General features: G+C 48.2%; 110 protein-coding genes, 4 tRNA genes, 4 rRNA genes and 1 riboswitch (1 of these 119 running past the window's edge). Of the genes, 36 read left to right on the forward strand and 82 right to left on the reverse strand.

From position 1 onward, the window contains the following. The first annotated feature begins 30 nt into the window (after nt 1-30). From AB8599_RS14135 to AB8599_RS14210, 16 genes are all read left to right on the forward strand, one after another. Nucleotides 31-1428, forward strand: a complete 1398-nt coding sequence (locus AB8599_RS14135) for an undecaprenyl-phosphate glucose phosphotransferase (protein WP_407331534.1) — start codon at nt 31-33, stop codon at nt 1426-1428. Nucleotides 1429-1431: 3 nt separating this feature from the next. Continuing rightward, the gene (locus AB8599_RS14140; protein WP_407331535.1) at nt 1432-2649 is read left to right on the forward strand and encodes an outer membrane beta-barrel protein; all 1218 of its coding nucleotides are present in this window, start codon (nt 1432-1434) and stop codon (nt 2647-2649) included. Between the two features lie 32 nt (nt 2650-2681). Beyond that, the gene (locus AB8599_RS14145; protein WP_407333232.1) at nt 2682-3167 is read left to right on the forward strand and encodes a polysaccharide biosynthesis/export family protein; all 486 of its coding nucleotides are present in this window, start codon (nt 2682-2684) and stop codon (nt 3165-3167) included. Between the two features lie 33 nt (nt 3168-3200). Beyond that, the gene (locus tag AB8599_RS14150; RefSeq protein ID WP_407331536.1) at nt 3201-5426 is read left to right on the forward strand and encodes a GumC family protein; all 2226 of its coding nucleotides are present in this window, start codon (nt 3201-3203) and stop codon (nt 5424-5426) included. Between the two features lie 31 nt (nt 5427-5457). After that, nucleotides 5458-6429 carry a DHH family phosphoesterase gene (locus tag AB8599_RS14155; RefSeq protein ID WP_407331537.1) on the forward strand — a complete coding sequence of 324 codons (972 nt, stop codon included), beginning with the start codon at nt 5458-5460 and terminating at the stop codon, nt 6427-6429. A 14-nt stretch (nt 6430-6443) separates the two neighbouring features. Further along, complete coding sequence (gene cysD / locus AB8599_RS14160; protein WP_407331538.1) at nt 6444-7361, forward strand: sulfate adenylyltransferase subunit CysD; 918 nt, start codon at nt 6444-6446, stop codon at nt 7359-7361. A gap of 53 nt (nt 7362-7414) precedes the next feature. Continuing rightward, nucleotides 7415-8824 (forward strand): sulfate adenylyltransferase subunit CysN, encoded by a 1410-nt coding sequence (cysN, locus tag AB8599_RS14165; RefSeq protein ID WP_407331539.1) that lies wholly within the window; start codon nt 7415-7417, stop codon nt 8822-8824. Nucleotides 8825-8889: 65 nt separating this feature from the next. Then, nucleotides 8890-9963, forward strand: coding sequence for a glycosyltransferase (locus AB8599_RS14170; RefSeq protein ID WP_407331540.1), 1074 nt, complete (start codon nt 8890-8892; stop codon nt 9961-9963). Continuing rightward, nucleotides 9947-11194 (forward strand): O-antigen ligase family protein, encoded by a 1248-nt coding sequence (locus AB8599_RS14175; RefSeq protein ID WP_407331541.1) that lies wholly within the window; start codon nt 9947-9949, stop codon nt 11192-11194. The genes AB8599_RS14170 and AB8599_RS14175 overlap by 17 nt, the downstream gene beginning before the upstream one ends. Next, nucleotides 11194-12006 carry a putative capsular polysaccharide synthesis family protein gene (locus AB8599_RS14180; RefSeq protein ID WP_407331542.1) on the forward strand — a complete coding sequence of 271 codons (813 nt, stop codon included), beginning with the start codon at nt 11194-11196 and terminating at the stop codon, nt 12004-12006. Before AB8599_RS14175 ends, AB8599_RS14180 begins: the two co-directional genes overlap by 1 nt. Next, nucleotides 12006-13049, forward strand: a complete 1044-nt coding sequence (locus AB8599_RS14185; protein ID WP_407331543.1) for a glycosyltransferase family 4 protein — start codon at nt 12006-12008, stop codon at nt 13047-13049. The genes AB8599_RS14180 and AB8599_RS14185 overlap by 1 nt, the downstream gene beginning before the upstream one ends. Before the next feature lie 3 nt (nt 13050-13052). Further along, a complete protein-coding gene (locus AB8599_RS14190) occupies nt 13053-14774 on the forward strand; it encodes an SLC13 family permease (RefSeq protein WP_407331544.1) in 1722 nt (573 codons plus the stop codon). 11 nt (nt 14775-14785) lie between these two features. Next, nucleotides 14786-16099 (forward strand): oligosaccharide flippase family protein, encoded by a 1314-nt coding sequence (locus AB8599_RS14195; protein WP_407331545.1) that lies wholly within the window; start codon nt 14786-14788, stop codon nt 16097-16099. A 115-nt stretch (nt 16100-16214) separates the two neighbouring features. Continuing rightward, nucleotides 16215-17081, forward strand: coding sequence for a UTP--glucose-1-phosphate uridylyltransferase GalU (galU, locus tag AB8599_RS14200; RefSeq protein WP_407331546.1), 867 nt, complete (start codon nt 16215-16217; stop codon nt 17079-17081). Between the two features lie 157 nt (nt 17082-17238). Further along, nucleotides 17239-20061: an excinuclease ABC subunit UvrA gene (uvrA, locus tag AB8599_RS14205; RefSeq protein WP_407331547.1), complete on the forward strand. Its 2823-nt coding sequence runs from the start codon at nt 17239-17241 to the stop codon at nt 20059-20061. 41 nt (nt 20062-20102) lie between these two features. Next, on the forward strand, nt 20103-21761 hold the full coding sequence (locus AB8599_RS14210) for a Wzy polymerase domain-containing protein (RefSeq protein WP_407331548.1): 1659 nt from the start codon (nt 20103-20105) through the stop codon (nt 21759-21761). Nucleotides 21762-21834: 73 nt separating this feature from the next. Here AB8599_RS14210 and AB8599_RS14215 read toward each other — a convergent pair whose 3' ends face one another. Beyond that, the gene (locus AB8599_RS14215) at nt 21835-22953 is read right to left on the reverse strand and encodes a pyridoxal-phosphate-dependent aminotransferase family protein (RefSeq protein ID WP_407331549.1); all 1119 of its coding nucleotides are present in this window, start codon (nt 22951-22953) and stop codon (nt 21835-21837) included. Nucleotides 22954-23137: 184 nt separating this feature from the next. Then, a riboswitch (Lysine riboswitch) is annotated at nt 23138-23313 on the forward strand. 66 nt (nt 23314-23379) lie between these two features. Here AB8599_RS14215 and lysC point away from each other — a divergent pair. Beyond that, nucleotides 23380-24774: a lysine-sensitive aspartokinase 3 gene (gene lysC, locus AB8599_RS14220; protein ID WP_407331550.1), complete on the forward strand. Its 1395-nt coding sequence runs from the start codon at nt 23380-23382 to the stop codon at nt 24772-24774. An 87-nt stretch (nt 24775-24861) separates the two neighbouring features. On the opposite strand, the gene metH is transcribed toward lysC, so the two are convergent. Further along, the gene (gene metH / locus AB8599_RS14225) at nt 24862-28536 is read right to left on the reverse strand and encodes a methionine synthase (RefSeq protein WP_407331551.1); all 3675 of its coding nucleotides are present in this window, start codon (nt 28534-28536) and stop codon (nt 24862-24864) included. A gap of 197 nt (nt 28537-28733) precedes the next feature. Here metH and AB8599_RS14230 point away from each other — a divergent pair, with 197 nt between their 5' ends. Next, nucleotides 28734-30086, forward strand: coding sequence for a cation:proton antiporter (locus AB8599_RS14230; RefSeq protein WP_407331552.1), 1353 nt, complete (start codon nt 28734-28736; stop codon nt 30084-30086). Nucleotides 30087-30141: 55 nt separating this feature from the next. Here AB8599_RS14230 and metA read toward each other — a convergent pair whose 3' ends face one another. From metA to AB8599_RS14275, 9 genes are all read right to left on the reverse strand, one after another. Next, a complete protein-coding gene (metA, locus tag AB8599_RS14235) occupies nt 30142-31089 on the reverse strand; it encodes a homoserine O-succinyltransferase (protein WP_407331553.1) in 948 nt (315 codons plus the stop codon). A gap of 153 nt (nt 31090-31242) precedes the next feature. Continuing rightward, a 5S ribosomal RNA gene (rrf, locus tag AB8599_RS14240) occupies nt 31243-31358 on the reverse strand. A 14-nt stretch (nt 31359-31372) separates the two neighbouring features. Beyond that, nucleotides 31373-31448, reverse strand: a tRNA-Thr gene (locus tag AB8599_RS14245). Between the two features lie 102 nt (nt 31449-31550). Then, a 5S ribosomal RNA gene (gene rrf / locus AB8599_RS14250) occupies nt 31551-31666 on the reverse strand. A 248-nt stretch (nt 31667-31914) separates the two neighbouring features. Continuing rightward, a 23S ribosomal RNA gene (locus AB8599_RS14255) occupies nt 31915-34807 on the reverse strand. Nucleotides 34808-35261: 454 nt separating this feature from the next. After that, nucleotides 35262-35337 (reverse strand) — tRNA-Val (locus AB8599_RS14260). A gap of 30 nt (nt 35338-35367) precedes the next feature. Further along, nucleotides 35368-35443: transfer RNA gene (locus AB8599_RS14265), tRNA-Lys, on the reverse strand. Nucleotide 35444: 1 nt separating this feature from the next. Beyond that, a tRNA-Glu gene (locus tag AB8599_RS14270) sits at nt 35445-35520 on the reverse strand. A gap of 90 nt (nt 35521-35610) precedes the next feature. Beyond that, nucleotides 35611-37155 (reverse strand): 16S ribosomal RNA (locus AB8599_RS14275). The 16S, 23S and 5S rRNA genes sit together here with 4 tRNA genes alongside, the layout of an rRNA operon. Before the next feature lie 856 nt (nt 37156-38011). On the opposite strand from AB8599_RS14275, the gene AB8599_RS14280 reads away from it, so the two are divergent. Next, nucleotides 38012-38257, forward strand: coding sequence for a hypothetical protein (locus tag AB8599_RS14280; protein ID WP_407331554.1), 246 nt, complete (start codon nt 38012-38014; stop codon nt 38255-38257). 105 nt (nt 38258-38362) lie between these two features. Here AB8599_RS14280 and rplQ read toward each other — a convergent pair whose 3' ends face one another. The 39 genes from rplQ to fkpA form a co-directional block, all read right to left on the reverse strand. Further along, nucleotides 38363-38749 (reverse strand): 50S ribosomal protein L17, encoded by a 387-nt coding sequence (gene rplQ, locus AB8599_RS14285; protein WP_028024637.1) that lies wholly within the window; start codon nt 38747-38749, stop codon nt 38363-38365. A 35-nt stretch (nt 38750-38784) separates the two neighbouring features. Beyond that, nucleotides 38785-39774 carry a DNA-directed RNA polymerase subunit alpha gene (locus AB8599_RS14290; RefSeq protein WP_002541536.1) on the reverse strand — a complete coding sequence of 330 codons (990 nt, stop codon included), beginning with the start codon at nt 39772-39774 and terminating at the stop codon, nt 38785-38787. Nucleotides 39775-39797: 23 nt separating this feature from the next. Next, a complete protein-coding gene (gene rpsD, locus AB8599_RS14295; protein WP_016962033.1) occupies nt 39798-40418 on the reverse strand; it encodes a 30S ribosomal protein S4 in 621 nt (206 codons plus the stop codon). A 30-nt stretch (nt 40419-40448) separates the two neighbouring features. Next, nucleotides 40449-40838, reverse strand: coding sequence for a 30S ribosomal protein S11 (rpsK, locus tag AB8599_RS14300; protein ID WP_002541534.1), 390 nt, complete (start codon nt 40836-40838; stop codon nt 40449-40451). A 19-nt stretch (nt 40839-40857) separates the two neighbouring features. Continuing rightward, a complete protein-coding gene (gene rpsM, locus AB8599_RS14305; RefSeq protein WP_407331555.1) occupies nt 40858-41214 on the reverse strand; it encodes a 30S ribosomal protein S13 in 357 nt (118 codons plus the stop codon). A 146-nt stretch (nt 41215-41360) separates the two neighbouring features. Continuing rightward, the gene (rpmJ, locus tag AB8599_RS14310; protein WP_000868186.1) at nt 41361-41474 is read right to left on the reverse strand and encodes a 50S ribosomal protein L36; all 114 of its coding nucleotides are present in this window, start codon (nt 41472-41474) and stop codon (nt 41361-41363) included. A gap of 26 nt (nt 41475-41500) precedes the next feature. Further along, on the reverse strand, nt 41501-42826 hold the full coding sequence (secY, locus tag AB8599_RS14315; RefSeq protein ID WP_017002713.1) for a preprotein translocase subunit SecY: 1326 nt from the start codon (nt 42824-42826) through the stop codon (nt 41501-41503). A 22-nt stretch (nt 42827-42848) separates the two neighbouring features. Further along, on the reverse strand, nt 42849-43283 hold the full coding sequence (rplO, locus tag AB8599_RS14320; RefSeq protein WP_016962030.1) for a 50S ribosomal protein L15: 435 nt from the start codon (nt 43281-43283) through the stop codon (nt 42849-42851). Nucleotides 43284-43287: 4 nt separating this feature from the next. Further along, a complete protein-coding gene (gene rpmD / locus AB8599_RS14325) occupies nt 43288-43467 on the reverse strand; it encodes a 50S ribosomal protein L30 (RefSeq protein WP_002541431.1) in 180 nt (59 codons plus the stop codon). 6 nt (nt 43468-43473) lie between these two features. Further along, a complete protein-coding gene (gene rpsE, locus AB8599_RS14330) occupies nt 43474-43971 on the reverse strand; it encodes a 30S ribosomal protein S5 (RefSeq protein WP_016962028.1) in 498 nt (165 codons plus the stop codon). Between the two features lie 13 nt (nt 43972-43984). Next, entirely contained in the window at nt 43985-44338 is a 354-nt protein-coding gene (rplR, locus tag AB8599_RS14335) for a 50S ribosomal protein L18 (RefSeq protein WP_407331556.1), read from the reverse strand. A gap of 9 nt (nt 44339-44347) precedes the next feature. Further along, nucleotides 44348-44881, reverse strand: coding sequence for a 50S ribosomal protein L6 (gene rplF / locus AB8599_RS14340; protein WP_274167044.1), 534 nt, complete (start codon nt 44879-44881; stop codon nt 44348-44350). 10 nt (nt 44882-44891) lie between these two features. Further along, nucleotides 44892-45284 carry a 30S ribosomal protein S8 gene (gene rpsH, locus AB8599_RS14345; RefSeq protein WP_407331557.1) on the reverse strand — a complete coding sequence of 131 codons (393 nt, stop codon included), beginning with the start codon at nt 45282-45284 and terminating at the stop codon, nt 44892-44894. Nucleotides 45285-45307: 23 nt separating this feature from the next. Continuing rightward, on the reverse strand, nt 45308-45613 hold the full coding sequence (rpsN, locus tag AB8599_RS14350; RefSeq protein WP_407331558.1) for a 30S ribosomal protein S14: 306 nt from the start codon (nt 45611-45613) through the stop codon (nt 45308-45310). Between the two features lie 17 nt (nt 45614-45630). Beyond that, nucleotides 45631-46170 carry a 50S ribosomal protein L5 gene (rplE, locus tag AB8599_RS14355; RefSeq protein ID WP_407331559.1) on the reverse strand — a complete coding sequence of 180 codons (540 nt, stop codon included), beginning with the start codon at nt 46168-46170 and terminating at the stop codon, nt 45631-45633. 14 nt (nt 46171-46184) lie between these two features. Then, nucleotides 46185-46499, reverse strand: coding sequence for a 50S ribosomal protein L24 (gene rplX / locus AB8599_RS14360; RefSeq protein ID WP_016962022.1), 315 nt, complete (start codon nt 46497-46499; stop codon nt 46185-46187). 13 nt (nt 46500-46512) lie between these two features. Then, entirely contained in the window at nt 46513-46884 is a 372-nt protein-coding gene (gene rplN / locus AB8599_RS14365) for a 50S ribosomal protein L14 (protein WP_067418550.1), read from the reverse strand. Nucleotides 46885-47044: 160 nt separating this feature from the next. Beyond that, nucleotides 47045-47299, reverse strand: coding sequence for a 30S ribosomal protein S17 (rpsQ, locus tag AB8599_RS14370; RefSeq protein WP_016962020.1), 255 nt, complete (start codon nt 47297-47299; stop codon nt 47045-47047). Further along, nucleotides 47299-47490: a 50S ribosomal protein L29 gene (gene rpmC / locus AB8599_RS14375; protein ID WP_028024650.1), complete on the reverse strand. Its 192-nt coding sequence runs from the start codon at nt 47488-47490 to the stop codon at nt 47299-47301. Before rpmC ends, rpsQ begins: the two co-directional genes overlap by 1 nt. Further along, complete coding sequence (rplP, locus tag AB8599_RS14380; protein ID WP_016962018.1) at nt 47490-47900, reverse strand: 50S ribosomal protein L16; 411 nt, start codon at nt 47898-47900, stop codon at nt 47490-47492. Before rplP ends, rpmC begins: the two co-directional genes overlap by 1 nt. Before the next feature lie 11 nt (nt 47901-47911). Then, the gene (rpsC, locus tag AB8599_RS14385; RefSeq protein ID WP_407331560.1) at nt 47912-48601 is read right to left on the reverse strand and encodes a 30S ribosomal protein S3; all 690 of its coding nucleotides are present in this window, start codon (nt 48599-48601) and stop codon (nt 47912-47914) included. A gap of 19 nt (nt 48602-48620) precedes the next feature. After that, entirely contained in the window at nt 48621-48953 is a 333-nt protein-coding gene (rplV, locus tag AB8599_RS14390; RefSeq protein WP_028024652.1) for a 50S ribosomal protein L22, read from the reverse strand. 11 nt (nt 48954-48964) lie between these two features. Continuing rightward, entirely contained in the window at nt 48965-49243 is a 279-nt protein-coding gene (rpsS, locus tag AB8599_RS14395; protein WP_016962015.1) for a 30S ribosomal protein S19, read from the reverse strand. A gap of 18 nt (nt 49244-49261) precedes the next feature. Then, on the reverse strand, nt 49262-50086 hold the full coding sequence (gene rplB / locus AB8599_RS14400) for a 50S ribosomal protein L2 (RefSeq protein WP_407331561.1): 825 nt from the start codon (nt 50084-50086) through the stop codon (nt 49262-49264). Between the two features lie 19 nt (nt 50087-50105). Further along, nucleotides 50106-50408, reverse strand: coding sequence for a 50S ribosomal protein L23 (gene rplW, locus AB8599_RS14405; RefSeq protein WP_016962013.1), 303 nt, complete (start codon nt 50406-50408; stop codon nt 50106-50108). Then, nucleotides 50405-51007, reverse strand: coding sequence for a 50S ribosomal protein L4 (gene rplD, locus AB8599_RS14410; protein ID WP_028024654.1), 603 nt, complete (start codon nt 51005-51007; stop codon nt 50405-50407). Before rplD ends, rplW begins: the two co-directional genes overlap by 4 nt. A gap of 16 nt (nt 51008-51023) precedes the next feature. Further along, nucleotides 51024-51653 carry a 50S ribosomal protein L3 gene (rplC, locus tag AB8599_RS14415; RefSeq protein ID WP_407331562.1) on the reverse strand — a complete coding sequence of 210 codons (630 nt, stop codon included), beginning with the start codon at nt 51651-51653 and terminating at the stop codon, nt 51024-51026. 15 nt (nt 51654-51668) lie between these two features. Further along, entirely contained in the window at nt 51669-51980 is a 312-nt protein-coding gene (gene rpsJ / locus AB8599_RS14420) for a 30S ribosomal protein S10 (protein ID WP_016962010.1), read from the reverse strand. Nucleotides 51981-52319: 339 nt separating this feature from the next. After that, nucleotides 52320-52796 carry a bacterioferritin gene (gene bfr, locus AB8599_RS14425; RefSeq protein WP_407331563.1) on the reverse strand — a complete coding sequence of 159 codons (477 nt, stop codon included), beginning with the start codon at nt 52794-52796 and terminating at the stop codon, nt 52320-52322. A gap of 83 nt (nt 52797-52879) precedes the next feature. After that, nucleotides 52880-53071 (reverse strand): (2Fe-2S)-binding protein, encoded by a 192-nt coding sequence (locus AB8599_RS14430; protein WP_407331564.1) that lies wholly within the window; start codon nt 53069-53071, stop codon nt 52880-52882. A gap of 201 nt (nt 53072-53272) precedes the next feature. After that, nucleotides 53273-54457: an elongation factor Tu gene (tuf, locus tag AB8599_RS14435; RefSeq protein ID WP_407331565.1), complete on the reverse strand. Its 1185-nt coding sequence runs from the start codon at nt 54455-54457 to the stop codon at nt 53273-53275. Nucleotides 54458-54557: 100 nt separating this feature from the next. After that, nucleotides 54558-56654: an elongation factor G gene (gene fusA / locus AB8599_RS14440; protein WP_407331566.1), complete on the reverse strand. Its 2097-nt coding sequence runs from the start codon at nt 56652-56654 to the stop codon at nt 54558-54560. 69 nt (nt 56655-56723) lie between these two features. Beyond that, nucleotides 56724-57194: a 30S ribosomal protein S7 gene (rpsG, locus tag AB8599_RS14445; protein WP_016962006.1), complete on the reverse strand. Its 471-nt coding sequence runs from the start codon at nt 57192-57194 to the stop codon at nt 56724-56726. Between the two features lie 97 nt (nt 57195-57291). Next, entirely contained in the window at nt 57292-57666 is a 375-nt protein-coding gene (rpsL, locus tag AB8599_RS14450; RefSeq protein WP_002535163.1) for a 30S ribosomal protein S12, read from the reverse strand. Nucleotides 57667-57845: 179 nt separating this feature from the next. Further along, nucleotides 57846-58136, reverse strand: coding sequence for a sulfurtransferase complex subunit TusB (tusB, locus tag AB8599_RS14455; RefSeq protein WP_407331567.1), 291 nt, complete (start codon nt 58134-58136; stop codon nt 57846-57848). 43 nt (nt 58137-58179) lie between these two features. Next, nucleotides 58180-58536, reverse strand: coding sequence for a sulfurtransferase complex subunit TusC (gene tusC / locus AB8599_RS14460; RefSeq protein WP_407331568.1), 357 nt, complete (start codon nt 58534-58536; stop codon nt 58180-58182). 9 nt (nt 58537-58545) lie between these two features. After that, nucleotides 58546-58938, reverse strand: coding sequence for a sulfurtransferase complex subunit TusD (gene tusD, locus AB8599_RS14465; protein WP_407331569.1), 393 nt, complete (start codon nt 58936-58938; stop codon nt 58546-58548). Continuing rightward, a complete protein-coding gene (locus AB8599_RS14470) occupies nt 58935-59657 on the reverse strand; it encodes a transcriptional regulator (protein ID WP_407331570.1) in 723 nt (240 codons plus the stop codon). Before AB8599_RS14470 ends, tusD begins: the two co-directional genes overlap by 4 nt. A 169-nt stretch (nt 59658-59826) precedes the next feature. Beyond that, nucleotides 59827-60597: an FKBP-type peptidyl-prolyl cis-trans isomerase gene (fkpA, locus tag AB8599_RS14475; RefSeq protein ID WP_407331571.1), complete on the reverse strand. Its 771-nt coding sequence runs from the start codon at nt 60595-60597 to the stop codon at nt 59827-59829. 122 nt (nt 60598-60719) lie between these two features. Between fkpA and AB8599_RS14480 the strand changes: the two genes are divergently transcribed. After that, on the forward strand, nt 60720-61703 hold the full coding sequence (locus AB8599_RS14480; protein WP_407333233.1) for a WD40 repeat domain-containing protein: 984 nt from the start codon (nt 60720-60722) through the stop codon (nt 61701-61703). Nucleotides 61704-61710: 7 nt separating this feature from the next. After that, nucleotides 61711-61935 carry a SlyX family protein gene (locus tag AB8599_RS14485; protein ID WP_407331572.1) on the forward strand — a complete coding sequence of 75 codons (225 nt, stop codon included), beginning with the start codon at nt 61711-61713 and terminating at the stop codon, nt 61933-61935. A 10-nt stretch (nt 61936-61945) separates the two neighbouring features. Here the strand turns inward: AB8599_RS14485 and AB8599_RS14490 are convergent, their stop codons facing one another. From AB8599_RS14490 to kefG, 5 genes are all read right to left on the reverse strand, one after another. Then, nucleotides 61946-62911, reverse strand: a complete 966-nt coding sequence (locus tag AB8599_RS14490) for an isoaspartyl peptidase/L-asparaginase family protein (protein ID WP_407331573.1) — start codon at nt 62909-62911, stop codon at nt 61946-61948. 208 nt (nt 62912-63119) lie between these two features. Beyond that, nucleotides 63120-63692, reverse strand: a complete 573-nt coding sequence (gene slyD, locus AB8599_RS14495; RefSeq protein WP_407331574.1) for a peptidylprolyl isomerase — start codon at nt 63690-63692, stop codon at nt 63120-63122. A 110-nt stretch (nt 63693-63802) separates the two neighbouring features. Beyond that, the gene (locus AB8599_RS14500; protein WP_407331575.1) at nt 63803-64012 is read right to left on the reverse strand and encodes a YheV family putative zinc ribbon protein; all 210 of its coding nucleotides are present in this window, start codon (nt 64010-64012) and stop codon (nt 63803-63805) included. A 76-nt stretch (nt 64013-64088) separates the two neighbouring features. After that, complete coding sequence (kefB, locus tag AB8599_RS14505) at nt 64089-65885, reverse strand: glutathione-regulated potassium-efflux system protein KefB (RefSeq protein WP_407331576.1); 1797 nt, start codon at nt 65883-65885, stop codon at nt 64089-64091. Continuing rightward, entirely contained in the window at nt 65885-66448 is a 564-nt protein-coding gene (kefG, locus tag AB8599_RS14510) for a glutathione-regulated potassium-efflux system ancillary protein KefG (RefSeq protein WP_407331577.1), read from the reverse strand. Before kefG ends, kefB begins: the two co-directional genes overlap by 1 nt. Nucleotides 66449-66725: 277 nt before the next feature. Here kefG and AB8599_RS14515 point away from each other — a divergent pair, with 277 nt between their 5' ends. Together AB8599_RS14515 and AB8599_RS14520 are read left to right on the forward strand one after the other, a co-directional pair. Further along, nucleotides 66726-68648 (forward strand): ABC transporter ATP-binding protein, encoded by a 1923-nt coding sequence (locus tag AB8599_RS14515; protein WP_407331578.1) that lies wholly within the window; start codon nt 66726-66728, stop codon nt 68646-68648. Beyond that, nucleotides 68591-69109 (forward strand): TIGR02444 family protein, encoded by a 519-nt coding sequence (locus AB8599_RS14520; protein WP_407331579.1) that lies wholly within the window; start codon nt 68591-68593, stop codon nt 69107-69109. Before AB8599_RS14515 ends, AB8599_RS14520 begins: the two co-directional genes overlap by 58 nt. A gap of 12 nt (nt 69110-69121) precedes the next feature. Here AB8599_RS14520 and AB8599_RS14525 read toward each other — a convergent pair whose 3' ends face one another. Then, a complete protein-coding gene (locus tag AB8599_RS14525) occupies nt 69122-69724 on the reverse strand; it encodes a LysE family translocator (RefSeq protein WP_407331580.1) in 603 nt (200 codons plus the stop codon). Nucleotides 69725-69848: 124 nt separating this feature from the next. Between AB8599_RS14525 and AB8599_RS14530 the strand changes: the two genes are divergently transcribed. From AB8599_RS14530 to AB8599_RS14545, 4 genes are all read left to right on the forward strand, one after another. Continuing rightward, on the forward strand, nt 69849-71231 hold the full coding sequence (locus tag AB8599_RS14530; protein WP_407331581.1) for a PLP-dependent aminotransferase family protein: 1383 nt from the start codon (nt 69849-69851) through the stop codon (nt 71229-71231). Between the two features lie 11 nt (nt 71232-71242). Further along, nucleotides 71243-72211 (forward strand): hydrolase, encoded by a 969-nt coding sequence (locus AB8599_RS14535; protein ID WP_407331582.1) that lies wholly within the window; start codon nt 71243-71245, stop codon nt 72209-72211. A 114-nt stretch (nt 72212-72325) separates the two neighbouring features. Next, nucleotides 72326-72544, forward strand: a complete 219-nt coding sequence (locus AB8599_RS14540) for a YheU family protein (protein WP_407331583.1) — start codon at nt 72326-72328, stop codon at nt 72542-72544. Between the two features lie 70 nt (nt 72545-72614). Beyond that, nucleotides 72615-73484, forward strand: coding sequence for a phosphoribulokinase (locus AB8599_RS14545; protein ID WP_407331584.1), 870 nt, complete (start codon nt 72615-72617; stop codon nt 73482-73484). 131 nt (nt 73485-73615) lie between these two features. Here the strand turns inward: AB8599_RS14545 and AB8599_RS14550 are convergent, their stop codons facing one another. Then, nucleotides 73616-74023 carry an OsmC family protein gene (locus AB8599_RS14550; protein ID WP_407331585.1) on the reverse strand — a complete coding sequence of 136 codons (408 nt, stop codon included), beginning with the start codon at nt 74021-74023 and terminating at the stop codon, nt 73616-73618. A gap of 236 nt (nt 74024-74259) precedes the next feature. On the opposite strand from AB8599_RS14550, the gene crp reads away from it, so the two are divergent. Then, nucleotides 74260-74892: a cAMP-activated global transcriptional regulator CRP gene (gene crp, locus AB8599_RS14555; protein ID WP_016961983.1), complete on the forward strand. Its 633-nt coding sequence runs from the start codon at nt 74260-74262 to the stop codon at nt 74890-74892. A 165-nt stretch (nt 74893-75057) separates the two neighbouring features. After that, entirely contained in the window at nt 75058-75258 is a 201-nt protein-coding gene (locus AB8599_RS14560) for a hypothetical protein (RefSeq protein WP_407331586.1), read from the forward strand. Nucleotides 75259-75315: 57 nt separating this feature from the next. On the opposite strand, the gene AB8599_RS14565 is transcribed toward AB8599_RS14560, so the two are convergent. From AB8599_RS14565 to rpe, 11 genes are all read right to left on the reverse strand, one after another. Beyond that, nucleotides 75316-76110: a DUF1338 domain-containing protein gene (locus tag AB8599_RS14565; protein ID WP_407331587.1), complete on the reverse strand. Its 795-nt coding sequence runs from the start codon at nt 76108-76110 to the stop codon at nt 75316-75318. A gap of 62 nt (nt 76111-76172) precedes the next feature. Further along, nucleotides 76173-77630, reverse strand: a complete 1458-nt coding sequence (gene astD / locus AB8599_RS14570) for a succinylglutamate-semialdehyde dehydrogenase (protein ID WP_407331588.1) — start codon at nt 77628-77630, stop codon at nt 76173-76175. A 9-nt stretch (nt 77631-77639) separates the two neighbouring features. Next, the gene (astA, locus tag AB8599_RS14575) at nt 77640-78656 is read right to left on the reverse strand and encodes an arginine N-succinyltransferase (protein WP_407331589.1); all 1017 of its coding nucleotides are present in this window, start codon (nt 78654-78656) and stop codon (nt 77640-77642) included. Nucleotides 78657-78700: 44 nt separating this feature from the next. After that, the gene (locus AB8599_RS14580; RefSeq protein ID WP_407331590.1) at nt 78701-79918 is read right to left on the reverse strand and encodes an aspartate aminotransferase family protein; all 1218 of its coding nucleotides are present in this window, start codon (nt 79916-79918) and stop codon (nt 78701-78703) included. 361 nt (nt 79919-80279) lie between these two features. Then, nucleotides 80280-80867 carry an aminodeoxychorismate/anthranilate synthase component II gene (locus tag AB8599_RS14585; protein ID WP_407331591.1) on the reverse strand — a complete coding sequence of 196 codons (588 nt, stop codon included), beginning with the start codon at nt 80865-80867 and terminating at the stop codon, nt 80280-80282. 92 nt (nt 80868-80959) lie between these two features. Continuing rightward, nucleotides 80960-81928 carry a response regulator gene (locus AB8599_RS14590; protein WP_407331592.1) on the reverse strand — a complete coding sequence of 323 codons (969 nt, stop codon included), beginning with the start codon at nt 81926-81928 and terminating at the stop codon, nt 80960-80962. Continuing rightward, nucleotides 81918-85259, reverse strand: coding sequence for a PAS domain S-box protein (locus AB8599_RS14595; protein WP_407331593.1), 3342 nt, complete (start codon nt 85257-85259; stop codon nt 81918-81920). The genes AB8599_RS14590 and AB8599_RS14595 overlap by 11 nt, the downstream gene beginning before the upstream one ends. Nucleotides 85260-85432: 173 nt before the next feature. Then, nucleotides 85433-88249, reverse strand: coding sequence for an ExeM/NucH family extracellular endonuclease (locus AB8599_RS14600; RefSeq protein WP_407331594.1), 2817 nt, complete (start codon nt 88247-88249; stop codon nt 85433-85435). A gap of 246 nt (nt 88250-88495) precedes the next feature. Next, nucleotides 88496-89512 carry a tryptophan--tRNA ligase gene (gene trpS / locus AB8599_RS14605; protein WP_407331595.1) on the reverse strand — a complete coding sequence of 339 codons (1017 nt, stop codon included), beginning with the start codon at nt 89510-89512 and terminating at the stop codon, nt 88496-88498. An 80-nt stretch (nt 89513-89592) separates the two neighbouring features. Beyond that, entirely contained in the window at nt 89593-90291 is a 699-nt protein-coding gene (locus AB8599_RS14610; protein ID WP_407331596.1) for a phosphoglycolate phosphatase, read from the reverse strand. Between the two features lie 3 nt (nt 90292-90294). Continuing rightward, nucleotides 90295-90969 carry a ribulose-phosphate 3-epimerase gene (gene rpe / locus AB8599_RS14615; protein WP_407331597.1) on the reverse strand — a complete coding sequence of 225 codons (675 nt, stop codon included), beginning with the start codon at nt 90967-90969 and terminating at the stop codon, nt 90295-90297. A 175-nt stretch (nt 90970-91144) separates the two neighbouring features. Between rpe and AB8599_RS14620 the strand changes: the two genes are divergently transcribed. Continuing rightward, on the forward strand, nt 91145-91357 hold the full coding sequence (locus AB8599_RS14620) for a DUF2970 domain-containing protein (RefSeq protein WP_407331598.1): 213 nt from the start codon (nt 91145-91147) through the stop codon (nt 91355-91357). Nucleotides 91358-91381: 24 nt separating this feature from the next. Here the strand turns inward: AB8599_RS14620 and AB8599_RS14625 are convergent, their stop codons facing one another. The 9 genes from AB8599_RS14625 to pilM all read right to left on the reverse strand — a co-directional run bounded on the left by AB8599_RS14625 (nt 91382) and on the right by pilM (nt 100184). Then, nucleotides 91382-92215 carry a Dam family site-specific DNA-(adenine-N6)-methyltransferase gene (locus AB8599_RS14625; RefSeq protein WP_407331599.1) on the reverse strand — a complete coding sequence of 278 codons (834 nt, stop codon included), beginning with the start codon at nt 92213-92215 and terminating at the stop codon, nt 91382-91384. Between the two features lie 104 nt (nt 92216-92319). After that, nucleotides 92320-93831 carry an AAA family ATPase gene (locus AB8599_RS14630; RefSeq protein ID WP_407333234.1) on the reverse strand — a complete coding sequence of 504 codons (1512 nt, stop codon included), beginning with the start codon at nt 93829-93831 and terminating at the stop codon, nt 92320-92322. A gap of 30 nt (nt 93832-93861) precedes the next feature. Further along, on the reverse strand, nt 93862-94938 hold the full coding sequence (aroB, locus tag AB8599_RS14635; RefSeq protein ID WP_407331600.1) for a 3-dehydroquinate synthase: 1077 nt from the start codon (nt 94936-94938) through the stop codon (nt 93862-93864). 17 nt (nt 94939-94955) lie between these two features. Then, a complete protein-coding gene (aroK, locus tag AB8599_RS14640) occupies nt 94956-95474 on the reverse strand; it encodes a shikimate kinase AroK (RefSeq protein WP_026023777.1) in 519 nt (172 codons plus the stop codon). A gap of 284 nt (nt 95475-95758) precedes the next feature. After that, a complete protein-coding gene (locus AB8599_RS14645; RefSeq protein WP_407333236.1) occupies nt 95759-97486 on the reverse strand; it encodes a type IV pilus secretin PilQ in 1728 nt (575 codons plus the stop codon). A 54-nt stretch (nt 97487-97540) separates the two neighbouring features. Next, nucleotides 97541-98059, reverse strand: coding sequence for a pilus assembly protein PilP (locus AB8599_RS14650; RefSeq protein WP_407331601.1), 519 nt, complete (start codon nt 98057-98059; stop codon nt 97541-97543). After that, nucleotides 98056-98649 (reverse strand): type 4a pilus biogenesis protein PilO, encoded by a 594-nt coding sequence (locus AB8599_RS14655; protein WP_407331602.1) that lies wholly within the window; start codon nt 98647-98649, stop codon nt 98056-98058. The genes AB8599_RS14650 and AB8599_RS14655 overlap by 4 nt, the downstream gene beginning before the upstream one ends. Next, on the reverse strand, nt 98639-99226 hold the full coding sequence (locus AB8599_RS14660) for a PilN domain-containing protein (protein WP_407331603.1): 588 nt from the start codon (nt 99224-99226) through the stop codon (nt 98639-98641). The genes AB8599_RS14655 and AB8599_RS14660 overlap by 11 nt, the downstream gene beginning before the upstream one ends. Continuing rightward, a complete protein-coding gene (pilM, locus tag AB8599_RS14665; protein ID WP_407331604.1) occupies nt 99210-100184 on the reverse strand; it encodes a type IV pilus biogenesis protein PilM in 975 nt (324 codons plus the stop codon). Before pilM ends, AB8599_RS14660 begins: the two co-directional genes overlap by 17 nt. A 117-nt stretch (nt 100185-100301) precedes the next feature. On the opposite strand from pilM, the gene AB8599_RS14670 reads away from it, so the two are divergent. Beyond that, nucleotides 100302-102815, forward strand: a complete 2514-nt coding sequence (locus AB8599_RS14670; protein WP_407331605.1) for a penicillin-binding protein 1A — start codon at nt 100302-100304, stop codon at nt 102813-102815. A gap of 93 nt (nt 102816-102908) precedes the next feature. On the opposite strand, the gene oxyR is transcribed toward AB8599_RS14670, so the two are convergent. Further along, the gene (gene oxyR, locus AB8599_RS14675) at nt 102909-103817 is read right to left on the reverse strand and encodes a DNA-binding transcriptional regulator OxyR (RefSeq protein ID WP_407331606.1); all 909 of its coding nucleotides are present in this window, start codon (nt 103815-103817) and stop codon (nt 102909-102911) included. 148 nt (nt 103818-103965) lie between these two features. Between oxyR and AB8599_RS14680 the strand changes: the two genes are divergently transcribed. The 3 genes from AB8599_RS14680 to AB8599_RS14690 all read left to right on the forward strand — a co-directional run bounded on the left by AB8599_RS14680 (nt 103966) and on the right by AB8599_RS14690 (nt 106626). After that, complete coding sequence (locus tag AB8599_RS14680; RefSeq protein WP_407331607.1) at nt 103966-104697, forward strand: glutathione peroxidase; 732 nt, start codon at nt 103966-103968, stop codon at nt 104695-104697. 104 nt (nt 104698-104801) lie between these two features. Further along, nucleotides 104802-106253, forward strand: coding sequence for a dihydrolipoyl dehydrogenase (locus AB8599_RS14685; RefSeq protein ID WP_407331608.1), 1452 nt, complete (start codon nt 104802-104804; stop codon nt 106251-106253). 121 nt (nt 106254-106374) lie between these two features. Next, complete coding sequence (locus AB8599_RS14690) at nt 106375-106626, forward strand: DUF3624 domain-containing protein (RefSeq protein WP_407331609.1); 252 nt, start codon at nt 106375-106377, stop codon at nt 106624-106626. A gap of 89 nt (nt 106627-106715) precedes the next feature. Here the strand turns inward: AB8599_RS14690 and argH are convergent, their stop codons facing one another. The 4 genes from argH to argC form a co-directional block, all read right to left on the reverse strand. Continuing rightward, entirely contained in the window at nt 106716-108593 is a 1878-nt protein-coding gene (gene argH, locus AB8599_RS14695) for an argininosuccinate lyase (protein WP_407331610.1), read from the reverse strand. A gap of 41 nt (nt 108594-108634) precedes the next feature. Beyond that, nucleotides 108635-109846 (reverse strand): argininosuccinate synthase, encoded by a 1212-nt coding sequence (locus AB8599_RS14700; protein WP_407331611.1) that lies wholly within the window; start codon nt 109844-109846, stop codon nt 108635-108637. Nucleotides 109847-109920: 74 nt separating this feature from the next. Continuing rightward, nucleotides 109921-110700: an acetylglutamate kinase gene (gene argB / locus AB8599_RS14705; protein ID WP_407333237.1), complete on the reverse strand. Its 780-nt coding sequence runs from the start codon at nt 110698-110700 to the stop codon at nt 109921-109923. Between the two features lie 10 nt (nt 110701-110710). After that, entirely contained in the window at nt 110711-111718 is a 1008-nt protein-coding gene (argC, locus tag AB8599_RS14710; RefSeq protein WP_407331612.1) for an N-acetyl-gamma-glutamyl-phosphate reductase, read from the reverse strand. Nucleotides 111719-112187: 469 nt separating this feature from the next. Between argC and ppc the strand changes: the two genes are divergently transcribed. Further along, a complete protein-coding gene (gene ppc, locus AB8599_RS14715; protein ID WP_407331613.1) occupies nt 112188-114818 on the forward strand; it encodes a phosphoenolpyruvate carboxylase in 2631 nt (876 codons plus the stop codon). A 354-nt stretch (nt 114819-115172) separates the two neighbouring features. Beyond that, nucleotides 115173-115343, forward strand: partial view of a PadR family transcriptional regulator gene (locus tag AB8599_RS14720; protein WP_407331614.1) — the 5' portion only. 405 nt of this gene lie beyond the right edge of the window; only the first 171 of its 576 coding nucleotides appear in the window; its start codon is at nt 115173-115175; its stop codon lies off the right edge, out of view.

Raw genomic sequence — 115343 nt, forward strand, 5'->3', positions numbered from 1 at the left:
AATCACAAAAAAAAATGAGCTTTATATCTTATGGACAGCAGAAAAATACGAACAAATGGAACTGAGTCCACCATTCTTTATCGCCTTTGTGATCTCGCGGTAATCGGTGGTTCACTTGTCTTAGCAAGCTATCTTTACTTGGGAAAAGCATGTGACGACTGTCTGCTGCTTGCAACGCTGACTTCGATTTGCTACCTGCTTTTTGCTGAAAGTTCCCACTTATATCGCTCTTGGCGTGTTAGTAATTTTCAGGGTCAAATGACAGCAACCCTCTTACCATGGCTTGGTGCGTGCCTGGTTCTTGTTGCGTACTTTTTCTTCACACAACGTGGTATCGAATTTTCCAGAGTCGTCATGACGATCTGGTTTGTAATGGGAGCCATTGGTTTGGTGCTGTGGCGATTCCTTGCTCGCGTTGCATTGAGTCGTCTTCGAAACCACGGTATTAACACCCGTTGTGCAGCGATTATTGGCACCACAGCAAACGGTATTGAGCTCGCCCAGGAATTCCAGAATAACCATGCACTAGGTATCAAATTGGTAGGCTTTTACGAGGATCGCAGCAGCGACCGTATCGAAGGCAGTTTACCTGCACCAATGTTAGGCAAAGTCGATGATGCACTAGAGCAAGCAAAACAAGGCAAGCTTCAACATATTTACATTGCAATGCCGATGCATGCCAAAGATCGCATAGCGCGATATCTCAACCAGTTTGCAGATACCACCGCCACGACCTATCTAGTACCTGATTTCTTTACCTACAATCTGCTCCACAGCCGCTGGCAAACCATTGGTCATGTCCACACATTGAGCGTACATGATACGCCTTTTAGTGGCATTGCTGCGTGGGCGAAAAGAGTGGAAGACATAATCCTATCGATACTCATCATTATTTTGATTTCCCCCGTCCTGCTTGCAGTTGCTATCGGTGTGAAAATGTCATCTCCGGGTCCTATCATTTTTAAGCAACACCGATATGGACTTGATGGCCAACAAATTAAAGTGTGGAAATTCCGCTCTATGTCCACCACAGACAATGGCGATGTGGTGAAACAGGCAACAAAGAATGATCCACGTGTCACGCCATTCGGCGCGTTTATTCGACGTACCTCGCTCGATGAACTCCCGCAATTTTTTAACGTTTTGCGCGGCTCAATGTCTATTGTTGGCCCTCGTCCTCATGCTGTCGCTCACAATGAGCAATACCGTGCCATTGTTGACCGCTACATGCTTCGCCACAAAGTGAAACCTGGCATTACCGGATGGGCACAGATCAATGGTTATCGTGGTGAGACTGACACGCTAGATAAAATGGAAAAACGAATTCAATTCGATTTGGAATATATACAAAACTGGTCGCTATGGATGGACATCAAGATAGTTTTTGCCACTGTATTTAAAGGCTTTGTTGGTAAAACGGCGTACTAGGAGATGGGCGTGATTCGCAGTAATTTATGGTTTTTTTCCTTTGTCTTGTTACCGCTATCTGCCGCAGCAGCGGTTGAGCCTCTAGCATATCAAACGGAAAATGGCATCGATATTATCCCTACGCTGAAAGTCAGCGCCGGGTATGACGACAATGTTCGCCGAACAACAGACAACCCGGTCAGTTCGCCAATGACACGGATTTCTCCCAAAGTCATCGCTTTACTAGAGACTAATAACAGCGCCTATCAGTTTGATTATCGTATGGATGCGGTGTATTTCGCCGACAGCAGTGATGATAACTTCGTGGATCAACAAGCCCATGCATACGGATTTTGGCTATTCAACATCCGAAATCGCCTGCGTTTGGACTACCTCTACAAAGTCGTCAGTGAGCCACGAGGCACAGGCTTAACCGAGGGTAACAGCCTTGCCGTTGATGAGCCTTTGCGTTTTCACTATCAAGACTTCAATGCGCGCTACACCTATGGAGCCGCGGGCGCTAAAGGCCGCTTAGTTGGCATTGCTGGCTACGAGAGCAAAGACTACAAAGATGTCACCTACGTAAACCGTGGCGGACGAACCGATGAAAGCCGTTTTTACAACTGGGAACAACCCTACCTAAGTGGCGAATTTTATTACGCCTTATCAAACTACTTCAACGTTGTAACCATGGCTCGCATTGAAGATCGAAGCTATGAGTTTATCCCGCTAAATTCAAGCTCCCGTGATAACCAAAACTCCTTATTGTACGGTGGTCTGGAATGGGACATCACAGGGAAAACGCAAGGAAAGCTGCTCGTCGGTATGCAAAACAAGGACTTCGATGATTCAAGTCGTAAGGACTTTCAAGGAGTGAGTTGGCGCGCCAACGTAAGCTGGTCACCTACCGATTACAGTACTTTCAAATTGGAAGGACGCGATTATGCTCGCGACCCCGACATCAATGCCGACTATGTTCAAGACCGCTCGCTCAAGCTTGACTGGGAGCATAGCTGGACACCGCTTTTAGCATCCATTGCCACTGTTCGCTATGGCACCAACGACTACCCAGGAGGAGTACGTAACGATGACGACATATTGTTGGAACTTTCAGTCGTTCATAGCCTTACTCGATGGTGGGATATCTCGGTGGGTGTAAGCAAGTTTGATCGCGATTCTAGCTTATCTGGATATAGCTATGAACAAACTCGGATTTTTATTGGCATGGAGGTGAGCTTGTGATCCACCGATTTCTGTTACTCCTTTTATTGTTAATGCCCTTCACTGGTGGAGCGGCAGAGACAGAGCAATATGTACTAGATGATGGTGATCGTATTTCCATCAAAGTGTATGGGGAGGAAGACCTTTCCATGGACATTTTACTCAGCACACAAGGGCGCTTTGACTACCCCTACTTAGGACGCCTGGAAGCTGCAGGGAAATCTGTTGGCCAACTGCAACGCATCATTGAACGCGGACTTCGCGGTGACTATTTAATTGACCCTAAGGTCACGGTTAATGTCATTCAGTTTCGCAAGTTTTACGTCAATGGCGAAGTGAATCAGCCCGGTGGGTTTGACTATCAACCGGGGCTAACCGTAGGTAAAGCGATTGCAATTGCAGGTGGTTTCACCGACCGAGCATCACGCAATAAAATACAAAAGACAGAAGCCAAAAATGGAACAACACAAAATAATGTTGGCCTGTCACAAACTGTTGGCCCCGGTGACATTATCGTGGTTGAACAGAGTTTTTTTTAGATAGCGCTTCGAGTATAAAAGGAAATTATCAACATGAGACTTATCGAGCCCAACCCGGCAAGCGGGCAAGCACGCCTCGATCTTAAGCGTTACTTCAGCGTGATAAAGCGCTATTGGATACCCATTTCCCTGTTTGTCATCATCGTTACGCTCATTGCAACGATATTGGTTTTGTCGATTACACCTGTCTATCGCGCTACCGCCACACTGCTTATCGAGTCTCAGGCAAATAAGACAATTTCTATCGAAGAAGTGTATTCGCTCGATACCAATAAAAAAGAGTACTACCAAACGCAATTTGAAATCCTTCGTTCTGACTATTTATCAGAGAAGGTGATCGATGAGCTAGGTATTGCGCAAATCAGAGAATTCAACAATCTTGTAGGTAAACCTTCAGGAAGAGAACAACTTCTTACCCTGTTACACAAGGTAGAGTTTTTACAATCCCTCCTGCCCAAGCCAACGCCAGTCACCGAAACGGTTGACGCTGGCTCGGCGAATCAGTCCGTACTGAAGAAATTCAAATCTCATTTGGCCATAGAGCCCATTCGCAACACACAATTGGTGAGAATTCACTTTGCCTCAGCAGATCCTGTGCTGGCTGCCAATGTCGCAAACGCACTAGGCCAAGCATATATCGAGTCAAACCTAGAAGCGCGACTGGTTGCAACACAAACTGCATCAGGATGGATCACAGACCGGTTGGGCGAACTGAAGAACAACCTAGACATCTCAGAATTAGCACTCACTCAATTTCTGCAAGACGAAGGTTTGATCGAACTGAATGACATTGACGAATTGGCTGGTACCGAACTCACCAACCTGACTATTCGCGTTGCTGAAGCAAGAGAAAAACGTGTGGCTGCAGAGAGCATTTATTCACTGATGCAAGGCAGTGGTGCAGGCAGTGCAGCCTTGCTTTCGGTGCCTGAAATATCAAACCACCCTCAGGTTCGTGATGTGAAAAATGCAGAGACTGACGCTGAGCGTAAAGTTTCAGAGCTTTCAAAACGTTATGGTGAAAAGCACGACAAAATGATTCAGGCTCGCGCTCAACTTGCCGCCGTTCGCAGCCGCGCCAACTCTGTGATCAATGAGTTGGCTCGTGGTATTGAAAAAGAACTCACCAATGCCCGCAAACAAGAAGCATCCCTCATCGCGCAGCTTGAAAGCAAAAAGGGCGACTACCAGAACATAAGCTCTAAGCGATCGCAGTACGAATCACTCAAACGCGATGTTGATTCTAGTCGTCAACTTTATGACCTGTTTTTAAACAGACAAAAAGAAACCACGGCAACCAGTAACTTTGAAGACGTGATTGCCCGCTTTACCGACAAAGCCAAAACGGCACAAGACCCTTATCGCCCGCAAACGACCAAGTTGATTGCTATCAGCGCTGCATTTGCTCTATTGATTGGTATCGTAGGTGCACTGTTGGCGGATGCGTATCGCAATATCATTGAGAAACCTGATGACATCGAGGAGAAACTTGGTTTGCAGCATTTAGGCTTCCTTCCTCAAGTCAAAGCGAAACGATTCAAAAACAGCCCTCTGGATCACACTCTGTATTATGATCCTGATGCCGCGTTATTCAGTGAATCTGTAAGGACTATTCGCACCTCAATACTTCTCACCCTCACTAACAGCAAGCGTAAAGTGTTAGCGGTGACATCCTCTTTGCCTTCTGAAGGCAAAACCACAGTGGCGCTCAATTTGGCCCAATCATTAGCGAAGATGGAACGCACTTTGCTGATTGATTGCGACCTCCGGATGCCTGCTGTTGGCAGTCGCTATGGCTTGCCGCGTAACCAAGCTGGTTTGACGAATGCGTTGGTAATGGGAACACCGATCAGCGAGTGTATTTATCATGATGACCAGTCGTCACTTGATATATTGCCGTCAGGATTACTGCCGCCAAACCCTCAAGAATTGTTGAGCTCACCTAAGTTTACAGCCTTGATCAATCAGCTCAAACAAAGCTATGAACGCATCATACTTGATACTCCGCCGGTGCATGTGGTCAGTGACAGCCTAATCCTTGGACGTTTAGCCGGTGGCATGGTCGTTGTCGTGAAAGCTGAATCGACGACAGAGAAACAAATCAACCATACGGTGGCTCAATTGGTACGTCATGACATTGCCATAGATGGTGTCGTACTTAACCAGTTATCTAGCAAATATGCAGAGGCGAAATACAAGCTGCATTACGGTTACTACAACACCAACAAAAAGGGTGATGACACGCTCGAAGCTAGCTGATACTCGAGTTTTACAAGGATATACAACAATAATGAAAACGAGTTTTGATGTATTTAACGGCGATGCCGATGGGATCTGCGCACTGTTACAACTTCGATTAGCAACGCCAAAAGACAGCGTGCTGATCACTGGTGTAAAACGCGATATTGCCTTGCTAAAGCAAGTCGATCCTGCCATTGCTCAGGACGTGACGGTGCTAGATGTCGCCATGGGTAAAAACCGCGCGGCACTAGATAATCTTTTGTCTCAAGGTGTCAGAGTGTTTTACGCCGATCACCATAATCCTGACGAGATCCCTGAGCACTCTGGGCTGACTACGCACATCAATACGGCTGCCAATACCTGCACTAGCCTGATTGTCGATAAGCTGCTTGATGGGCGATATCGCGAATGGGCATTGGTGGGTGCTTATGGTGACAACTTGTTTGCGGTGGCTGATACCCTGGCCAACAAGGCAGGTCTTTGTGAGCAAGACAAGCTGACGCTCAAGCAATTTGGTACCTATCTGAACTACAACGGGTATGGATCGTCACTGGCTGATTTATTGTTCTCTCCCGTTGAGATTTACAAGCTAATGGCCGCTTATCCTTCACCGTTCAATTTTATTACTGAACGCCCCGACGTGTATTCCACGTTAGAGAATGGCTTTATGAATGACAGCGAAAAAGCCGCTGCCATTGTGCCCCACTCTGAGCGTTCAGGATCTCGTGTATACATGCTGCCCGACGAACCTTGGGCTCGTCGAATCAGCGGTGTGTATTCGAATGATCTCGCCAATCAAGATCCCAATGTTGCCAATGCCGTTATCACCGAAAAAGCGGACGGTAACTACTTGGTCAGCATTCGAGCACCACTGAAGAATCGTATCGGTGCCGATGAACTAGCAGCCGCATTTCCAACTGGCGGCGGTAGAAAAGCCGCAGCTGGTATTAATGCTCTGCCCGCAGAATTACTCCCTGAATTTATAGAAGCGTTCCACCAGCGTTACCCGCTGGCAACGTAAGAAAAGGATGCACAATGGTGGACATGATTTCGCTAAACCAAACCCATCTCAAACAGTTAGAAAACGAGTCGATTCATATCATTCGTGAAGTCGCTGCTGAGTTCGATAACCCTGTGATGATGTATTCCGTCGGTAAAGATTCAGCCGTGATGCTGCATCTTGCCATGAAAGCATTTTATCCAGGTAAACCGCCCTTTCCTCTGCTGCACGTGGATACCACGTGGAAGTTCAAGGAGATGATCCAGTTTCGTGATGATTTCACCAAGAAGCTAGGGGTGGATCTTCTGGTTCATATCAATCAAGACGGCGTCGACATGGGGATCAGCCCTTTTGAACACGGCAGCGCAAAACACACTGACATCATGAAAACCCAGGGCCTAAAACAGGCATTGAATAAATATGGGTTTGATGCGGCATTTGGTGGTGCACGTCGCGATGAAGAAAAGAGCCGCGCGAAAGAGCGTGTGTATTCGTTCCGTGACAAACACCACCGCTGGGATCCAAAAAACCAACGCCCTGAGCTTTGGGATACCTACAACGGCCGCGTTAACAAAGGCGAGAGCATTCGTGTCTTCCCGCTGTCGAACTGGACTGAGTTGGATATCTGGCAATATATCTACATGGAAAACATCGATATCGTGCCTTTGTACTTCGCAAAAGAACGCCCAGTTGTTGAGCGAGATGGCACGCTGATCATGGTAGATGACGAGCGTATGACATTGGAAAAAGACGAGAAGGTTGAAATGAAGTCTGTGCGTTTTCGCACACTCGGTTGCTACCCATTAACGGGTGCGGTCGAATCAACCGCAGCGACCTTGCCTGAAATCATTCAAGAAATGTTGCTAACCAAAACCTCTGAGCGTCAGGGTCGAGTCATCGATCATGACCAGTCTGGTTCTATGGAGCAGAAAAAACGAGAAGGCTACTTCTAAAAAGCCTCACCACTTTACTGAATGAATTTGCTAATTGCATAAGGAATGCACTCATGAGCCATAGCTCAACTCTGATAGCGTCAGATATCGAAGCGTATCTGCATCAGCATGAAAACAAAGATCTGTTGCGTCTTTTGACCTGCGGCAGCGTAGATGACGGTAAATCCACCCTGATTGGCCGCCTGCTCTTCGATACGAAATTGATCTTCGAAGATCACCTTTCCACCCTTCACAAAGACAATGCACGTGTTGGCAATGCAGGCGAATCACTTGACCTTGCCTTATTAGTTGATGGCCTGCAATCAGAGCGAGAGCAAGGCATCACCATTGATGTGGCCTATCGTTATTTTTCAACCGAAAAGCGCAAGTTCATTATCGCCGATTGCCCTGGACATGAGCAGTACACACGTAACATGGCCACGGGCGCCTCTAACTGTGAGTTGGCTATTGTCATGGTCGATGCGCGAAAAGGGTTATTAACACAGACTCGCCGCCACAGTTATATCGTTAATAAGCTCGGGATCCGACACGTTGTTGTGGCGATCAACAAAATGGATTTAGTCAATTTTGACCAAGGTGTGTTTGATGCCATTAAAGCTGATTATCAGGCGATGGCAACACAGCTTGGGATCAAAGACGTTCATTACGTCCCCCTTTCAGCACTCACTGGCGACAACGTCGTATCCAATAGTGACAACATGCCTTGGTATACAGGTCCATCTTTGATGGCGCTTTTAGAAGGTATCGAAATCAGCCGAGATCAAAATCTTGACTTAATGCGCTTCCCTGTTCAGTTCGTTAATCGCCCTAACGATGGATTTCGCGGCTACTGCGGAACGCTCGCTTCCGGCATTTTGCGCAAAGGCGATGAAGTCGTGGCGCTACCGTCGGGCCAAAAGAGCACAGTCAGCGCAATCGTCACTTACGACGGCGAACTGGATATCATTGCGCCAAACAATGCTATTACCGTCACCCTTACCGATGAAATTGATATTTCTCGTGGCGACATGCTGGTTCACGCAGATACTGCACCCGCCTCTACAGACCGCCTAACCGCCAGTCTGGTTTGGATGGCACAAGACACCCTGCGAACCCATCGCGATTATGACTTCAAATTCGCGACGCATAACGTTACTGGCCGCGTAACCGATATCACGCACAAAATCGATATCAACAATTTCGAGACATTGGCCGCTGACGAACTCGCACTGAATGAAATCGGTGTGGTAGAGCTTCAACTCAATGCCCCGGTTGCTGTGGACCACTACGCTGATATTCGCAAGACAGGTGCTTTTATCGTCATCGATCGTCTGAGCAATATCACGGTAGCTGCCGGTATGGTTGAAGCGTTGCACACTCAGCTTGGCCCTCAGCAATACCGCAATTACAGCGCCGCCGAAGTCGCGCTTAACCGCTACATTCGTGAACACTTCCCTGAGTGGGAAACAAAATCGATAGGGTGATCAGCAAAGAAAGAAGCAGCAAAAAATCTGTAACTTTACGCGCTGACAAAGAGAGTGACACACCAATGACCGCCAAGGTTTTACATATCATCAATGACTTATCTCTCAATGGCGGCGCGCAGCGTTTCGTGATTGATTTGGTTTGTCCGCCGCCTGACGGTTATGAAATCCGCGTGATTACATTGGAGGACACCAATGATTTTCACGCAGACATGCAAGCACAAGGCGTCAAATGCTACGTGTGGGACAAGCTTTCATTGAGAGAGAAATGGCAAATTTTACGCTGGCCCGATTTAATTCATGGCCATCTATTTCCCTCAATTTATATTGCCTTGGCGGCCTTTGGTAAGAAGCGTGTTCAGACCGAACACGCAACCCACAACCGTCGTCGCGATCACATATGGATGAAACCCTTCGAGTTTTATCTCTATTGGCGCTACCAGGCCACCGTGTGTATCACTGAACAGGTACAGCAAGCGCTGGAAGACTTCTTACCGCAGTGGAAAAGTCATTACCAAGTCATCTTAAATGGTATTGATTTAAGTAAGTATCCGTTAAAGGTCAAGTCTGTACCTGCTGCCGACGTTCCGATCCGAATCGGCATGGTAGGACGATTTCATGCTTACAAAGATCACCCTACACTGATCCGTGCACTTGCTCTTTTGCCTGAAAGGTATGAATTGCATTTTGCTGGTGATGGTGATCGACGTGACGAATACCAAGCGCTGGTCAAATCGCTAGCACTAGATAGTCGTGTCGTATTTCATGGTGTTCGCTCGGACATCCCATCCTTTCTTAACGACATGGATGTTTATGTTCAAAGTTCAATCGTTGAAGGGTTTGGTTTGGCGGCAGTTGAAGCCATGGCGGCAGGCCTGCCTGTATTGGCATCTCGCGTACAAGGCATGAGGGAAGTTATAGACAACGAGGCATCCCTGTTTGCTGTTGGGGATGAAAAGACGCTGGTGCAGATGATTGCCGCGCTGTGCGACGAAGAAGCAAACTACCAAGTGTCTGCACAGCATTCCATCTCACGCTGTCAGCATTTCACCTTATCCGCCTTTCGAGAGCAGTACTACAACACCTATCAATCATTAATAGGCGACAAGCAGAGGTTGGCCGATGGCAAGACCTCTTGAGCATTTGGCGGCGCTTGCCGTCATCTTATTTTTCGTTCCTCTAAAAGTAGATGTGTCTGGCATGTCCCTCTACCTGGCTGATCTCCAAAGTATTGCCGCGCTAGGTGTATTGGGTATTGCCCTTTTTCGTGGACAACTAAAACAAACCACCATAAAAGGCATTGGCTTTGTTCTCGTGTTTGTCATTTATATTCTGCTGGTTGGAATACTCAATGATGTTCCCTTTAAGTTGGTGCTGACTGAAATGGTGCAGTGGCTTTCTGTAGCTGCGTTTCTTGGCTTTCTTCACCAGGCGGGCTTGCTAGCTTCGCCTCGTTTTTTGTCTACCGTGACGCTTTATGCGTTCGCGGGTGCCATCTACACAGCAGCTTGGCACATAATGCAGCCCGGCTTTTCCGATTTCAAACAGCTAGCCAACACAAAATATTTGTTCGGTTTCTGCTGTGTGATGCTGTATCTGATGCGTGACCACATCCGCTTCAGTCACGTTTTACTTGGTATAGCGCTGATTTTGCTAGTGATGTCTGGCGAGCGAAAAGCACTGCTTGGCGTCATAGTGATGGTTGCATGTGACTACGCATTTTGCCGCAAAGTGGGCGACCGTCGCACGCAAGACACATTTAACATCTTAGGTTTCATGGTGTTGTTTGGCGCCATTATTGCCGCATTCTCCACCGGGTACTTGATAGGGCTTCCCGCCATGTTAGACCATCTTGAGTTCACCCAATTTGACATTCTTTTTGCCGATCAGGAACAAGCTCGCTGGGATTCTGAAGTCTGGCGAAAGCTACTGCTCGCCAATGGCTTTTCCTTGTTTTTAGAGCATCCTATTTTTGGCGTCGGACCCAAAATGCTGCCAGAGTACATGGTGGATTATTTCTACAATCAAGAACTCGCCATCTATACCCATAACTTCGCCCTTGATGTCGCTATTGAATATGGTGCAGTGGGGTTAACTATCCTCATCGGCGGTTTTGTACTTAGCATGCGCCAACTGTTTCGCCAACGTATGCAAAACCCCGTCGCATTTCTACTGGCCGCCTATATATTTGCGATGGTGCTATTTGTCGCTTTCAACACCACCATCATGTTTATGTTTTTATTTCCATTTTTTGTTAACACTCGTATTGAGCTTGAACCCAATATTAAATCTTCAACCAACACACGATTGAACCACACCGCCACCACGGATAGATCTTTATCAAACGTCGTTATTCATAAGGATAAGTAATGAAATTCAGCCTGGCCCGACAACGCGCCTTCGACCAAACCTTACGCGAAACGGATTTCGTACTGGTTTACCAAATGGGCAAAGTTGGCTCGTCATCAATCGAAGCATCACTCGAACACGCAGAAATTCCAAGCTGGCACATTCATACCTTTGATGACAATGAAGAATTCCAGATGTACCACAATACTGCTGATGTGGCCTGTTTCTTTGATTGGCCAGTGCGCACCGCTTACAGACTGACACTGGCACATCGCCGTCGAATACTGCAAAAGCGCGACCACCTAAAGATCATTACGCTGGTACGCGATCCAGTGGCTACTGTGGTTTCCCGTTTTTTCCAAGATTTGCATATCCAGTTTATTTCAGGAAAAAAGAATAACGCGATTCATGGCGATATCGATACCACGCTCAAGCACCTTACTGATGCGTTTGAAAACCAAATGCGTTTAGATTATTTCACTGATTGGTTTGATCGTGAGTTAAAACGCCAATTTGGTGTTGATGTCCTTAAACATATTTCCGACCCTAGCCAAACCCATTGGCACATTGAACAAAATGGTTGCGATGTTTTACTGATGAAATGTGAAGCGATCAACCAATCTGCAGACGTATTGGCAGCCTTTCTAGAGCATCCAGGTTTCACGCTTGAGTCCAGTAATGAAGGTTCGAATAAGTGGTATTCGGCGTTGTATCAACGCTTTAAAGAAACCTATTCGTTTGAACGTTTGTTCCACCTTTATGATGCCCCACTGTATCGCGCCGTCTACAGTGAAGAAGAAATCGCGCGTTTCAAATCGAAATGGGGACAGTGATGAAGACTATTCTCCATATCACCGAAGCATTTGGCGGTGGCATCCAGACAGCCCTGTGCAGCTACGCTCGATCAACAAAAGACGACCCCATTCGTCATATTTTGCTCGCCCGATTGCGACCTAAAGATGATACAGGCATGGCAATCCAATCTTTGTTCAGTAACGTGATTACCGTCGAAGGTGGACTGCTCACCTTCTTTCGTGCTGCGCGTGATGCTGTCAAAGAAATACAGCCAGATATTATCCACCTGCATTCCAGTTTTGCTGGCTTCCTTGGTCGCTATTTACCCAAAGGCAACGCCAGAATCGTCTATACACCGCACTGCTATGCGTTTGAACGACGTGATATCTCTGATTTAATGCAAAACGTATATATGCATCTTGAGTCGTTAGGTCTTTCCCGCATCGATGTGGTGGCAGGGTGCAGTGAACGTGAATGTGAACTGGCTTTAGAGCTTGGTGCAAAACGGGCCGTCCATCTCAATAACTACGCAGATTTGAGCAGCGACCTACAAAATAATGCCGTCGAAAAAATGAAACGTCCGCCTTTTAATATCGTGGTGGTAGGACGAGTTTCTGCACAAAAAGACCCTGGTTTTTTATTGGAAACCGTGAGGCATCTAAATAGCTACCCTGAGCATGAGCAATTACATCTCCGATGGTTGGGAGGTGGCGATAACGAACACGAAGAAGCACTCAAAAGTGTTGGCGTCGATGTCACTGGGATGATCCCCCACCAACAAGTCATGCAAACATTGCAAAGTGCCGATCTCTGCCTTCACTGTGCCGCTTGGGAAGGTATGCCGCTAACGCTCCTTGAAGCTGCAAGCATGCAAGTACCCATGATTGTGCGCATTATTGGCGCAACGCAAAACCTCCCCTACCGATACATGGTGGATACGCCCGAGGCGATGGCAAAGCAAATTGTGGAATTTTGCCGTCACCCTGAAAACCCGGACTACCAAGCAGCCCTCGCACTGTTCAACAATGATTTTAGCGCTGAAAATCAGCGTAGCGCTTTGCTTTCCATCTACGAGGTGTAATGAATGAACTGGGTAGTGGCGTTGATGATTGCTGGGTTATTGGGGGCACTGGTTTTCACCAGCCTCCGCCCCGCGCTGGTATTTGGCGCAGTTTTCACGGCTTTACTCATGGTTGATGTGGTGCCTGCCGATCAGCTTTTCAATAACTTCACCAATCCAGCACTCATCACCTTGGTTTTGCTGATTCTGGTGTCGGTGATACTCGAGCGAACCGTTCTAATAAGCGCGCTCGGTCACTGGTGCACACGAGGTAGCCTGCGCAGGGTAGCGCTGCAAACTACCGTTTCTGCGGGCTTACTGTCTGCGGTGATCAACAATACGGCGGTGGTATCAACGCTGATGCGCAGCATGACACAAAGTAAGCACCCCGGTAGCAAACTACTGATCCCTCTTTCATATGCCGCCATTTTGGGTGGCACTATGACCCTAATTGGTACTTCTACCAATTTGTTGGTTAATGGCTTTACGCTTAATGCAGGATTAGAAGGAATACACTTTTTCGATTTCACCTTGGTCGGCGGTCCTTTGTTTATTATTGGCATCATGGTGATTGTTTTTCTCTCATTGCCTCTTTTGCCTCATCGAGATACCGCTCCAGTAGATGACACACACCAGTATTTGCTCGAATCTCGCCTGAGTGCCGATTCGCCGATGATTGGCCTTAGTGTCGAAGCCAGTGGTCTTCGGCATCTAGAAAGGTTGTTTTTGGTCGAAATCATTCGGGGTGATCGCGTGATATCCCCTGTCACGCCCAGCGAACCGCTGCAAGGGAACGACATTTTAGTCTTTTCCGGCGATCTGGAAGCGACACCTCTCCTAGCCAGCTTTAAAGGGCTAACCCTTAGTACACAAGGGGAGAAACTGCCTTCTGATAACTTAATGGACGTCGTGGTCGCTCCCCATGCGATGGTATCGGGAAAGACCATAAAATCCCTCAATTTTCGCACCCAATTTGACGCGGCAGTGGTTGCGGTAAAGCGCGGTGACCACCAGCTTCGAGGCGGATTGGGTCAAGTCAGGTTGCAAGGTGGCGATTTGCTGGTATTGGCGGTGGGGGATGATTTTTATCGTCGCGATACGCTGGCGCAAAATTTCGTATTAGTGGGCGAACGCCAACAGGGTGTTTTTCTCAGCGCGCGACAATCCACACTGTTTTGTTTAGGTGCGGTCGCCGTATTGGTCGCGAGCTTTATGGATGTGTTGCCGCTGTATAAGGGGTTAATTCTGCTTATCGCCGCCGCTATCGGAACTCGCTTGGTCTCAATTCACGACCTCCGTCGTCGCTTCCCCTTTGAATTGGTATTGGTGGTAGGATCGGCCCTAGGGCTTGCTCAAGCCATCAGTCAAACAGGTTTGGCGGACAACATTGCTTCAACCATGATGTCACTAAGCCAAAATAGTGGCCCATTTGGTGCCTTGGTTATCTTATACATCGCAACGTGGTTGATGACTGAACTTATCACCAATAACGCCGCCGCTGCGATTGCCTTTCCGATTGGTCTCGCGATTGCCGCGCAATATCAGGTTGACCCGATGCCATACATCATGACCGTTGCGTTTGCCGCCAGTGCCAGCTTTCTGTCTCCATTTGGTTATCAGACCAACTTGATGGTGTATACCGCTGGACGCTACCAATCTAAAGACTATTTAAAAGCAGGTTTACCTCTTTCTTTGATTTATGGACTGGGCGTGATCACGCTTGTCCCACTTGCATTCCCTTGGTGAGGTTTCGAACCATGCTTTCCGCCCTCATAAACCGCGTTCAGTCTATGACGCCAGATCGTCGTCAGTTTTTCGTTCACGCTGCGCTAGCTGCACTCTTTCGCGTGTTCGCGGCAGGAGCGGCATTCTTACTCAGTGTCGCAGCAGCTCGCGTACTCGGCGCAGAACAATCAGGCCTATTTTTCCTCGGTTTAAGCCTTGCTACGCTGCTCGGTACATTGTGCTTACTTGGCATGGATAACGCCATACTGCGTTTCATTGGTCAATCTCATGTCAGTGGTGACAACGAACACACCAATCAGGTATTTACGAATGCCTACGCAGCCGTCGTGCCTGTCGCCGTTTTATCTGGCGCGATAGTCTATTTTTGCGCACCTTGGCTGGCCAACGCCGTGTTCCACAAGCCCGAGGCAACAGAGACCCTACGTTACTTTGCCGCTGCAATCCCATTTGTCAGCTTATTCTTCTTAAACGGATACGCACTTCAAGCTACGCGAAAAGTGATTGCGTCGGTATGCTCCATGCAACTGGGGGTCACAATACTCGCACTTCCCGCGTTGCTCTATCTCCCCTATATTCAGACCACACCTCTCGCCAGCACTGCAGCGATGATATATGTATTAGCATCCGTGCTAGTGGTTATTGCAGGCTTGTGGCTTTGGTTCAACGTGCCGGCACATGGCATCAACACCTCAAATCTTCGCATGCCGGAACTTTGGGAAGCGGCGCCTAACCTTTGGCTTATTTCAGCAACTGGGCAAGCAATTCCTTGGGCATCGGTAGTGGTTGTTGGCTTCTTTGCATCGAGCGAAGAAATTGCATTTTTTTCTGCAGCCCAACGCACATCTTTGCTCATTAGCTTTATGTTGATGGTGGTAAACTTTGTCGCCGCACCGCGTTTTTCTGCTTTGTATAAAGCGGGCGAATTGGGACAGCTAAAAAGATTGGCGCAACTGTCGACACGGATGATGATTGGATTCTCACTCCCGATATTGCTGGCAGTTCTCATTTGGCCCGCGGCCATTATGTCACTGTTTGGGGATGCATTTTCGCAATCTGGACAGTTGCTTGTGATTCTCGCAATTGGGCAAACCATCAACGTTATGACAGGTTCGGTGGGATTTCTACTCACCATGTGTGGCTATGAGAAAGACATGCGAAACATTACGGTTTTCGCAGGGGTATTGACCGTGACTATGATGGTCGTTTTTACGTCTATATGGGGAATACTCGGTGCAGCCATCGCGGTGAGTTTGGGTGTCAGCACTCAAAATCTGTTAGCTCTGCACAAAGTAAAAAAAAGACTCGGCTTTTGGCCAATTGGCTGAGCAAAGCCATAATTTAGTATCGTGACAGTATTGTCATTGGCAAATGGTATACTCCATAGCCTAAATAAAATCACAAGACTTACAGTTAGTTGGACGTAAAATCTAAGGATATCTGATGATTAAGAAGTGCCTATTTCCGGCGGCGGGTTACGGAACCCGCTTTTTGCCTGCCACCAAATCCATGCCAAAAGAGATGATGCCAATCGTCAACAAACCACTGATTGAATACGGTGTAGACGAAGCGATTGAGGCTGGTATCACCGGAATGTGTATCGTGACAGGGCGTGGTAAGCACAGCCTGATGGATCATTTCGACAAAAACTATGAACTTGAACATCAGATCAAGGGAACCAATAAAGAAGCCTTACTGGAAGATATTCGCGCGACCATCGATGCCGCATCTTTTACTTATATCCGCCAAAAAGAAATGCGCGGTCTGGGTCACGCCATTCTGACTGGCCGCGATCTCGTCGGAGACGAAGCCTTTGCCGTTGTCCTTGCCGATGACCTTTGTGTCAACCAAGATAAAGGTGTGTTGACGCAGATGGTTGCCTTGTACAAACAGTTCCGCTGTTCGATCGTCGCGGTTGAAGAAGTACCAGACGATGAAACCCATAAATACGGCGTTATTTCAGGCCAAGAAATCAAAGATAACCTGTTCCGTGTTGATAATATGGTTGAAAAACCTGAGCCAGGCACTGCGCCAAGTAACCTTGCCATCATCGGCCGCTATATCCTGACACCTGACATTTTCGATATTCTGGAGAAAACAGCACCGGGTAAAAATGGCGAAATCCAAATCACGGATGCACTGTTGCAACAAGCGCAGAGCGGATGTGTTTTGGCCTATAAATTTAAAGGTGAGCGTTTTGACTGCGGCAGCGTAGAAGGCTTTATTGAAGCGACTAACTATTGCTATCAAAACATTTATCTTCAATCTGATGCCCCTAAACAGCCTCAGAAAACCGTCAAATGCGAGTGATCGTTACGCAAGAGTGTCACGTTTAATATTGTCGCTATTTGAACCAAGAAAGCTGTATATTCATACAGCTTTCTTCTTTTTCATTGCACGATATTGTGGGATACTTCCCGCATCCGTTTTTCTTCAGACTCCGTTCTGACAAGCAGGCAAGGTAGACATGGATACAATTGACGTCAGAGGGGCTCGTACCCATAACCTGAAAAACATTAACCTGACGATCCCTCGCGATAAGCTCATAGTGATCACAGGCCTTTCCGGCTCAGGAAAATCTTCTCTCGCCTTCGATACCTTGTATGCAGAAGGCCAGCGTCGTTATGTTGAATCACTTTCTGCCTATGCCCGTCAATTCTTATCCTTGATGGAAAAACCCGACGTTGACCACATTGAAGGCCTGTCACCTGCGATTTCGATCGAGCAAAAGTCTACTTCGCACAATCCTCGCTCGACGGTTGGCACCATCACGGAAATTTACGATTACCTACGTCTGCTATTCGCGCGCGTCGGCGACCCACGCTGCCCAACACACAACGTGACACTAGAAGCGCAAACCGTCAGTCAGATGGTCGATAAAGCGCTAGAAATGGATGAAGGCACCAAGCTGATGCTGCTGGCACCGATTGTCAAAGAGCGCAAAGGCGAGCACATCAAAACACTTGAAAATCTGGTTGCACATGGTTTTATTCGTGCTCGTATCGACGGTGAAGTGTGCGATCTTTCCGATCCTCCAACGCTTGAACTTCATAAGAAACACACGATCGAAGTGGTTGTGGATCGCTTTAAAGTGCGTAACGATCTCCACCAGCGTTTAGCTGAGTCCTTTGAAACCGCGCTGGAACTAACGGGCGGTACCGCGGTGATAAGCCACATGGATGGCGATGGCGACGATCTCATTTTCTCCGCCAACTTTGCTTGTCCACACTGTGGTTACAGCATGCAGGAGCTAGAGCCACGCCTGTTTTCGTTCAACAATCCAGCGGGTGCCTGTCCAACCTGTGATGGCCTGGGCGTGCAGCAATATTTCGACGAAAATCGCGTGGTACAGAATGAAGCCGTTAGCCTAGCGGGTGGCGCTATTCGAGGCTGGGATCGTCGTAATTTCTACTACTTCCAAATGCTGACCTCTCTTGCTGAGCACTACAAATTCGATATCGAAACACCCTGGCAAGACTTGCCTGATGCTATTCGCGATGTGGTACTGGATGGCTCAGGTAAAACGGATATCGCTTTTAAATATGTCAATGACCGTGGCGATCTGACCGTACGTAAGCACCCGTTTGAGGGCATATTAAATAACCTCAATCGACGCTATCGTGACACCGAATCCATGGCGGTACGTGAAGAGCTAGCAAAATACATTGCCAACAAGCCTTGTTCTAGCTGCGGTGGATCTCGCCTGCGTGAAGAAGCGCGCCATGTCTTTATTGGTGAAACCAATTTGCCAACCGTATGTGAAATGAGCATTCATCAAGCATTGACGTTTTTTGCTGAACTCTCACTGACAGGGCAACGCGCACAGATCGCCGACAAGGTAATGAAAGAGATCCATGACCGTCTGCATTTTTTGGTTAACGTTGGATTGAACTACCTTAATCTGTCGCGCAGTGCCGATACCCTCTCTGGTGGTGAAGCGCAGCGTATCCGATTAGCAAGCCAAATTGGTGCAGGCTTAGTGGGTGTTATGTATGTTCTTGATGAACCCTCAATCGGCCTTCATCAGCGCGACAACGAACGTCTACTCAGCACCTTGAATCACCTGCGTGACCTTGGCAATACCGTGCTTGTGGTAGAGCATGATGAAGATGCGATTCGTGCCGCTGACCATATTATCGATATTGGCCCCGGCGCCGGTGTTCACGGTGGCTTTGTGGTTGCCGAAGGCACTTATGAAGACATCATTTCCAACGAGGCATCATTGACCGGTCAGTACCTGAGCGGCAAGAAGAGAATCGAGATCCCTGTCACGCGTGTCCCCTATGACAAAACCAAAGTAGTGAAGCTCAAAGGTGCGTCTGGCAACAATCTAAAGAACGTTAACCTAACGCTACCTGTTGGCTTGTTTACCTGTGTGACGGGTGTGTCTGGCTCAGGTAAATCTACACTGATTAATGACACTTTTTATAAAATTGCCCACCAGCGCCTCAATGGCGCGACGACGGGTGAACCTGCGCCATTTAAAGACATTGAAGGCATCAATCACTTCGACAAAGTGATCGACATTGACCAAAGCCCCATTGGCCGTACTCCGCGCTCAAACCCAGCTACCTACACAGGTATTTTCACGCCGATCCGTGAGCTGTTTGCGGGCACTCAAGAGTCTCGTGCTCGCGGGTACAAAGTCGGTCGCTTTAGCTTTAACGTCAAAGGTGGTCGCTGTGAGGCCTGTCAGGGCGATGGCGTTATCAAAGTTGAAATGCATTTCCTGCCGGATGTTTACGTGCCTTGTGATGCGTGTAAAGGCAAACGCTATAACCGTGAAACACTCGAAATTCGTTACAAGGGAAAAACCATCGACGAAGTGCTCCAAATGACCGTCGAGGATGCCCGTGAGTACTTTGATGCCGTTCCTGCCATTGCCCGCAAGCTGCAAACCTTGATGGATGTGGGTTTGTCTTATGTTCGTCTGGGACAAGCGGCAACGACTTTATCTGGCGGAGAGGCACAACGTGTTAAACTTGCAAGAGAGCTTTCTAAGCGAGATACCGGTAAGACGCTGTATATTTTGGATGAACCGACAACGGGCCTACATTTTCACGACATTCAACAATTGCTGAATGTTTTGCATCGTCTTCGAGACCATGGCAATACGATCGTGGTTATTGAACACAATCTAGACGTGATTAAGACCGCTGATTGGATTGTTGATCTCGGTCCTGAAGGTGGCAGTGGCGGCGGGATGATCATTGCCGAAGGCACACCGGAGAAAGTTGCAAAATCAAAAGCGTCGCATACTGCACGTTTCTTGAAGCCGCTGCTCTCTTAAAAGCGTCAATCATCGAACAATAGGTGCTGAATAAGTTAAGCATGCCAACAACACGATTTCATCTTCACTGGCCATCCATAGTGGCCAGCAAACCATTGGTTAAGCCAGTATTGATCGCAATGGCGGCGCTATTTTTGTTCTGTCTTCCATTGAACCAGATCAAACTGGCTGTGTCCGGCATTCAGCACCCATCTATTGCCCTCACTTTTTTGTTGGCGGTCGCCATCATCTGTTTTGGGCTTTGGGAAATCGCGCGCCAAAAACGCTTTTGCATGACTTCACTTACCGGATGGATGTTGCTCAGTGCGCTGTTTGCGGCGGTGCCTGCGCTCTATCTGCATGCAGAGCTCGGAGCATCACTGTGGCACCTATCCGGCATCGTCATCGCACTGCTTGTCTTTAGCACCTTACAACAATTCAGCTTCAACCACTTTCAACGCCAATATCTGCTGTGGCTGCCCTTATTGTCAGGCTGGCTCATCGCTCTGTTATTTTTGTTACCAGGTCTACTTCAAGCCTCTGGATTTCAAGAATCGTCTTGGCAAGTGGACAGCTTTTATAAAGGCACTGCCAGCATTGTCTTGCTAACCGCTCTTGCCCTATCGGCATATCTGTTAGCACGAACCCGTGTCTATAAGCGTAACATCGTACCGGTTCACATCTTACTATTAGCCACGCCACTCATAACTTTGTGTGCTCTTATGGCGCTCCACCAAACTTGGATAATCACTGTCGCTATACTGATCACTATTCTGATCCAACCATTTTTGTTTCGCTTTTGTCGTAAGCTCCATCATGGTCTTTGGAACTGTGCGGTGTTAGTGGGCTTTTTGGTTACAGGTTATGCTGGCTGGCTGCCGTCTGCGGCCTTGTTCTCTCCTCCTTTTTCGGCGCAAGAGATGTCAGTGATTGAGCAAACCTTGGCACTACTAAACAGTGCACAATTTGAGGGGGTTGGCCTAGGTCAGCAGTTCACCGCACAACTACTTTTTGGTGTCGAGTCTCAACAGGTATTACCTATGCCAACGCCGTATCCGAGTTGGTTGGCAAAATCCCTTGCCGAAGGAGGGCTCGCACTTTGCGCTGGCCTCGGGCTGCTCGCCGTGTTGGTAGTTCGACGCCTCAATGATGCCCCTTGGGGAACCCGTTTAATGCTAACAGCCATTGTGCTGCCATCATTAATCGGTATTGCAGCAACGCCCTTTGTTAGTGTTAATCCGGCGTTAGCTCTGCTGTTTGTCATTCTGCTTTACTGGATTGATAACTTATCCGCTCGCTACAAACGTATTTCTGTACGTCCAATAAAAGCCATCAAATTGGCCGCCTCTACCTGCTTGATACTGGTATCCATGTTGGTGTTCAGTTCGGTGTATCTTGGCGAGCAGGCGCTGCGCACCTATGAAATTAGTGACAACAAGTTAACCCAATATCAAGCGCACCCGTGGTGGCAAAGTTTCTATCGTGAAGAAGCGGGGAGGCGTGCTTTTCTGACTAGCGTAGAAAGCAGAGATATACGTGCGCAGGAGGCTTATTTGCATCAACAGGTACGGCAATTGACGTCAAACCCTAATGCCGATGGTTATCAGTCACTGATTGAGCTTGCTATGCTAACGGGCAATAAAGCAATGGCAAAACAGATCAAACAAGAAGCGAACTCGCTGTTTCCAGATCGTGTTTTCCAACCTTCGTTTTCTGAATAGCCCCTAAAGCGCCAAGTCAATCAACAAAAAACGCCCCTAGAGGCGTTTTTTGCTAATTGATAGCGAGTGATGTTTAGCCCAGCACATCTTTCAATGCTTTTGCACACAAAGCGATATTTTCTTTTCTTGCGGTATATCCCATCAAACCGATACGCCAAGCTTTTCCCGCCAACGCGCCAAGCCCAGCCCCAATCTCAAGATTGTAATCATTGAGCAAGCGACCACGCACATTCGCGTCATCAATGCCCTCTGGCACAGACACTGCATTGAGCTGAGGCAAGCGATAAGCTTCATCAACAAGAAAGCGAATACCCAACGATTCGAGCTCAACTTTGAGCAGCTCATGCATATCGCGATGTCGCTGCCACGCGTTCTCCAGACCTTCTTGTTTGAGCATCAGAAGCGATTCATGCAATGCATATAAGCTATTTACTGGCGCCGTGTGATGGTAGCTACGCTTGCCTGCTCCACTCCAATACGCCAGCACAAGGCTTTGATCGAGAAACCAACTTTGCACTTTTTCAGTGCGTTTCTGCATTTTCTCAACAGCACGAGGTGAAAAGGTAACAGGGGACAAGCCAGGTACACAGGATAAACATTTTTGACTGCCCGAATACACAGCATCTAGTTTCCATTCATCCACCAGCAGAGGCACACCACCTAAGGAGGTCACTGCGTCGACAATGCTTAAACAGTCATACTGACGCGCTAATGCAGCCAATGTTTTTGCATCACTCAATGCACCCGTTGATGTTTCCGCATGCACGAAAGCCAATACTGAGGCTTCAGGATGGGCAATCAATGCTTGTTCAACTTTGGCAGGATCAACAGGCGCACCCCATTCATCATCTACCATCACCGCCGTTGCACCGCAACGCTCAACATTTTCTCGCATGCGATCGCCAAACACCCCATTACGGCAAACGATGACGGTATCGCCCGGCTCAACCAAGTTAACAAAGCACGTTTCCATACCTGCACTGCCGGGGGCAGAAACAGCAATGGTAAAGGCATTTTCAGTTTGGAATGCATATTGAAGTAGCGCTTTCACCTCATCCATCATACCCACAAAAAGTGGGTCCAGATGACCAATTGTTGGCTGGGACAAGGCTTGCAATACCCGTGGTGATACATCTGAAGGACCAGGGCCCATCAAGGTACGTTGCGGTGGAATAAATCGGGATATTGTCATTATTGGCTCTCCATTAGCATCCATTCGTTGACTTACCCTATCACCGGATTTGCAATTGCCAAAATATCATCACACTTCATTTGGTCAAAAAGCGATGTCAATGGGTGCAATTGTTAATTGACAAAGCGTTCACAAAACATTATCAATAGAGGGCAATTTTTGTGCGGTGTCATTTTCACCAATCAAAAGCAGAAGAGGCGCGTCTATCAGGCAGTCTGTTTGCGGAGCCCCAACTCCGACGCAAACCGATCAGGGGATAAGACGCCGAGGCAACACCAGACCTTGGGGGCTGGATTGTCGGTCTAGAAGGTTGAATCCTTCGGATTGTCATCTTTAACGAGATGGAGCGCTTCTGGAGAAATATCCTTTCTTCCGTAACCGCCCTCTTCCTGTCGCATTGCTTTCGAACTGTTTCAAATTTCAATAATGTTAGGATTACTCCATTCGCGATTAGGGAGATACAGGGAAGTGAACGCATTAAATGTCGCAAAATTTGGCGGCACGAGTGTCGCCGACTACGCAGCCATGTCAAACAGCGCATCGGTGATAAAAGGGAATTCAGACACTCGACTGGTAGTGATTAGCGCCTGTTCTGGCGTAACAAACTTATTGGTTGAATTGGCAAATGGTGTTGCCGATGCCAAGCGACAACAAGAAGTATTGGCAAAAATTGCCGACATTCATTTCAGCATTTTGGATCAGCTGCCTGCAAATGCGGCTGTGAATCAAGCCGTTAATGAGATTCTTGATGAGGTGGCGACTTTCGCTGCTGCTGCCGCAACTTCTACATCAGACCAATTAACAGATAGCCTCGTTGCGTGTGGCGAATTAATGTCCACGCACATTTTTACGCATCTGCTTAACGCTCAAGGTATTGACGCGGAGCGCGTCGATGTAAGACAAGTATTAAAAACAGACAATGTCTTTGGCAAGGCAACGCCTGATCTGATCGAAACTGCGTTTCATGCTCAGGGGATCTTGCGTCCATTGTGTGAGAAAAAAATCGCAGTGACTCAAGGCTTTATTGGTGCAGACAATAGTGGCAATACGACCACGTTAGGTCGTGGTGGTTCTGATTACAGCGCCGCGCTGCTTGCTGAAGCCGTACAAGCGACTTCGCTTGAGATTTGGACCGACGTACCGGGTATTTACAGTACGGACCCTCGCGTTGCGCCAGCGGCAAAACCGATTGACGAAATCAGCTTCAGTGAAGCCTCCGAAATGGCAAACTTCGGTGCGAAGATTTTGCATCCTTCCACACTTGTGCCTGCTATGCGTCATGATATCCCGGTATTTGTGGGTTCCTCTAAAACACCAGAGCAAGGTGGTACGTGGATTCGCCATACTGCGAAGCAATCTCCACTTTTCCGCGCATTGGCCCTTCGCTGCAACCAAACCATGGTCACGCTGACTAGTTTGAATATGTTTCACGCTTATGGCTTTCTGGCCGAGGTCTTCAACATTTTGGCCAAGCACAAGGTTTCGGTAGATCTGATCACCACGTCTGAAGTGAGCGTATCACTCACGCTTGACCAAACTAACACTCGTGGCGGTGCTCCGACCTTGCCGGAAGACGCTGAAAAAGAGCTAGCCCAACTGTGTAAAGTAACGATCGAGCAAGACATGTGTTTGGTCGCCCTGATCGGCAACCATATGGGTGAGTCTCGTGGCGCGGCGGCAAAAATATTCGGGTCTTTAGAAGAATATAATCTTCGCATGATTTGCTACGGTGCCAGCAGTCATAACCTGTGTTTTTTAACCAGCACAAGCGAATCAAAGGACGTGGTGAGAGCACTTCACAAAGAGCTGTTTGAAGCCTAACTTTCCTCAATAAATCATGAACAAAAAGGCGCTCAATCTGAGCGCCTTTTCTATTTTGGGCTGAGAAGCATTGCCCTGTCTGTGTCTTTATCCGTTGAGGTTAGGCCCGAGCCATTTTTCGGCCTCGATCAAATCCCAGCCCTTGCGATCGGCATAGCTATCACGTTGATCCGCTTGGATCTGTGCCACCGCGAAGTAGCGTGATTCTGGATGGGAGAAATACCAACCTGAAACTGACGCCCCTGGCCACATGGCATAACTCTCGGTCAGCGTCATTCCTGTATTAGTTTCTGCATTCAACAGATCCCAAATCTGGCCTTTCTCTGTATGCTCAGGACATGCCGCATAACCTGGCGCAGGTCGAATACCTTGATACTTTTCTCGGATCAGTGATTCGTTGTCCAATGCTTCGTCCGGCGCAAAGCCCCAGATCTCTTTACGCACAGTTTCATGCAGGCATTCAGCAAATGCTTCCGCCAGTCGATCGGACACCGCTTGAACCAAAATGGCATTGTAATCATCACCTTGCTGTTTGAAGTACTCCGCCAGGTCATACTCACCAATACCACCCGTGACGGCAAAGGCACCTATCCAATCAGGCTTCCCACTCTCTTTCGGTGCAATAAAGTCGGTCAAACAGTAGTTTGCACCGCGCGGTTTCTTGGTCTGCTGACGTAAATTATGCAGCACGGAAATGACCTCAGTTCGAGATTCATCGGCATACACTTCAATATCGTCGTCATTAATGCTATTCGCGGGGAAAATACCACACACACCATTGGCCTTGATGATTCCTTCCGCCTCGATCCTGTCGATGAGTGCGTTGGCATCATCAAACAATCGACGCGCCTCTTCACCCACTAACTCGTGATCCAAAATGGCTGGGTATTTCCCACTCAAAGACCACGTCATAAAGAAAGGTGTCCAATCAATATACTGACGAAGTTTAGAAACAGGGAAATCTTTGAATACGTGCACGCCGGATTTAACGGGAGCCGGCGGTGTGTAGGATTGCCAATCTATTGCCGCTTTGTTCTCACGCGCTTGCGCAAGGGTAACAGGGGCAGTTCTTGGCGTTTTCCTCGAATGCTGATCACGAACAATATCGTACTCCTTAGCGAGACGCTCTTCGAAAGCAGGACGAAGTACATCAGACAAGAGTTCAGTACATACTCCCACAGCGCGTGACGCATTCGGAACGTAAACCACGGACCCATGATAGTTTTGCTCTATCTTCACGGCTGTGTGCGCTTTTGATGTCGTTGCACCGCCAATCAGCAATGGCAGATCAAAACCCTGACGCTCCATTTCTTTGGCAACATGCACCATTTCATCCAACGATGGCGTAATGAGACCAGACAAACCAATGATGTCGACATTTTCTTCCCGCGCCACTCTCAAAATCTTCTCAGTCGGCACCATGACGCCAAGATCAATAATTTCATAGTTATTACACTGAAGCACGACACCAACAATGTTCTTTCCAATGTCATGCACGTCACCTTTGACGGTCGCCAACAAGATCTTGCCATTGGTATAGTTCGCCTGCTTTTCAGCATTAATGTAGGGTTCTAAATACCCGACAGCTTGCTTCATAACACGGGCAGATTTCACGACTTGTGGTAAGAACATTTTTCCCTCACCAAACAAATCACCCACCACGTTCATGCCCGCCATCAATGGACCTTCGATGACCTCAAGCGGTTTATCAGCATTTGCACGTGCTTCCTCTGTATCCGAGACAATGAACTCAGTAATACCTTTCACCAGTGCATGCTCAAGGCGTTTCTCTACAGCCCAACTGCGCCACTCAGCGACACTGGCGTCCTCTTGCTCCACACCGCTTTCACGGTATTTATCGGCAATTTCTAACAAGCGTTCGGTAGAATCATCTCGTCGGTTAAGCACGACATCTTCAACGGCTTCACGCAATTCATCAGACAGATCATCATAGATCGCAAGCTGACCTGCGTTGACAATCCCCATGTCCATACCGTTTTTGAAACAGTAATAAAGGAACACTGCATGGATGGCTTCACGTACAGGATTGTTGCCGCGAAACGAGAATGAGACGTTAGACACACCACCAGAAACCATGGCATGAGGCAGGTTTCGCTTAATATCACTGACAGCTTCAATGAAATCGACTGCGTAGTTGTTGTGTTCTTCAATACCCGTTGCAACGGCAAAGATATTGGGGTCAAAGATAATGTCTTCTGGAGGGAAGCCAACTTCATCAACCAAGATGTTATAGGCGTTGGTACAAATTTCTATCTTACGCTCACGCGTGTCCGCTTGTCCTACTTCGTCAAACGCCATCACGATAACGGCAGCACCGTAGCGACGAACAAGTTTCGCCTGCTCAACAAACTTTTCTTTCCCTTCCTTCAAGGAAATAGAGTTCACAATGCCTTTACCTTGAATACACTTCAGACCCGCTTCAATCACTTCCCATTTAGAGGAGTCAATCATGATCGGAACGCGAGAAATATCAGGCTCTGACGCACACAGATTCAAAAAGCGCACCATAGCCGCTTCCGCATCCAGCATGCCTTCATCCATGTTGATATCAATGATCTGCGCGCCGCTTTCAACTTGCTGAGCTGCCACTTCTAACGCTTCATCGTAGTTTCCTTCGACAATAAGACGTTTAAATTTGGCCGAGCCAGTCACATTGGTTCGTTCGCCCACATTGAGAAACAATGTGTCTTTCGCGATACTAAGTGGCTCAAGACCAGACAGTCGGCAAGCAACAGGTAAGTCAGGAAGCTGACGAGGTTGGGCATCTTTAGTGGCGAGATACATCTGGCGAATGTGCTCAGGCGTGGTACCACAACAACCGCCTACCAAGTTCAAAAATCCAGCTTGTGCCCATTCACCAATATGTTCAGCCATTTCTTCTGGGCTTAAGTCATACTCTCCAAAAGCATTGGGTAGACCCGCATTCGGGTGAGCTGAAACCGCGCATTCAGAAATACGCGAGAGCTCATCAACATACTGACGAAGCTCGTCTGGTCCAAGCGCACAGTTCAGACCAAACGATAGTGGCTTCACATGTCGCAGCGAGTTATAGAACGCTTCGGTGGTTTGCCCTGATAATGTTCGACCAGAAGCATCCGTGATCGTGCCGGAAATCATTACGGGCAATATCTCGCCACGCGCTTCAAACACCGTCTCTACTGCAAAAGCACATGCCTTCGCATTGAGCGTATCAAAAATAGTTTCAATCAGAATAATGTCAGCGCCACCACCCATCAGCGCGTGAGTCGACTCAGCGTAAGCTTCAACTAGCGCATCAAAAGTGACGTTTCGATAGCCCGGGTCGTTAACATCTGGAGAAATGCTACAAGTTCGGTTTGTTGGCCCAAGAACCCCTGCCACAAAGCGCGGTTTATCAGGATTCTTTGCTGTCCATTCATCAGCCACTTCGCGAGCAATTTTAGCCGCTTCAAGGTTGATTTCAGCACTGAGCGATTGCATGTCGTAATCGGCCATAGCAATCGTTGTCGCATTGAAGGTGTTGGTTTCAAGAATATCCGCACCTGCTTCGAGGTACTCAGCGTGTATTTGTTTGATAAGTGAAGGCTGTGTGAGAACCAAAAGATCATTGTTGCCTTTTAGATCTGAATGCCAATCGGCAAAGCGCTCTCCACGATAGTCGGGCTCCTCCAGTTTATATCCCTGGATCATCGTGCCCATGCCACCATCGATGATTAAAATGCGCTCTGCTAACAGTTTGTCTAGTACGTCCTTACTACTCACAGCTACCGATTCCTTCTAGTATTGCTTGCTTCCCGAATAGTATCACAGACCAATTGGAAATCTAGACGTCTAATTAGATGCGGTTTGGTTGCCATATCGGAAAAGACGCAGATTTGTTGTAGTTTTCTTGCTCACATCGATTTATATTTCGTTACAACTTATTTTAATTTCTCATATTATTCGACACGGGGTCATCCATGACCGTCTACACCACTCTCTGTTTCTTAGCAGCAGCCGCCATGCTCATCGCCTTTATCAATAGTAAAATAGGGCAAATGCAGACTACCATCGCGATCACCGCAGGCGCTCTGATCCTTTCTTTGGGCATCGTCATTTCTGGCCACAACAACTGGTTCCATTTAAAAGATTTTGCGGCCAACACATTGAATGAAGTCCACTTTGATGACTTCTTGTTGAAAGGCGTACTCGGTTTTCTGCTCTTTGCAGGCGGTCTTGGAGTGAAATTACCGAATCTTGAAGATCAGAAGTGGGAAATCACCGTCCTCGCATTAATGGCCACCCTCGTTTCCACCTTCTTCATTGGTGCGACTACTTGGCTATTCTTCCAATTAATCGGCATTCCATTCTCGTTTATCTATTGCTTGTTGTTTGGCGCACTCATTTCACCAACAGATCCTATCGCCGTTTTGGCCATTGTTAAGAAGCTGGACGCCCCAAGGCGTATTTCCACTCAAATTGAGGGGGAGTCGTTATTCAACGACGGGTTTGGTCTGGTGATTTTCATGACCCTCTTCACCGTGGCTTTCGGCACGGAAACACCGACAGCAATCGGCGTTGTAGAGCTGTTCTTGCATGAGGCCATAGGCGGCATTGTCTATGGCTTCCTGCTAGGTTTGCTTTTCCACTACCTTATTTGCCATACCGACGACCACTCTATGGAGTTATTGCTGACACTGGGCATTCCAACTGCAGGATACGTGTTCGCTAATCTAATAGGCGTTTCGGGGCCTTTAGCCATGGTGGTGGCAGGGATCATGATTGGTAACTGGACTCGTTACATTGGTTTTTCCAAAGAAAGCGAAGATCATCTCGACCACTTCTGGGAGCTGGTTGATGAATTTCTGAATGGTGTTCTGTTCTTGTTAATTGGTCTTAGTATGCTGACATTCACCTTCCACAAAGAAGATTGGATCATTATGGCATTTGCTATCCCTGCCGTGCTGATCGCCCGCTATATTAGTGTTCGCCTATGTTATTTAGGCTTTAATCGCTATCGAGATTACAACCCTTATTCGGTGCGTATTCTTACTTGGGGCGGGCTTAGAGGGGGCCTTGCGATCGCTATGGCAATGGCTGTACCTGCGGGTTATATGATCGTTCCTAACAAGAACATTGATGTACGAGAGATCATTCTTGTTATGACCTATGCCGTCGTCGTATTTTCTATCCTTGTACAAGGTTCAACCATCACCAAATTGATAGAGAAAGCTAAAGTGGCAGAACGAGACATGGCGATTCAACCGCGCAGTTATAAGCAAGTTAAACCAGAGCCGGAAACACAAAGAGAGAGAGAAACGGCTGAAGAATAGTAGAGCCCAACGAAAAGCGGCCTTCATTGAAGGCCGCTATTTTAATCGTATTGGTTTAATCGTCTTTGGTGAATGCTGATTCCGAGAAGTGGTCAAGATCATACGGCGTTTGTTGGTAAACGCAGTAGTTAAGCCAATTACAGAACAACAAGTGTCCATGACTCCGCCAGCTTACATACGGTTCTTTAGAAGGATCATCATTGGGGTAGTAGTTAATGGGCACGACAGGCTCCATTCCCTCGCTAACATCTCGAGCATACTCTTGGTGCAAGGTGTGTGAATCGTACTCCGGATGTCCCGTCACAAACACATTTCGCTTATCTTTCGTCGCAGCAAGGTAAACACCAGCAGTCTCAGATGTAGCCAAAATATCGAGGTCTGTGTTATCGGCGAGATACTCAGGAGAGAAATCGGCATAGCGGGAATGAGGCGCTAGAAAAGAATCGTCAAAACCACGCAATATAGGGTTTTGGATTAACCCCTTATTGATACTGTGCCAATAAACACCAGACAATTTATTCTTGCGCGTCTTCTTCGGGAGATTATAAAGAAGCTTCAAACCCGCTTGGGCGGCCCAGCACACATACAATGTTGAAGTCACGTGTTGCTTGGCCCAAGTCATAATATCCTGCAGGTGATCCCAGTAAATTACATCCTCAAACTGGACTAAACCTAGTGGTGCACCTGTCACAATCAAACCATCAAAGTTACGGTCTCGAATGGATTGAAACTGTCGATAGAAGGTATCCAAATGCTCTGTCGGTGTGTTTTTACTTGGCCTGTCGTCTATACGAAGTAATTCGACATCCACTTGCAGGGGGCTGTTAGATAGCATCCGCATGAACTGCGTTTCCGTCTCAATCTTTTTAGGCATCAAATTGAGCAATAGAACTTTCAGTGGACGTATATTTTGGCTCTCCGCACGCGTTGCTGACATCACAAAGATGTTTTCCTGACGCAAGATACTTGCCGCAGGCAACTGATCAGGAATTTTAATTGGCATCTTAAAGCACTCCCTTTTTAAGATGTATAGACGTCTAGAATTCCAATAACCCTATAACATCCCCAATCAGTGTTCAAGCACATTTGTGATATAGATCTTTTAATACTAGAAATGAAAAAACCCGCAGCGTTTCCGCTACGGGTTTGAAGAGGTATCTGGCAGTGACCTACTCTCGCATGGGGAGACCCCACACTACCATTGGCGCAGCAACGTTTCACTTCTGAGTTCGGCATGGGATCAGGTGGTACCATTGCGCTATGGCTGCCAGAAAAATTTTGAAAGCTGGTGCTGATACCCAGATTCGAACTGGGGACCTCACCCTTACCAAGGGTGCACTCTACCAACTGAGCTATATCAGCGAATTTTTCTTAAACAAAGTCTTACATATTATTGCTTTGTTTATCTTTTCTTGTGTAGAAAGCATCAAAAGATTCAAAAAATACACAAGAAAAACAATTGAAGCCTGGCGATGTCCTACTCTCACATGGGGAGACCCCACACTACCATCGGCGCTATTACGTTTCACTACTGAGTTCGGCATGGGATCAGGTGGGTCCATAATGCTATGGTCGCCAAGCAAATTCTGTTGTTGTATCCCGCTTGTCAGGCTTCACTCTGGCTGCATTGCCTGCCTCCTTCACTCGGTCATGTACAGTCGTACACTTCCTCGCTCAGCTCGTGGGCGGCTTTGCCAGAATAAACCCTGCCTACGCTATCTCTATGGATAACGGCAAGATACTAAATCTGAAGAAAATCTGACTAGCCTATCTCTCAATACACATTCAATGTTCTTATCTGAGTCCGCTAAAACCCCTTGGGTGTTGTATGGTTAAGCCTCACGGGCAATTAGTATCAGTTAGCTCAACGCCTCGCAGCGCTTACACACCTGACCTATCTACGTCGTAGTCTCCAACAACCCTTTAGGACACTTATAGTGTCAGGGATGACTCATCTCGAGGCTTGCTTCGCGCTTAGATGCTTTCAGCGCTTATCAATTCCGAACTTAGCTACCGGGCAATGCCACTGGCGTGACAACCCGAACACCAGAGGTTCGTCCACTCCGGTCCTCTCGTACTAGGAGCAGCCCCTCTCAATCATCCAACGCCCACGGCAGATAGGGACCGAACTGTCTCACGACGTTCTAAACCCAGCTCGCGTACCACTTTAAATGGCGAACAGCCATACCCTTGGGACCGACTTCAGCCCCAGGATGTGATGAGCCGACATCGAGGTGCCAAACACCGCCGTCGATATGAACTCTTGGGCGGTATCAGCCTGTTATCCCCGGAGTACCTTTTATCCGTTGAGCGATGGCCCTTCCATTCAGAACCACCGGATCACTATGACCTACTTTCGTACCTGCTCGAATTGTCATTCTCGCAGTCAAGCGGGCTTATGCCATTGCACTAACCTCACGATGTCCGACCGTGATTAGCCCACCTTCGTGCTCCTCCGTTACTCTTTGGGAGGAGACCGCCCCAGTCAAACTACCCACCAGGCACTGTCCGCAACCCCGATTAGGGGCCAACGTTAGAACATCAAGCATACAAGGGTGGTATTTCAAGATTGCCTCCACACATACTGGCGTACGTGCTTCTAAGGCTCCCACCTATCCTACACATGTAGGGTCAATGTTCAGTGCCAAGCTGTAGTAAAGGTTCACGGGGTCTTTCCGTCTAGCCGCGGGTACACAGCATCTTCACTGCGATTTCAATTTCACTGAGTCTCGGGTGGAGACAGCGTGGCCATCATTACGCCATTCGTGCAGGTCGGAACTTACCCGACAAGGAATTTCGCTACCTTAGGACCGTTATAGTTACGGCCGCCGTTTACCGGGGCTTCGATCAAGAGCTTCTCCGAAGATAACCCCATCAATTAACCTTCCGGCACCGGGCAGGCGTCACACCGTATACGTCATCTTTCGATTTTGCACAGTGCTATGTTTTTAATAAACAGTTGCAGCCACCTGGTATCTGCGACTGCCTCTAGCTCCATCCGCAAGGGACTTCACCGGAGGCAGCGTACCTTCTCCCGAAGTTACGGTACCATTTTGCCTAGTTCCTTCACCCGAGTTCTCTCAAGCGCCTTGGTATTCTCTACCCGACCACCTGTGTCGGTTTGGGGTACGATTGCTTATAACCTGAAGCTTAGAGGCTTTTCCCGGAAGCATGGCATCAATGACTTCATCACCGTAGTGACTCGACATCGTGTCTCAGTGTTAACAGCGTCCCGGATTTACCTAAGACACCCACCTACGCACTTGAACTTGGACAACCGTCGCCAAGCTCACCTAGCCTTCTCCGTCCCCCCATCGCAGTTATAAGCAGTACGGGAATATTAACCCGTTTCCCATCGACTACGCCTTTCGGCCTCGCCTTAGGGGTCGACTTACCCTGCCCCGATTAACGTTGGACAGGAACCCTTGGTCTTCCGGCGAGGAGGTTTTTCACCCCCTTTATCGTTACTCATGTCAGCATTCGCACTTCTGATACCTCCAGCAAACCTTACAGTTCACCTTCAACGGCTTACAGAACGCTCCCCTACCCAACAACTCCGAAGAGTTGATGCCGCAGCTTCGGTGTATCGCTTAGCCCCGTTACATCTTCCGCGCAGGCCGACTCGACCAGTGAGCTATTACGCTTTCTTTAAATGATGGCTGCTTCTAAGCCAACATCCTGGCTGTCTGAGCCTTCCCACATCGTTTCCCACTTAGCGATAACTTTGGGACCTTAGCTGGCGGTCTGGGTTGTTTCCCTCTCCACGACGGACGTTAGCACCCGCCGTGTGTCTCCCGGATAGTACTTACTGGTATTCGGAGTTTGCAAAGGGTTGGTAAGTCGGGATGACCCCCTAGCCTTAACAGTGCTCTACCCCCAGTAGTATTCGTCCGAGGCGCTACCTAAATAGCTTTCGGGGAGAACCAGCTATCTCCGAGTTTGATTGGCCTTTCACCCCTAGCCACAAGTCATCCGCTAATTTTTCAACATTAGTCGGTTCGGTCCTCCAATTGATGTTACTCAATCTTCAACCTGCCCATGGCTAGATCACTCGGTTTCGGGTCTACTCCTAGCAACTCATTCGCCCAGTTAAGACTCGGTTTCCCTACGGCTCCCCTATTCGGTTAACCTTGCTACTAAAAGTAAGTCGCTGACCCATTATACAAAAGGTACGCAGTCACCCCACGAAGAGGCTCCCACTGCTTGTACGTACACGGTTTCAGGTTCTATTTCACTCCCCTCACAGGGGTTCTTTTCGCCTTTCCCTCACGGTACTGGTTCACTATCGGTCAGTCAGGAGTATTTAGCCTTGGAGGATGGTCCCCCCATGTTCAGACAGGATACCACGTGTCCCGTCCTACTCGTTTTCACGATAAAAGCATTGTCGTGTACGGGGCTATCACCCTGTATCGCTACCCTTTCCAGGGTATTCCACTAACACTTAAACCGCTTAAGGGCTAATCCGGGGTCGCTCGCCGCTACTGCCGGAATCTCAATTGATTTCTTTTCCTTCGGGTACTTAGATGTTTCAGTTCCCCGAGTTCGCCTCATACAGCTATGTATTCACTGCATGATACGTGCTTATGCACGTGGGTTTCCCCATTCGGAAATCGTAGACTCAAGTGGCTGTTACTGCCTTATCTACGCTTATCGCAAGTTACTACGTCCTTCATCGCCTCTGACTGCCAAGGCATCCACCGTGTACGCTTAGTCACTTAACCATACAACCCCAAGAGGTTTCTTTTTGACTTCACTTTTATAAAGTGAAAACAAAAGGCGTATGGCAAACAACCAAGGTTGTTCCTAAGAACATGCTCAACTTACGTTGAACGGTTTTTCGCCGGACTCAAATATGTTCATTCTTCTCTAGGAGAAGAATGAAACCAAGAACACTTGAATGTGTTTGGTGTTAATTCCGAAGAATTAACGTTTTGAGAACTTTTGTTTCGTTACCTCTCGGGTAGAGAGATAAGAAACAGATTTCAATTTAATCCCTCTTTTTTCAAAGAAGAAGTAAATCTACTAGTCAGCTTTCCAGATTTTTAAAGAGCATGTGTTTCTCCTCTCAAACAGAGAGTGGAACCACTTTCTAATGATTTTCGACGCAAAGATACGCACCCGATAACAAAACTTGTTTATTGGGCCTGCGATTCCGTGCAGAAAATTCTTAGAGAGTGGTGGGCGATACCGGGCTCGAACCAGTGACCCCCTCCTTGTAAGGGAGGTGCTCTCCCAACTGAGCTAATCGCCCACGATAGTTTTAATTCCCTCATGGAGAGAATGGTGGGTCGTGTAGGATTCGAACCTACGACCAATTGATTAAAAGTCAACTGCTCTACCAACTGAGCTAACGACCCGTGGCGTCCCATAGGGGAGTCGAACCCCTGTTACCGCCGTGAAAGGGCGGTGTCCTAGGCCTCTAGACGAATGGGACACTTTGCTTGTTTGGCATTTGGGATGCCAAACCACTCTTTACTTTTTCAACCTATACAATTTGTGTGAGCACTTGCATCAATAGTATCGTTAAGGAGGTGATCCAGCCCCAGGTTCCCCTAGGGCTACCTTGTTACGACTTCACCCCAGTCATGAACCACACCGTGGTAAACGCCCTCCCGAAGGTTAAGCTATCTACTTCTGGTGCAGCCCACTCCCATGGTGTGACGGGCGGTGTGTACAAGGCCCGGGAACGTATTCACCGTGGCATTCTGATCCACGATTACTAGCGATTCCGACTTCACGGAGTCGAGTTGCAGACTCCGATCCGGACTACGACGTACTTTCTGGGATTCGCTCCACCTCGCGGCCTCGCTGCCCTCTGTATACGCCATTGTAGCACGTGTGTAGCCCTACTCGTAAGGGCCATGATGACTTGACGTCGTCCCCACCTTCCTCCGGTTTATCACCGGCAGTCTCCCTGGAGTTCCCACCATGACGTGCTGGCAAACAAGGATAAGGGTTGCGCTCGTTGCGGGACTTAACCCAACATTTCACAACACGAGCTGACGACAGCCATGCAGCACCTGTCTCACAGTTCCCGAAGGCACAAGTCCATCTCTGGTCTCTTCTGTGGATGTCAAGAGTAGGTAAGGTTCTTCGCGTTGCATCGAATTAAACCACATGCTCCACCGCTTGTGCGGGCCCCCGTCAATTCATTTGAGTTTTAATCTTGCGACCGTACTCCCCAGGCGGTCTACTTAACGCGTTAGCTCCGAAAGCCACGACTCTAGGTCACAACCTCCAAGTAGACATCGTTTACAGCGTGGACTACCAGGGTATCTAATCCTGTTTGCTCCCCACGCTTTCGCATCTGAGCGTCAGTCTTTGTCCAGGGGGCCGCCTTCGCCACCGGTATTCCTTCAGATCTCTACGCATTTCACCGCTACACCTGAAATTCTACCCCCCTCTACAAGACTCTAGCCTGCCAGTTCAAAATGCGGTTCCCAGGTTGAGCCCGGGGCTTTCACATCTTGCTTAACAAACCGCCTGCATGCGCTTTACGCCCAGTAATTCCGATTAACGCTCGCACCCTCCGTATTACCGCGGCTGCTGGCACGGAGTTAGCCGGTGCTTCTTCTGCAGCTAACGTCAAATTAATACGCTATTAACGTACTAACCTTCCTCACTGCTGAAAGTGCTTTACAACCCGAAGGCCTTCTTCACACACGCGGCATGGCTGCATCAGGCTTGCGCCCATTGTGCAATATTCCCCACTGCTGCCTCCCGTAGGAGTCTGGACCGTGTCTCAGTTCCAGTGTGGCTGATCATCCTCTCAAACCAGCTAGGGATCGTCGCCTTGGTGAGCCATTACCTCACCAACTAGCTAATCCCAACTGGGCCCATCCCGACGCGAGAGGTCCGAAGATCCCCCTCTTTGGTCCGTAGACATCATGCGGTATTAGCAGTCGTTTCCAACTGTTATCCCCCACGTCAGGGCAGGTTCCCAGCCATTACTCACCCGTCCGCCGCTCGTCATCTTCAAAAGCAAGCTTTTGAAATGTTACCGCTCGACTTGCATGTGTTAGGCCTGCCGCCAGCGTTCAATCTGAGCCATGATCAAACTCTTCAATTAGAATTTTGTTGTCACTCGAAAGTGACGCTCAATGAATACTGAATTACTTTTTTGCCCTAAGGCAAATCTGCATTGACTGTGTTTCTTATTGGTTTCCACTTTTGAAAAAGTGAAATCAAAACAGCTCAAGGCTGATTTCCAATTCGATTGGGTCACTCAGTTCATTGATAAATCTTATGCCTATCAAGTACGAGTGCCCACACAGATTGTATAGGTCAAATTGTTAAAGAACGTTGACTGTAGAAGCGACTCCGTGGAGGCGTCTTCTCACCGTCAGGGCTGCGAATTCTACGCTGCCAGGCGATGAAGTCAAGAAGAAATTTTGAGATTTTTCAACGTTGCTTTCGCAACCTTCAAAACGTCTTGTTGACTCCCTTCAACCGCGATAAGCACTGGGCTTTTCCGTTGAAGCAGGCGGGCATTCTACTGATTGAGTCGTTAACGTCAAGCGTTTATTTTCAATCAATTTTGAAGCCGTTTCGCCGTACCGAGTGGGCTGTTTGTTCCGTGTGGAGCAGGTCGCCGTGTCAGTGAGGTCGCATTATAGGGAGCGATTGAATCTTGGCAAGATTTTTTTGTGGTTTTTGATGAAAATATGCTTTTTAGCGTCCAATCTAAACGAAACGCCTATTTTCACACATTTTACACACAAGTCACTCACAGCACCCTGTGCATAACTATCAATGAAGAGTACAACACCTTTTATATAGATGTGTGCGTATATGCGAGTATTTACGCCGTAAAGCTCAGACCTTCATTGTTAATACTGCACGTATACACATGACTTGTTATACGAGAAATTGGCGCAATGAAGTAAGAAAGGCTATCTGTACACAGTGGTGGACATAACTGCTCAGTGATTATCGACAAATTGTACGCAGAGGTTGAGATAGAAGTAGAAGTAGAAGTAGAAGTAGAAGTAGAAGTAGAAGTAGAAGTAGAAGTAGAAGTAGAAGTAGAAGTAGAAGTAGAAGTAGAAGTAGAAGTAGAAGTAGAAGTAGAAGTAGAAGTAGAAGTAGAAGTAGAAGTAGAAGTAGAAAAGTATCGAATGGGCTTTATATTAGGTCAAGTGTGCGACGATAGGTCGAGCAAATATATATGATATATGTTTGTAAGCGAGAACTCGGATGACAAATGCTGGCAAAATGGCTTTGAAAAAATAAAAAGCCAGGCTATGCCTGGCTTTTTACCGATAGGTTCAGCATGCTTATTCAGCAGCTTCCTCAGCAGATTGCTCAGGACGATCTACCAACTCGATGTAAGCCATAGGGGCTTTATCACCAGCACGTACACCGCATTTAAGAATGCGAGTGTAACCGCCTGCACGAGAGGCAAAACGTGGACCTAATTCGTTGAACAGCTTCGCTACAACTTCGTCGTTACGAGTGCGAGCGAACGCAAGACGACGGTTAGCAACACTGTCGATCTTTGCTAGGGTAATCAATGGCTCAATTACGCGACGCAGCTCTTTTGCCTTAGGCAGAGTTGTTTTGATAACTTCATGAGTTACCAGAGAGCTAGCCATGTTGCTGAACATCGCTTTACGATGACTGCTGTTGCGATTGAGTTGACGACCACTCTTACGATGGCGCATGACCTAATCCTTCTAACTAAGTAATCAGTATCTGATTAATCTTCAGCGATTGAAGCTGGTGGCCAATTTTCGAGGCGCATACCCAGTGACAAACCGCGTGAAGCCAACACGTCTTTGATTTCTGTCAAAGACTTTTTACCAAGGTTAGGTGTCTTAAGAAGCTCTACCTCGGTACGCTGTACCAGATCACCAATGTAGTGGATCGCTTCTGCTTTCAAACAGTTAGCAGAGCGAACAGTTAGTTCCAGATCGTCTACAGGACGCAGTAGGATCGGATCGAACTCTGGCTTTTCTTCTTTCTCTTCAGGAACTCGTACATCACGAAGATCTACGAATGCATCCAGTTGCTCAGCAAGAATAGTTGCTGCACGACGGATAGCTTCCTCAGGATCAAGCGTACCATTGGTTTCCATATCGATAACCAACTTGTCTAGATCAGTACGCTGTTCAACACGTGCTGCTTCAACATTGTAAGCAATACGGTCTACTGGGCTGAACGTCGCATCGACAAGCAGACGGCCGATAGGGCGCTCGTCTTCTTCAGTATGAATACGGGCTGACGCTGGTACATAGCCACGACCACGTTCTACCTTGATTCGCATGCTGATCTCAGCATTTGAATCTGTCAAGTGGCAGATTACGTGTTCTGGGTTCGCAATCTCAACACCACCGTCGTGGGTGATGTCGCCTGCAACAACAGGGCCCGCACCAGACTTATTAAGAGTAAGGATAACTTCATCTTTACCCTCTACCTTAACGGCCAAGCCTTTAAGGTTAAGTAGGATTTCCAGGATATCTTCCTGTACACCCTCTTTGGTGCTGTACTCGTGCAACACGCCATCAATCTCTACTTCTGTCACTGCGCAACCAGGCATAGATGACAGTAGGATACGACGTAGAGCATTGCCTAGGGTGTGACCAAAGCCACGCTCTAGCGGCTCAAGAGTTACTTTTGCGTGCGTCGAGCTTACTTGTTCGATGTCTACTAGACGCGGCTTAAGAAATTCTGTTACAGAACCCTGCATTGTGTCCTCTCTTTAGTTTAGCTTTACTTAGAGTAAAGCTCGACGATCAGGTGTTCGTTGATGTCAGCAGACAAATCTGAACGCTCTGGTAGGCGCTTGAAAGTGCCTTCCATTTTGTTGCTGTCTACTTCGATCCAAGTTGGCAGCTCGCGCTGAGCAGCAATTTCAAGCGCTGCTTTGATGCGTGCTTGGTTCTTAGCTTTCTCACGAATGCTAACAACGTCATTAGCCGTTACCTTGAAAGAAGGAACGTTAACCACTTTGCCGTTTACTAGGATCGCCTTGTGGCTTACCAACTGACGTGATTCAGCGCGAGTTGCACCAAAGCCCATGCGGTAAACTACGTTATCCAGACGACCTTCTAGAAGTTGCAGCAGGTTTTCACCTGTATTGCCCTTAAGGCGAGCAGCTTCTTGATAGTAGTTACGGAATTGCTTTTCAAGAACGCCATAAGTACGACGAACTTTTTGCTTCTCACGAAGCTGAACGCCGTATTCAGACAGACGACCGCGACGAGCGCCGTGCACGCCTGGGGCGTTGTCAATTTTACACTTGGTATCAATCGCGCGTACGCCTGACTTTAGGAACAAGTCAGTACCTTCGCGACGGCTAAGCTTCAGCTTAGGACCCAAATATCTTGCCATGATCTTTCTCCAGAATACTAAGAAACAGCGTTATACGCGACGTTTCTTAGGTGGACGACAACCGTTATGTGGGATTGGAGTCGCATCAACAATGTTTGTGATACGGAAACCAGCCGCGTTCAGTGCACGAATCGTAGATTCACGACCTGGACCAGGACCCTTTACCATAACTTCCAGGTTCTTAAGGCCATATTCTTTAGCCATCTCACCACAACGCTCAGCAGCAACCTGTGCAGCGAACGGAGTTGATTTACGAGAACCGCGGAAACCAGAACCACCTGCAGTTGCCCATGCAAGAGCATTACCTTGACGGTCAGTAATGGTAACGATTGTGTTGTTGAAAGACGCATGGATATGCGCTACGCCATCAGCAACTTGCTTGCGTACGCGTTTACGTGCGCGATTTGGTTGTTTAGCCATTAGTAATCACCTACCCCGATTATTTCTTGATCGGTTTGCGCGGACCCTTACGGGTACGAGCATTGGTCTTCGTACGCTGGCCACGTAGTGGCAAGCTGCGACGATGACGCAAACCGCGGTAACAACCAAGGTCCATAAGACGCTTGATGTTCATTGAAACTTCACGACGTAGATCACCTTCTACAGTGTACTTGGCAACGCCATCACGCAGTAGATCGATCTGCTCTTCAGTTAGTTCACTGATCTTAATGCTTTCAGCAATACCAGTCTCAGCCAAAATAGCTTTTGAACGGGTTTTGCCAATACCGAAAATCGCAGTCAATGCGATAACGGCATGCTTCTGATCAGGAATGTTAATGCCTGCAATACGGGCCACTATTCACTCCTAGTACTTTTTCAAGAAGAACCGCTGCAGAGCCCGTTGAGGATACGCAGCGGCTATACCACTTCTTTTGCACACACAAAAGGTGGGTGGCTAATGTAGCCACCCTGCCTAAATTTTGCAAGAAAAATATTCTGCTATTAGCCTTGGCGCTGCTTGTGCTTTGGCTCACTGCAAATCACGCGAACGACACCGTTACGCTTGATTACTTTACAGTTACGGCAGATTTTCTTAACGGAAGCACGAACTTTCATTGCTAAACTCCGTAGATGTCAATCTGTTATCGGCCATAGCCTTTCAGATTGGCTTTCTTCAACACGGACTCATATTGTTGAGACATCAGATGTGTCTGAACTTGAGCCATAAAGTCCATGATTACCACGACTACGATAAGTAGGGAAGTTCCGCCAAAATAGAAGCGTACGTTCCAAGCAATCATCATGAACTCGGGGATCAGACAGATAAAGGTGATATACAACGCACCCGCAAGGGTCAGTCGAGTCATTACTTTATCAATGTACTTTGCAGTCTGCTCGCCCGGGCGAATACCAGGTACGAATGCACCAGACTTCTTCAGATTGTCTGCCGTCTCACGCGGGTTGAAAACCAACGCAGTGTAGAAGAAACAGAAGAAGATAATCGCTGCAGCATAAAGAATTACATACAGAGGTTGACCAGGACTTAGTGCCAAAGACACATCGGCCAGCCAGCCCAACTGTTCGCTTTGACCAAACCATTGGGCCAAAGTGCCTGGAAACAGGATAATACTTGATGCAAATATCGCTGGAATTACGCCTGCCATATTTATTTTCAATGGCAAGTGGGTGCTCTGTGCAGCAAAGACGCGACGGCCTTGCTGACGTTTGGCGTAGTTAACGACGATACGACGTTGACCACGTTCCATAAACACCACGAACGCAATTACTGCGAATGCAATTACCGCAATCAACAGAAGAAGAAGCACGTGCAATTCACCTTGACGCGCTTGCTCCGCTGTCTGTCCGATGGCGGATGGTAATCCTGCAACGATACCCGTGAAAATAATCAAGGAAATACCGTTACCGATACCACGCTCAGTGATCTGCTCACCTAACCACATCAAAAACATGGTGCCGGTAACCAAACTCACAACAGCAGTGAAGTAGAATCCAAACCCTGGGTTAACCACAAGGCCTGGAATCATACTAGGCAACCCCGTCGCAATACCAATCGCTTGGAAGGTTGCCAGTACTAACGTGCCGTAGCGGGTATACTGGCTAATCTTACGACGACCAGACTCCCCTTCTTTCTTCAACTCAGCCAATGCTGGGTGAACTACCGTTAACAGTTGGACAATAATCGATGCCGAAATATACGGCATAATACCCAACGCTAAGATAGAAGCACGCTCAAGAGCACCACCAGAGAACATGTTAAACAATTCAATGATGGTACCTTGTTGCTGTTCGAACAGATCGGCAAGTACAGCAGCGTCAATACCAGGAATTGGTACAAAAGAGCCGGCACGGAAAACCAATAACGCACCTACCACAAACAGTAGACGGCTTTTGAGTTCCGCAAGTCCACCTTTTGCACTACTAAAATTTTGTCCTGGTTGTTTTGCCATCTGTACCTCGTCCTCGAGCTAGTTATTCCTCGATTTTACCGCCAGCAGCTTCAATTGCAGCTTGAGCACCTTTGGTAACGCGAAGACCTTTGATAGTCACTGAGCGCGCGATCTCACCTGACAGTACGATTTTCGCCGTACGGATGTCTTTAGTGATTACGTTTGCTGCTTTCAGTGTCTCAAGGCTTACTACGTCACCTTCAACTTTAGCCAGTTCGCTTAGACGAACTTCAGCTGCAGTTAGGCTCTTACGAGAAGTAAAACCAAATTTTGGCAGACGTTGTTTCAAAGGCATTTGACCGCCTTCGAAACCTGGGCGCACAGAACCACCTGAACGTGATTTCTGACCTTTGTGACCGCGGCCACCAGTTTTGCCCAGGCCTGAACCGATACCACGGCCTACGCGCTTCTTAGAAGGCTTAGAACCCGCAGCCGGAGATAGAGTATTCAAACGCATGTGATTACTCCTCCACTTTAACCATGTAGTAAACTTGATTGATCATGCCGCGTACGCAAGCAGTATCTTCAAGTTCAACGGTGTGGTTGATGCGACGAAGGCCCAAGCCACGCAGCGTAGCTTTATGCTTCGGCAGTCGGCCGATAGAGCTACGAGTCTGAGTTACTTTAATAGTTTTAGCCATGTCGAATTACCCCAGAATTTCGTTTACTGGCAGACCGCGCTTGGCAGCTACCATTTCTGGAGACTTCATACCACCCAAACCAAGAATCGTTGCACGAACGATGTTGATTGGGTTAGTAGAACCGTATGCTTTCGCCAGAACGTTGCGAACACCCGCAACTTCTAGAACTGCACGCATCGCACCACCTGCGATGATACCTGTACCTTCTGAAGCAGGTTGCATGTACACTTTTGAACCAGTGTGGCGACCTTTAACAGCGTGGTGCAGAGTACCGTCATTTAACGCGATAGTAACCATGTTACGACGCGCTTTTTCCATTGATTTTTGGATAGCGGCAGGTACTTCACGGGCTTTACCGTAACCGAAACCTACGCGACCATTGCCATCACCAACTACAGTAAGAGCGGTGAAGCTAAAGATGCGACCACCTTTAACCGTTTTAGAAACACGGTTAACAGCAATCAGCTTCTCTTGCAAATCACTTTGTTGTTTTTCGTTAGCCATCTTTCCGCCTACCTTAGAATTTCAGACCAGCTTCACGGGCAGCATCTGCCAGTGCAGCCACGCGGCCGTGGTATTGGAAACCGGAGCGGTCAAAAGCAACTGATTCGATGCCTTTTTCCAGCGCACGTTCAGCGACTGCTTTACCCACAGCTGCTGCAGCGTCTTTGTTACCGGTACTCTTCAATTGATCACGGATCGCTTTTTCTACGGTAGAAGCAGCGGCGATAACTTCAGAGCCATTAGCTGCGATAACCTGTGCGTACACGTGACGTGGAGTACGGTGCACCACTAGGCGAGTCGCACCCAGTTCAGCAATCTTGCGACGCGCTCGGGTCGCACGACGGATACGAGCAATTTTCTTATCCATAGTGTTACCTTACTTCTTCTTAGCTTCTTTAGTACGCACGACTTCGTCAGAGTAACGAACACCTTTGCCCTTGTAAGGCTCAGGTTGACGGTATGCGCGGATGTCAGCAGCTACTTGACCAACTAATTGCTTGTCTGTACCAGTCAAAACAATTTCAGTTTGGCTTGGGCATTCTGCCTTGATGCCTGCAGGCAGGTCATGTTCAACAGGGTGAGAGAAGCCCAAAGTTAGAGCTACTGCATTTCCCTTGATTGACGCACGATAACCAACACCTTTCAGGATCAGTTTCTTGGTAAAGCCTTCAGTAACACCAACAACCATGTTGTTTACTAGTGCACGTGCAGTACCAGCTTGGGCGTTAGCCTTCACGATACCTTCGCGCGGTGCAAACTTCACAGCGTTGTCTTCTTGGCTTACTACCACTGCATTATTGATAACGCGGGACAGTTCGCCCTTGCTACCTTTAACAGTGATTTCCTGACCGTTAAGGTTCACCTCTACGCCGGCAGGAATTACTACGGGTGCTTTTGCAACACGAGACATTTCCTACTCCTTAAGCTACGTAGCAGATGATCTCACCGCCAAGACCCGCTTTGCGAGCGGCACGGTCGGTCATCAAACCTTTAGAAGTTGATACTACAGCAATACCCAGACCACCCATTACAGAAGGCAGTGCATCTTTTTTCTTATAGATGCGCAGACCTGGACGGCTTACACGTTGGATTTGCTCGATAACTGGGTTCGCTTCGAAGTATTTCAAAGTCACTTCCAGTTCTGGCTTAACATCGCTAGAAACAGCGTAGTCAGCCACATAACCTTCAACTTTAAGTAGCTCAGCAATTGCCACTTTCAGCTTTGACGAAGGCATTTTAACAGCAACTTTCGCTGCTGTCTGACCGTTGCGAATGCGGGTCAGCATATCCGAAATCGGATCTTGCATGCTCATAAGTCTTTACTCCCGTGATTCAATTACCAGCTCGCCTTACGCAGACCCGGAATCTCGCCTTTCATGCAAGCTTCGCGGACCTTGATTCGGCTAAGGCCGAATTTACGTAGGTAGCCATGTGGACGCCCAGTCTGGTTACAGCGATTACGCTTACGAGACATGGATGAATCACGCGGTAAAGATTGAAGCTTCAGGACTGCATCCCAACGCTCTTCTTCGGTCGCGTTAACGTTTTTGATGGTAGCTCTTAGTGCAGAACGCTTTACAGCGAACTTTGCTACCAGCTTCGCGCGTTTTGCTTCGCGCGCTTTCATTGATTGCTTAGCCATTACAGTAACCCTTCACCTTACTTACGGAATGGGAAGTTGAAGGCAGTCAGCAGAGCTTGACCTTCCTCATCAGTCGCCGCTGTAGTCGTGATAGTAATATCAAGACCACGGATACGATCTACTTTGTCGTAGTCGATCTCTGGGAAGATGATTTGCTCACGAACGCCCATGCTATAGTTACCGCGACCGTCGAAAGATTTCGAACTCACGCCGCGGAAGTCGCGTACACGTGGTAGAGCGATTGAGATCAAACGCTCAAAGAAATCCCACATACGTTCGCCACGCAGGGTTACTTTACAACCAATAGGGTAGCCCTCTCGGATCTTGAAGCCAGCAACTGATTTACGTGCCTTAGTGATAAGCGGCTTCTGACCAGTAATAGTGGTCATATCTGAAGCTGCATTCTCAAGCAGTTTTTTATCGTTGATCGCTTCGCCCACACCCATGTTCAGGGTGATCTTTTCGATCCTTGGGACTTGCATGATACTCTTGTATTCGAACTTTTCAGCAAGCTCTTTTACAACAGTCTCTTTGTAGTAATCATGCAGTTTCGCCATAGTACTACTCCAACTTACTTAATAGTTTCGCCATTCGACTTGAAGAAACGAACTTTTTTGCCGTCTTCAAATCGGAAGCCTACACGGTCTGCTTTACCAGTTGCCGCGTTGTAGATAGCCACGTTAGAAACGTCAAGTGCTGCTTCTTTTTCAATGATGCCGCCTTGCACACCCATTGCCGGAACTGGCTTCTGGTGTTTCTTAACTAGGTTGATACCTTCAACGATAACCTTACCGGTAGTCAGTACCTTAGATACTTTACCTTTCTTGCCTTTATCTTTACCAACAAGAACGATAATTTCGTCTTCACGACGGATTTTAGCTGCCATTTTAAACCGCTCCTTACAGAACTTCAGGCGCCAGAGACACAATCTTCATGAACTTATCGCCACGAAGCTCACGTGTCACAGGGCCAAAGATACGAGTACCGATTGGTTGCTCAGTAGTGTTGTTCAACAGTACGCAAGCATTACGGTCGAAGCGAATGACAGAACCGTCTGGACGACGAACGCCTTTACGGGTGCGAACTACAACCGCCTTCAGAACGTCACCTTTCTTAACTTTACCGCGTGGGATTGCATCCTTCACGGTAACTTTGATGACATCGCCGATATGGGCGTAGCGACGGTGTGAACCACCCAGCACCTTAATACACATTACACTGCGAGCGCCGGAGTTGTCGGCTGCATCCAGCATACTTTGCATTTGGATCATGGTTAGTGCTCCGCTGTTATTACATCTAGACCCATCTCGGGTCGGGCTGCCTCATTACAAGGGCGGCGAATAATAACACTATTTTTTAAAGATGAATAGATAAAAAATAAACGGCCCCTAAGTTGGAGCCGTTTAAATTTTAACCGTTGGAAAGTTACCCTTACAGGCGTGCTTTCTCAACTACGCGTACCAGAGTCCAAGACTTAGTCTTAGACAGTGGACGACACTCACGAACTTCAACTTTGTCGCCTTGGGCGCATTCGTTGTTTTCATCGTGAACATGTAGTTTAGTTGTACGCTTGATGAACTTACCGTAAATCGGGTGTTTCACCTGGCGCTCAATTGCAACAACAATAGACTTATCGCCTTTGTCGCTAACTACAAGGCCTTGTTGAGTACGGATTTGGTCGCTCATTATGCGTTGCCCTTCTGGTTCAGAACGGTTTTAACACGTGCGATATCACGACGAACAGTCTTCAGAGTATGAGTTTGCTGAAGTTGACCTGTTGCTGCTTGCATGCGCAGGTTGAATTGCTCACGCAGCAGACCCAGCAGTTCTTCATTCAGCTGTTCTACGCTCTTTTCGCGAAGTTCTTGTGCTTTCATCACATCACCGCCTTAGTTACGAAAGTGGTTTTGATTGGTAGTTTACGTGAAGCTAGCTCGAATGCTTCGCGAGCTAGGGTTTCAGAAACACCATCCATCTCGTACAGGACTTTACCTGGTTGAATTTGTGCAACCCAGTAACTTACAGAACCCTTACCTTTACCCTGACGAACTTCCAGAGGCTTGGTAGTGATCGGCTTGTCTGGGAACACACGGATCCAGATTTGACCCTGACGCTTAATGTGACGAGTCATAGCACGACGTGCAGCTTCGATCTGACGAGCAGTGATACGACCACGACCAACAGCTTTAAGGCCGAAGGTACCGAAGCTTACGTCAGTACCGGCAGCAAGACCGCGGTTACGACCTTTAAAAGCCTTGCGGAACTTAGTACGTTTTGGTTGAAGCATCGATAGACTCCTTACTTACGGCCTTTACGCTGCTTCTTAGGCTTTTCAGCCTGTGGCTCAGCAACTGGCATGCCGCCTAGAACTTCACCTTTGAAGATCCAAACTTTAATACCAATTACACCGTAAGTGGTGTGAGCCGAAGAAGTTGCGTAGTCAATATCAGCACGAAGGGTGTGCAATGGCACACGACCTTCACGGTACCACTCGGTACGAGCGATTTCAGCGCCGCCAAGACGGCCGCTTACTTCCACTTTGATACCTTTGGCGCCTAGACGCATTGCGTTTTGTACCGCGCGCTTCATAGCACGACGGAACATAACACGACGCTCTAGCTGAGAAGCGATGCTGTCACCAACAAGCTGAGCATCAAGCTCTGGCTTACGTACTTCTGCAATGTTGATTTGTGCAGGTACACCGGCTAGTTGAGCAACGCGAGCGCGCAGTTTTTCTACGTCTTCGCCTTTCTTACCGATAACAACACCTGGGCGAGCTGTGTGAATAGTCACACGGATGCTCTTAGCAGGGCGCTCGATAACGATGCGAGATACAGACGCTTTTTTCAGTTCATTAGTCAGGAACTGACGTACCTTGAAGTCGCCGTCTAGGTTGTCAGCGAAATCTTGGCTGTTAGCAAACCAAGTGGAATTCCAAGGCTTACAAATGCCAAGACGAATACCATTAGGATGTACTTTTTGACCCATTGCTTTCTCTCCTCGTCTCTTAGCGGTCTGCTACAACAACAGTGATGTGGCTAGAACGCTTCAAGATGCGATCGGCACGGCCTTTTGCACGAGGCATAATGCGCTTCATGACTGGACCTTCGTCAACAAAGATTTTTGCGACATTCAAATCATCAATGTCAGCACCTTCGTTATGCTCGGCGTTTGCGATAGCAGACTCCAGAACCTTCTTGATTAGTTCAGCAGCTTTTTTGTCGCTGAACGTCAAAACTTCTAGAGCTTGTGCAACGTTTTTACCGCGCACTTGGTCTGCAACCAAACGTGCTTTTTGAGGCGAAATGCGAGCAAAGCGATGTTTAGCAATAGCTTCCATATCTTAACTCCTTAACGCTTCTTAGCTTTCTTATCTGCAGCATGGCCGCGATAAGTACGTGTTGGTGCAAATTCGCCCAGCTTGTGACCGATCATCTCTTCAGTGACGAAAACAGGTACGTGCTGACGACCATTATGGACAGCGATGGTCAAACCGATCATCTGAGGGATGATCATTGAACGACGGGACCAAGTCTTAACAGGCTTTTTGTCTCCGCTTTCCAACGCTTTCTCTACCTTCTTCAGCAAGTGCAGGTCAATAAATGGACCTTTCTTGAGAGAACGTGGCATGGCGTATCCTCTTTAAAATTACTTGTTACGACGACGTACGATGTACTTGTCGGTACGTTTGTTGCTACGGGTTTTGAAGCCCTTAGTTGGCATACCCCAAGGTGATACTGGGTGACGACCGCCTGATGTGCGACCTTCACCACCACCGTGTGGGTGATCCACTGGGTTCATTGCTACACCACGTACGGTAGGGCGAACGCCTCTCCAACGTGTTGCACCAGCTTTACCCAACTCACGTAGCATGTGTTCTGCGTTGCCAACTTCACCGATGGTCGCACGACCTTCAGAAAGTACTTTACGCATTTCGCCAGAACGCAAACGAATAGTTACGTATGCGCCATCACGTGCAACGATTTGTGCATAAGCACCCGCTGAACGTGCTAGCTGAGCACCTTTACCAGGCTTCAGTTCAACACAGTGAACAGTCGAACCTACTGGGATGTTACGCATTGGCAGGGTGTTACCTGCTTTGATCGCAGCATCAGGACCAGATTGAATCTGATCACCAGCTTTAACACCTTTAGGTGCAATGATATAACGACGCTCACCGTCTGCGTACAGAACCAGTGCAATGTTTGCACTGCGGTTTGGATCGTATTCCAGGCGCTCAACTTTCGCTGGGATGCCGTCTTTAGTACGTTTGAAGTCAATCAAACGGTAGTGTTGCTTATGACCACCACCGATGTGACGTACTGTGATACGACCGTTGTTGTTACGACCGCCTGACTTCTGGTTTTTCTCCAGAAGCGGTGCGTAAGGCTTACCTTTGTACAGGTCAGCGTTAACAATTTTAACAACGTGACGACGACCCGGTGAAGTAGGCTTACATTTAACAATTGCCATTTTTTAATACTCCTCCGTCTTACTCAGCGCCGCCAGCGAAGTCGATGTCTTGACCTTCTTTCAAGATAACATACGCTTTTTTGACGTCTGAACGACGACCTTGGCGAGCACCTTGACGTTTGGTTTTACCCTTAGTGATAAGAGTATTTACAGACTTAACTTCAACTTCGAACAGTTTCTCAACTGCCGCTTTGATCTCTTTCTTAGTTGCAGTCATCGCTACTTTGAAAACGATAGTGTTACCGTTTTCAGCAGCCATGGTTGCTTTTTCAGAGATGTGCGGAGCACGTAGAACTTTAAGAATACGCTCTTCAGTGATCATCCCAGCATCTCCTCAACTTGTTTAACTGCTGCTGCAGTCATCACTACTTTGTCGAAAGCGATCAGGCTAACTGGGTCAATGCCTGCTGCATCACGAACGTCAACTTTGTACAAGTTGCGTGCCGCAAGGAACAGATTTTCATCAACTTCTGCAGTTACGATCAGAGCTTCAGTCAGTTCAAGCTCTTTCAGCTTGACGATCAACTCTTTGGTCTTTGGAGCTTCTACAGAGAAGTTGTCAACAACGATCAAACGATCTTGACGGACTAGCTCAGACAGAATGCTCTTAAGAGCACCACGGTACATCTTTTTGTTAACTTTCTGGCTATGGTCCTGAGGACGAGCTGCGAAAGTTACACCACCCGAGCGCCAAATTGGGCTACGGATTGTACCTGCACGGGCGCGGCCAGTACCCTTCTGACGCCATGGCTTAGCACCACCACCGCGTACATCTGAACGGGTTTTCTGAGCGCGAGTACCCTGACGGGCACCAGCTGCGTATGCAACGACTACCTGGTGTACCAGGGCTTCGTTGTATTCACGCCCGAAGGTAGTTTCGGAGACAGTTAGCGCATCAGCGCCTTTGACTACCAATTCCATTACTAACTCCTCGACGTTACGCTTTAACGGCTGGTTTGACGATTACGTTGCTGCCAGTTGCACCAGGGACTGCACCTTTAATAAGTAGCAGTTTGCGCTCAGCGTCAACACGTACGATCTCTAGGTTCTGAGTAGTTACTTGCTCAGCACCCATGTGACCAGCCATTTTTTTGCCTTTGAATACACGACCTGGGGTTTGACATTGGCCAATTGAACCCGGAGCACGGTGAGACAAAGAGTTACCATGGGTCATATCTTGAGTACGGAAGTTCCAACGCTTAACTGCGCCTTGGAAGCCCTTACCTTTAGATGTACCAGTAACGTCAACTTTCTTGATTTCTGCGAACAGATCTACGTTCAGCTCAGCGCCGACTTCAAACTCTTCACCACCATTCAGACGAAATTCCCACAGACCACGACCAGCTTCTACACCTGCTTTCGCAAAGTGACCAGCTTCTGGCTTAGATACGCGGCTTGCTTTTTTAACGCCTGCAGTTACTTGGATAGCAGAGTAACCATCTACTTCAGGAGTACGTACCTGAGTAACACGGTTAGTTTCTACTTCTACAACGGTTACAGGGATAGAAACGCCATCTTCAGTGAAGATGCGTGTCATGCCTACTTTACGACCGACTAGACCAATCATTACTTATTTCCCCTCTTAACCCAGGCTGATTTGAACATCAACGCCCGCAGCAAGGTCAAGACGCATCAGAGCATCAACAGTTTTATCTGTTGGCTCAACGATGTCGATCAGACGCTTGTGAGTACGAATTTCGTACTGGTCACGTGCATCTTTGTTGACGTGCGGAGAGACAAGAACGGTGAAGCGCTCTTTACGAGTTGGCAGTGGGATAGGACCACGAACCTGCGCACCAGTGCGCTTTGCGGTTTCAACGATTTCCGCAGTAGACTGGTCGATCAAACGATGATCGAAAGCCTTCAGGCGGATACGGATACGTTGGTTCTGCATTAGACAGAGCTCCAAATAAAAAAATTACACAAACAATATCGCCACTCAACCACGTAAAAACGAGGGAATGCCGATTGATTTATGTGAAACCGTAGTATCAATATTTGATACATTGTCAGCCACTTAACGTGACTGCGAACATAAGCGGAGTATACATTACTGACTAATCAAGCTTAACGCTTACAGCGACTAGTCTTCCTCCTGTGCTCATTGGTTCACAACTGTACTTACGAGAGCATTTTGTCTCAGGCAGTGCGGGCATTATACAGATCACAAAAGGCTTTGCAAGCCACGTTTAAAAATTAATCACAGGCCACCTTTTAAGGCCGTTTAAACCTATTACTCGGCCTCAATCATCTGAGCTTGGTTGTAGTTTTGAATCCCAACTTTTTCGATGAGACCGAGTTGGGTTTCTAGCCAATCAACATGCTCTTCTTCATCTTCTAGAATATGATTGAACAGATCGCGGGAAACATAATCTCGAACACTTTCGGCATACTCAATAGCATCTTTCAGATCAGGAATGGCATCCATCTCTAACGCTAAGTCACACTCAAGCATTTCTTGCGTATCTTCTCCGATGCGAAGTTTGCCGAGGTCTTGTAAATTGGGAATGCCTTCAAGGAACAATATTCGCTCAATCAGATCATCAGCGTGTTTCATTTCATCAATCGACTCTTCATACTCTTTATCTGCGAGAACTTTTAGTCCCCAGTCTTTATACATTCGGGCATGAAGGAAATATTGGTTGATGGCAATGAGTTCATTACCAAGGGCTTTGTTGAGGTGTTGGATGATTTTAGGATCAGATTTCATCGCGCTCGCTCCTTTTCAGCATCTACTAAATGTAGAACTGTTCAAGGCGCTGTCAATCGCGCTATTGGGACACAGCCGTTATTTTAACTGGCCTGTTTAAACATCGTTATGGTAGAGATTTCATTGAGCAGTTCTTTTGTTGGGCGAATGCACTTTCCACATTGAGAGCCCAACGGGGTGATTCGACGAATACCTTGGATATCAGTAATCCCCTGCTCGAAAGCAAGTTTCTTGATTTTCTTATCTGATATTCCGTGGCATAAACAAACGTACATGAACAACTCTCTCAACACTTCATTATGAGAATGTAAACGAGAATGGTTCACATTACAAATTGTATTTATCGATTGAATACGGTGTTTAGTGACAGAAAAACCGAAGTTCCCTTTGCTTTGTTTATTACTTGTTGAAAAATAGGCAATAAAAAAGAGCGCCGAAGCGCTCTTTTTTTAGCATTGTGCTATCGAGGCTTAAAATTAAGCAACGATCTTAGCAACAACACCTGCACCAACTGTACGACCACCTTCGCGGATTGCGAAGCGTAGACCTTCGTCCATCGCGATTGGCGAGATCAGAGTAACAGTCATTGCAATGTTATCACCTGGCATTACCATCTCAACGCCTTCTGGCAGTTCGATAGTACCGGTCACGTCAGTTGTACGGAAGTAGAACTGTGGACGGTAGCCTTTGAAGAACGGAGTATGACGGCCGCCTTCATCTTTCGACAGAACGTAGATTTCTGAAGTGAAAGTAGTGTGTGGAGTGATTGAACCAGGCTTAGCCAGTACTTGACCACGTTGAACTTCGTCACGCTTAGTACCACGTAGAAGAACACCAACGTTCTCACCAGCACGGCCTTCGTCAAGAAGTTTACGGAACATCTCAACACCAGTACAAGTAGTGGTGATGGTGTCTACGATACCAACGATAGCAACTTCGTCACCTACACGTACGATACCTTGCTCAACACGACCAGTAACAACAGTACCACGGCCTTGGATTGAGAATACGTCTTCGATTGGCAGGATGAATGGCTTATCGATAGCACGCTCTGGCTCTGGGATGTAAGAATCCAGTGCTTCAGCTAGTTCGATGATTTTTGCTTCCCACTGCTCTTCGCCGTTCAATGCACCTAGTGCAGAACCTTGAATTACTGGGCAATCGTCGCCTGGGAAGTCGTACTCAGAAAGAAGTTCACGAACTTCCATCTCAACCAACTCAAGCAGTTCTTCGTCATCAACCATGTCACACTTGTTCATGAAAACAAGGATGTATGGAATACCAACTTGGCGACCTAGTAGGATGTGCTCACGAGTTTGTGGCATAGGGCCATCAGTCGCAGCAACAACTAGGATACCACCGTCCATTTGCGCAGCACCGGTGATCATGTTTTTAACATAATCGGCGTGTCCTGGGCAGTCTACGTGTGCGTAGTGACGTGAAGGAGTATCGTATTCTACGTGTGAGGTAGAGATAGTGATACCGCGCTCACGCTCTTCTGGAGCGTTATCGATTGATGCGAAGTCACGTGCTGAACCGCCGTATACTTTTGACAGTACAGTACAGATAGCAGCAGTTAGAGTGGTTTTACCGTGGTCAACGTGGCCGATTGTACCAACGTTAACGTGCGGTTTCGTACGTTCAAATTTTTCTTTAGACACGATCGTGTTCCTTCCTAGTTATGAGCCGCACCTACCGTCGTAAGTGCGATCAGAAGTTTTTATTAATGCTGGCGAACAATGCCAGCATTAAAGTTACTAATCAACTACGCTGTGCGATGATTGAATCAGCAACGTTCTTTGGAACGTCAGCGTATTCGCTGAATTCCATAGAGTAAGATGCGCGGCCCTGAGTCGCTGAACGCAAGTCAGTTGCGTAACCAAACATCTCTGCCAGCGGTACCTGTGCGCGAATGATTCTCAAACCAGCAGGACCATCGTCCATACCAGAAATCAAACCACGGCGACGGTTCAAGTCACCCACTACATCACCCATCCAATCTTCTGGAGTGGTAATTTCCACTTTCATCATTGGCTCAAGAATAACAGGTTGCGCTTCAAGCGCACCTTTCTTAAAGGCCATAGATGCAGCGATTTTAAACGCCATTTCGTTGGAGTCAACATCATGATAAGAGCCATCGAACAATGTCGCTTTAATGTCAAGCACTGGGTAGCCAGCGAGTACACCGCTACTCATTTGTTCTTCAATGCCTTTACCAACAGAGCTGATGTATTCTTTTGGTACTGTACCACCAACGATTTCATCAACGAAGACAAAGCCTTCGCCTGGTTCAGATGGTTCCAGTTTGATCCATACATGACCATACTGGCCGCGACCACCGGATTGCTTGACGAATTTACCTTCGGCTTCAGCGCTTCCACGGATAGTTTCGCGGTATGCCACCTGTGGCTTACCTACATTACATTCCACACTGAACTCACGACGCATGCGATCAACAATGATGTCGAGGTGAAGTTCACCCATGCCCGAGATCAGGGTCTGACCTGACTCGACGTCCGTTTCAACGCGGAATGATGGATCTTCTGCTGCTAGTTTACCCAGCGCGATACCCATTTTTTCTTGGTCAGCTTGTGAGCGTGGCTCTACTGCAATCTGAATAACAGGTTCAGGGAACTCCATTCGCTCAAGAATCACTTTAGATTCTAGCGCACAAAGTGTGTCACCTGTCGTCACGTCTTTCAGACCAATTGCAGCGGCGATATCACCCGCGCGAATTTCTTTTACTTCTTCACGCTTATTTGAATGCATCTGGACGATACGGCCAAATCGCTCACGTTTTTGTTTCACTGAGTTATACACAGTGTCACCAGTGTTAACCACACCTGAGTAAACACGCAGGAAGGTCAACGTACCCACAAATGGGTCTGTTGCAATTTTAAATGCGAGTGCTGCAAAGGGTTCGTTATCGTCTGCATGACGGTCGACCTCATTGCCATCTTCGTCTTCACCTTTGATCGCGATTACGTCAACCGGAGAAGGAAGGTATTCAACCACTGCATCTAGTACCGCCTGAACACCTTTGTTCTTAAATGCAGAACCACAAGTTGCCAGTACGATTTCATTATTAATTGTGCGTTCACGCAAAGCTTTCTTGATTTCAGCTTCTGTCAATTCCTCACCTTCGAGGTATTTATCCATCAGCTCTTCATTCGCTTCAGCGGCGGCTTCAATCAAATTCTGATGCCACTCTTCAGCCAGCTCTTGCATGTCAGCCGGGATCTCTTCATAACTGAAAGTCATGCCCTGATCCGCTTCATTCCAGTTTATCGCCTTCATTTTGATAAGGTCGATAACACCGCGGAAATCTTCTTCTGCACCAATATTCAAATGAATTGGAACAGGATTAGCGCCTAGTCGATCTTTAATTTGATTAACTACACGCAAATAATCTGCGCCTGTACGGTCCATTTTATTGACGAAAACCATACGAGGAACTTGATATTTATCGGCTTGACGCCAAACAGTCTCTGACTGAGGTTCAACACCAGACGAACCACAGAAAACAACGACTGCGCCATCTAATACGCGCAATGAACGTTCAACTTCAATTGTAAAGTCAACGTGTCCAGGGGTATCGATGATATTGATGCGATGCTCAGTAAACTGTGCATCCATACCACGCCAGAATGCAGTAGTCGCAGCGGAGGTGATGGTAATACCACGCTCTTGCTCTTGCTCCATCCAGTCCATGGTTGCGGCACCATCGTGCACTTCACCAATTTTGTGAGAAAGACCGGTATAAAACAGGATACGCTCTGTTGTTGTAGTTTTACCTGCGTCTACGTGAGCCACAATACCGATGTTGCGGTAGCGCTCAATAGGGGTCTTACGAGCCACAGTAGTATCCTCTTACTTCGACCTTGGGTATTGGGTTTAGGCGCGGCAGAAGCCGCGCCTAAAAAGGTATTACCAGCGGTAATGAGCAAACGCTTTGTTCGCTTCTGCCATACGGTGAACGTCTTCACGTTTCTTAACAGCAGTACCTTTGTTCTCAGATGCATCCAACATTTCGTTAGCTAGACGCTGAGCCATAGATTTTTCACCACGCTTACGCGCAGCTTCAACCAACCAACGCATAGCAAGTGCGTTACGGCGAACCGGACGAACTTCTACTGGTACTTGGTAAGTTGAACCACCAACACGGCGAGATTTAACCTCTACCGCAGGGCGTACGTTTTCAAGAGCTAGTTCAAACACAGACAGATGTTCTTTACCAGAACGCTCAGCCATGATTTCTAGTGCGCCATAAACGATTTTTTCTGCAGTCGACTTTTTACCGTCAACCATTACGATGTTTACAAATTTTGCCAGCAGCTCTGATCCGAACTTAGGATCCGGAAGGATTTTACGCTGACCAATTACGCGACGACGTGGCATGGAATTCTCCGTTGTCTTCTTCAGGTTTTATCCAAAACTTTTCAGTTTTTTCAAAATTACAAATTAATTAGTGTTTGGCCTTACTTAACGGATTCCATTAAGACTTCGGACGTTTCACACCGTACTTAGAACGACCTTGTTTACGGTCGTTAACGCCTGCACAGTCAAGTGCACCACGAACGGTGTGATAACGCACACCTGGAAGGTCTTTTACACGACCGCCGCGGATAAGAACAACGCTGTGCTCTTGCAGGTTGTGACCTTCACCACCGATGTATGAAGTAACTTCAAAACCGTTAGTCAGGCGAACACGGCAAACTTTACGCAAAGCCGAGTTAGGTTTTTTAGGCGTGGTAGTGTAAACACGAGTACAAACACCACGTTTTTGCGGACACGCTTCCAACGCAGGCACGTTGCTTTTCGCAACTTGCTTGATGCGTGGCTTACGTACCAGCTGGTTAATAGTTGCCATTAAATAGCTCCTGATATTACTTACGTATATGTGTGAAAAATCTATGCCCCACAGAAGTAGGGACGCGAAATTTTAGGCGTCGTCCATTTAGGTGTCAAGATTTATACAACGATCTTTGCATTGAACAATTTGTAAACGCTGCCATCCTGACCTTTTACGCTAGTCGAAATGGGCAATATTCACCATTTCATTTGCTTAACATGGCGTTCAGTAAGTCCAACAAAGCCATTCATATCAACAACTTCGAAAGATTTAGTGATTTTATGATTTATGCCTCGCGCGACAAGATCTTCACGAAGAACATAAATACGACATCCTGATGACGTCAAGGGTTGTTGCCACTGTCCGCAATCAATTGCGGCGATCACAGCGTCTTCGATCAGTAAGATCTCGCTTTGTTGCTCTGCATATCGCAAGCAATGACCCAAAGATGGCGACGAAAAAGGAGAACTACTGACTGTATGAAGCATCATCTGTCCTTTAAAACTCGGGCTGTTTAAAACTGAAGCACTTTCAAAATTGGAGCACTTTCGCGCATTGAGCCAAACGCTGAGAAATCACATCTGGTGATACGATATCCACATTGATGACAAAAGATGCGTGGCTCAAGCCACGCTCGCTCAGTGAGGTTTCGCAAACATAGATGTCTTCAACGTCGCAAAGAGACAGCATTTTGAATGTTGAGATATAGTCGCGGCACAATATTTCAGTGGGTTGCTGCTCACTCAGTAACTGCATGACACCATCCCCCACAAAGAACAACACAAGATCTTCGCTGTAGTTTGAGGTTGCTAAAACGGCATCAAGCCCTTCACGTCCGCTAGCAGACCCGTGTGGTGCCGATGAAAAGACAAATCCAAGTTTTTTCATGTACCAACCTTAGAACTGCACAACGCGATCGGCAGTAAGTAGCGCTTCTGATAACGCTCCCAATCCCGCTTGAGAAAAACCTTCAGCCATATTGGACGACGGTAATTGATGCTGCTTGGCTTCCTCATCACTGACTACTCCGCGACGCAGCGCAGCAGCAACACAGGTTTCCAATTCAGTTTGGTTTTCCGTTGCCAATGTTTGCCAAGCCGCGACCAAGTCAAACTCATCGTTAGCGGGTACGGTTAACGACGAGGCATTGGATACCCCATCTTGATAGAAAAAGACGCGAGACAATGTGTGCCCCTTCGCCAACAGTGCCTTCGCGAATCGATAAGCGGTCAACGAAGATTGATAACCGTAAACGGGCCCGCTAACCACGATAACGTAGTTCAATATCATCTCTCTCCGTCCTCACCTTTGCGCTGACGGATATACAGATAAACAGTGTGTTTAGAAATATTGAGGCGGTCTGCCACGCGATTGATAGCATCTTTGATATCGAAAATACCTTTATCAAACAACTCCATGACAATCTGGCGATTCTTGGTGTTGTTCGCAACAGATTTGTCCGCATTGATTTCTTCGATTGTGCGCTCAACGGTTTGATCAACGAGTTCATCAACATCACTGGCAAAGTTAACCGCTGAAACCGCCTGACGCGCTTCCTCGGTTGGCATGAATGCTTGCAATACCTGAGAAAAAGGGGCGTCCAGATTGATATTGATACAAAGCAGTCCAATCACACGATTCTCACCATTACGAATAGCGACCGTGATGGATTTCATCAGAGTGTTACCCTTGGCGCGTGTGAAATAAGCACGAGAGAAATTGCGTTCAGAGCCTTCAATATCACGCAGCATGCGTAACGCCAAATCCGTGATAGGCGAGCCAACCTGACGACCGGTATTCTCGCCGTTGGCAATTTTGATAGCTGACGTGTTCAAGTCTTCCAGTGAGTGCAGCACGATTTCACAGTGTTGGCCAATCAATGCAGCTAACCCATCAACCACGGCTTCGTAGGATTTTAGGATAATGTTGTCTTGTTCGGTAAAGGGATTACTTTCGATAAAGTCACTGTCGACGATCACATCTGAACCGAAACTGTCTGTTGATACCACTGGCCTATTTTCCTTTTGTTAGTTTTCGCTCATCAACGGACAAAAGATAAACGAAATCTGCAATCTTTAAAATCTAGCGATAAGTCTAACAGACTTGGTTCAAAAGATGTAAAAACCCCGACAGAAGTCGGGGTTTTGAGTATTCCAATGCGAACGCGTTAAGACGGCATTAGTTAGAAGCTGGTTTGCCTTTAATTTCTAGCAACTCAACATCGAACACCAGCGTAGAGTTTGCTGGAATAGCAGGTGTGTCTTGTGAGCCGTATGCCAACTCAGAAGGGATCACGAATTTGAACTTAGAACCGACAGGCATCAATTGAACGCCTTCCGTCCAACCAGGGATCACGCGATTAAGCGGGAACGTTGCTGGTTGGTTGCGATCGTAAGAGCTATCAAATTGCGTACCGTCAGTCAGCGTACCTTTGTAGTGGACGACGACTGTATCTTCAGCCGCTGGCTTTTCGCCATCGCCCATCGTCTCAACCAGATACATCAGGCCTGAATCTGTTGTTTTTACGCCATCTGTCTTTGCGAACTGCGTACGAAATTCTTCACCCGCTTTCACTGCTACTGCTGCTTTCTCTTGCGCTTGTTGTTGGGCCATTTCTGCCACGCGCTGATCCAGAGCCTGCAGAGCAACTTGTGCTTCTTCTTCACTCAGTTTTGATTGATCAGCAAACGCGTCTTGTACACCCTGAAGAACCAGATCTGAGCTCAGAGCCAAACCAATTTCTTGTTGTTGTTCAAGATTTGCTTTCAGGTATTGCGCCAGAGACGCACCAATCGCGTAAGCGGCTTTGTCGTCTTCGGTGGCAAATGTTACGGTTTCAACGGCGACAGGCGCTTCGACTTTCGCGGTTTCTTCTTTCGCGTCTTCTTGACAACCTACTGCCAGTGCAACGGTGGCCGCCAGCAATGACATTTTAAAAACTGATTTCATTAGTTACTCCGTTGGTATAAAAACCACATTTTTCTTATTCGCTTACGCGATAAAAATGCGAAAGCCCAAAACGATCAATATACTCGACGTTATAGGGCTCCAAGATAAGGAACACAAGCGTGATGCGACAATTCGTCGGCACAATTTGCTTATTTCTGACACTGTTAGCACTTTCAGGATGCTTTCACTCGACTCATGAGGCTCAGCGCTGGACGCTTCAACCCGATGGAGTAACCAGTTTCAGCCTTAGTCGCGACGGGCGATTTGCCCTAATGGCATCGACTGAAAAAGGCATCGTTCTTTGGGATCTGATCCAAAACAAGCAACTTGCTGATTTTGGTTATCAGGACCCAGATAAGAACACGGTGATCGCCAGTCAAATCTCGGATAACAACCGCTATGCCATTTCCGCCACGTCGCAAAACTTTGCTGTGTGGGATTTGGCATGGGGTCAAGCCGAAGGCCTGTGGTCAATATCCGATGGCATCATCCGCGGTCTTGATATTAGCAATAATGGCCAAAAAGTGCTGCTTGCATTGTCAAACGGCAAAGCTTTGTTCGTGGACTTAGGCACGGGCCGACGCTTAGAGTTCCTTGCTCACAAAGATAAAGTGAATAGTGTCTCTCTGTCCCCTAATGGCAAATATGCGATGTCCGGGGGCAATGACCACAACGCTTTTTTTTGGGATACAGAAACAGGGCAAATTCTCAATCAGTTTACTCACGAGCATCGCATCACTCGCGTTGAACTTCATCGAAATGGGAAGTTTGCCTTTTCCGCCGATGGGGATGACGCCGCCATTGTGTGGGATCTTTCAACAGGGGATGCCATCAGCGAGCTCCAGATGTTTCAACGCCATGCCAATTTTTCTACGGCACGCTTCTCTGACGATGGCACCAGACTGGTAACGGGCACACCCGGACGACGAGTGGAATATTGGGACACCCAAACGGGCGACAATGTCGGTCGCTGGCTAGCGCGCGAGCAACAAAACACTCGGCCTCCAACCGCAGTGGTGTATGATGTGGCGATTGATCCAACCGGACGCGTCATCTCTGGCACTTCAGCCGGTATCGCACAAGCTTGGATAGCGCAGGAAAATTGAAAACACCATGACAGAATTTGAACAACAGCTACAAAAGCAAATTGAAGATCTTGAAATCAAGCAGGCGTTTCAAGAACACACCATTGAAGAACTCAATGACGCAGTGACGGCTCAGCAGAGGACAATTGACCGAATGAACACGCAAATTGCGTTTTTGGTCACTAAGCTGCGCTCAATGGAACCGGCCAACATTGCTGGCATGGACGAAGAAACACCGCCTCCGCATTATTAAAAAACAGGTCCTAGAATCCTAGGACCTGAAGCTCTTCATCCGCAAAAATCGCTACCCGCGCTTTTCCGTGTTCATCAACCGTCGCGCGGTACATTCCCGCACAGTTCAGTTCAAAGTTAACCTTGCCGTTAGCGTCAATCGCGATCACACCGCCTTCACCGCCCAGCGCCAGAAAATCCCCGTGAATCACATCGCGACACGCCTTTTCTATTGATGCATCGCTGTATTGCATGCGCCCAGCAATATCACCCGCCACCGTGCAGCGCATGAGTAACTCCCCCATGCCGGTCGCAGACACCGCCACATTGCCGTTTCGCGCATAGTTACCGCCGCCAACAATCGGCGTATCACCCACACGCCCCCAACGCTTGTTGGTTAATCCACCCGTGCTGGTCGCGGCAGCAAGGTTTCCGTTTTTATCCAGCGCCACCGCACCCACAGTACCGTGTTTTTTCTCATCAGGATAACGAGCTTCGGAGAGTGCCACACCCCCCGTTTTCTTCATGATCTGCAATTCGTTGTAGCGACGCTCAGTGAAGAAGTAATCCTGCTCTGTATAGTCGTATCCACATTCTTTGAATGCAAATGTCTCCGCGCCTTCGCCAGCGAGCATTGCGTGAGGACTTTTCTGCATCACATCGCGGGCAAGCTGAATCGGGTTTTTGATATGACGGATCAAGGTCACCGCACCCGCATCTAGATTCTTCCCATCCATCACGCATGCATCCATCTCTACTGTTTCTTCATGGGTGAGAACAGAACCTTTACCCGCATTAAATAACGGACTGTCTTCCATCACAGTGACGGCTGCCACCGTCGCATCCACCGCACTCCCTCCGTTCACCAAAACAGCATGACCTGCTAGCACAGACTGAGCCAAAGCCTCACGATAAGCTTGCTCGAGTTCAGGTGTCATCAATCGGCGATCTATGGTGCCAGCACCGCCATGAATGGCGATTGAAAAGGGTTGCAGCATAAAAGTTCCTTGGCATTAAAATTTCAAGACCCGATGGACAATTAAAGAACTGGATGATTTTGAAGTAAAGCAATTTTCTTTGAGTTGTTTGCTTCTTGACAGCTCCCTTTCTCACACTCAATCGTCATAAAAGAGAAATAAAAAACGCCGCTCGGAAGACCGAGCGGCGTTTTCAATCAGAAGTCAGCAGACTTCAGGCATTCAACGATTAGTGCGAGCCGCAACCGCCGCCACAACACTCGTGGTCGTCACCTTTGTCTTCGCCACCACAACAGCCACCTTCGTGGTCATGATCATGGTGACCGCCACAACCACCTTCTTGGTGAATGTGACCATGAGCGATTTCTTCTTCGGTTGCTGCACGTAGCTCAACAACTTCCACGTCAAACGTCAGTGTTTGGCCAGCCAGCATGTGGTTACCGTCAACAACAACTTCGTCGCCATCAACTTCTGTCACTTCTACTGGGATTTGACCTTGATCCGTATCCGCAAGGAAGCGCATGCCAACAGTGATCTCGTCAACGCCTTGGAATACGTCAGCAGGGACACGTTGAACCATTTCGTCCATGTGCTCGCCGTAAGCATCTTCCGGCGAAACAGTCACTTCAAATTTCTCGCCAATTTCACGGCCTTCCAGCGCGTTTTCTAGGCCGATGATCAGATTGTCGTGACCTTGCAGATATTGCAAAGGCATCTCTTTGGTTGAAGCATCAACCACGATACCGTCTTCGTTTTTCACTTGGTAAGCAATGCTTACTACCACGTCTTTAGTGACTTTCATCTTTACTCCGGAAGCGGTTATTTAAGTCTGGGTGCTGCCATGGCGAGTTTGCATCATGGCCACCTGCTTATTTCGGCGCCGATAATACAGAAATCTGCTCGCTACGACTATCACTGCGGTTTAAATATCCCTATCACTTGTGCGTCTTGCTGTTTATGTTCTGACTCAGAAGCTTCCGATGCTATGGGTGAGCGGCGGTCAGTATGGCCACATTTTACACATTCCACCACTTCCACGTGGTGTTCTTGCCACCAGCGCATGGTGTCATTCTCCTTGCAGGAGGGACAAGTGGCGCCAGCGATAAAACGTTTCTTGCTCATGTCATTCCTTGTACTTATTCCATCAACCACGGCTCTGAATTGACCGCATTCTTCTCGCGGCATTCGACGATGGCGTTTATTCTCGGTTCCAGCTTTGATGTCGCTCGGTATCCCCTTTCATTTCGAGGTCGAACAACTCTTCAAGCTCCAAACGGGCTTCTTTTGTTCTCGTAGCTGCCGATACATCATCACTGTGATGGGGCTGCATTTCATGCAATCGCATTTCATCCAACTTGCGGAAAAAAGCTTCAGCGCGTTTGGCTTTATACGGATGCATCCCTAACGCGATCAGTGTTTGCTTACCTAAATCCAATGCGCTTAAAAACGTTTCCCGCGCAAAACCGTCCACATTGTGACCCAGCAATTGGTTTGCTTCAACACGGCTGCGTGCCCGCGCCAACACTTTGAGATTAGGAAAATGATGCTGACAAAGCGCCACAATTTCCATCACCTCTTCCGGCGAATCGGCACAGACAATGATGGCCTCTGCCGATGCTGCTCCCGCCGCACGCAGCAAATCCAATTGTGTTGCATCGCCGTAATACACCTTGTAACCAAACTTACGCAACAACGCGATTTGCGAGGGGTCGCGCTCAAGAATGGTCAGCTTAATTTTATTGGCAAAGAGCAATCGCCCGACCACCTGTCCAAAACGGCCAAATCCGGTGATAATCACTCGCCCACCTTCATCATCAAACTGTTCGTTTTCTGGCAACGACACGTCTGCATTAATGGTGCGTGCAAACCATTTATTTTGCAGCATCAGCAAGATGGGTGTTGTCATCATCGACAAGCTTACGACCACCAACAAGAAAGCATTGAGATCAGGGTCTAGCAAGCCTTCACCACGTGCGGCGGTGAAAAGTACGAATGCAAACTCGCCGCCCTGACTGAGCAGAAGCGCCACCTGACTTCTCGATTTCGCGCTGCCGCCAAACATGCGAACCAATCCATATATGATGGCGGCTTTCACGCTGATCAAGGCCACAACAGCACCTAATATTTCAATCGGGTATTCGAGTAATAAACCCAAATCGACGGCCATTCCGACTGCGATAAAAAACAGACCGAGCAACAAGCCTTTAAATGGCTCAATGGCAATTTCAAGCTCATGGCGATATTCACTTTCGGCTAGCAGCACACCCGCGAGAAACGTACCCAGTGCCATCGATAAGCCCAACGCCTGCATACCAAGCGCAAACCCCATTACCAGCAAGAGGGCAGCAATGGTAAACATTTCCTTTACGCGACTCATCACAACCCAACGTAACAGAGGCCGTAACAGGTAATGTCCGCCCACCAACAAAAGAACAACGGCAACGAGCATAATGACCACATCTAGCCAACTGCCACTGGCGCCACCTGCCAAAGCAGGTAACACCGCCAGCATTGGGATCACCGCAATATCTTGAAACAGCAGCACAGCAAACGCCGATTGCCCGGCTTCAATGCGCATCATGCGTTGCTCTTCAATGATGCGCATGGCAATAGCCGTCGACGAAAGGGCAAGCCCCATACCAACAATTAGGGCGTCCACGTTAGAGGCGCCAAACATTGCAACCACCAAGCCGATAACCACGGCGCTAATCATCACCTGACTACCGCCTAACCCCAAGATCGGCTTACGCATTTGCAGCAACTTCTTCGGGTTCAGCTCAAGACCAATGAGGAACAAGAGCAACACCACGCCCAATTCGGCGAAGTGCAAGATGGCTTCCACATCGCTGATAAGGCCAAGCCCCCAAGGGCCAATCACCACACCCGCGATAAGATAACCAAGCACAGATCCTATCCCAAGGCGCTGAGCTAACGGAACTGCAACTACGGCAGCAGCTAAAAAGATAAGGGCATCAAGAAGGAAGTTATGCTCCATTACACGACCTCCGAAACTGGGTTACACAGCCAATCAGCGTAAAGCTCTGCATGGGCATTTCTGTCGTCATCGGTCACCCTGCGTGCCCAGTGCAGAACCATAGGGTCAACCCAGCGCATCTGGCAAAGTAGCGCGGTGAGTTCAAATGGCTGCAGCAACTCCTCCATGCTGTATTTGTTATAGCCTGTTTGACTGAATGCTTCAGCAGCACCGCCGGTGGTGATCACAAATCGACATGTCTTTCCAGCCAGCGCGTTTCCGCCGCCGTGTGCAAAGCCTTTGCCAAGTACCACATCAATCCACTCTTTGAGCAAAGAAGGGCAAGAATACATTTGCAAAGGATGTTGAAACACAATTACATCATGGGCGAGCAAAAGCTCTCGCTCATGGTGAACGTCAATAATAAAGTCGGGGTACGTGGCATAAAGGTCGTGAATTGTCACATGTTCTAACTGACGGGCGGTATCAATCAGGCGCTTATTCGCGACTGATTCATGAGGGTCAGGGTGGGCAAACAGGATCAATACCTTTGACCGGAAAAACGACGTCGTCTTGGTTTCCATTTTACAGCAAATTCCTATCTCACTGTGATTGGTAACTATCTCACAGGCAAAAAGCATTTCGAGGTTATTCGGGTATAACGCAATATTTTTTATCGTCTTTTTATGATGACACAAAACGCCTTATCATGAGGCACTCTCTGTATCCTCTCCACCATACGGTAAATATGGCATCTTTTCATCGCCTCACGCGATCACGTCTTAAGTAAACTCCTGGCCTATGGTATAACTGCGCCAGAATTCTCCACTTCAAAGCATACGGCTGGGGCCGTCAGTTGTCATGATAACACTCTCAGATATTCAGCTTCTTCGCGGCGGCAAACCGCTACTTAATCAAGCGTCGGCCACGATCCACCCCGGTGATAAAGTCGGCCTGGTGGGTAAAAATGGCTGCGGTAAATCGACCCTTTTTGCACTGCTAAAAGGCGAACTATCTCTCGACGCAGGAAGCTGCAACTTCCCAAGTGGTTGGCAACTGGCGTGGGTCGCGCAAGAAACGCCAGCCTTAGAGCGTGAAGCCGTTGAATACGTCATTGACGGTGATCGTGAATACCGTGCGCTAGAAGCGGCACTGCGTCACGCTGAAGCGATTGATGATGGCCACCAAGCTGCGGTCATCCACGACAAGATTGATGCCGTGGGTGGTTACAGCATTCGAGCCCGCGCTTCAGAGCTCTTAGACGGCTTGGGTTTCAGCCAAGAGCAAATGCAGTGGAATTTGACGCAGTTCTCGGGCGGCTGGCGTATGCGTCTTAACCTTGCTCAGGCACTGCTTTGTCGCTCAGACCTTCTGCTACTCGATGAACCCACCAACCACCTCGATTTAGACGCGGTGATGTGGTTAGAGAAATGGCTGCAGAACTATCGTGGCACGCTAGTTTTGATTTCCCATGACCGTGATTTTCTTGATCCTGTGGTCAATCGCATCATCCATATCGAAAACGATTTGTTGAACGAGTACACCGGCAACTATTCATCGTTCGAAACCATGCGCGCTGAAAAGCTGATGCTGCAACAATCTATGTATCAGAAGCAGAAAAAGCAAATGACACACATGCAGTCATACATTGATCGCTTCCGTTACAAAGCCAGCAAAGCGCGTCAAGCGCAAAGCCGCATCAAAGCGCTGGAACGCATGGAAAAGGTGCTGCCCGCTCAATTTGATAACCCGTTCAGTTTCGAGTTTCGCGAGCCAAGCGCCCTACCGAACCCCATTCTGATGATGAAAGATGTGGCGGCGGGCTATCCCAACAAGCTGATATTGGAAAAAATCCACCTTAACTTAGTGCCAGGTAGCCGTATCGGCCTATTGGGTCGTAACGGTGCAGGTAAATCAACGCTAATCAAACTTCTGTCTGGTGATTTACCAGCACAAGCAGGTGAGCTTCAATATTCACAAGGCGTGAAAATTGGCTACTTTGCACAGCATCAACTTGAAACGCTGCGTACCGACGAAACCCCACTGCAACACATGATGCGCCTTGCCCCTAAATCCACCGAACAGCAATTGCGTGACTACCTTGGTAGCTTTGGCTTTGTCGGCGAAAAAGCGTTAGATATCATTGGCCCGTTCTCTGGTGGCGAAAAAGCGCGTTTGGTACTGGCACTTATCGTATGGCAAAAGCCAAACCTGCTATTGCTCGATGAACCAACGAACCATTTAGACCTTGATATGCGTTCCGCGCTAACATTGGCGCTACAATCATTTGAAGGTGCGATGGTTATTGTCAGTCACGATCGTTACTTGCTGCGCGCCACGACCGATGATTTGTATCTGGTTCACGATCATCAAGTGTCGCAGTTCAACGGTGATTTGAATGACTATCACCAATGGTTGACCGAACAGCAACGTGCAGATCGTCGTCAGGAACAAGCAGAAAACGCCAAGCCTGTTGGCACAAACTCTCAAGCCGCGCGAAAAGAACAAAAACGTCTCGAAGCCGAGTTCCGCCGCCTGACTGCACCGATCCGTAAGAAAATTGACAGTCTAGACACAAAACTTGAAACCTACTCTGCCACAATCGCCGAAGTAGAATCAGCCCTTGCGGAACCTTCTATCTACGAAGCGACCAATAAAGACAAGCTGACAGAATTACTGCGCAAACAAGCAGATGCAAAATCGTCGCTGGAAGAGGTCGAACTGGAATGGATGGATCTTCAGGAACAACTGGAAGAGATGGACGCGGCACACCAAAACCGCTAAAAAACAATGCCACCGCCGATGGGCTGTGGCAGTTTTGCCTGCAACACTACAGTCAGCAGGAAGTGAAACATGCCTGCCTAAAACTTCAAGACCAGTTCAAAGGTAACGTCAATCTGGCGCTACTATTGGCATGGCTTGAAGATGCAGGCTTTTCACTCACCAACACCTCACTGGCTGCGCTTCGTCAGTCCATCACCCAATCTGAAACGCTGCTCAATCGCTATCGCCTTATGCGACGTGATCTTAAGCCTCAGCTATCACGCGGTGCTTACCAAAAAATGCTGAACTACGAATTGACGCTGGAAAAATTTCAACAACAAGTGCTACTCGCCTGCATCAATGAACAACCATGGCGAGTGAGTGGCCCTTCAGCACTTGAGATGTATTGCAGTCAGCTCGACCCTGCAGCCCGCTATCTTTATCCAACCTTGACCAAAGGTCTTCACGGCCTGACGGAATAACGCCGCTTTCTGTTACGCCCAAATAAAGAACAAGCATGATGCGGTTAATAAACCCATCACACGATTGAACACAATCCAGCTTCGTTCAGTAGGCAGCACTTTACCTACCCAGACTCCAAAGCCTGCCCACAATGAAGTCAGTGGAAAACCAACTGCCATAAAAATCAAAACAATCACCATGGCAGACCACCAGTAATCACCACCTGCGAGTGTGAATGTGCCCACAGCGCTTACTGCCATCGCCCACGCTTTGGGGTTCACGTACTGAAACGCGGCACCTTCAAGCAAAGTCATTGGACGCCTATCACTCAAATTTGCCTGATTCGGCGCACCTGCGTTGGCGATACGCCATGACAAAAGCAACAAATACGCGCTCGCCACCAGTTTCATCACCTGCTGAACCCATGGGAACATTTCAAACACTACCCCCAAGCCAGCAGCGACAACTGCGATGAGAGAGGCAACGCCAAGCGTAATGCCCACAAGGTGCGGCACAGTGCGACGATAACCAAAATTTGCCCCTGAGGCGGTCAGCATCATGTTGTTTGGCCCCGGAGTGCCTGTCATGGTGGCAGCGAATACCGCCAGTGTTGCTAGAAATGAAAGTTCCATCATGAATTGTCTCCCTGCTCACATTGTATCGATACAATCCATACGGTTTTGTTGAATAAATCGCCATTATCGGTCAAAATTCACGCTAACAGGGATCAGAGTTGCGATCAAAAGGTTTATTGTCACCATGACAATCATGAATATTGTGTTAGAGAGAGACGGCACGCCGATTTACCGTCAAATCGCGGATGCCATTGCAGGCAAAGTTCTCAGTAATGAGCTTGCCGCAGGTGCGAAACTACCTACCCACAGAGCGTTGGCTGATGCTTTGTCTGTCACTGTTGGCACGGTAACCCGAGCTTATGCCGAAGCAGAACGACGCGGTATTATCGAAGCCAAAGTCGGCGCGGGCACTTATGTCTGTGACAGCGACAAACCACATTGGACCTTTGCTAGCCCTGAACGTCCGGGAATCACCAGCTTTGGCTACAATGTGCCACCAGCCATTAATCGCGCCGATTTGTTTTCCGATGCTTTGCAGCAATTGGCCTCGCACCCCAATGAATTGAATAATCTGATGCTGTACCAACCACCCTCTGGCATTGTCCGCCACCGTGAGATTCTGTCGCAGTGGCTAGCGCAACACTCTGTGATTGCAGACGCCAACCGCTTACTGTTCTGCTCAGGCGCACAAAACGCCATGCAGCTTTGCTTACTTACCCTATGTCGCGCTGGTGATACCATTCTCGCTGACAAATTCACATATCCCGGCTTAATGAGCCTCGCGCGTCAACTTCAACTTACTGTCAAGCCTGTGGACATGGATGATGAAGGTATGTTGCCAGACTCGCTGCAAGCGGCCTGTCAGCAGTATCAACCGCGCATGGTGTACTTAACACCAACGCTTCAAAACCCTACCACCGCCATCATGAGCGAATCTCGCCGCAAGGCACTGATTAACGTGTGTCAAACTCAGCAATTAGTGATTGTCGAAGACGATGTCAACGGATTACTGCCGCGAGAGCGACCGCAGCCTTTTGTCAATCTGGCGCCAGATGATGTGATTTATATTGGCGGAATGGCGAAAACGTTGGCACCAGGGTTACGTTTGGGTTTTCTGCATCTGCCTGAGCGTTTCTACCCGCAATTTGTTAATGCACTGCAAAATCACAGTTGGATGATCAGCCCCTTGCTCACCGCCATGGCGGCGATCTTGTTGGAAAATGGCGGGGCAAACCAGATCCTAGAAACAATACGTACTGAAATGGAACAACGCTGGGCATTACTACAACAATATCTTGGCAATGCGGATCTGCGTTTTCATCCCAATGGTTTTCATGGTTGGTTACGACTCCCCGATGAATGGTCATTGAGCGAATTCCTCACTGCGTGTAAAGCGCAGGGGTTGGAGATCAAATCATCCGAGCTGTTTGTGCCAGCGGGATATTCAGCACCGCCTTGCGTGCGGATTGCAGTGAGTGCCCCCCCCAATCGAGAAACGCTGGAAAACGGCTGCCAGCAGCTGGCACAATTACTGGCCAATCCCCCGCTGTCCGAATTTGCAATGTGAGTGTGACCTTGATGACTGAAAATTTCGAGCCCATGAAATGGGGACGTAACCCCCACGTGCAAACACTGTTGCCTCGCTTTGTCAGACGCAAAGCCTTGTTTGAACCGATCTGGCAGCGCATAGATACCCCTGACGGTGACTTTCTCGATCTGTGCTGGACAGAGCCACCAGAACAAGCCCAAGGCAAACCTGTCGTTATTTTGTTTCATGGTTTGGCGGGATGCTTTTACAGCCCATACGCCAACGGCCTGCTCAACGCCTTCAAACAACAAGGTTGGCTCGGTGTCATGATGCATTTTCGAGGCTGTAGCGGTCTGATTAACCGCCAGCCACGCAGCTACCACTCAGGTGAAACCAGTGATGCGCGTTTTATGCTGGAATATATCCGCGAGCGCTTCCCCGATGTGCCGCGTGTGGCAACGGGTGTATCACTGGGCGGCAATATGTTGGTGCGTTACCTGGCTGAATTTAACCATGACCCACTGATTCATGCCGGTTGTGTGATCAGCCCACCTCTCGATTTAGCCGCCTGTTCATCGCGTATTCAGCTCGGGTTTTCCAAGGTTTATCAGGCTTACTTGCTGCGCTCAATGAATCGTACCCTGTCGAGAAAACTCGAACGCCACCCCGAAATTGGTCATTGGAAAAGTGGTCAGAAAGTGAAGATATCGACACTCTATGAGTTTGATAAAACCGTCACTGCACCGCTTCATGCCTTTGAGAGCGCCGAGCATTATTATCAGCAATGTAGTGGCTTAGACGTACTGCAAAACATCACCACGCCGCTGAAGGTGATTCATGCCAAAGACGACCCGTTCATGACAGAAGCGGTGATCCCAACACAGCCATTGCCAGAGAATATTGACTATCACCTAACGGAATACGGTGGTCATGTCGGATTTGTGTCAGGCTCACTCAATGCACCAGAGTTCTGGCTTGAGAAAGAAGTGCCACGCTGGTTGGCCCAGCACTTAAAATAACCACAATGAGCCAATCGCCGAACAAGCTTTCGCTGAACAAGCATCTTGAGGTAGCTCGAGAATATAGGTGTACAATGCCACCTTCCGCCACCGTTTTATGTTGTAGGTATCGCGATGATCATCCCTTGGCAAGAAATCCCAGAAGAGACCCTGAAAAACTTGGTTGAGCACTTTGTTCTGCGCGAAGGCACAGACTATGGTGAGCAAGAAGCCAGCTTCGATGAAAAAGTCGAGCAGGTCTATGCCCTGCTCAAGAACAAAGAAGCCATGGTGGTCTATTCTGAGTTGCACGAAACGGTCGATATCAAACACGCGCGATCACTTGGCGCTTAACGTCTGCTTGACCAAGACGTCACTCCCTGTTAATTGTTTGACATCATTTTAAAAATTGACAGGGTTTGTCATGTCTGCAAAACACCCTATTATTGCAGTCACCGGTTCATCTGGGGCAGGAACTACTACCACTTCCGACGCATTTCGGAAGATATTCAATATGATGGACATCCGCGCTGCCTGGGTTGAAGGCGACAGCTTTCACCGTTTTACACGTCCGGAAATGGACGTTGAAATTCGCAAGGCCAGAGAGCAAGGACGGCACATCAGCTATTTTGGCCCTCAAGCCAATGATTTCCCAAGGCTCGAATCATTCTTCGATGAATATGGTAAACACGGTACGGGAAAATTCCGCCGCTATTTACATACCTTTGATGAAGCCGTGCCTTATAACCAAATGCCAGGTACGTTTACAGCATGGCAAGATTTGCCTGAGAATAACGACTTGATGTTCTATGAAGGGCTTCACGGTGGTATTGCCGACGGCGAAATTAACGTGGCTCAGCATGTTGATTTGCTCATTGGCATGGTGCCGATCGTGAACCTTGAATGGATTCAGAAATTTGTTCGCGACACGCGCGACCGCGGCCACTCGCGAGAGGCTGTGATGGATTCTATCGTGCGATCAATGGACGATTATCTTAACTACATCACGCCGCAGTTTAGTCGCACACACATTAACTTCCAGCGCGTCCCAACGGTTGATACTTCTAACCCACTCAACGCCAAAGGCATTCCAAGCCTCGATGAGAGTTTTGTCGTCATACGTTTTCGCGGCATCAAGAAAGTGGATTTCCCTTATTTGCTGGCCGTGATCCAAGGCTCTTTCATGTCACGACATGACACCTTAGTTGTGCCTGGGGGCAAAATGAGCTTCGCCATGGAGTTGATCATCCAACCGCTTATTCAGCAGTTAATTGAAACAGGCAAGATAAGCTAAACCCGCGAGAGCCTCCCCTTTTCTTGTATGAAGATCTTGGCAACCCATTGATAAACAGTTAATAGCAAAACAAAGGAGGTCGTGCCCTCCTTTGTTTTATAGTCACTTCCAACAAAACCGCAAACACGCCATTAAGCCGCTTCACGAATCTCATAAGAGTGGGTCATTTCAATACCGGCACCCAGCATCAAACACACCGAGCAGTATTTCTCTAGGCTGTCTTTAACCGCAGAAGCCACCAATGCTTCATCCAACGCAGTCCCTGTCACCACAAAGTGAATATTGATATGGGTGAACAAGCGCGGTGCTTGCTCCCGGCGCTCAGCAGTAAGTTCAGCTTCACAATATAATACTGCTTGATTAGCCGCTTTAAGCGCTGCAACCACGTCGACAGAGCTGCATCCACCAGCTCCCATCAATACCATTTCCATTGGACTTGGCGCTTTTTCTCCACCATTGCCATCCATGACGATGCTATGGCCTGAATTCGATTGTCCTAGGAAGGTCTCTTTTCCGCACCACTTGACGCTTGCTCGCATCTATTTCTCCTGTTTACTTTCAGTGTCGTGATCTTGTCCACGTTTTTAGCCTTTAATAGGGGGGGAAGTCCATATCAAAATCAAGAAATCGTGCTGGAAAAAGGATAAACTCAATGACTCAAACAGAGAGCTTGTAGCCTGACGGTTGACACTTTATGCTATCCCACGGACTTGTGCCGCAGGACGGTGGGCTAAGGAAGACTCATCAGGCAACAACTGCAGAGGAAATGAGAGATATGGTTCCAGGAAAACCTCAAACAGACCCAACACTAGAGTGGTTCCTTTCACACTGCCACATTCATAAGTACCCATCAAAAAGTACGCTGATTCATGCTGGTGAGAAAGCTGAAACGCTTTATTACATCGTGAAAGGCTCTGTGGCTGTACTTATCAAGGATGAAGAAGGCAAAGAGATGATCCTTTCTTACCTCAACCAGGGCGACTTCATTGGCGAACTTGGTCTATTTGAGGAAGATCAGGAGCGTACAGCTTGGGTTCGCGCTAAATCTCCATGCGAAGTTGCTGAAATCTCATTCAAGAAGTTCCGTCAGCTGATTCAAGTGAATCCGGACATTTTGATGCGCCTTTCTTCTCAGATGGCTCGTCGTCTGCAAATCACTAGCCAAAAAGTAGGTGACTTAGCATTCCTAGATGTGACGGGTCGTATCGCGCAAACATTGCTTAACCTGGCGAAACAGCCAGATGCTATGACTCACCCAGACGGTATGCAAATCAAGATCACCCGTCAGGAAATCGGTCAAATCGTGGGTTGCTCACGTGAAACCGTTGGTCGTATTTTGAAGATGCTGGAAGAGCAGAACCTCATTTCTGCACACGGTAAAACTATTGTGGTTTACGGCACTCGCTAAGCATTATTGCTTTGAAATGAAAGCCACCGTTTACGGTGGCTTTTTTGTTTGAGCCTGATCACTATCACGCCAAAATTCCCACAAAACCCATTTCTCAGTGCTACCTTTCAAAGCAAAGCATGTATACATTTACGTGCAACGTTTTTGCGATGATGGAGCATCGATATGGACATGGAACACCTAGTGTTTAGTCATACCAACACGACACCGGCTCTTGTTCCTTGGGGTCAAGTCAGCACCGAATTGACGGGTTTTACTGGCGTATCTCACTATCATCTACAACGCATGCTCGGCGATGACGGACGAAAATCAGTACCGCCGTCTCACGAAGAATGGCCTTCAAGCTTACTGTCAGAACCCAGCTAATCTGCACTCCCCTAAAATCCTCAAAGGGGCAGTAGTGATTGAGCACTGGACGATGACTTACTGATCGGTACTTTCAAATATTTTATCTGCAGAAGCCTCAACAAAACCTTGATACAGGCTGCCATCTGGTAACGGATAACGTTTTGCAAACTCGTAAAAACCACCTGGAATATTCAGATCGCCATCACTGAAGTTTACCGTCACCTTATCGGCCATGGTCGATGATTGCTCCAAACGCACTTGCGGATCCCCTTTCACTTCACCGCCAGATTCATTAATCGCAAAACCTGAATCACGCAGCAATTTGTTCACCTCCATCACCTCATGAAGTGTACTCAACTGATTAACACTCACCGTAAAGTGATTAGCGCCAAATCCATGAGCAGACAGCCAACCTGCATATTCACTTTCCGCTGCGAGCTGTTGATAGGTTGCGGTGTCAATACTCCACAAACGACCACTATACAAGAACGCGGGATCATTAAGTGCCGTGTCATCTACCTGATCAACCAAGGCACGAACAGCCTGTTGCAGTTCTGTGGAGCACTGCCCTACCAAAAGCTCACTGATAAACACCTTAGGTGCATCAGGGTGAGGATGCTCATAATGGCGCGCGAACAATTTCTTCGCTTTAAAATGGTATTCCCCCATAGGGACATAGCCAATCGCAATAAACGGCGCAGCCAAGCGATCTAGCCCTACTTTAGGGAGCGCGAAGGTGCGTAATGCAATGTGGTCATTAAGAAGCGGAGTGCCTTCTTCCAACAACGCATGCACTTTCGCCGCCGACGGGCATAACCTATCGATATAGTCTTTCCAAAGCCCATCAAATAAAGCCTGAACGCGTTCCATCACATCCTCCTACATTGAGTGTTCGCAGTTATTATTGGTGATCGGTTGTTGCTGTTTTATCGCTACAACGACAGCCCAGGGCTGAGCTGATCAGGTAAGGACACATCCTCCCCTTCCATTGACGCCATCGGGTAGGCGCAATAGTCAGCGGCATAGTATGCACTTGGGCGTAAATTGCCTGACGCACCCGGCCCACCAAATGGCGCATCGCCACTCGCACCGGTTAGTTGGCGATTGCGGTTAACGATGCCGGCGCGAATATGGTCAAGGAAATATGCCCACTCTTCATCATCGGTAGAAATTAACCCTGCTGACAAACCGTAGCGCGTGTCATTGGCAAACGTCACGGCCTGCGCGAGCGTGTCATAACGCACAACTTGCAATAGCGGGCCAAAGTACTCTTCATCGGGTAATTGGGCGACTTGGCTCACTTCAATAATACCTGGAGTGACCACAGCATCATGCAGCAACTGAGCTTTGAGAAGCGGTTCCCCACCCAGCGATTCAAGGTTATCCTGCGCAGCAAGAATGCCTTCAGCGGCGCGAACAGAGATTTGTGACCCCATGAACGAGGCGGGTTCATCAAACTGGCCACCCACTTTGATGTTTTTGGTCATCTCAACCAAACGCGCAAGCAATGCGTCGCCGCGTTCGCCTTTCGGCACATAGAGACGACGGGCACAGGTACAGCGCTGCCCAGCACTGATAAATGCGGATTGAATGATGGTATACACCGTGGCATCAAGATCGCCGTATTGATCGGAAATCACCATCGGGTTGTTTCCACCCATTTCTAGCGCCAACATTTTGCCCGGCTCTCCGGCAAATTGACGATGAAGGATATGCCCCGTGTTTGCGCTACCAGTGAATAAAAGGCCATCGATGCCTTTAGATTGTGCCAGCGCCTCGCCCGTTTCACGGCCGCCCTGCACCATGTTAAGCACGCCTTTCGGTAACCCAGCTTCAATCCATAGTTTAATGGTTTCTTCCGCCGTTTTCGGTGTGAGATCCGAAGGTTTAAATACCACGGTATTCCCCGCCAACAACGCAGGAACAATATGACCGTTTGGTAAATGACCGGGGAAGTTATAGGGACCAAAGACGGCCATCACGCCCAATGGACGATGGCGTAATACCGCTTGCGTACCTGCTACGTCTTTACTGCGCTCACCAGTGCGCTCTTGATAAGCACGCAGTGAGATGGCAATTTTACCCACCATGGCCGCTGCTTCTGTGCGCGTTTCCCACAAAGGCTTGCCCGTTTCTTCAGCAATCACTCGCGCCATGTGTTCGCTGTTGTCTTTTAGCTTCTGAGCAAAGCGCTCAACCAGCGCCTGACGCTCTGACAAAGCGGTATGCTTCCATGTCACAAACGCTTCTCGCGCGGCAGTCACTGCGGCTTCCACCTGCAAAGGTGTGGCCGCTTTTCCTTGCCAGATAGACTCACTGTTAAAAGGGTTCAGTGAATCAAACATCTCGCCATCACCAGCGATAGGCTGGTTATCAATCCATTGTGTCATCATCTACTCCTACACAGACACGAGTCGCACGTTATCGCCATTTTTGACGTTAAGTGCATCGGCGACTTCTTGGCTGATCAACGCTTCATTGCGCTCTTCGTCCACGCCAATTTTGGCGGACGTGGCGCGGAAATTCTGGAAATCACTGTTACAAATCAGGTAATCCTGCGCACTGCTGTGCTCTGCAATCTTGACTCTTGCGGTGAACGAGCGGCGAATGGAATCAATATTTTGACGCAGACACTCAACAGTCGGGCCCGCATCAAAAATGTCTACGTAGCCACGGCAAGTGAACCCTTCTTTTTCAAGTAAACGCAGTGCTGGGCGGGTTTTTTCGTGCACTTGACCAATCACAGCCCGTGCTTCTGGGCTCAACAAACTGACGTAAATCGGCAGCTTTGGCATCAAATCGGCGATAAAGCCTTTCTGACCTGTGCCTGTCAGGTAGTCAGCCAGCGTGAAATCAATCGAGAAGAAGTGCTCTTTTAGCCATGCCCAGAAAGGCGAGTTCCCGTCTTCATCTGACACGCCGCGCATCTCTGCGAAGATCACGTCTGAAAATTTCTCCGGGAACTGCGCCAACATCAGAAAGCGACATTTAGACAACAGTTTGCCGTTCAATCCTGCACGATACTCAGGACGAAGGAACAAGGTACAAATCTCAGTCGCACCGGTGTAGTTATTGCCAAAGGTCAGCACCTCGACCACATTGTGCACATTGAGTCTGCGCGAATGGTGGACGATTTTACTGATGTGGTAGCTGTAGAAGGGATTGTCCATCCCAATGGCGGCTTCAATGCCCGTCGTGCCCGCGACTTCTCCGGTTTCGGTATCTTCTGCCACCATGAGGTAGCCTTCGATTCCCGGCGCTTGTGCGTTAAGGTCAAAACTATGCAGTGAATGATCAATCCGGCCTTTTAGCAGACCTTCATCCACAGGCAACGAGGTAAAACCGTGCCCTGATTCTTCCGCGCATAACATTAGCGCATCAAAATCAGTTTCCTTAATGGGACGAATTACCAGCATCTTACTTCCTCCTGATGCAATGGGTGGTCAAAATGGCGCGGCAATTAAGCCGCCGCCAGTTTCGCCAGAGCGCGATCCAGACGCGCCAAACCTTCTTCTACTTCTTCTTTGCTAATCACAAGCGATGGCGTCATACGCACAACATTGGTGCCAGCCACCAGCAGCAGCAAACCTTCGTCACCAGCAGCCAGCAAGACATCACGCGCGCGACCTTGCCATTTTTCATTGAGTGCCGCGCCAATCAACAAGCCTTTGCCGCGTATCTCGCTGAACATGTCATATTTCGCATTCAACGCTTCAAGACCGTCACGGAACCAACCTTCACGTTCTTTCACACCCGCCAGCACTTCTGGCTTGCTCACTTCGTTTACGACCGCTTCTGCCACGGCACACGCCAGCGGGTTACCGCCGTAGGTTGAACCGTGCGTACCCACTTTCATGTGTGCTGCCAGCACTTCAGTGGTCAGCATGGCGCCGATAGGGAAACCGCCGCCGAGCGATTTCGCGGTGCTCAGGATGTCTGGTGTCACGCCCGTTTGCTCGTACGCATAGAAAGTCCCCGTACGACCGTTCCCGGTTTGGACTTCATCAAAAATAAGCAATGCGTTGTGCTTGTCACACAGTTCGCGCACACCTTGTAAGAAGTCAGCGTCTGCTGACACGATGCCGCCCTCACCTTGCAAAGGCTCCATCATAATGGCGCAGGTTTTATCCGACATGGCCGCAGCGAGTGCACCAAGATCGTTATACGGAAGATGCGTTACATTGCCCGGCTTTGGACCAAAACCGTCTGAGTAAGCCGCTTGGCCACCAACTGTTACGGTAAAGAAAGTACGACCATGGAAGCCTTGGGTGAAGGCGATGATTTCACTCTTCTCTTGGCCATGCTCTTCCACTGCCCAACGGCGTGCTAATTTCAACGCCGCTTCATTGGCTTCCGCCCCTGAGTTTGCAAAAAACACACGGTCCGCAAAGCTCACTTCCGTCAGCTTTTTCGCCAGACGCAACGCAGGCGCATTGGTCATGACATTACTCAGATGCCACAGCTTGTCTGCTTGTTCTTTTAGCGCATTCACCATCACTGGGTGGCAGTGGCCAAGACAGCTCACCGCAATCCCGCCAGCAAAGTCGATATATTCACGATCTTCTTGATCCCAGATACGCGAGCCTTGGCCTCTATCTGGAATCATTGTCATCGGTGCGTAACACGGCACCATTACTTCATCGAACAATTTACGTTCTACTTTATGTTCGGCTGTCATCGCTCATATCCTTCTGTCGATTCTGCTTTAAGCATAGTATTTACATTTCATTAACTACATCAATAGCAGAAAATATCAAACCCTTAGGCTGTAAAGAGGGGGAAATTCATCACAGTGCCATAGTTATGCGCAATTCCACGGAAATGATTAATAGAGCAAGAGGTAAGAGTGTCTTTCCTAGCGGGAAACAAAGCAAAAGAGGCGTAGTGAAAATGAATAAGGTTTCACTGTGAACGGTGCGAAAACAGTGCGATTAAAATGTAAATTTAGTGATGCCGATCGGCTTCCTTCTCCAGGTTATCGGCAAGATAGCGGGCGACGAGAAATCAGCAAGCTGGGAGTGAGTGAGAGATGATTGTTGTTAAAGCGTGACAGAAGACGAAAGAAAATTAGCCAAGAGCTGATGACCTTGTTCGGTCAGAATGCTTTCTGGATGAAATTGAACCCCTTCGAGTGCAAGGGTCCGATGACGAATACCCATGATTTCGTCGAACGCTCCGTCACGCTCAGTCCATGCCGTGATCTCAAAGCAATCGGGAAGAGACGCGGTTTCGACCACTAATGAATGATATCGCGTCACCGTTAAGGGGTTATTTAACCCTTCAAATACCCCCAAACCCTGATGCGTCACTGGGCTGGTTTTACCATGCATAACTTGTCTAGCACGAATGACATTCGCACCGAAGACTTGAGCAATGGCTTGGTGCCCAAGGCAAACACCTAGAATAGGTAACTTACCGGCAAAGTGTTCGATGACGTCAAGAGATATACCTGCGTCGTCCGGCGTGCAAGGGCCGGGGGAGATCACAAGGTGAGTCGGTGCCATGGCGTCAATATCAGCAAGGGTGATGGCGTCATTGCGGTGCACTTCAACCTGCACACCTAACTGACAAAAGTATTGATACAGGTTGTAAGTAAAAGAGTCGTAATTATCAATAATTAACAGCACAGTCTATTCCGCCAAATCCTTCCCGCATCACATCAGCGAGATTGGGCGCAAATGCTACCACAGCCATCTGTGCGCTGCATCAGATGGCTGCATCAGAACTCATTGATAGGCAAAATTGGCGTTGGCCATGGCGAATAAAGCCAATCTTGATAGCGCCTAACGACTTCATTGGCATGGGTATCTAAAATATTGACAAGGCGAGGGTCAATCAAGGTTCCCGCTTCCTTTGTTATGGCTTTTAAAGCACCTAAAACACGTTCTTCAACACTGCCCTGTCGTCGCTCCACTTCTTTGTCCAATAACTCCGCCACACATACCACTCGGCATTCTTCAGGGATTTTCTCACCCTCAATTTCAGGAAAGCCCGCCCCGTCCCACCGTGTGTTTTTGTAGGTTAACAAGGTCACAGAAACACAGGCAAAGCCTTTAGTGGCCTCAGACAATAGCAACATGCTGCGACTCTCAGCCGAGGTATTGTTGCCCCCGTCATCCCACAGTTCACCAATCGCGCACAATGGATACGCCAAAGAAATATCTTCCGCTTTCGATTTGGTCAAACCATATTGCATGGCTAACCATTCACTCAACTCCGCGATACGAGGCGCAGCGATCTCTACATGGTTGTTATGAAGTGCAGCGACCGCCGCAATTTGATTCATCACTAACTGGTAATTCTCTCGCATCGTATTGGCGCGTGACTCACCGAGTAAGTTGGCGACGCGGCTCTTAACCAACTCAGGCGAAACAGGCTTGATCAGAAAATCCGCCGCACCACTTTTTAACCCTTCGACTTCGCTTTGGTACTCATCTAACGCCGAGACAATCACAATAGGGATATGGCTGACAGCACGTTCATTTTTTAACTGTCGGCAAACCTCATAGCCGTTCATTCCCGGCATCATGATATCGAGCAAGATCAAGTCAGGTCGTTGCTGCATCGTCAGTTCAATGGCGCGCTCTCCGCTTTTGGCGAAAATTAAGGTGTATTGATCTTGCAGGATGGTGCGCATCACATGCAAATTGCTAGGTTCGTCATCAACGACAAGTATTTTATACGCCATAACTTTGTACTCCACTGTGCTGCGATGTCGGCATGTGCTCCATCATGGTTAAAATCAAGTTGTATGCCTCATCAAGCTCAAAGTTCTCAATCGACTCAACAAACTGGGCCAGCAATGACGGCGCAACAAAGCTGGCCAAAGCGGGCACCAACTCCTTGTACAGGCCGTCATCGAACTGACCTTCTGATAATTTGCTAACAAACAGTTCCGTTTTACGCGTGAATGCATCCGGTGTGAGCTTCAGTAACGCTATATCTCGATCTAACTCGTCAGCGCGAACACCTAGGTATGCCAAGACCCTCTCGAACGTTGCCACAAAGCACGCTTCTAGGCTTTCCAGTTTTGACTCTACTTTTCCCATGTCTCCGCCTTCGATGTACGCAAGTAGGCGAGTGAGCTCTTGCTCAATACGTTGGAAGCCGATGTGGTGAGCTCCGTCTATTGCGTCGGCGAGCAGGCGTTCTAGCACCTCAGGTTGATCGTGAAGAGATTGATTAATTTGCTGCGGAAGGTTGCTGTAGTTGGTGCGATATTCACCCACAATACTCAACAATATTTCCGACGTTGGCCAATGGCGAAACGCCCATGAATCATTGAAGTAGTCTTTCTCTTTTTCCTGCTCTGTCGTATTCAATGTCGCGACGTTATTGTTGTTTTCATCACAACCACAGCAGCGCTTCAATACATCAAATACGGCATCACTGAGGAACGGCTTTTCAATCACGGCATCAAAGCCTTTTTCCTCCCATTCGGCGTCAGTGGTCGGATCAACCGAAAGCTTCATCGCAATAACGTTTAACGGCTCACTCGGGCTTTGCTTTGACCACTCTCGCAATGTTTTCGGTGTCGGATAGTGTTGCTCATCAAGATATGCATCAAACAACACCACATCCACTTGTTGTGTCTTAATCACGTCTTCTGCGGCGTCAATGTCGGTAAAGGTCAATACTTTCACCCCTTGACGAAGCAGCATATCGCGCAACTCCTGCTGATTGCGCTGCACATCATCTATCACCAAGACTTCTAACGGCGGGAGCGCATAGCGCACAGGTTCGCTGCTGATCCTTGCGCTATTTTGAGCAGGGATAATCGGCAAATCAGCATAAATAACCGAACCATGAATGGACTCTCCGTCAAACCACAGGTTGCCATTCATCAGTTCAATAAGCTGAGTAACAAGAGTGGCGGATAAGGTTTGCCCTGACTTTTCATTGTCACTTGAGAGTGTATTTGCACATTCTAAGGAATAGCTCGCTACCGCAAAGCGAACCATGTCCGTTGTCGGCAGCACATGCAGCGCCACACTGCCTTTGTCGGTTTTTGTCAATGCGCTTCGCATCATATTTTGGAGTAATTGCTTAATACGACGCGAATCGCCAACGTAGTTTTCCCACAAGCTATCGCTGTAATGCAGGGTGACATGGAGATCTCGCGCCTGAACGGTTTCCCGCGCAATAAACTCGATTTGACGACAAAGCTGTACCAAAGAGAAATCGCTAATATCGAGGGGCAATGACTGGCTTTCGAGTTTTGATGTATCCAGAATGTCATTGATGAGCTTCAACAAACTGTTGCCAGACTCTCTGATCACTTCCAAATGATGACGATGAACGGGGTTGTTTTCTTCGTCAATCAAGACTTCTGTCAGCCCTAAGATGGAATTCATTGGCGACCGGAACTCGTAACTCATGTTGGCCAAGAATGAAGCCTTCGACTGTGAGGCTTTTTCTGCAATACGTATTTTCTCTTGAAACTCTTCTTCGACTTCGCGCTTGTCGGTGATATCGATAATGACGCCATCAATCCAGGTACTGCCATCTTCCGCGCGATAGCTATGGCCAATTTCCCAAAACCACTTTTCTTCATCATCGCGACTCATGAAACGGTACTCACAGTCATACTTTCCGTTTCGTCTTGACGCTAACTCCCGGGCTTTTCGGTAATTGGCGGTATCTTCTTGGTGGATGCGGTCGATGAAATGAGAAACCCCGTTTTCTCCTGTCAAAATAGACGCGCTGTAACCCGTGATGGATTTAGCCGCATCACTGATATAAACCATATGGCGTGTAGCACCTGTCATTTCACGAAAAGCCATGCATGGCAGATTAGCGACCAATGAGCGATACTGCTTTGCGTTTTCTCGCAACGCCCAAGCAAGATGGCGCTGTTCGGAAATATCAGAAAGTACACCGACAAATTCATGATGCCCCGACGCTGATTGCTGATAGCCAATCGCTAACCTGACCGGGAACACAGAGCCGTCTTTGTGCTTCGCCATCACTTCACGAACGCTGCCTATCACGCCAGATTCTCTGTTCTCCAAAAAATTGTGGATGTACATGTCATGACGGTGTTGATGCTCGTCAGTCACCAAGATACGAATATTCTTCCCCACAGCCTCTGAGGCATACCAACCAAACACGTTTTCCGCCGCCCGATTGAAAAACGTGATCATGCCCTTCCCATCAATGGAGATAATCGCTTCGGTCGCGGTATGAAGAATCGCATCAAGTTGCTTTTGGCTGTCATCTAAGCGATTAGCTTTGGCTTTAACGGCAAACAAGGTGTTGGCGAGCTGGCTGAACATCACAACAAAAGTGAAGCTGAAGACCAAAATCATCAGCACATCTCTTACGGCAAAAGGAAGCGGGTCGATACGGGTAGGTTGTGCGGATAATGAAATGGCTTCACACGATAAAATCGCACTAAACAGCGATGCGATCGCGACACTGATCCCACTCACCAGTGCTCTGGAAACATCCCGCTCCCACTGCATTTTTTTTTGTTTAGAAAATCGATACCACAGAGAAAAAGTGATCAGCAGTGAACCTACCCCTAGTGCCATGGTGAATACAGCCATATCAAAGTGCGCAATAGAAACACCATTAATACCTGCATAAACCAGTATGTTTTGTACGATCAGCGACAACGTTATCAGTCCCGCCGCGATAAAGATTTTGAGTGGCGGGTTGAAAGAAAACGCAATCATTCTCAGCGCTGTTAGGTTCATGAAGAACGTCATGACTAACGGTAAAATAAACAAAGATGGCAGAAATCCTTGCGTCTGAAACGATGACACAGACAACACGGTGGCGATCGGCAATAAAGCCATGCCTACGGTCAAGGACAATGCATTCACCAAAATGGGTGAAAATTGGATGATAGATTCACTTTTCGTCTGCAACGGGCGATGTAAGAACGCCAATGTGCCCGTTACAAAGGTCGCCAATGTCGCGAGCAGCAGCACCCAAGGGCCGGTAAAGCTATGGGGCAACGGCTGATAAGTGACTGAGGGCAGGAAAAATAATGACAGTGATTCAATGATTGACATGCACGCTACCGATTCAGATCTAGAAGACACACCCTTAGGAGCAATTCAAAAAAGAGAGAATCATCGCTCAAGTGAGACACTTATAAAGCGTAGTCAATAATTGGCTGGCAACCCATTAAAAGATGAGTAAAAAACAGGCTCCCGAAGGAGCCTGTTGCTAGTTCTTGGTGTCGTTATTTGATGTTGCAGGTGAAGCGTCGGAAAACGGCAGTCGTTTTCTCATCGAGAGTCACCTGTCCGCATGGGATATCAATGAACCCCCAAAGGCGAATACCAAGTGACACCGAATCTCCGTAGCCAATACCTTCATTGGTAAGAAATTCGCTATTTTGATTGTACTTACGATTGCTCTTCCAACGCAGCCAAGGACGATTTGGGTTAACGTCACCGTTAATGGTGGGTTGTACCCAGAAGAAGCTTTTGTTTTTGAATCTCAACGTGAATTTCTGTGGATCCTCGACGTAATTCAAACTGACAATCACAGGATCGTGATCAGAGGATGAATACGGGTTATCCGATTTCACCAAATCACCGGTAAAGCGGCCTGAATATTCGAACAAGGTGCTTTCGACCGAGTTGATGTGCCAATCTTCCACACCAGTCAGCTTTTCAACCACGCTGGTATTACCCACGGCATGATCTAAGCTACCAAGCTCTCCATCAAAGGTATAAGAGAAAGCATCATCACCTAACGCATACGTCGCCAAATTGACATAACCGAAACCATCACCCACTTCTCGTGCCACGTCATCCAGTGTGACTCCTGCAATTGAGGTGCCCGCAGCTGTGACAATTTTGCGTGAAGCATTCGCAGCATCGTAGTCGGTCATTACACGCATTGGGTCTTCTTGTCCGTAGGCATTGAAGTCACCAAGAGCAATCACATCGCCTTGAACGTCGCTTAACGCTTTGCCGAGTGTTTCCGCTGCTGACACGCGGAATTCGTTGCAGCGCCCTTGCAGATCGGCAGGATCGTCATTGAACTCACCCGCTACCCAGTCTTCATAACAGCCAGAGCCTTTTGACTTAAAGTGACTCACGGCAACAGACAGGTTTTGACCTTTAACCACATTGAAGGTTTGCAACAAACTATCACGTTGGAACTTGTCGAGCTGACGCTCTTCACCATCAGGGTTAGTACCACTGATGTGCTGCTCAGGCATACGGACGACAACAGCATCCGATGTCGGTGTGACTTTGGCAGGACGATAAATCAATGCCACTTGTATGGCATCGCTGCCAAGGAATGCCCCTTCGGTCAGGTCATTGGTTGCGGGTGCGACATAGCTATAATGATCCGCTTCATCGGCAAAGCGACTGTTTAGCTCGTTGACCAAATTGGCCAATGCACCGTTGTCACCAAAGCCGTTGTTCTCAATTTCCATCAAGCCAACGATATCGGCATCAATGGCTTGCAGGGCATTGACGATTTTCGCCTGTTGTAGGGCAAATTCAGCGGCGTCTTTGGTACCACGGTTACACCCGTTTGACGCATCTGCATCCGCTTGGTCATTACAACTCACGTTGAGTGCGCCGCCAATTGAACTGGCACTGGTGAAGTAGTTAAGCACATTGAAGCTGGCGACTTTCAAGTTAGTGTCATCAAACGCTTGTGGTGCAGAAGTACGGTCTTGCTCGCGCACAAAATCACCCGCGGTGATTTCATTGGTTGCGACTAAGCGATAGTCACTAAAGCTATAACCAATGACACCTTCAAGGTTGGTCACGGTATCACCGATACGGATGTATCCTTGCTCGGCATCTAGATCAGGGAAATATGGCACCACACCATCTGGCGCTTTCAGATCCGATTCAATGAAAAGCTGATTGGCATCATTTGCTGCCGCCAAATCTGCAGCTTCCTGAGAACCCGCTATATGAAGCTGAGTCGGCTTGAACAGTGGTTCATCATGAGACAACACCATGTTGTTCCGGAACGCATCATAATCGAAGCCGAAGTTACGTGTGACCACCAAGTCGCTGGTTTGTGTCAGACGCACTTTCATGCCTTCGTAGCGTTCCAGAGCGTTATCTAACGTCTCACCTTCTTCAACGACCAAATCCGTAGCAGCCAGCTCGCCGACGGTATCGATCACTTCCCAGTTGTTACCTGATGCATCGAGCTCAGTGAAGCCAAAGAACTCTTTCACTTTACCGCTGGCACACACTTGCATACCCGGCTCAATGCCTGTTGGCGCTTGGCTTGTGAACACAAAGAGGCCATCAGAGGTCGCAGAATCAGCGTCACCGTTGGCATCTTGTAACCAGAAGCCTTTGAACAAGCTGGTGGTCACAGCTGTCACCACACCGGATACAAAGTAGTTATCAGCACTTTCAAAGCTGCCATCAGGCACTAATGGGCTTCGCGCGCCACTGCCTTGCACAGCATAGGTTGGTGTCAGTGTTTCATCGGCACAGGTAAATGTATTGCCTCCCCCTCCGCCACCATCACAAGCATCAATACCACTACAACCAAGCCCATCAAAGGTATCTTGCGCCAAGGTTTGCCATTCAATGCTGGGGTCAAAAGATGCCGAGACATCGGTTCGACCGACACTGCCACCTTTGCGCCGCAACGTGGTATTGATGGCATAATTCGAGCCCAACGCCAGCTCACCTAAACTGTCGACCACGTTATCGCTATCGTCGACAAGTGCCACCACGTCATTGCCATTAAAGGTTAACGAGCCGGAGGTGATTTGGCTGACATTGGTGATATCGGCAGAGGCATTGCTGTTACCCACCACAAGACTTTCTCCCGCCGCCAATGAGCCTGTAAGCGCAATGGTCGATGAGAACGTGGTGTTACTGTTAAACGCGAGTTTAAGCGTCCAGTCATCAAGTGCCACACTGGAGGAACCGAGGTTTGAGATTTCGATAGCCTTGTTATTGGACGAACCTTCCACATATTCCGTGATCAGTACGTCGGCGCTGGCAGGCAATGCCACGCCTAAAGCAAGAGCCAGAGAGCTCCAGGTTGAGATCTTCATTTGCTGTCCTTTTTTGCGTGTGAAGTCATAAACACAACAAATGATTTAACAGCCTGAGATTTCATTTAAGTGATGAAAACCGCAAATCCTCGAATAGAGGAGGGGCGTTTCTTTTTGAAATTGGAGATTGATGCAAGCTTCAACACAAAGCGAAATCGTTATGTGCATCGCAAATGGATTGAATGTGAGAATAGGTAGGCACAAAAAAAGCAGCGATTACGCTGCTTTTTATCGATATTGGCGGGACTATGGGCGAGTAACAAAACCCACGGCTTGGTACACTTTTTTCAGTGTCACGGCAGCACGTGCCGAGGCTTTTTCAGCGCCCGCCTTCATCACTTGATCAAGGAAAGCACGATCTTGACGGAATTCCTTATAGCGCGCCTGTACAGGTTCCAACATGGCCACCACGGCATCCGCAGTGTCAGTTTTTAAGTGACCGTACATTTTATCGCTATAATCTGCTTCTATCTCGGCAAATGTCTTACCTGTGGCTACAGACAGTAAGCCCATCAAATTGGCCACTCCCGGCTTGTTTTGCACGTCGAACAACACACGAGGTGGCTCTTCGGAATCCGTCATCGCACGTTTGATTTTCTTGGCAATGGCTTTCGGGTCTTCCAGCAAACCAATCACGTTGTTGCGATTATCATCAGATTTTGACATTTTCTTGGTCGGGTCTTGCAAGCTCATCACGCGCGCACCCACCTGCGGGATGTAAGGCTCTGGTACGGTGAATACGTCGCCATATACATTATTAAAGCGGGTCGCGACATCACGTGCTAACTCGAGATGCTGCTTCTGATCATTACCAACAGGCACTTGGTTTGCTTGATACAACAGAATATCCGCAGCCATCAAAACTGGGTAACCGAACAAGCCAGCGTTAATGTTCTCCGCATGGCGAGCTGATTTATCTTTGAACTGGGTCATGCGGTTTAACTCACCCATTTGGGTGTAGCAATTCAGCACCCAGCCTAATTGCGCATGCTCAGGTACATGAGATTGAATAAACAAATTGCTCTTTTCTGGGCTTACACCAACCGCCAAACACAGTGCCAATGAGTCCAAGGTGGCTTCACGAAGCTTTTCAGCTTCTTGACGAACGGTAATAGCATGCAAGTCAACGATGCAGTACTGGCAGTCGTAGTCATCTTGCATCTGTTCCCACTGACGCAAAGCTCCAATGTAGTTGCCGATACTGAGTTCACCTGAAGGTTGAACACCGCTAAGTACAATGGGTTTGGTCGTAGGATTACTCATGTTCTTTCTGTTCCTGTCAGTCAATTCAGCCAGCGTGACTAAACGCTGGCTGTCTGTTCGAGAAAATTCGATGCTTTAATTTACGCTGTTTTTTCGGTGCTGAGAACCGTTAAAAGCTGGTTAAAGTGGTCTGCGACAAATTCCGGTGCGCTGTCGCTGATTGGCTCACCATAGTTATACCCGTATGTTAAGCCAACCGAGATAATGCCCGCATTTTTCGCGGCGAGGATATCGTTTTTCGAGTCTCCCACCATCATCATTTGCGCATCACTCAAACCATGCTTATCACGCAGGCTAAACAGCCCTTCTGGATCCGGCTTATTGGTCGGCAATGAATCGCCGCCAATCACATCGCTAAAGAACGGCGCCAATCCCAGATCTTCCAGAATCTCTGGAACAAACTGATATGGCTTGTTAGTAACGATACCCATTGTGTAACCCGCCTCTTTTAAGGCTGAAAGCGTGTCTTTCACGCCCGGATATACGATGGTTTTGTCATGGCCGTTGTTGGCGTAATGGAAATCAAATCGCGCGCGCAGCTCAACGTACAACGCTTCATCCAAATCGGGGTTGATAATCACACTCTGACTCAGCGCACGCTTAAGCATGATTTCCGCACCGTTGCCAATCCAACCACGCACGTCGTTATCTGTCACCGTGTGCAAATCTAGGTCAGCTAGCGCCATGCGAATGCCTTCGGCCAGGTCCGGCGCACTATCAACGAGCGTACCGTCTAAATCAAAAGCGATGTATTTGATGGTTTCAAAGGTTGCCGTCACGAATTATTTTCCTACTTTACTCAGTTCCGCGCGCATTTCATCAACCACTGCTTTGTAATCAGGCTGGCTGAAAATAGCAGAGCCTGCGACAAACATGTCAGCGCCTGCTTCAGCAATTTCACGGATGTTATCAACTTTTACGCCGCCATCAATTTCGAGGCGAATATCACGACCACTTTCATCGATACGACGACGCACTTCACGCAGTTTATTCAGCGTTTCAGGAATGAATGACTGACCACCAAATCCAGGGTTCACCGACATCAGTAGGATCAAATCGAGTTTGTCCATGATGTGGTCAAGGTGATGCAGTGGCGTCGCAGGGTTAAACACAACCCCAGCTTGACAGCCATGTTCTTTAATCAGTTGCAAGGTGCGGTCAACATGGTCACTCGCTTCCACATGGAAGGTAATCATGCTTGCCCCTGCTTTAGCAAAATCAGGGATGATGCGATCAACAGGTTTCACCATCAGGTGAACATCGATCGGCGCAGTGATGCCATAGTCACGAAGTGCTTTACAGATAGGCGCACCAAACGTCAGGTTCGGTACATAGTGGTTGTCCATCACATCGAAGTGCACCACGTCAGCGCCTGCTGCGAGTACATTTGCAACGTCTTCACCTAAACGTGCGAAGTCCGCCGAGAGTATCGACGGCGCAATCAGAAAATCCTTCATCTTATAGCCTCACTTGCCCAAAAGTCGGCGCAATTCTACCCCATCAAAGACCGTCTGTCTTATCAGATCCACTGATTGATACCATAACGCGGTAGTTTTATAGATGGTGCAAGTGATGTGGATACATATGCGCTAAGCTGGTGTCAGAACGAACAAATACCAGAAGAGAATCGCGATGCACGACACCGATAAAAAGGAAGAGAAAGTCAGTATTTGGGAGGTCGTCAAGAGTGTGTTTGCCGCCATGCTTGGCGTGCAGTCCGACAAAAATAGGCAGCGGGATTTTAAGCAATCGAGCATGCTGCCCTATATTCTTGTCGGGATTATTTTTGTGGTGTTGTTTGTCATCGGATTAATTGGCTTGGTTTCACTGATCGCCCCCAATTAGCCCTACTGATGGGGCGACTCAAAACTAAGGTGATTCGGGACTTTCACTGGCAAACAAAGCGAGCAGCTCATCAACTTTGTTTCTGCCACTCCCATTTCGGCTAATCGTACGCTTCACACGAACCACATTGAGATGCGCGCCATGATATAGGCTTCGCGTCAGAGGCGTATCATGGTTTGAAACCAGCACTGGCACACTTTTATCAATCGACGCTTTACGCGCATACTCTCCCAGCAAGGCTTGATCATCAAGACTAAAACCGCCACTGGAATAGGTGGTGAAGTTGGACGTGGAAGAAAGCGGTGCATAAGGCGGATCGCAGTAAATCACGCTGCCGCGGCGCGCACTCTTAAAGCTCTGTTCATAGCCTTCACAAACAAATGTCGCTTTTTTCGATTTTTCAGAAAAGAATTCAAGCTCTGCTTGTGGGAAATACGGTTTCTTATACGAGCCGAAAGGGACATTAAAACCGCCCTTTTTATTGTAACGGCAAAGGCCATTAAACCCATGTCGGTTCATGTACAAAAAATACAATGAACGCAGATACGGGTCTGTGGTGGCGTTGAATTCTTCGCGGATCGACAAATACGCTTCTTTTTGATTGTACTCTTGGGTAAACAAGGTACGTACGTCATCGATATAACGCTGAGGCTCTTGCTTAAGCAGATTATAGAGGTTAATCAGATCCGGATTGATGTCAGCCAAACGATACTGTTCAAAGTCTGTATTTAGAAACACAGAACCTGCACCAATAAAAGGCTCAATCAGCTTTTTACCTTCAGGCAGATGCTTGCGGATATCCTCAACCAGAGAGTATTTACCCCCGGCCCACTTAAGAAAGGCACGATGCTTTTTCATTAATGTGTATCCACTACCGCAGCTGTTTGAAAGGTGGCGGATTGTATCTCATTTTTAACCATCAATCAGCGTAAATTCGCGCCTAGCGTGATGCTAAGACGCGGTTAGTTAACCAGTCCAATCTCTTTGTGAATCTGGGTGAAGGATTTCGCCCATGGATTCAGGTTTCGAATATTAGCAGGCAATGCCAGTTCTGCGCGTCTAGCATCCGCCACACTCGGGTAATCCCCCAACAAAACCATGTACCAAGGCTCACCATTTCGTCGCGTTTCGTATACCAAAGCGCGACCCAACAATGCGTATTGCTGCAAGAACTCATCAACCGCTTGTTTCGATTGTAAGGCGGCAAGCTGCAAGGCATAGCGCGATGCAGGTACCGTCAGCAGCAGGTTATTGGCCATCGGTACGTCAACGCTTTCGTTAACTGAATCATTCGCTAAAGGTGCGGTATCAGCCACCACAACTTGCTCAACAACCGTTTCTTCAGGAACTTGTGCATTATCAGCAGGTACAGCGCTTGGCTTCTGCGGTATCGCCAATTCAGGGATCAATGGTTCAGTCACCGCATTGGTGCCGTCTCCACCCGTTTCTTGATCGTCCATGATGGCATCAACCACCCTATCAGGAACAACGATACGACGATCTTGATCGCGACGCCCCACTGTCATGCCTTCCACTACAGGCGCGACAGGCAGTGCAATCATGTCATCCGTGACCTCCGAGGTATCCGAAAGGGACTGGTCACCCTGCTGCGCTGCGGCTTGTTGTGCGAGCTCTTTTTCCTTTTCTTCCAGAATTGCAGCCAACTCTTTCACACCATCCGGCGTTTCAACGGTAACCTCTTCTTGTGCCGTTTGAGGCGACATTGACCACCAAACCAAACCACCACCTAAGGCGAGAAGAAGCAGCACTAAAATAATCAACGGCAAGGGGGAGCGACGTTTTTTCTCTTCCATCAGGGAGGTCTCCTGCTGTTCCAGCCCTCTCAAAGCGCCGGGTAACGAAGGCAAAGAGGCAGCTTTTTGCTTTAGCGCTCTGCGCTGCGCTGCATCCAATTGGCGACTGACCATCATGACTTCGATGAACATCTCGCGCTCATTATCAGCCAATGGGCTGATTTCTAGCTCTAACGGCTTAACACCTTGACCGTAGGAAACTTTGTGCAACCACTTATTCAATTTACCACGCAAACTAAACAGCAACACATTGATTTGCCAATCATCTCTTTGTTGCGCGTGCGTCACTAACGCCCATAACTCTGCAATTATCGTTGCACTCAAACGCTGAGCATCATCGATAACAATGAGAGCATGAACGCCATTGCCTTCCAACATATATTCGAGACTTTGCAGCATAGGATCATGTTCATTGAACACGCCATCACGCACAATTTGACGCAAGATAATGGCACGATGCTGTGCATCTTGCTGACTAGGATTACAGATTAGAAGGGATTGGGTGGGCTCGTTCGCCCAATTTTCGAGATAGCGTTCGCTTAACCACGTCTTGCCCGCACCTGGCTCACCTGTGATTTGAACAAGGTTGGAACTGAATCGAGTAAGGAACTGTATTCTCGACAAAAGCTGGATTTGACTGTCCAAATCCAGTGCGATCATGTCATGGGAGCCTGTCATATACAAACCCGCTTAGTGTGTCTTAATGACCTCAGCAAGCGTCTCGGGAGTCACGTTTGCAACTACTTCGGACGTACCAATCGATGTTGGCAGCACAAATCGCAGTTGCCCTGAAAGCACTTTTTTATCGCGTTTCATATGCTTAATAAAGGCATCATAGTCCATGCTTGTGGGTGCTTTCACGGGGAGATTCGCTTTTTTAAGCAAGGAAGTGATACGGCTAACATCTTCTTGCGAAAGCAGTTGTTGAATTTGCGCTGTTTTAGCCGCCATCACAGTACCAGCAGCAACGGCTTCGCCATGCAACCAATTACCATAACCCATTTCTGCCTCTATCGCGTGACCGAAGGTATGACCAAGGTTGAGTAGCGCGCGAACGCCTGACTCTTTCTCATCTTCAGCTACAACGTCCGCTTTGATTTGGCAGCAGCGCTTGATGGCATACACTAAGGCCGCTGAATCAAGCTGATTTAACGCTTCTAGGTTATCGTCTAACCAAGCAAAAAATGCTCTGTCTACAATGATGCCGTATTTAATGACTTCTGCCATACCTGCAGCAAACTCACGCTCAGGCAAGGTTTTCATCACCTCAATATCAATCACGACCGCTTTAGGTTGGTAAAACGCGCCGATCATGTTTTTACCCAGAGGGTGGTTGACCGCCGTTTTCCCCCCCACAGAGGAGTCCACCTGCGATAACAACGTTGTAGGTACTTGAATAAAGTCCACACCACGCTGATAACAAGCTGCAGCAAAGCCCACCAAATCCCCAATAACACCACCACCTAACGCCACAATCAAAACATCACGGGCATAATTACCTTCTAACAAAAAGGTATTGATGGTGTTAAACGTGTCGAGCGTTTTGTACTGCTCGCCATCGGGAAGGGTAAGCAAAGCTGGCGAGCCACCAGCTTTTTTCAAGGTATCCAGGAGACGATCCGCATACAGCGGAGCTATGGTGTCGTTGGTGACAACCACAACTTGACGACCTTTAGCATCAGAAAAGAAGGTGGGATCGGAGAGCAATCCTTCACCAATAGATATGGGGTAGCTTCTGTCGCCTAGGTTTACGTCGATCCTTTCCATGGAATGCCTTTTCGTGCTTAGTGATTTTCCAGCAGTTCGATGATTTGGTTTGCCACGACCTTGGCGCTTTGATCATCAGTACGAACTACATAGTCAGCGATCTCTTCATAGAGAGGGTTGCGCTCTTCTGCCAACGCTTCCAGCACTTCGCGAGGCTGATCGGTTTGCAGTAATGGACGCTTCTTGTCACGTTGAGTTCGTGCCAATTGCTTTTCGATAGTGGTCTCTAGATACACAACGATGCCACGAGCAGACAGACGATTACGGCTCTCCTTACTAAGGATAGAACCACCGCCAGTCGCCAACACGATACCTTGCTTTTCAGTCAGGTCGTTGATGACGTTCTCTTCGCGAACACGGAATCCCTCTTCACCTTCAACATCAAACACCCATGCGATATCAGCACCAGTGCGCTCTTCAATCACGGTGTCCGAGTCAAAAAATTCCATGTGTAGTTGTTGTGCTAGATGTCGACCAATTGTGCTTTTGCCAGCCCCCATTGGACCTACAAGAAAGATATTTCGTTTTTCAGCCATGTTAAGCAATATACGCGCGGTTAATGAAAACAACACCGCCCGCAGGCTCGCTACTTGAAAGCCCGAGGCGCCAATTTCCTCACAGATAATTCGTGATCAGACCAAAAATTATCTCAGGTCAACTAGCCCTTTGGCAACTTAAAATACGCCTTTAAGACGGTTTAAATTTGCGGACACGGCGTAATTAAGAAGGAAACAGGCTGAAATGCGCACTTGGTGCTCACTTCAGCCTATTCATGACATTTGTTACTGTAAGTATTTATAACGCAATGAGTTCAATCACTTTATTGTGTCATGATCCTTGGTGTAACAAAGATAAGAAGCTCTCGTTTACCCATAGTTTCGTAATCTCGACGGAACAGTTGGCCTATCCCGGGAATATCACCAAGTAAGGGAACTTTATCGACGCCCACCGTCATTTCGTGTTGATAAATACCGCCTAACACGACAGTTTCACCGTCATTCACCAGAACTTGAGTGCCAATACGCTGCGTATTGATAGCCATAGCCTCACCCGTTCCTGCCTTCACTGAGCCCGCAGGTTTATCTTGAGTGACCTCTAAATCCAACACCAATTTGTTGTCTGGCGTGATTTGAGGCGTTACTGACAGACTCAACACTGCTTTTTTAAATGACACAGCAGCAGCACCACTAGAAGACGCTTCCAAGTACGGTAATTCCGTCCCTTGCTCGATGTAGGCCGCTCGCTTGTTGGTCGTAAGAAGACGAGGAGACGAAATGATCTCGGCACGGGACTCGGCTTGAAGGGCGGACAACTCAAGATCTAACAGTAAATCTTTACCCAGCTTGGCAACTTGAAACGCAATGCTTGCTGCGTTTGGGCTAACAGCACCGAGATTTACATTAAGGAAGTCATCGACATTTCCAGAGCCAGACTCAAGCCCTCCAACATTACTGATATTCAGAAAATCTCCACTGTCTGAGTCAAAACCAATGTCTTTGTTCCATCCTAAATTACTTTCAATCGACCCCCCAGTTGAAAAGCTGCCGTTACTATTCGACACTCCCCAGCGCACACCAATTTCTTCGAGAGTACCTTCGTCAACAGTGACAATACGCGCTTCGATTTCGACCTGCTGGACAGGAATATCTAATGACGCGATGAGTGACTTCACCACATCGATATTGTCAGCCAAGTCTCTAATAATTAGCGCATTAGTGCGCGAATCCACAGCAATGCTGCCACGTTCAGTCAACAGACTTATACCTTCATCTTCGTCGCCATCGAGCATATTCTTTAGATCAACCGCATTGGCATACTTGATTTTCAGGACTTCCGAACGCAGCGATGCCAACTCTCTCTCGTTGCGTCGCTTCTCTAGCACTAAACGCTCCTGCTCATCAAGTTCTGCCTTTGGGGCTACCAGCAGTATGTTACCCATCTGACGCTTGTCTAAGCCTTTGACGTTCAGAATCGTATCGAGTGCTTTTTGCCACGGAACATCATCAAGTCGAAGTGTTAGCTTGCCGTTAACTGTATCAGACACGACCAAGTTAAATCCGTTGTGCTCCGCAACCATTTGCAACACAGAGCGTACGGAAATGTCCTGGAAGTTGATTGAAATATTTGCGTTCTTCTTTCCAGCTTTGTCTTTGTTAGACTGACTTTTAGGTAAGGATGAAAACGGAAAAATCTCAACCGTCAGTACGTTATTGGTTTGATAATAGTCATAACCAAAATAGCCCTTTGTATTGAGTGTTAACTGCGTATCATCATCGACCGTTTGCACGTCCAGCGACGTTGCTGTGGTACCAATCGATTCAAGACTTCTTACGCCTATCAGGTTATCTTCAACTTGCGTTGCTTTGGCACTTATCGTTAACGTTTTGTCTTTCTTATCAAAATTTGTGACGACAGATTTATCAGCAAATGTCAGGGTCAACAGTGTTTGGCCATTCTCCCCTTTTACAAATTCTAGATTTTGTAACTGGTTGGCCGCTGACACCATTGGTGTCATCAGCAAACATGCGAATACGACGAGCCAATGCATCATCCCGCTAACCATGCCTTGGCGTCCTTTCCTCAGGCTTTTCATTGTTTACCCTTATTTATTGTTATTTAGTGCCAATCTGACGTTACGTACTTGCCAGCAGCCGAGGCCGTCCGGCAAATGCTCTGTAATGGATAGTGTGTTCGGACTGATACTGTCGACACGACCACGATTGTTGCCAATCACACGTCCCAGCCCCACACGGTGCAGTGTATTATCCGGTGCTTCGACCAGAGCCCAATAACTGCCCGGCAAGCCAATCACGCCTTTAAAGCCCAACGAAGTTAGCTCATACCCTTCTAAGGTATCTCTACTTGGTAAGTCATTAGGCTGCCAGCAATCGCCTTTTGCCAATCTGTCTTCTTGCTCTGCGATGGGTAACACAAAGGGGTCGGAATCGACCAAAGGCTCAAACGACAAAGCTTGATAGGTTGGCTCTGGCGGCAATGGGGTCGCCGTGACTTCCGCAGAGGCATAAGTCTGCACAATGAAACGATCCAAATCTTGCGATGTTTCGTTTTGCATACAGCCTGAGAGTGCCAGCATCGACATTAGCGCAACGAGGTATCTCATTCAGCCCCCTCAACATTCTCGTTTTCATATCGATAAGTATGTGCAGTGACGACAAAACGCAGGTCGTTTCGCTTTTCAACGCGTGATACGGTGAAGTCTTGTAACGCGACAATGCGCGGCAAACGAGCAAGTGCAGCAGAAAATTGCCCTATGTCGCGATAGTTACCATTGAGTTCAATCTCAAGCGGTACTTGATGTAGCCAACCGACACGCTTACTGTCGCGCCAATTGAGGCGCTCAAAATTCAAATTATATTGAAGCCCGGTATCATTAATCCCCGCGAGTAACAGCGCTAGTTCATCTTCCGCAGGGAGTTGCTGCGTCAAACGCGCATAGTAGCGTTGAAGCTCCTGAACTTGCTCTTCCACATCCGGCAAGGCGGCGACTTGCTCTGCTTTAATGCGAAACTGTGTACGAAGCAGAACTTCCTCTTGCTTCGCAAGCTCAACGTCTTCATGCGCAGGCAGCAAGATAAAGAACAGGCTGGCAGCGAACAAAGCTACCGCTAAAACGCCAAGCAACACATTTTGTGCCACCGTTTGCCATTCGGGGATTTCATCAATTTCCCAATCACGCCAATCAGCGGCCATCCTTGTTCTCCTGCGGCAAGTTGGGGACAACATACCCCACCAGTTCAAACGTTGCGTTAAATCGCTTCTCTACCAAAGTAGGGCTCGATGAATCGCTAATGATGGAATGGATCTGCACGTTATCAGCGCCCATATCGTTTTCAAGCAATGCTAAAAAACTAGCCAACTGCGCGTTTGAGCGACTTCGTCCTTGAATACTCACTTTGCCGGAAGTCATAGACACTTTATCGAGCACAACCCCATCAGGGGTTATCTGAGGCAATAGATTGAAAAGCTTAGTCGTATTGTTGCGCTGCTTTTGCAACGAATTAACCAAGGTTAAACGACGTTGCAAGGTATCGCGCTCGATCTCACGTTTCGCAAAAGCACGCAAGGTACTGTTTAAACTGTTAATTTCAGTTTGCAGCCGCGCGTTACGCGTTTCTTGGATATTCAATTGCTGGGCAATCACCCAACGAGACATGCCTACACAGGCAATCACGACGACAACCGCTATCGCCATTTTGTGGAAAAAGCGGCGACGAGTAGCTCGGCGTTCAATCTCCCGCCATGGCAGTAGATTAATACTGACGATCATGGGAGACCCCTCTAAGTGCTAGACCAATCGCGGTAGACCAAGCACTGACAGGCTCATTGAGTTGCTCGATGAAATGCGGTGAGTAGGACAATCCTTGAAGCGGATTAAGCGCTTGAGTCGGCCAAGACAAATATGTCTCCAGCAAAAAGATATCAACATTCTTTGCGCATTCACCCGACAACCAAACATGTGAAACCTCAGTGCCAGAAAGCTGAGTCGCAGCAAGTTGATAGTGACGTTTAATGACATCTGCAAGCTGTTCAGTAAAGTGCTCTCGCGCCAGCTTGGCGTCAGAAAGACTGGGTAAAGCCGGAGTTGGCAGCTCTCGGTAGAACTGCCCTGTCTTTTCATCGCCCATACAAATTTGCAAACGCTCTCTGCCTACATCAACAAGCAAACCCAAGCCCTGCGCTAGTTGCTGACCAGATTGCACACGATATAAACGCATGAGCGCTTGGGTATGCAACTCAATCACCGATAACTCAAAACCCGCATTTTCGAGCCCGTTGAGCGTTTCATTAAGCATGGACTTTCGGCAGGCATAAACTTCTGTCGCGCTTTTGTCTTCTAGGGCGTAATAGTCATAGAGGAGTTCATCCAGGGGCAATCCAAGACTTTCAGAAAGCTGCAGCCCCACTTGAACAAATTGCTCATGATCTGGCAGATCAGAGAGCGGCGGAAAGCGTTTTACCGCAACACTGCTTTGCGGTATCCCCATGATTTGGTGTTTCGGTCGGTGCCAAGGCATTAAACATGCTTTGCCAATTTGCTTTTTTAATCCTTTTAAAACAGCTTCCAATGTCTCTGCCTCATAAGGCGCAATGAGAAGCTTTTTTAACGTCACTGATTTGCTACCTTGTTGAAGTAAGGCGGCGCGCACTGTACTCGTGCCAATATCAATGCCCACTGTTGTTGTTACACCAAACATTTGCAGTGCTACCTTCTTAAAAGTCAGCATCAAGTAACTTTTTTGAAAGTTCTCTTTGCAGATCCGTTATTTTTTGTTCAGTTGTCTTTATACTAGCGACACTAATCGATCTGATGGTTCGACAAAAAACGTGACGGGAAATATCAAGTGAAGTTCATTAAGCGACTGCTTATCCTTGCATTGATTTGCATATTATTTGGAGTGGGTACAATCTTTGGGTTTTATATCTATGTAAAACCTGAATTGCCAGATGTAGCCACCCTCAAAGATGTCGAACTGCAAACACCTATGCAGGTATTTAGCTCAGATGGCAAATTAATATCTCAGTTTGGTGAAAAGCGCCGCATTCCAGTCACTTACGATCAAATCCCCAAAAGTTTGATGGATGCACTTATCGCGACGGAAGACAGTCGTTTTTATGAGCATCCCGGCATTGATCCCATTGGTATTACCCGCGCAGCAGTTGTGGTCGCAATGTCCGGATCCGCTAAACAAGGTGCGAGTACAATTACCCAGCAATTGGCACGTAATTTCTTCCTCTCCAACGAGAAGAAGATCATGCGTAAAATCAAAGAGATTTTCATCGCCATTCACATTGAACAATTGCTGACAAAACAAGAAATCATGACGCTTTACGTCAACAAAATTTTCTTGGGCTATCGATCCTATGGATTTGGCGCCGCAGCACGTGTCTACTTTGGTAAAGATTTGGATGATCTCACCCTAAGTGAAATCGCCACCCTAGCGGGTATGCCAAAAGCGCCATCAACCATGAACCCTCTTTACTCCGTGGAACGTGCAACCAATCGCCGTAACGTGGTGCTCAAACGCATGTTGGATGAAGGCTACATTACTCGCTCTGAATACGAACAGGCTCGAAATGAGCCGTTAATTGCTCGTTACCACGGTGCTGAAATCGAGCTTAATGCTCCGTACGTTGCGGAATTAGCTCGTGCATGGGCCGTTGAAAAATACGGGGAAGCCGTTTACGAATCAGGCATGAAGGTTTACACCACGGTAGATTCACGCTTGCAAGAGTCGGCACAGAAAGCCGCTATCAGCAACTTGCTCGCGTATGACCAACGCCATGGTTATCGCGGCGCTGTTGCCACACTGTGGAAAGACAAAACCACGCCTTGGGATGCTGAAAAAATCAAAGCGCACCTCAACAACCAACCAACCTATGGCGAACTTAAACCTGCTGTCGTTATCAAGGTGGACGAGAAAACCGCCGAGGTTGAACTTCAAAATGGCGATATTGCTACGCTCCCTTGGGATGGCATGAAATGGGCACGACGTTATATCACCGATACGCGTCAAGGCTCTGCGCCAAAACAGGCCGCTGATGTGCTGAGTGCGGGTGAGCAAATCTGGGTACAACAAGTGGGTGATGCGTGGCATCTCAGCCAAGTGCCGGACGCCAACACAGCCATGGTGGCTATCTCGCCAGAAAATGGCGCAGTTAAAGCACTGGTGGGCGGTTTTAACTTTGTCCATAGCAAGTTCAATCGCGCGACCCAATCTATCCGTCAGGTGGGCTCCAGCATCAAACCATTCATCTACTCCGCAGCACTTGATCAAGGTATGACACTGGCGACACTGATCAATGACGCCCCGATAAACCGCTGGGATTCAAGCCAAGGCGTTGCGTGGCGTCCGAAGAATTCTCCACCAACGTATGATGGTCCAACCCGTGCTCGTATCGGCTTAGCACAATCAAAGAACGTCATGGCGGTGCGTGTACTTCGTCGAGTTGGACTGGATGAAACCATCGATTTTCTGACCCGCTTTGGCTTTAAGCGTGATGATTTACCGCGTGCCGAAGCCCTCGCATTGGGTGCGGGTAGCTTAACGCCGATGGAAATGGCGCAAGGTTTTGGTGTGTTTGCTAACGGCGGGTATTACCTAAAACCGTACTACATCGAAAAAGTCGAAGATGCATTTGGTAAGTTGGAATACAACGCCAACCCACAAACCATTTGTCATGAGAACTGCGACCGCCTTGCCAACAAGCGTGACTCTTCAAACTTGATGGAAGAGGAAAACTTGCTAGATCAAACTGCGGACATGGAAAACGAACCGGAGTTTGCTCCTAAAGTGATCAGCGATCAGAATGCATTTTTGGTACGAGAAATGCTGGAAGCAAACATTTGGGGTGGTGGTGATTGGCGTCAAGGTACGGGCTGGAACGGTACGGGCTGGCGCGCACAAAAACCGCTGAATCGACGTGATATCGGTGGTAAAACGGGTACGACTAACGACTCAAAAGATGCGTGGTACACAGGCTTCGCACCGGGTCTTGTTGCGACCGTATGGGTAGGTTTTGATGATCACTCACGCAACCTCGGGAAAACGTCACACAATGCGAACCTGGGCAACGAACAGGCGTCAGGCGGAGAAGCTGGGGCAAAAACAGCCCAACCCGCTTGGATTGATTTTATGGTCGACGCATTGGTTGATGTGCCTGAACAACGCAAGGATGTGCCATCAGATATCGTTAAAGTACGTATCGACCGCGATACTGGCCTGCTAACCCGTAAAAATGATGCTAGCTCAATGTTCGAGTACTTTGAAAAAGGCACCGAGCCGACGGAGTATGTGTCAGCCGCTGCATCAAACGGTGGCAATATTTACGAATCCGGCGGCGAGGAGCTGTTTTAATTGCCAATCTGTTTCTGAATACTTGCGACATAAACACCCAAAAACAACAAAGGCGCTGATGGCGCCTTTGTTGTTTCTAGCCACTCATGTTGTCTAGCTGGTTACTGGATCACAAACTTCTTTCATTGAATCCGCAATCACAACAGCCAGTTTTTCATAGCGTGTTCGTAACGGTGAACCTGGACGGTAATCCAAGGTGACAAGCCGTTTGGGCTCTGGGTCAACCGCCTTAATATAAACCACGCCATCACGGTGCATGCTTTTCGGTACGGATAACTTAGGCAGTAAGGTGATACCTGTTTCAGCCGCCACCATATTTCGCAATGTTTCTAGGCTGGTCGCACGGAATCGTGTGTCTTCTTTTGCACCTGCCGCAAAGCAAAAGCCCAGCGCTTGATCGCGCAAGCAGTGCCCATCAGCAAGCATTAATAAATTTTCGCCATGCAATTCAGGCATTGGGATTTCTTTTTCTTTTGCCCAACGGTGACTTTCCGGCACGGCCAACAGCATAGGCTCCAGGTAAAGCGGAATTTCTTTAAAATGCTCAGTCTCTTTTACCGTGGCCACAATAATACAATCGATCTTGCCTTCATCAAGTTGTTGCACCAGTTGATGGGTTTGCGCCTCATGCAAAAAAAGCTCCAGCTCAGGGAAGGTCTGTTTGATTGCCGACACAATATAGGGCAAGAGATACGGACCAATCGTGGGAATAAAGCCTACATGCAAGGGGCCCGACATTTCCTCCCCTTGTTGGCTTGCCATCTCTTCCAGCACTTTTACTTCCATTAAGATTTTTTGCGCTTGCCTAACAAGCTGCATCCCTGCATCAGTAAACAGCACTTTGCGACTCGTGCGCTCCAACAGCATAACGCCAAGCGCATCTTCGAGCTTGCGTATCTGTCCACTCAAGGTGGGCTGGCTAACAAAACACGCCTCTGCGGCTTTGCGAAAGTGCTGATGCTCAGACAAAGCAACCAAGTATTCAAGATCACGGATATTCACGCCACACCCCATTGATAGATTTCACTTATTAAAATGATAAACCTAATCAATTAGATCTATCTACCCCTATCGACATAATATAACCACATCAACCGGAAACACCGGATTAAAGAACTGAAAAAACAATTATTATTTAAGGGGCTACACCATGGAACTGATTAATAAAGAAGGTCAAAAAATCCCAAGCGTTACTTTCCCAACTCGTCAAGGTGATGCATGGGTGAATGTCACCACTGATGAGCTGTTTGCAGGTAAAACCGTTGTTGTATTCAGCCTACCAGGTGCATTTACACCAACGTGTTCATCGACTCACCTGCCACGCTACAACGAACTGCACTCAGTATTTAAAGAGCACGGCGTTGATGACATTCTGTGCGTGTCAGTGAATGACACCTTCGTGATGAACGCTTGGAAAGCAGATCAAGACGCAGAGAACATTACTTTCATCCCTGACGGCAACGCAGAATTTACTCGCGGCATGGGCATGGCTGTCGCAAAAGATGATATCGGTTTTGGTGAACGTTCATGGCGTTACAGCATGCTGGTTAAAGACGGCGTGGTAGAGAAAATGTTCATCGAGCCAAACGAGCCAGGTGACCCGTTCAAAGTGTCTGACGCTGACACTATGCTGGCATACATTGCACCAGAACATAAGCTGCAAGAATCCATTACGGTATTCAGCAAACCAGGTTGTCCGTTCTGTTCGAAAGCGAAACAGCTTCTGATCGATAACAAGTTACAGTACGAAGAAATTGTACTTGGCAAAGATGCAACCACAGTGAGCCTTCGTGCAATCAGTGGTCGTGCAACCGTACCGCAAGTCTTCATCGGTGGTAAGCACATTGGTGGCAGTGAAGAGCTAGAAGCGTACCTCGCTTAATCTCAACATTCACCATTTCGAGGGCAGCACACGCTGCCCTCACTATTTAAGTTAAGTAACTTTTTATCGCGCCTTCTGGAATTTGTTTCATCTGGAGAAGAACAATGAAAACCTTGAATGTTGATGTAGCAGTGATTGGTGGTGGTACCGCAGGACTAGGCGCTTACCGCGCTGCTAAAGCACACACGAATAATGTCGTCATGATCGAAGGTGGCCCTTACGGCACAACGTGTGCTCGCGTTGGTTGCATGCCTTCTAAACTGCTCATCGCCGCCGCTGAAGCGGTTCACAATATCGAGAAAGCACCGGGCTTTGGTGTGCATCTTCAAGGTGAAATTAAAATCAACGGTCGTGAAGTGATGGATCGCGTAAAACGCGAACGTGACCGCTTCGTTGGTTTTGTCTTGGAAGGCGTTGATGAAATCCCTGCTGAAGACAAAATTGCTGGCTACGCGAAATTCATTGATAACAATACGCTGGTGGTTGATGGCCATACTCGTATTGAAGCCAAACGCGTGGTTATTGCAACCGGCTCTCGCCCAACGTGGCCAGCCCCTTGGAATGACCTAGGCGATCGTTTGATCATCAACGATGACGTTTTTGATTGGGACGATTTGCCTGAATCGGTTGCTGTATTTGGCCCAGGCGTGATCGGCTTAGAACTTGGTCAAGCACTCCACCGCCTTGGCGTGGAAGTGAAAGTATTTGGTGTTGGCGGTCAAGTTGGCCCTCTTACTGACCCAACCGTGATGGCATATGCCGACAAAGCCTTCAATGAAGAGTTTTACCTTGATGCCGATGCCAAGGTTGAAGAGATGGTTCGTGAAGGCGACAAAGTTCATATTCGTTACCTCGACAAGCAAGGCGAGCAGCAACACATGGTCGTTGATTACGTGCTAGCCGCAACGGGTCGTCGCCCGAACGTCGACAAGCTAGATATCGAAAACACCCGCATGGAACTGGATGCCCGCGGCGTTCCAACCGCAGACTTCTATACCATGCAAACCAGTGTTGACTCTATCTTCATTGCCGGTGATGCGAGCAACCAACTTCCTCTGCTGCATGAAGCCGCTGACCAGGGCCGAATTGCGGGTGACAACGCAGGGCGTTTCCCGGATATCCGTGCGGGTCTGCGTAGGAGTAAAATCTCAGCCGTATTCTCTGATCCACAAATCGCGATGGTGGGTGAAACCTACAAAGAAATCACGACCCGTCTTGGCACATGTGGATGCTTTGAAATCGGTACTGTGTCATTTGAAGGCCAAGGCCGCTCGCGAGTGATGCTGCGTAACAAAGGCATGCTAAATGTATATGGCGAGCAAGGAACAGGCCGTTTCTTGGGCGCAGAAATGATGGGCCCGAACGCCGAACATTTGGCTCACTTACTTGCTTGGGCACACCAAAACCAAATGACCATTTCACAGATGCTAGATATGCCTTTCTACCACCCTGTGATTGAAGAAGGCGTGCGCACCGCCCTTCGTGACCTGAATGCAAAGCTACACCTAGGTCCTGAAATGATTAAACATTGTCTGGACTGTGGTCCGGGTTGTTAATTTCCCCTTATTGGAATACACACGTATTCGTTTATTTGTAAACTTGCACTTTGCCCTCCTTTACGGAGGGCTTTTTTATTTGTAGGCTGCAAGCAGTTGATAGTTTTAGGGCTACACATAAATGAGCTGCCGATTTTGCCAAGATGCATCCCTTTCCATTCGCGCCAAACTCGGTCGCTGTAAGCGCTGCATGATCCAGCTTGCTATCATGAACCTAGTGCTTTGGCCAATTTGGTTGGTGTGGTTTAGCGACACGCCCAAGTCCATCGAATCGATTACGTTATTATTTGCAGGCGGCGCGAGCGCAATCTTGCTCATACTTCATTTGATCTTGATGCCGTTTCGTCGGGGCGAGCCAGCAACAAAAAAGTGAACTCCGACACCATCAAAGCGCTGAAGTCACTAAGCTGAAAACAAAAAACCGGCCGAAGCCGGTTTTTTCATGTTTGTTATTCTCACCATTTACGCGACGTTTGCTTTCGCAATCAGTCTGTCTTGGTCAAAAGTAAACTCAAGAGCAACTTCATCACACGCATGCAAGCGCGGGCAAAGCTCACAATCTTTCATCACTTTCTCTGGCAACAAAGATTTCGAGGTTGGAATAAAGCCCTGTCCCATGAAGAACTCAGGAACACGCGTCAGCACAAACACTTTCTTGATGGCCATGTTTTTGGCTTTCTTCAAAAGATGCTGAACGATAGCGCTACCTTGGCCTTGGTTCTGCCAGCCTGCCTCTACGCCCAATGAACGCACTTCTGCAAGACCTGAGTCGTACACATACAAAGACGCACAACCCGTCACTTCACCTTGGTGTTCAGCAACCGCAAACGAGCCAATATCGCGCACTAACTCATTACGTTCACGTGGCAAGTTTTCACCCAGTCCTGCCCAGTAAACCACCATGCCTTCGATCGCATCAAGGTCAGTCAATCTCGCACCACGTACTTTCACACGCGGAGAGTAACGCTTATCAAGGCGCTTCTCGGCCTGACTGATGGCATATTCCACTTGAGTTGGCGCTACGCCGCCCAATGCACTGCGTTTTTCAAGGCAGGATTCAATAGTTAGGATCGGATAGACATCTTCATCAATCACGCTCGAGAACTGTTTCATCTCATCCAGCGACAGCTCTTCCAGTGCACAACCTTTTTCGATGGCGGCAACAACAGCAACACCCACAATATGGTGCGCTTCGCGGAAGGGAATGCCTTTAGCAACCAAGTAGTCAGCTAGCTCTGTGGCGTTAGAGTAGCCTTGCATGGCCGCTTCCAAGGTACGTTCTTTGTTGATTTTGATGCCATCAAAGCAAAGCGCTGCCATTTCGATACAGTCAAACCACGTATCTAACGCGTCAAACAGGCCTTCTTTGTCTTCCTGCATGTCTTTGTTGTAAGCCAACGGCAGTGCCTTCACTGTCATCATCATGGCGGACATGGCACCAAACACGCGGCCTGTCTTACCACGAATCAACTCAAGGGCATCTGGGTTTTTCTTCTGTGGCATCAAGGATGAGCCCGATGTCACCGTATCTGCCAACTCAACAAAGTTCGACTCGCCCGAGTTATAGAAGATCAGATCTTCTGCCATACGCGAGAGATGAAGCATAGAGACAGAAGCGACAGACATCAGCTCCATCACATGGTCACGGTCAGACACAGAATCTAAGCTATTACGGGTTGCACGACGAAAACCAAGACTATGCGCCAAGGCTTCACGGTCGATAGGATACGCAGTCCCTGCCAATGCTCCAGAACCCAATGGGCAGGTATCTAGGCGAGTCAGCGCATCGTTTAAGCGCGAGTAGTCACGCTCAAACATTTCGACATACGCGAGACACCAATGAGCAAACGTTACAGGTTGCGCACGCTGCAAATGGGTATAGCCAGGCAATACGGTGGTTTGATTAACTGCCGCAACCTGAACCATCTGATTTTGCAGCTTGTCCAATGCAAGAAGGAGTTGCTGGCCCTGCTGACGACACCAAAGCTTAAGATCTGTCGCCACCTGATCGTTACGCGAACGACCCGTGTGCAACTTTTTACCCAAGTCACCGACTTTGGCAATCAGCTGCTGCTCAACCCAGCTATGAATGTCTTCGGCATCGGAGCGCAGGATCTGCTCAGGGTCTTCCATCACAGCCAACTTGATTTCGTTTAGCGCTAGCTCTAAACGTTGTTGCTCCTGTTCTGTCAGCACACCCACTGAGCGCAACGCTTTAGACCAAGCGATAGACCCCACAATGTCCTGCTCCGCGAGGCGATAGTCAAAACGCAACGAATCATTAAACTGCTTAAAACGTGTGTCGGCTGCCTGACTAAACCTTCCGCCCCATAACGCCATATTTACTTCTCCTTAATCTCTATTGCTTCCAAGCTTGCTGTCTATTTTTGCTTTTTTTCGTTCAGCGCGCGAATGCGGCTCGACAGCGAGTAGAGACGGATAAAGCCACCCGCATGGCTGTGATCGTAAACATCATCTTCACCAAAGGTTGCGAATTCTTCCGAATACAGGCTGTTGATCGAGCGCTTCTGCACTACTGTAGCCTGTCCTTTATACAGTTTCACTACCACTTCACCGGTGACCGCTTCTGCCAACTCATCGGCAGCCGCTAAAATGGACTTACACAGTGGTGTGAACCAACGACCATCATAAATCAGGTGAGACGCTTTCAAGCCCAATTCTTCACGGAACTCGAAGCAATCTTTGTCCAATACCAGTTGTTCAACGCCACGCAGCGCTTCCATCATGATGGTGCCGCCTGGGGTTTCATAACAACCACGAGACTTCATGCCCACCAAACGGTTTTCAACGATATCGATACGACCCACACCATGGCGTGAACCTTTTTCATTTAGCGTTGTGAGAACTTGATACGGGGACATTGCCTGACCGTCAACCGCGACCACTTCGCCTTTTTCTACCAACAAGGTAACTGTTTCAGATTGATCTGGCGCTTGCTCAGGATCAACCGTCCAAACCCAGCAAAGCTCGTTAGGTTGGTTCCACGTATCTTCCAGAACGCCGCCTTCAGTAGAGATGTGCCAAGCGTTAGCATCACGGCTGTAGATTTTCTCAAGGCTTGCCGTACACGGAATATTACGCTCTGCCAAATAGTCCAGTAGGGCTTCACGGCTACGAAGATCCCACTCACGCCATGGCGCAATGACTTTCAAATGCGGTGCCAGTGCAGCAAATGCGCTTTCAAAACGCACTTGGTCGTTACCTTTACCCGTACAGCCATGACATAAGGCATCAGCACCCACTTCAAGCGCACATTCAACCTGCGCTTTCGCGATGATAGGACGCGCCATGGAGGTACCTAGCAAATATTTGCCCTCGTACATGGCACCGGTTTTCAGGCTCGGGTAAATGTATTCCGCCACCATTTCTTCTTTCAGATCAGCGATGTAACACGCTGATGCACCAGAAGCGATGGCTTTTTCTTCAATGCCGACCAGCTCTTCTTCGCCCTGACCCACATCTGCCACGAACGCGATAACTTCACAGTCATAGTTTTCTTTTAGCCATGGAATGATCGCCGACGTGTCGAGACCGCCAGAATACGCAAGTACAACCTTCTTAATAGTGCTCATAGTAACTCTCCTTGTTACCGCTCTGACGGTCAGTACAGGCGGCGAACGACATTAATAAATAGATATAAATTCAGTTAAACAGTGAAACGGGTACCGATATTGCCGCCGCTGAATAAATCAGCCAGTCGCTCAGGGTAACGCCAGCTCGCCACTTCAATCGGACGACCTAACGCGTTTGCCGCTTCAAACGCCGCTTTCACTTTGACGATCATGCCGTCGGTGATCACGCCGCTTTCAATTAATTCATCTGCCAATTTTGCATCAAGTGCAGGCATCAACTTGCCTTTACCGTTCAGTACGCCACTCACGTCAGAGAGCAACACCAACTCAGCGTCCAGTGTCGCTGCAACCGCAACCGCCGCCTGATCCGCATTCACGTTCATCAGTTCACCATTCGCATCAAGCCCAATCGAGCTGATGATTGGCACGCAGCCAGTGGCCAAAATCGCTTGCAACAACGCAGAGCTACCCGGTGTCGCTTTACCAACATGACCCAATTCAGGATCCAGTTGCGTGATTTGGCACAATCCGCCATCCGCCAAGCTGAGGCCAACCGAATCAATACCGCTTCTTACCGCTTGCCCTTGCAGCAATTTATTGGCGGTACCTGCCAGCGCACCCGCAACCACGTTAATCTGATCTTTTGGTGTGACGCGTAAACCCTGCTTTTTCTCGACCTTGAGGTTCAATGCCTTCATCAGGTCATCCACCAAATAGCCACCACCGTGAACTATCACAATCTCACGATGAGCAGAGGCCTTGTATGCAGCAATGGCATTGAACAGCTTTTCCAAGGTTTCAGTGCAAGAAAGCGCTGCACCACCCAGTTTCACTACCAATGGTCGTAAACTCATCATGACTCTCCTACACAATCGCCGTTAATGGCGCAAACCCAAAACGAATGTTTATGCACTGCATGGCTTGGCTCGCCGCGCCTTTTAGCAAATTATCGATAGCAGAAGTCAAAATCACATGCTGCCCTTTCACTGACCAGCCGATATCGCAAAATCCTGTATGTTGAACCGATTGCAATCTCGCACTTTGCCCCGCACCCAGAGGACGCACTAATGGCATATCTTGATACGCGCTTTCAAGTGCTTCAGACACTGCGGATTCTGTCACATCATCAGCCAACTTTGCTGTAATGGTTGCGAGAATACCGCGTTTGAAATTACCAAGATGAGGCGTAAATATCACATCACAGCCGAGGTGTGTTGCAATCTCAGGCTGATGACGATGGCTGAATATGCCATACGCATGAAGGCTAACTTCGCAATAGCTGCTCGTCATGGATGCTTTACGCCCAGCACCAGAAACGCCACTCACTGCATTGATCACAGGCCATTGATTGAGATCCAATAGTCCATTATCAATCAGTGGCTTAAGCGCAAGTTGTGAGGCTGTTGGATAACAACCCGGCACCGCAATTAAATCCGCTTTTGCAATCGCTTCATGGTTCCATTCCGCTAGGCCGTATACCGCGTTATCTAGCCACTCAGAATGCTGGTGTTCGAAACCGTAGTAGGTGGTGTAGAAGCTATCTGACTGAACGCGAAACGCACCCGACAAATCAAACACCTTGCAGCCTTGCGCCAAAAAGGTTGGTGCGATGTCATGGCTCACTTCATGGGCCGTCGCCAGCAACACAACGTCTGCGCTCTTCGCGACACTTTCAACGCTGTTTAGCGGCAACAAAGGCAAATCAATCAAACCTTTCAATGTGCCATGAAGAGCACTGATCGGCTTCCCTGCATCTGCACTGTTTTCAGACACATAAAGGCCGGTTAATTCAAGTTGGGGATGAAGATGAACCATTCTGGTCAACTCGGCACCGGTATAACCGCTGGCACCGACGATCACTGTCTTTAACATATAAATCCATTTTGCTGTCTGGTTATGACTAGATGAAACATTCAGCTCACTCAGCTGCGGGAGGGGCATACGCACCCAACGTTATGATTAACGTCGGCATCGTCGCAATAGAAGGGGGGTTGAGAACTTATCCATTTCGTATCGTACCTTTCGCTGCATCCAATGAGCTTTATAATTGTTTATTCATTTAAAATGAATTTATATGTGCTTTTTAGCGTGATAAGTGACTGATGTCAACAGTATACATAAAATAAAAACACCAAGTTTCTCTCACGCTCACAGATAACATATTGCGCTCAACTTCAGTGTAATTTTGTTACATCTCGCTGCGCGCCCCGTTAGAACAGGGATGCACAGGAAAAAGTATGATTTTAAGCGCGTATAAGATTGACCTTAGGGGCTCTCATTGGCTAGATTGAGCCATTACGATTGCAATTTGGATGTAACAAAGTTACGAAATGGATGACTTATGAATGACAAGTATGACGCTCTAAAAAGCAACGTTAGCATGTTGGGACATTTGCTGGGTAACACCATCAAGGGCGCTCACGGTGATGAATTGCTGGCAAAAGTAGAAGATATACGTAAGCTTTCGAAATCTGCATCAGCAGGAAGCGATGACGACCACGCCAAGCTCATTGACGTACTACAAAGCCTTCCGAACGATCAATTGCTCCCCGTCGCACGTGCGTTTAGTCAATTTCTTAACCTGACCAATATCGCAGAACAATACCATTCGATCTCCCGCAACTGTGAAGAGCTTATCTGTAGCCCTGATGCGCTGGATGACTTATTTCAGCGTTTAAAAGGTAACGATGTCGCCAGCAGCGATGCCGAAAAAGCGGTAGATGACCTGAAGATAGAGCTGGTATTGACTGCACACCCAACTGAGATTGCACGTCGTACTACCATTCATAAGCTGGTTCAGATTAACAAATGCTTGTCTAAGCTAGAACTCAGCGACCTTTCGTCTAGTGAGCGTGATAAAGCCGAATTACGCTTGGAGCAATTGATTGCACAGGCTTGGCATTCAGACGTTATCCGTCAGCAGCGCCCAACCCCACTCGACGAAGCCAAGTGGGGCTATGCCGTTATCGAAAACAGCCTATGGCAAGCTGTCCCTGAATTCTTGCGCCAGTTTGATCAGAAACTTAAAGGTCACCTTGGTAAAAGCCTGCCAGTGGACGCCGCACCAATTCAGATCTCAAGCTGGATGGGCGGCGACCGAGACGGAAACCCTTTTGTTACCGCAGAAGTGACCCACGAAGTCCTATTACTATCACGCTGGAAAGCAGCGGATCTGTATCTGGGCGATATTCAAGAGCTGGTCAGCGAATTGTCGATGACACGTTGCAACGACATCGTTCGAGCAATGGCTGGCGAAGAGCACGAACCTTATCGTGCGATACTGAAATCTCTGCGAAAAACGCTCACCAACACACTAGATTGCCTTGATGCAAAAATCAAAGGCCAGCATATTGATGAAAAAGATATTCTCACCAATGTGGACCAGCTTTGGACGCCGTTACACGCCTGCTATCAATCTCTTCACGAGTGCGGCATGGGCATCATTGCCGACGGTCTGCTTCTTGATACCTTGCGTCGCATTCGCTGCTTCGGCGTGAACCTGATCAAACTCGACATCCGCCAAGAAAGCACCCGCCATGCCGACGTGTTATCTGAAGTCACGCGCTGCTTGGGTATGGGCGACTATAGCCAGTGGAGCGAGCAAGACAAACAAGCGTTCTTGGTTCGTGAATTGAGCTCAAAACGCCCTCTCCTTCCGCGTGATTGGGAGCCGTCTGAAGAAGTTCAAGAAGTATTAGATACCTGCCGTATCGTTGCTCAGCAACCACGTGAAGCCTTAGGCGCTTACGTCATCTCTATGGCGCGTACCGCGTCTGATGTGCTCGCCGTGCACCTTCTTCTTAAAGAAGCAGGCTGCCCGTTCCGCATGGATGTTTGCCCATTGTTTGAAACCCTCGACGATTTGAACAATGCAGAATTGGTGATCAGCCAACTGCTGAACATTGATTGGTATCGTGGGTTCATTCAAAACTTCCAGATGGTAATGATCGGTTACTCCGATTCTGCCAAAGATGCCGGCGTGATGGCTGCAGGCTGGGCACAGTACAAAGCGATGGAATCGCTGGTTACGCTATGCGAAAAATCAGGCGTTGACCTTGTTCTGTTCCACGGCCGTGGCGGTTCAATTGGTCGCGGCGGTGCGCCAGCACACGCCGCGCTATTGTCTCAGCCACCACGCAGCCTGAAAGGCGGCCTGCGCGTGACAGAGCAAGGTGAAATGATCCGATTTAAGTTGGGTTTGCCCGATGTCGCCACCAACAGTTTAAATCTGTATGCCAGCGCCATCCTTGAAGCCAACTTGCTGCCACCACCAGAGCCAAAACAAGAATGGCGCGACCTGATGGAAACATTGAGTGACGTTTCTTGTGAAGCCTATCGCGATGTTGTGCGTGGCAGTAAAGACTTCGTTCCTTATTTCCGCTCAACCACACCAGAGCTAGAGCTTGGCAAACTGCCATTGGGTTCACGTCCTGCAAAACGTAACCCAAATGGTGGTGTAGAAAGCTTACGCGCGATTCCATGGATTTTCGCATGGAGCCAAAACCGCCTACTACTCCCAGCCTGGTTGGGTGCAGGTCAAGCTATCCAATACTCCATCGATAATGGCCACTTGAAGCAGCTAGAAGAAATGTGTCGTGAATGGCCATTCTTTTCAACGCGGTTGGGTATGCTTGAAATGGTCTTCACCAAAACCAGCCCGTCGATTGCCAAATACTATGACGAGAAATTGGTTGATGAGTCACTGTGGCCACTGGGTGAGCAGTTGCGTGCACGCTTAGCGCAAGATATCAAAGCCGTCCTGATGGTAGAAAATAGTGATCACCTCATGGAGCAAAACCCATGGGGAGCAGAAGCGATTCGTCTGCGTAACATCTACGTTGAACCGCTCAATATGCTTCAGGCTGAACTACTTAGCCGTACTCGAGCATCGGAACAGGAAAGCCCGGAACTCGATGAGGCATTGATGGTAACCATCGCCGGTATTGCGGCAGGTATGCGCAATACCGGATAAATGAGAAAATGACTCAAAAGTAAGAAAGGCTGCCAAGTTGCAGCCTTTCTTACTTTAGGAAAGGCTTTTTCGATTGTTGTTGGATTGATAATGTTATTAATATGTTTTCATGTCTGGTTAGAGGATCTATGACCCTCAGAACAAGACTAAACACCGACGTATAATTAACCGTTTTAATGCCTTGTTGTATCGCCTTTTTCACCTGTTAAATTTGGGTGTAATAGTTGTTGGCCTTGGTGATACTAAAGACCATTGATGACGAATCGATCCACCCAGTGTTGCGGAGATAAATAATTCGCCATAGAGCGATGTCCCAGGGCTAAGGATCGCCTTTTTTTATTTTGGATAGAAGAGATGTCACTACCGCATGTAATTCTCACGGTGTTGAATCATCGTGATGCAACTGGTTACGATATAACGAAAGAGTTTTCTCGTGCCATTGGCCACTTCTGGAAAGCCAGCCACCAGCAGGTTTACCGTGAACTCAACAAGCTCGCCGATATGGGCGCAGTAAGTTGCCGGCTC

The organism is Enterovibrio litoreus, assembly GCF_045679545.1.
Classification (GTDB): domain Bacteria; phylum Pseudomonadota; class Gammaproteobacteria; order Enterobacterales; family Vibrionaceae; genus Enterovibrio.

Bases quoted from the DNA above. Each gene is read 5' to 3' on its own strand.
- AB8599_RS14135 (WP_407331534.1), top strand. From the start codon at position 31: ATGGACAGCAGAAAAATACGAACAAATGGAACTGAGTCCACCATTCTT.
- AB8599_RS14140 (WP_407331535.1), top strand. From the start codon at position 1,432: ATGGGCGTGATTCGCAGTAATTTATGGTTTTTTTCCTTTGTCTTGTTA.
- AB8599_RS14145 (WP_407333232.1), top strand. From the start codon at position 2,682: ATGCCCTTCACTGGTGGAGCGGCAGAGACAGAGCAATATGTACTAGAT.
- AB8599_RS14150 (WP_407331536.1), top strand. From the start codon at position 3,201: ATGAGACTTATCGAGCCCAACCCGGCAAGCGGGCAAGCACGCCTCGAT.
- AB8599_RS14155 (WP_407331537.1), top strand. From the start codon at position 5,458: ATGAAAACGAGTTTTGATGTATTTAACGGCGATGCCGATGGGATCTGC.
- cysD (WP_407331538.1), top strand. From the start codon at position 6,444: ATGGTGGACATGATTTCGCTAAACCAAACCCATCTCAAACAGTTAGAA.
- cysN (WP_407331539.1), top strand. From the start codon at position 7,415: ATGAGCCATAGCTCAACTCTGATAGCGTCAGATATCGAAGCGTATCTG.
- AB8599_RS14170 (WP_407331540.1), top strand. From the start codon at position 8,890: ATGACCGCCAAGGTTTTACATATCATCAATGACTTATCTCTCAATGGC.
- AB8599_RS14175 (WP_407331541.1), top strand. From the start codon at position 9,947: ATGGCAAGACCTCTTGAGCATTTGGCGGCGCTTGCCGTCATCTTATTT.
- AB8599_RS14180 (WP_407331542.1), top strand. From the start codon at position 11,194: ATGAAATTCAGCCTGGCCCGACAACGCGCCTTCGACCAAACCTTACGC.
- AB8599_RS14185 (WP_407331543.1), top strand. From the start codon at position 12,006: ATGAAGACTATTCTCCATATCACCGAAGCATTTGGCGGTGGCATCCAG.
- AB8599_RS14190 (WP_407331544.1), top strand. From the start codon at position 13,053: ATGAACTGGGTAGTGGCGTTGATGATTGCTGGGTTATTGGGGGCACTG.
- AB8599_RS14195 (WP_407331545.1), top strand. From the start codon at position 14,786: ATGCTTTCCGCCCTCATAAACCGCGTTCAGTCTATGACGCCAGATCGT.
- galU (WP_407331546.1), top strand. From the start codon at position 16,215: ATGATTAAGAAGTGCCTATTTCCGGCGGCGGGTTACGGAACCCGCTTT.
- uvrA (WP_407331547.1), top strand. From the start codon at position 17,239: ATGGATACAATTGACGTCAGAGGGGCTCGTACCCATAACCTGAAAAAC.
- AB8599_RS14210 (WP_407331548.1), top strand. From the start codon at position 20,103: ATGCCAACAACACGATTTCATCTTCACTGGCCATCCATAGTGGCCAGC.
- AB8599_RS14215 (WP_407331549.1), bottom strand. From the start codon at position 22,953: ATGACAATATCCCGATTTATTCCACCGCAACGTACCTTGATGGGCCCT.
- lysC (WP_407331550.1), top strand. From the start codon at position 23,380: ATGTTAGGATTACTCCATTCGCGATTAGGGAGATACAGGGAAGTGAAC.
- AB8599_RS14230 (WP_407331552.1), top strand. From the start codon at position 28,734: ATGACCGTCTACACCACTCTCTGTTTCTTAGCAGCAGCCGCCATGCTC.
- metA (WP_407331553.1), bottom strand. From the start codon at position 31,089: ATGCCAATTAAAATTCCTGATCAGTTGCCTGCGGCAAGTATCTTGCGT.
- rplQ (WP_028024637.1), bottom strand. From the start codon at position 38,749: ATGCGCCATCGTAAGAGTGGTCGTCAACTCAATCGCAACAGCAGTCAT.
- AB8599_RS14290 (WP_002541536.1), bottom strand. From the start codon at position 39,774: ATGCAGGGTTCTGTAACAGAATTTCTTAAGCCGCGTCTAGTAGACATC.
- rpsD (WP_016962033.1), bottom strand. From the start codon at position 40,418: ATGGCAAGATATTTGGGTCCTAAGCTGAAGCTTAGCCGTCGCGAAGGT.
- rpsK (WP_002541534.1), bottom strand. From the start codon at position 40,838: ATGGCTAAACAACCAAATCGCGCACGTAAACGCGTACGCAAGCAAGTT.
- rpmJ (WP_000868186.1), bottom strand. From the start codon at position 41,474: ATGAAAGTTCGTGCTTCCGTTAAGAAAATCTGCCGTAACTGTAAAGTA.
- secY (WP_017002713.1), bottom strand. From the start codon at position 42,826: ATGGCAAAACAACCAGGACAAAATTTTAGTAGTGCAAAAGGTGGACTT.
- rplO (WP_016962030.1), bottom strand. From the start codon at position 43,283: ATGCGTTTGAATACTCTATCTCCGGCTGCGGGTTCTAAGCCTTCTAAG.
- rpmD (WP_002541431.1), bottom strand. From the start codon at position 43,467: ATGGCTAAAACTATTAAAGTAACTCAGACTCGTAGCTCTATCGGCCGA.
- rpsE (WP_016962028.1), bottom strand. From the start codon at position 43,971: ATGGCTAACGAAAAACAACAAAGTGATTTGCAAGAGAAGCTGATTGCT.
- rplR (WP_407331556.1), bottom strand. From the start codon at position 44,338: ATGGATAAGAAAATTGCTCGTATCCGTCGTGCGACCCGAGCGCGTCGC.
- rplF (WP_274167044.1), bottom strand. From the start codon at position 44,881: ATGTCTCGTGTTGCAAAAGCACCCGTAGTAATTCCTGCCGGCGTAGAG.
- rpsH (WP_407331557.1), bottom strand. From the start codon at position 45,284: ATGAGCATGCAAGATCCGATTTCGGATATGCTGACCCGCATTCGCAAC.
- rpsN (WP_407331558.1), bottom strand. From the start codon at position 45,613: ATGGCTAAGCAATCAATGAAAGCGCGCGAAGCAAAACGCGCGAAGCTG.
- rplE (WP_407331559.1), bottom strand. From the start codon at position 46,170: ATGGCGAAACTGCATGATTACTACAAAGAGACTGTTGTAAAAGAGCTT.
- rplX (WP_016962022.1), bottom strand. From the start codon at position 46,499: ATGGCAGCTAAAATCCGTCGTGAAGACGAAATTATCGTTCTTGTTGGT.
- rplN (WP_067418550.1), bottom strand. From the start codon at position 46,884: ATGATCCAAATGCAAAGTATGCTGGATGCAGCCGACAACTCCGGCGCT.
- rpsQ (WP_016962020.1), bottom strand. From the start codon at position 47,299: ATGAGCGACCAAATCCGTACTCAACAAGGCCTTGTAGTTAGCGACAAA.
- rpmC (WP_028024650.1), bottom strand. From the start codon at position 47,490: ATGAAAGCACAAGAACTTCGCGAAAAGAGCGTAGAACAGCTGAATGAA.
- rplP (WP_016962018.1), bottom strand. From the start codon at position 47,900: ATGCTTCAACCAAAACGTACTAAGTTCCGCAAGGCTTTTAAAGGTCGT.
- rpsC (WP_407331560.1), bottom strand. From the start codon at position 48,601: ATGGGTCAAAAAGTACATCCTAATGGTATTCGTCTTGGCATTTGTAAG.
- rplV (WP_028024652.1), bottom strand. From the start codon at position 48,953: ATGGAAGCTATTGCTAAACATCGCTTTGCTCGCATTTCGCCTCAAAAA.
- rpsS (WP_016962015.1), bottom strand. From the start codon at position 49,243: ATGCCACGTTCTCTCAAGAAAGGTCCATTTATTGACCTGCACTTGCTG.
- rplB (WP_407331561.1), bottom strand. From the start codon at position 50,086: ATGGCAATTGTTAAATGTAAGCCTACTTCACCGGGTCGTCGTCACGTT.
- rplW (WP_016962013.1), bottom strand. From the start codon at position 50,408: ATGATCACTGAAGAGCGTATTCTTAAAGTTCTACGTGCTCCGCACATC.
- rplD (WP_028024654.1), bottom strand. From the start codon at position 51,007: ATGGAATTGGTAGTCAAAGGCGCTGATGCGCTAACTGTCTCCGAAACT.
- rplC (WP_407331562.1), bottom strand. From the start codon at position 51,653: ATGATTGGTCTAGTCGGTCGTAAAGTAGGCATGACACGCATCTTCACT.
- rpsJ (WP_016962010.1), bottom strand. From the start codon at position 51,980: ATGCAGAACCAACGTATCCGTATCCGCCTGAAGGCTTTCGATCATCGT.
- bfr (WP_407331563.1), bottom strand. From the start codon at position 52,796: ATGAAATCTGATCCTAAAATCATCCAACACCTCAACAAAGCCCTTGGT.
- AB8599_RS14430 (WP_407331564.1), bottom strand. From the start codon at position 53,071: ATGTACGTTTGTTTATGCCACGGAATATCAGATAAGAAAATCAAGAAA.
- rpsG (WP_016962006.1), bottom strand. From the start codon at position 57,194: ATGCCACGTCGTCGCGTAATTGGTCAGCGTAAAATCCTTCCGGATCCT.
- rpsL (WP_002535163.1), bottom strand. From the start codon at position 57,666: ATGGCAACTATTAACCAGCTGGTACGTAAGCCACGCATCAAGCAAGTT.
- tusB (WP_407331567.1), bottom strand. From the start codon at position 58,136: ATGCTTCATACAGTCAGTAGTTCTCCTTTTTCGTCGCCATCTTTGGGT.
- tusC (WP_407331568.1), bottom strand. From the start codon at position 58,536: ATGAAAAAACTTGGATTTGTCTTTTCATCGGCACCACACGGGTCTGCT.
- tusD (WP_407331569.1), bottom strand. From the start codon at position 58,938: ATGATATTGAACTACGTTATCGTGGTTAGCGGGCCCGTTTACGGTTAT.
- fkpA (WP_407331571.1), bottom strand. From the start codon at position 60,597: ATGAAATCAGTTTTTAAAATGTCATTGCTGGCGGCCACCGTTGCACTG.
- AB8599_RS14480 (WP_407333233.1), top strand. From the start codon at position 60,720: ATGCGACAATTCGTCGGCACAATTTGCTTATTTCTGACACTGTTAGCA.
- AB8599_RS14485 (WP_407331572.1), top strand. From the start codon at position 61,711: ATGACAGAATTTGAACAACAGCTACAAAAGCAAATTGAAGATCTTGAA.
- AB8599_RS14490 (WP_407331573.1), bottom strand. From the start codon at position 62,911: ATGCTGCAACCCTTTTCAATCGCCATTCATGGCGGTGCTGGCACCATA.
- slyD (WP_407331574.1), bottom strand. From the start codon at position 63,692: ATGAAAGTCACTAAAGACGTGGTAGTAAGCATTGCTTACCAAGTGAAA.
- AB8599_RS14500 (WP_407331575.1), bottom strand. From the start codon at position 64,012: ATGAGCAAGAAACGTTTTATCGCTGGCGCCACTTGTCCCTCCTGCAAG.
- kefB (WP_407331576.1), bottom strand. From the start codon at position 65,885: ATGGAGCATAACTTCCTTCTTGATGCCCTTATCTTTTTAGCTGCTGCC.
- kefG (WP_407331577.1), bottom strand. From the start codon at position 66,448: ATGGAAACCAAGACGACGTCGTTTTTCCGGTCAAAGGTATTGATCCTG.
- AB8599_RS14515 (WP_407331578.1), top strand. From the start codon at position 66,726: ATGATAACACTCTCAGATATTCAGCTTCTTCGCGGCGGCAAACCGCTA.
- AB8599_RS14520 (WP_407331579.1), top strand. From the start codon at position 68,591: ATGGATGGATCTTCAGGAACAACTGGAAGAGATGGACGCGGCACACCA.
- AB8599_RS14525 (WP_407331580.1), bottom strand. From the start codon at position 69,724: ATGATGGAACTTTCATTTCTAGCAACACTGGCGGTATTCGCTGCCACC.
- AB8599_RS14530 (WP_407331581.1), top strand. From the start codon at position 69,849: ATGACAATCATGAATATTGTGTTAGAGAGAGACGGCACGCCGATTTAC.
- AB8599_RS14535 (WP_407331582.1), top strand. From the start codon at position 71,243: ATGACTGAAAATTTCGAGCCCATGAAATGGGGACGTAACCCCCACGTG.
- AB8599_RS14540 (WP_407331583.1), top strand. From the start codon at position 72,326: ATGATCATCCCTTGGCAAGAAATCCCAGAAGAGACCCTGAAAAACTTG.
- AB8599_RS14545 (WP_407331584.1), top strand. From the start codon at position 72,615: ATGTCTGCAAAACACCCTATTATTGCAGTCACCGGTTCATCTGGGGCA.
- AB8599_RS14550 (WP_407331585.1), bottom strand. From the start codon at position 74,023: ATGCGAGCAAGCGTCAAGTGGTGCGGAAAAGAGACCTTCCTAGGACAA.
- crp (WP_016961983.1), top strand. From the start codon at position 74,260: ATGGTTCCAGGAAAACCTCAAACAGACCCAACACTAGAGTGGTTCCTT.
- AB8599_RS14560 (WP_407331586.1), top strand. From the start codon at position 75,058: ATGGACATGGAACACCTAGTGTTTAGTCATACCAACACGACACCGGCT.
- AB8599_RS14565 (WP_407331587.1), bottom strand. From the start codon at position 76,110: ATGGAACGCGTTCAGGCTTTATTTGATGGGCTTTGGAAAGACTATATC.
- astD (WP_407331588.1), bottom strand. From the start codon at position 77,630: ATGACACAATGGATTGATAACCAGCCTATCGCTGGTGATGGCGAGATG.
- astA (WP_407331589.1), bottom strand. From the start codon at position 78,656: ATGCTGGTAATTCGTCCCATTAAGGAAACTGATTTTGATGCGCTAATG.
- AB8599_RS14580 (WP_407331590.1), bottom strand. From the start codon at position 79,918: ATGACAGCCGAACATAAAGTAGAACGTAAATTGTTCGATGAAGTAATG.
- AB8599_RS14590 (WP_407331592.1), bottom strand. From the start codon at position 81,928: ATGGCGTATAAAATACTTGTCGTTGATGACGAACCTAGCAATTTGCAT.
- AB8599_RS14595 (WP_407331593.1), bottom strand. From the start codon at position 85,259: ATGTCAATCATTGAATCACTGTCATTATTTTTCCTGCCCTCAGTCACT.
- AB8599_RS14600 (WP_407331594.1), bottom strand. From the start codon at position 88,249: ATGAAGATCTCAACCTGGAGCTCTCTGGCTCTTGCTTTAGGCGTGGCA.
- trpS (WP_407331595.1), bottom strand. From the start codon at position 89,512: ATGAGTAATCCTACGACCAAACCCATTGTACTTAGCGGTGTTCAACCT.
- rpe (WP_407331597.1), bottom strand. From the start codon at position 90,969: ATGAAGGATTTTCTGATTGCGCCGTCGATACTCTCGGCGGACTTCGCA.
- AB8599_RS14620 (WP_407331598.1), top strand. From the start codon at position 91,145: ATGCACGACACCGATAAAAAGGAAGAGAAAGTCAGTATTTGGGAGGTC.
- AB8599_RS14625 (WP_407331599.1), bottom strand. From the start codon at position 92,215: ATGAAAAAGCATCGTGCCTTTCTTAAGTGGGCCGGGGGTAAATACTCT.
- AB8599_RS14630 (WP_407333234.1), bottom strand. From the start codon at position 93,831: ATGATCGCACTGGATTTGGACAGTCAAATCCAGCTTTTGTCGAGAATA.
- aroB (WP_407331600.1), bottom strand. From the start codon at position 94,938: ATGGAAAGGATCGACGTAAACCTAGGCGACAGAAGCTACCCCATATCT.
- aroK (WP_026023777.1), bottom strand. From the start codon at position 95,474: ATGGCTGAAAAACGAAATATCTTTCTTGTAGGTCCAATGGGGGCTGGC.
- AB8599_RS14645 (WP_407333236.1), bottom strand. From the start codon at position 97,486: ATGCATTGGCTCGTCGTATTCGCATGTTTGCTGATGACACCAATGGTG.
- AB8599_RS14650 (WP_407331601.1), bottom strand. From the start codon at position 98,059: ATGAGATACCTCGTTGCGCTAATGTCGATGCTGGCACTCTCAGGCTGT.
- AB8599_RS14655 (WP_407331602.1), bottom strand. From the start codon at position 98,649: ATGGCCGCTGATTGGCGTGATTGGGAAATTGATGAAATCCCCGAATGG.
- AB8599_RS14660 (WP_407331603.1), bottom strand. From the start codon at position 99,226: ATGATCGTCAGTATTAATCTACTGCCATGGCGGGAGATTGAACGCCGA.
- pilM (WP_407331604.1), bottom strand. From the start codon at position 100,184: ATGCTGACTTTTAAGAAGGTAGCACTGCAAATGTTTGGTGTAACAACA.
- AB8599_RS14680 (WP_407331607.1), top strand. From the start codon at position 103,966: ATGGAACTGATTAATAAAGAAGGTCAAAAAATCCCAAGCGTTACTTTC.
- AB8599_RS14685 (WP_407331608.1), top strand. From the start codon at position 104,802: ATGAAAACCTTGAATGTTGATGTAGCAGTGATTGGTGGTGGTACCGCA.
- AB8599_RS14690 (WP_407331609.1), top strand. From the start codon at position 106,375: ATGAGCTGCCGATTTTGCCAAGATGCATCCCTTTCCATTCGCGCCAAA.
- argH (WP_407331610.1), bottom strand. From the start codon at position 108,593: ATGGCGTTATGGGGCGGAAGGTTTAGTCAGGCAGCCGACACACGTTTT.
- AB8599_RS14700 (WP_407331611.1), bottom strand. From the start codon at position 109,846: ATGAGCACTATTAAGAAGGTTGTACTTGCGTATTCTGGCGGTCTCGAC.
- argB (WP_407333237.1), bottom strand. From the start codon at position 110,700: ATGAGTTTACGACCATTGGTAGTGAAACTGGGTGGTGCAGCGCTTTCT.
- argC (WP_407331612.1), bottom strand. From the start codon at position 111,718: ATGTTAAAGACAGTGATCGTCGGTGCCAGCGGTTATACCGGTGCCGAG.
- ppc (WP_407331613.1), top strand. From the start codon at position 112,188: ATGAATGACAAGTATGACGCTCTAAAAAGCAACGTTAGCATGTTGGGA.